General features: G+C 60.9%; 105 protein-coding genes and 1 pseudogene (1 of these 106 cut by a window edge). 43 read left to right on the forward strand and 63 right to left on the reverse strand.

Translation table 11 applies throughout. From position 1 onward, the window contains the following. Positions 1-247, reverse strand: the 5' portion of a protein-coding gene (cysS, locus tag RLCC275e_RS05945) for a cysteine--tRNA ligase (RefSeq protein ID WP_033180447.1). It extends 1,145 nt beyond the left edge of the window; 247 of the gene's 1,392 nt are visible here — the first part of the coding sequence; its start codon is at positions 245-247; its stop codon lies beyond the left edge, outside the window. 355 nt (positions 248-602) lie between these two features. On the opposite strand from cysS, the gene RLCC275e_RS05950 reads away from it, so the two are divergent. Next, complete coding sequence (locus RLCC275e_RS05950) at positions 603-1,352, forward strand: glycoside hydrolase family 25 protein (protein WP_033180446.1); 750 nt, start codon at positions 603-605, stop codon at positions 1,350-1,352. Between the two features lie 10 nt (positions 1,353-1,362). Here RLCC275e_RS05950 and RLCC275e_RS05955 read toward each other — a convergent pair whose 3' ends face one another. The 4 genes from RLCC275e_RS05955 to radA form a co-directional block, all read right to left on the reverse strand. Beyond that, positions 1,363-2,103 carry an SDR family NAD(P)-dependent oxidoreductase gene (locus RLCC275e_RS05955; protein ID WP_033180445.1) on the reverse strand — a complete coding sequence of 247 codons (741 nt, stop codon included), beginning with the start codon at positions 2,101-2,103 and terminating at the stop codon, positions 1,363-1,365. A gap of 80 nt (positions 2,104-2,183) precedes the next feature. Then, on the reverse strand, positions 2,184-3,674 hold the full coding sequence (gene purF / locus RLCC275e_RS05960) for an amidophosphoribosyltransferase (RefSeq protein ID WP_033180444.1): 1,491 nt from the start codon (positions 3,672-3,674) through the stop codon (positions 2,184-2,186). A gap of 148 nt (positions 3,675-3,822) precedes the next feature. Continuing rightward, positions 3,823-4,449 carry a CvpA family protein gene (locus tag RLCC275e_RS05965; protein WP_012756822.1) on the reverse strand — a complete coding sequence of 209 codons (627 nt, stop codon included), beginning with the start codon at positions 4,447-4,449 and terminating at the stop codon, positions 3,823-3,825. Between the two features lie 89 nt (positions 4,450-4,538). Then, positions 4,539-5,939 (reverse strand): DNA repair protein RadA, encoded by a 1,401-nt coding sequence (gene radA / locus RLCC275e_RS05970; RefSeq protein ID WP_033180443.1) that lies wholly within the window; start codon positions 5,937-5,939, stop codon positions 4,539-4,541. 162 nt (positions 5,940-6,101) lie between these two features. Here radA and RLCC275e_RS05975 point away from each other — a divergent pair, with 162 nt between their 5' ends. After that, positions 6,102-6,737, forward strand: coding sequence for a LysE family translocator (locus RLCC275e_RS05975; RefSeq protein WP_033180442.1), 636 nt, complete (start codon positions 6,102-6,104; stop codon positions 6,735-6,737). Positions 6,738-6,805: 68 nt separating this feature from the next. Here RLCC275e_RS05975 and alr read toward each other — a convergent pair whose 3' ends face one another. The 7 genes from alr to RLCC275e_RS06010 form a co-directional block, all read right to left on the reverse strand. Then, positions 6,806-7,975, reverse strand: coding sequence for an alanine racemase (gene alr, locus RLCC275e_RS05980; RefSeq protein WP_171816910.1), 1,170 nt, complete (start codon positions 7,973-7,975; stop codon positions 6,806-6,808). A gap of 90 nt (positions 7,976-8,065) precedes the next feature. After that, on the reverse strand, positions 8,066-9,562 hold the full coding sequence (locus RLCC275e_RS05985) for a replicative DNA helicase (protein ID WP_033180691.1): 1,497 nt from the start codon (positions 9,560-9,562) through the stop codon (positions 8,066-8,068). A 371-nt stretch (positions 9,563-9,933) separates the two neighbouring features. Further along, the gene (gene rplI, locus RLCC275e_RS05990; protein WP_011651241.1) at positions 9,934-10,512 is read right to left on the reverse strand and encodes a 50S ribosomal protein L9; all 579 of its coding nucleotides are present in this window, start codon (positions 10,510-10,512) and stop codon (positions 9,934-9,936) included. A 22-nt stretch (positions 10,513-10,534) separates the two neighbouring features. Beyond that, complete coding sequence (locus tag RLCC275e_RS05995) at positions 10,535-11,521, reverse strand: hypothetical protein (protein WP_033180441.1); 987 nt, start codon at positions 11,519-11,521, stop codon at positions 10,535-10,537. 159 nt (positions 11,522-11,680) lie between these two features. Then, positions 11,681-11,929 carry a 30S ribosomal protein S18 gene (rpsR, locus tag RLCC275e_RS06000; protein ID WP_003547038.1) on the reverse strand — a complete coding sequence of 83 codons (249 nt, stop codon included), beginning with the start codon at positions 11,927-11,929 and terminating at the stop codon, positions 11,681-11,683. A 14-nt stretch (positions 11,930-11,943) separates the two neighbouring features. After that, positions 11,944-12,411, reverse strand: a complete 468-nt coding sequence (gene rpsF, locus RLCC275e_RS06005) for a 30S ribosomal protein S6 (protein ID WP_003547040.1) — start codon at positions 12,409-12,411, stop codon at positions 11,944-11,946. 314 nt (positions 12,412-12,725) lie between these two features. After that, positions 12,726-13,769, reverse strand: coding sequence for an aldo/keto reductase (locus tag RLCC275e_RS06010; protein WP_033180439.1), 1,044 nt, complete (start codon positions 13,767-13,769; stop codon positions 12,726-12,728). Between the two features lie 213 nt (positions 13,770-13,982). On the opposite strand from RLCC275e_RS06010, the gene fabD reads away from it, so the two are divergent. The 7 genes from fabD to gmk all read left to right on the forward strand — a co-directional run bounded on the left by fabD (position 13,983) and on the right by gmk (position 20,568). Continuing rightward, a complete protein-coding gene (gene fabD, locus RLCC275e_RS06015) occupies positions 13,983-14,927 on the forward strand; it encodes an ACP S-malonyltransferase (RefSeq protein ID WP_033180438.1) in 945 nt (314 codons plus the stop codon). A gap of 51 nt (positions 14,928-14,978) precedes the next feature. Next, positions 14,979-15,716, forward strand: coding sequence for a 3-oxoacyl-[acyl-carrier-protein] reductase (gene fabG, locus RLCC275e_RS06020; protein WP_033180437.1), 738 nt, complete (start codon positions 14,979-14,981; stop codon positions 15,714-15,716). A 286-nt stretch (positions 15,717-16,002) separates the two neighbouring features. Next, positions 16,003-16,239: an acyl carrier protein gene (locus tag RLCC275e_RS06025; RefSeq protein ID WP_003547058.1), complete on the forward strand. Its 237-nt coding sequence runs from the start codon at positions 16,003-16,005 to the stop codon at positions 16,237-16,239. 93 nt (positions 16,240-16,332) lie between these two features. Continuing rightward, the gene (fabF, locus tag RLCC275e_RS06030; protein WP_033180436.1) at positions 16,333-17,595 is read left to right on the forward strand and encodes a beta-ketoacyl-ACP synthase II; all 1,263 of its coding nucleotides are present in this window, start codon (positions 16,333-16,335) and stop codon (positions 17,593-17,595) included. A gap of 183 nt (positions 17,596-17,778) precedes the next feature. Beyond that, positions 17,779-18,996 carry an endolytic transglycosylase MltG gene (gene mltG, locus RLCC275e_RS06035; RefSeq protein WP_003558190.1) on the forward strand — a complete coding sequence of 406 codons (1,218 nt, stop codon included), beginning with the start codon at positions 17,779-17,781 and terminating at the stop codon, positions 18,994-18,996. Positions 18,997-19,014: 18 nt separating this feature from the next. Further along, positions 19,015-19,902, forward strand: coding sequence for a YicC/YloC family endoribonuclease (locus RLCC275e_RS06040; protein WP_033180435.1), 888 nt, complete (start codon positions 19,015-19,017; stop codon positions 19,900-19,902). Positions 19,903-19,905: 3 nt separating this feature from the next. Continuing rightward, the gene (gmk, locus tag RLCC275e_RS06045; RefSeq protein ID WP_003547062.1) at positions 19,906-20,568 is read left to right on the forward strand and encodes a guanylate kinase; all 663 of its coding nucleotides are present in this window, start codon (positions 19,906-19,908) and stop codon (positions 20,566-20,568) included. A 44-nt stretch (positions 20,569-20,612) separates the two neighbouring features. On the opposite strand, the gene rsmA is transcribed toward gmk, so the two are convergent. The 7 genes from rsmA to RLCC275e_RS06080 form a co-directional block, all read right to left on the reverse strand. Beyond that, positions 20,613-21,440, reverse strand: a complete 828-nt coding sequence (gene rsmA, locus RLCC275e_RS06050; RefSeq protein ID WP_003558194.1) for a 16S rRNA (adenine(1518)-N(6)/adenine(1519)-N(6))-dimethyltransferase RsmA — start codon at positions 21,438-21,440, stop codon at positions 20,613-20,615. Beyond that, positions 21,440-22,468 carry a 4-hydroxythreonine-4-phosphate dehydrogenase PdxA gene (gene pdxA / locus RLCC275e_RS06055; RefSeq protein WP_033180434.1) on the reverse strand — a complete coding sequence of 343 codons (1,029 nt, stop codon included), beginning with the start codon at positions 22,466-22,468 and terminating at the stop codon, positions 21,440-21,442. The genes rsmA and pdxA overlap by 1 nt, the downstream gene beginning before the upstream one ends. 6 nt (positions 22,469-22,474) lie before the next feature. Continuing rightward, on the reverse strand, positions 22,475-23,419 hold the full coding sequence (locus RLCC275e_RS06060; RefSeq protein WP_130707443.1) for a SurA N-terminal domain-containing protein: 945 nt from the start codon (positions 23,417-23,419) through the stop codon (positions 22,475-22,477). 184 nt (positions 23,420-23,603) lie between these two features. Next, positions 23,604-25,934: an LPS-assembly protein LptD gene (locus tag RLCC275e_RS06065; protein WP_033180432.1), complete on the reverse strand. Its 2,331-nt coding sequence runs from the start codon at positions 25,932-25,934 to the stop codon at positions 23,604-23,606. Beyond that, a complete protein-coding gene (gene lptG, locus RLCC275e_RS06070; protein ID WP_003558202.1) occupies positions 25,934-27,022 on the reverse strand; it encodes an LPS export ABC transporter permease LptG in 1,089 nt (362 codons plus the stop codon). The genes RLCC275e_RS06065 and lptG overlap by 1 nt, the downstream gene beginning before the upstream one ends. Next, positions 27,019-28,200, reverse strand: coding sequence for an LPS export ABC transporter permease LptF (gene lptF, locus RLCC275e_RS06075; protein ID WP_033180689.1), 1,182 nt, complete (start codon positions 28,198-28,200; stop codon positions 27,019-27,021). Before lptF ends, lptG begins: the two co-directional genes overlap by 4 nt. Positions 28,201-28,300: 100 nt before the next feature. After that, positions 28,301-29,074 carry a phosphatase PAP2 family protein gene (locus tag RLCC275e_RS06080; protein WP_033180431.1) on the reverse strand — a complete coding sequence of 258 codons (774 nt, stop codon included), beginning with the start codon at positions 29,072-29,074 and terminating at the stop codon, positions 28,301-28,303. Positions 29,075-29,218: 144 nt separating this feature from the next. Between RLCC275e_RS06080 and RLCC275e_RS06085 the strand changes: the two genes are divergently transcribed. Together RLCC275e_RS06085 and RLCC275e_RS06090 are read left to right on the forward strand one after the other, a co-directional pair. Continuing rightward, positions 29,219-30,709 carry a leucyl aminopeptidase gene (locus RLCC275e_RS06085; RefSeq protein ID WP_130707444.1) on the forward strand — a complete coding sequence of 497 codons (1,491 nt, stop codon included), beginning with the start codon at positions 29,219-29,221 and terminating at the stop codon, positions 30,707-30,709. Next, positions 30,709-31,158 carry a DNA polymerase III subunit chi gene (locus RLCC275e_RS06090; RefSeq protein ID WP_033180429.1) on the forward strand — a complete coding sequence of 150 codons (450 nt, stop codon included), beginning with the start codon at positions 30,709-30,711 and terminating at the stop codon, positions 31,156-31,158. The genes RLCC275e_RS06085 and RLCC275e_RS06090 overlap by 1 nt, the downstream gene beginning before the upstream one ends. Before the next feature lie 115 nt (positions 31,159-31,273). Here the strand turns inward: RLCC275e_RS06090 and RLCC275e_RS06095 are convergent, their stop codons facing one another. The 7 genes from RLCC275e_RS06095 to RLCC275e_RS06125 form a co-directional block, all read right to left on the reverse strand. Next, positions 31,274-31,777 carry a hypothetical protein gene (locus tag RLCC275e_RS06095; protein ID WP_033180428.1) on the reverse strand — a complete coding sequence of 168 codons (504 nt, stop codon included), beginning with the start codon at positions 31,775-31,777 and terminating at the stop codon, positions 31,274-31,276. A 72-nt stretch (positions 31,778-31,849) separates the two neighbouring features. Continuing rightward, positions 31,850-32,776 carry a Gfo/Idh/MocA family protein gene (locus tag RLCC275e_RS06100; RefSeq protein ID WP_033180427.1) on the reverse strand — a complete coding sequence of 309 codons (927 nt, stop codon included), beginning with the start codon at positions 32,774-32,776 and terminating at the stop codon, positions 31,850-31,852. Between the two features lie 106 nt (positions 32,777-32,882). Beyond that, complete coding sequence (locus tag RLCC275e_RS06105; protein ID WP_033180426.1) at positions 32,883-34,925, reverse strand: prolyl oligopeptidase family serine peptidase; 2,043 nt, start codon at positions 34,923-34,925, stop codon at positions 32,883-32,885. A 71-nt stretch (positions 34,926-34,996) separates the two neighbouring features. Continuing rightward, complete coding sequence (locus tag RLCC275e_RS06110; protein ID WP_033180425.1) at positions 34,997-35,842, reverse strand: polysaccharide deacetylase family protein; 846 nt, start codon at positions 35,840-35,842, stop codon at positions 34,997-34,999. Between the two features lie 241 nt (positions 35,843-36,083). Further along, entirely contained in the window at positions 36,084-37,967 is a 1,884-nt protein-coding gene (locus RLCC275e_RS06115; RefSeq protein ID WP_033180688.1) for an ABC-F family ATP-binding cassette domain-containing protein, read from the reverse strand. 194 nt (positions 37,968-38,161) lie between these two features. Further along, positions 38,162-39,211, reverse strand: a complete 1,050-nt coding sequence (locus RLCC275e_RS06120; RefSeq protein ID WP_033180424.1) for a GGDEF domain-containing protein — start codon at positions 39,209-39,211, stop codon at positions 38,162-38,164. Between the two features lie 211 nt (positions 39,212-39,422). Continuing rightward, on the reverse strand, positions 39,423-39,932 hold the full coding sequence (locus RLCC275e_RS06125) for a DinB family protein (RefSeq protein WP_033180423.1): 510 nt from the start codon (positions 39,930-39,932) through the stop codon (positions 39,423-39,425). Between the two features lie 139 nt (positions 39,933-40,071). Here RLCC275e_RS06125 and RLCC275e_RS06130 point away from each other — a divergent pair, with 139 nt between their 5' ends. Both RLCC275e_RS06130 and ndk read left to right on the forward strand, forming a co-directional pair. Beyond that, positions 40,072-40,761, forward strand: coding sequence for a glutathione S-transferase family protein (locus tag RLCC275e_RS06130; protein ID WP_003558228.1), 690 nt, complete (start codon positions 40,072-40,074; stop codon positions 40,759-40,761). A gap of 81 nt (positions 40,762-40,842) precedes the next feature. Then, the gene (ndk, locus tag RLCC275e_RS06135; protein WP_003547097.1) at positions 40,843-41,265 is read left to right on the forward strand and encodes a nucleoside-diphosphate kinase; all 423 of its coding nucleotides are present in this window, start codon (positions 40,843-40,845) and stop codon (positions 41,263-41,265) included. A gap of 84 nt (positions 41,266-41,349) precedes the next feature. Here the strand turns inward: ndk and RLCC275e_RS06140 are convergent, their stop codons facing one another. Then, on the reverse strand, positions 41,350-41,811 hold the full coding sequence (locus RLCC275e_RS06140) for a hypothetical protein (RefSeq protein ID WP_050516802.1): 462 nt from the start codon (positions 41,809-41,811) through the stop codon (positions 41,350-41,352). Positions 41,812-41,951: 140 nt separating this feature from the next. After that, positions 41,952-42,497 carry a CGNR zinc finger domain-containing protein gene (locus tag RLCC275e_RS06145; protein WP_130707446.1) on the reverse strand — a complete coding sequence of 182 codons (546 nt, stop codon included), beginning with the start codon at positions 42,495-42,497 and terminating at the stop codon, positions 41,952-41,954. Between the two features lie 65 nt (positions 42,498-42,562). On the opposite strand from RLCC275e_RS06145, the gene RLCC275e_RS06150 reads away from it, so the two are divergent. Beyond that, entirely contained in the window at positions 42,563-43,459 is an 897-nt protein-coding gene (locus RLCC275e_RS06150) for a branched-chain amino acid ABC transporter permease (protein WP_033180420.1), read from the forward strand. On the opposite strand, the gene RLCC275e_RS06155 is transcribed toward RLCC275e_RS06150, so the two are convergent. The 5 genes from RLCC275e_RS06155 to RLCC275e_RS06175 form a co-directional block, all read right to left on the reverse strand. Next, complete coding sequence (locus tag RLCC275e_RS06155) at positions 43,460-43,921, reverse strand: molybdenum cofactor biosynthesis protein MoaE (protein ID WP_033180419.1); 462 nt, start codon at positions 43,919-43,921, stop codon at positions 43,460-43,462. Between the two features lie 261 nt (positions 43,922-44,182). Further along, the gene (gene moaD, locus RLCC275e_RS06160) at positions 44,183-44,437 is read right to left on the reverse strand and encodes a molybdopterin converting factor subunit 1 (RefSeq protein WP_012756855.1); all 255 of its coding nucleotides are present in this window, start codon (positions 44,435-44,437) and stop codon (positions 44,183-44,185) included. Further along, entirely contained in the window at positions 44,434-45,024 is a 591-nt protein-coding gene (gene pgsA / locus RLCC275e_RS06165) for a CDP-diacylglycerol--glycerol-3-phosphate 3-phosphatidyltransferase (protein ID WP_033180418.1), read from the reverse strand. Before pgsA ends, moaD begins: the two co-directional genes overlap by 4 nt. A gap of 215 nt (positions 45,025-45,239) precedes the next feature. Then, entirely contained in the window at positions 45,240-47,282 is a 2,043-nt protein-coding gene (gene uvrC / locus RLCC275e_RS06170) for an excinuclease ABC subunit UvrC (protein WP_033180417.1), read from the reverse strand. Next, the gene (locus RLCC275e_RS06175) at positions 47,279-48,046 is read right to left on the reverse strand and encodes an SDR family oxidoreductase (protein WP_033180416.1); all 768 of its coding nucleotides are present in this window, start codon (positions 48,044-48,046) and stop codon (positions 47,279-47,281) included. The genes uvrC and RLCC275e_RS06175 overlap by 4 nt, the downstream gene beginning before the upstream one ends. A 365-nt stretch (positions 48,047-48,411) precedes the next feature. On the opposite strand from RLCC275e_RS06175, the gene RLCC275e_RS06180 reads away from it, so the two are divergent. Then, positions 48,412-49,047: an outer membrane protein gene (locus RLCC275e_RS06180; protein WP_003558244.1), complete on the forward strand. Its 636-nt coding sequence runs from the start codon at positions 48,412-48,414 to the stop codon at positions 49,045-49,047. Between the two features lie 77 nt (positions 49,048-49,124). On the opposite strand, the gene RLCC275e_RS06185 is transcribed toward RLCC275e_RS06180, so the two are convergent. Both RLCC275e_RS06185 and RLCC275e_RS06190 read right to left on the reverse strand, forming a co-directional pair. Continuing rightward, a complete protein-coding gene (locus tag RLCC275e_RS06185; protein WP_033180415.1) occupies positions 49,125-49,721 on the reverse strand; it encodes a glutathione S-transferase in 597 nt (198 codons plus the stop codon). 60 nt (positions 49,722-49,781) lie between these two features. Next, positions 49,782-50,651 carry a 23S rRNA (adenine(2030)-N(6))-methyltransferase RlmJ gene (locus RLCC275e_RS06190; RefSeq protein ID WP_033180414.1) on the reverse strand — a complete coding sequence of 290 codons (870 nt, stop codon included), beginning with the start codon at positions 50,649-50,651 and terminating at the stop codon, positions 49,782-49,784. A gap of 16 nt (positions 50,652-50,667) precedes the next feature. Between RLCC275e_RS06190 and RLCC275e_RS06195 the strand changes: the two genes are divergently transcribed. The 3 genes from RLCC275e_RS06195 (at position 50,668) to RLCC275e_RS06205 (ending at position 54,776) form a co-directional block, all read left to right on the forward strand. Then, a complete protein-coding gene (locus RLCC275e_RS06195; RefSeq protein WP_033180413.1) occupies positions 50,668-52,872 on the forward strand; it encodes a molybdopterin-containing oxidoreductase family protein in 2,205 nt (734 codons plus the stop codon). Then, positions 52,869-53,462: an NUDIX domain-containing protein gene (locus RLCC275e_RS06200; protein WP_033180412.1), complete on the forward strand. Its 594-nt coding sequence runs from the start codon at positions 52,869-52,871 to the stop codon at positions 53,460-53,462. Before RLCC275e_RS06195 ends, RLCC275e_RS06200 begins: the two co-directional genes overlap by 4 nt. A 144-nt stretch (positions 53,463-53,606) precedes the next feature. Continuing rightward, positions 53,607-54,776, forward strand: a complete 1,170-nt coding sequence (locus tag RLCC275e_RS06205) for an alpha-D-ribose 1-methylphosphonate 5-triphosphate diphosphatase (protein WP_033180411.1) — start codon at positions 53,607-53,609, stop codon at positions 54,774-54,776. On the opposite strand, the gene purN is transcribed toward RLCC275e_RS06205, so the two are convergent. Beyond that, positions 54,773-55,444 carry a phosphoribosylglycinamide formyltransferase gene (gene purN, locus RLCC275e_RS06210; protein ID WP_033180410.1) on the reverse strand — a complete coding sequence of 224 codons (672 nt, stop codon included), beginning with the start codon at positions 55,442-55,444 and terminating at the stop codon, positions 54,773-54,775. The genes RLCC275e_RS06205 and purN overlap by 4 nt on opposite strands. Next, positions 55,441-56,514, reverse strand: a complete 1,074-nt coding sequence (gene purM, locus RLCC275e_RS06215; RefSeq protein WP_130681928.1) for a phosphoribosylformylglycinamidine cyclo-ligase — start codon at positions 56,512-56,514, stop codon at positions 55,441-55,443. Before purM ends, purN begins: the two co-directional genes overlap by 4 nt. Before the next feature lie 245 nt (positions 56,515-56,759). Here purM and RLCC275e_RS06220 point away from each other — a divergent pair, with 245 nt between their 5' ends. From RLCC275e_RS06220 to ppx, 4 genes are all read left to right on the forward strand, one after another. Continuing rightward, positions 56,760-57,884 (forward strand): AI-2E family transporter, encoded by a 1,125-nt coding sequence (locus RLCC275e_RS06220; RefSeq protein WP_033180686.1) that lies wholly within the window; start codon positions 56,760-56,762, stop codon positions 57,882-57,884. Continuing rightward, positions 57,877-58,590, forward strand: coding sequence for a DnaA regulatory inactivator HdaA (gene hdaA, locus RLCC275e_RS06225; RefSeq protein ID WP_033180409.1), 714 nt, complete (start codon positions 57,877-57,879; stop codon positions 58,588-58,590). Before RLCC275e_RS06220 ends, hdaA begins: the two co-directional genes overlap by 8 nt. 65 nt (positions 58,591-58,655) lie before the next feature. Then, positions 58,656-60,860: an RNA degradosome polyphosphate kinase gene (locus RLCC275e_RS06230; protein ID WP_012756866.1), complete on the forward strand. Its 2,205-nt coding sequence runs from the start codon at positions 58,656-58,658 to the stop codon at positions 60,858-60,860. Between the two features lie 12 nt (positions 60,861-60,872). Beyond that, positions 60,873-62,393 (forward strand): exopolyphosphatase, encoded by a 1,521-nt coding sequence (gene ppx, locus RLCC275e_RS06235; protein WP_033180408.1) that lies wholly within the window; start codon positions 60,873-60,875, stop codon positions 62,391-62,393. 309 nt (positions 62,394-62,702) lie between these two features. Here ppx and RLCC275e_RS06240 read toward each other — a convergent pair whose 3' ends face one another. The 4 genes from RLCC275e_RS06240 to RLCC275e_RS06255 form a co-directional block, all read right to left on the reverse strand. After that, on the reverse strand, positions 62,703-64,061 hold the full coding sequence (locus RLCC275e_RS06240; RefSeq protein WP_033180407.1) for an esterase-like activity of phytase family protein: 1,359 nt from the start codon (positions 64,059-64,061) through the stop codon (positions 62,703-62,705). Between the two features lie 105 nt (positions 64,062-64,166). After that, the gene (locus tag RLCC275e_RS06245; protein WP_033180406.1) at positions 64,167-65,228 is read right to left on the reverse strand and encodes an adenylate/guanylate cyclase domain-containing protein; all 1,062 of its coding nucleotides are present in this window, start codon (positions 65,226-65,228) and stop codon (positions 64,167-64,169) included. A 180-nt stretch (positions 65,229-65,408) separates the two neighbouring features. Continuing rightward, positions 65,409-66,554 carry a ribonuclease D gene (gene rnd / locus RLCC275e_RS06250; RefSeq protein ID WP_033180405.1) on the reverse strand — a complete coding sequence of 382 codons (1,146 nt, stop codon included), beginning with the start codon at positions 66,552-66,554 and terminating at the stop codon, positions 65,409-65,411. A 164-nt stretch (positions 66,555-66,718) separates the two neighbouring features. Further along, positions 66,719-68,110, reverse strand: coding sequence for a multicopper oxidase family protein (locus RLCC275e_RS06255; RefSeq protein WP_033180404.1), 1,392 nt, complete (start codon positions 68,108-68,110; stop codon positions 66,719-66,721). Positions 68,111-68,362: 252 nt separating this feature from the next. On the opposite strand from RLCC275e_RS06255, the gene aspS reads away from it, so the two are divergent. Further along, a complete protein-coding gene (gene aspS, locus RLCC275e_RS06260; RefSeq protein WP_033180402.1) occupies positions 68,363-70,153 on the forward strand; it encodes an aspartate--tRNA ligase in 1,791 nt (596 codons plus the stop codon). A gap of 63 nt (positions 70,154-70,216) precedes the next feature. On the opposite strand, the gene RLCC275e_RS06265 is transcribed toward aspS, so the two are convergent. Beyond that, the gene (locus tag RLCC275e_RS06265) at positions 70,217-71,386 is read right to left on the reverse strand and encodes a serine hydrolase domain-containing protein (protein ID WP_033180401.1); all 1,170 of its coding nucleotides are present in this window, start codon (positions 71,384-71,386) and stop codon (positions 70,217-70,219) included. A gap of 66 nt (positions 71,387-71,452) precedes the next feature. On the opposite strand from RLCC275e_RS06265, the gene RLCC275e_RS06270 reads away from it, so the two are divergent. Beyond that, the gene (locus RLCC275e_RS06270) at positions 71,453-72,094 is read left to right on the forward strand and encodes a TetR/AcrR family transcriptional regulator (protein WP_082229726.1); all 642 of its coding nucleotides are present in this window, start codon (positions 71,453-71,455) and stop codon (positions 72,092-72,094) included. A gap of 58 nt (positions 72,095-72,152) precedes the next feature. On the opposite strand, the gene RLCC275e_RS06275 is transcribed toward RLCC275e_RS06270, so the two are convergent. Further along, entirely contained in the window at positions 72,153-73,340 is a 1,188-nt protein-coding gene (locus RLCC275e_RS06275; RefSeq protein ID WP_033180400.1) for an aq_1923 C-terminal domain, read from the reverse strand. Positions 73,341-73,575: 235 nt separating this feature from the next. On the opposite strand from RLCC275e_RS06275, the gene parC reads away from it, so the two are divergent. Continuing rightward, complete coding sequence (parC, locus tag RLCC275e_RS06280) at positions 73,576-75,831, forward strand: DNA topoisomerase IV subunit A (protein WP_003558286.1); 2,256 nt, start codon at positions 73,576-73,578, stop codon at positions 75,829-75,831. 371 nt (positions 75,832-76,202) lie between these two features. Then, positions 76,203-76,661, forward strand: coding sequence for an SRPBCC family protein (locus RLCC275e_RS06285; protein ID WP_033180399.1), 459 nt, complete (start codon positions 76,203-76,205; stop codon positions 76,659-76,661). Here the strand turns inward: RLCC275e_RS06285 and RLCC275e_RS06290 are convergent. The 6 genes and pseudogenes from RLCC275e_RS06290 to hemB all read right to left on the reverse strand — a co-directional run bounded on the left by RLCC275e_RS06290 (position 76,645) and on the right by hemB (position 80,880). Next, positions 76,645-77,041 (reverse strand): annotated as a pseudogene (locus RLCC275e_RS06290) (type II toxin-antitoxin system death-on-curing family toxin). The gene RLCC275e_RS06285 and the pseudogene RLCC275e_RS06290 overlap by 17 nt on opposite strands. Continuing rightward, a complete protein-coding gene (locus tag RLCC275e_RS06295; protein ID WP_033180398.1) occupies positions 77,041-77,262 on the reverse strand; it encodes an AbrB/MazE/SpoVT family DNA-binding domain-containing protein in 222 nt (73 codons plus the stop codon). Before RLCC275e_RS06295 ends, RLCC275e_RS06290 begins: the two are co-directional and overlap by 1 nt. 161 nt (positions 77,263-77,423) lie before the next feature. Beyond that, positions 77,424-78,311: a DMT family transporter gene (locus tag RLCC275e_RS06300; RefSeq protein WP_033180397.1), complete on the reverse strand. Its 888-nt coding sequence runs from the start codon at positions 78,309-78,311 to the stop codon at positions 77,424-77,426. After that, positions 78,312-79,088: an arginyltransferase gene (locus RLCC275e_RS06305; RefSeq protein ID WP_033180396.1), complete on the reverse strand. Its 777-nt coding sequence runs from the start codon at positions 79,086-79,088 to the stop codon at positions 78,312-78,314. It lies immediately after the preceding gene. A 218-nt stretch (positions 79,089-79,306) separates the two neighbouring features. Next, positions 79,307-79,765, reverse strand: a complete 459-nt coding sequence (locus tag RLCC275e_RS06310) for an RDD family protein (RefSeq protein WP_003558297.1) — start codon at positions 79,763-79,765, stop codon at positions 79,307-79,309. A gap of 101 nt (positions 79,766-79,866) precedes the next feature. Then, entirely contained in the window at positions 79,867-80,880 is a 1,014-nt protein-coding gene (gene hemB / locus RLCC275e_RS06315) for a porphobilinogen synthase (RefSeq protein WP_033180395.1), read from the reverse strand. A gap of 231 nt (positions 80,881-81,111) precedes the next feature. Here hemB and RLCC275e_RS06320 point away from each other — a divergent pair, with 231 nt between their 5' ends. The 7 genes from RLCC275e_RS06320 to RLCC275e_RS06350 all read left to right on the forward strand — a co-directional run bounded on the left by RLCC275e_RS06320 (position 81,112) and on the right by RLCC275e_RS06350 (position 87,778). Beyond that, entirely contained in the window at positions 81,112-81,549 is a 438-nt protein-coding gene (locus tag RLCC275e_RS06320) for a DUF6163 family protein (RefSeq protein WP_026157306.1), read from the forward strand. Positions 81,550-81,677: 128 nt separating this feature from the next. After that, positions 81,678-82,193, forward strand: coding sequence for a transcriptional regulator LdtR (gene ldtR, locus RLCC275e_RS06325; protein ID WP_003547156.1), 516 nt, complete (start codon positions 81,678-81,680; stop codon positions 82,191-82,193). Between the two features lie 444 nt (positions 82,194-82,637). After that, positions 82,638-83,939 (forward strand): L,D-transpeptidase family protein, encoded by a 1,302-nt coding sequence (locus RLCC275e_RS06330; protein ID WP_012756884.1) that lies wholly within the window; start codon positions 82,638-82,640, stop codon positions 83,937-83,939. A gap of 318 nt (positions 83,940-84,257) precedes the next feature. Next, positions 84,258-85,556 (forward strand): serine hydroxymethyltransferase, encoded by a 1,299-nt coding sequence (glyA, locus tag RLCC275e_RS06335; RefSeq protein ID WP_003558306.1) that lies wholly within the window; start codon positions 84,258-84,260, stop codon positions 85,554-85,556. A 9-nt stretch (positions 85,557-85,565) separates the two neighbouring features. Next, the gene (gene nrdR, locus RLCC275e_RS06340) at positions 85,566-86,042 is read left to right on the forward strand and encodes a transcriptional regulator NrdR (protein ID WP_003547190.1); all 477 of its coding nucleotides are present in this window, start codon (positions 85,566-85,568) and stop codon (positions 86,040-86,042) included. 3 nt (positions 86,043-86,045) lie between these two features. Further along, a complete protein-coding gene (gene ribD / locus RLCC275e_RS06345; RefSeq protein WP_033180394.1) occupies positions 86,046-87,167 on the forward strand; it encodes a bifunctional diaminohydroxyphosphoribosylaminopyrimidine deaminase/5-amino-6-(5-phosphoribosylamino)uracil reductase RibD in 1,122 nt (373 codons plus the stop codon). Beyond that, complete coding sequence (locus RLCC275e_RS06350; RefSeq protein WP_033180393.1) at positions 87,167-87,778, forward strand: riboflavin synthase; 612 nt, start codon at positions 87,167-87,169, stop codon at positions 87,776-87,778. The genes ribD and RLCC275e_RS06350 overlap by 1 nt, the downstream gene beginning before the upstream one ends. Before the next feature lie 79 nt (positions 87,779-87,857). Here RLCC275e_RS06350 and rfbA read toward each other — a convergent pair whose 3' ends face one another. Genes rfbA through RLCC275e_RS06375 form a run of 5 tightly spaced genes read right to left on the reverse strand, consistent with a single transcriptional unit; the run spans position 87,858 to position 93,269 of the window. Continuing rightward, a complete protein-coding gene (rfbA, locus tag RLCC275e_RS06355; RefSeq protein ID WP_033180392.1) occupies positions 87,858-88,727 on the reverse strand; it encodes a glucose-1-phosphate thymidylyltransferase RfbA in 870 nt (289 codons plus the stop codon). A gap of 10 nt (positions 88,728-88,737) precedes the next feature. After that, entirely contained in the window at positions 88,738-89,625 is an 888-nt protein-coding gene (rfbD, locus tag RLCC275e_RS06360) for a dTDP-4-dehydrorhamnose reductase (protein ID WP_033180391.1), read from the reverse strand. A 3-nt stretch (positions 89,626-89,628) separates the two neighbouring features. After that, on the reverse strand, positions 89,629-90,684 hold the full coding sequence (rfbB, locus tag RLCC275e_RS06365; RefSeq protein ID WP_033180390.1) for a dTDP-glucose 4,6-dehydratase: 1,056 nt from the start codon (positions 90,682-90,684) through the stop codon (positions 89,629-89,631). A gap of 17 nt (positions 90,685-90,701) precedes the next feature. Next, positions 90,702-91,268 (reverse strand): dTDP-4-dehydrorhamnose 3,5-epimerase, encoded by a 567-nt coding sequence (gene rfbC / locus RLCC275e_RS06370; RefSeq protein WP_033180389.1) that lies wholly within the window; start codon positions 91,266-91,268, stop codon positions 90,702-90,704. 24 nt (positions 91,269-91,292) lie between these two features. Beyond that, positions 91,293-93,269 carry a CgeB family protein gene (locus RLCC275e_RS06375; RefSeq protein ID WP_033180388.1) on the reverse strand — a complete coding sequence of 659 codons (1,977 nt, stop codon included), beginning with the start codon at positions 93,267-93,269 and terminating at the stop codon, positions 91,293-91,295. 197 nt (positions 93,270-93,466) lie between these two features. On the opposite strand from RLCC275e_RS06375, the gene RLCC275e_RS06380 reads away from it, so the two are divergent. Next, positions 93,467-94,576: a DegT/DnrJ/EryC1/StrS family aminotransferase gene (locus tag RLCC275e_RS06380; protein WP_033180387.1), complete on the forward strand. Its 1,110-nt coding sequence runs from the start codon at positions 93,467-93,469 to the stop codon at positions 94,574-94,576. 276 nt (positions 94,577-94,852) lie between these two features. Here RLCC275e_RS06380 and RLCC275e_RS06385 read toward each other — a convergent pair whose 3' ends face one another. The 7 genes from RLCC275e_RS06385 to RLCC275e_RS06415 all read right to left on the reverse strand — a co-directional run bounded on the left by RLCC275e_RS06385 (position 94,853) and on the right by RLCC275e_RS06415 (position 102,709). Further along, positions 94,853-96,067, reverse strand: coding sequence for a Gfo/Idh/MocA family protein (locus RLCC275e_RS06385; protein WP_033180386.1), 1,215 nt, complete (start codon positions 96,065-96,067; stop codon positions 94,853-94,855). After that, entirely contained in the window at positions 96,064-97,245 is a 1,182-nt protein-coding gene (locus RLCC275e_RS06390; protein ID WP_245495364.1) for an ATP-grasp domain-containing protein, read from the reverse strand. Before RLCC275e_RS06390 ends, RLCC275e_RS06385 begins: the two co-directional genes overlap by 4 nt. Before the next feature lie 206 nt (positions 97,246-97,451). After that, complete coding sequence (locus RLCC275e_RS06395; RefSeq protein ID WP_245484982.1) at positions 97,452-99,800, reverse strand: glycosyltransferase; 2,349 nt, start codon at positions 99,798-99,800, stop codon at positions 97,452-97,454. Positions 99,801-99,932: 132 nt separating this feature from the next. Beyond that, positions 99,933-100,829, reverse strand: coding sequence for a glycosyltransferase family 2 protein (locus RLCC275e_RS06400; protein ID WP_033180383.1), 897 nt, complete (start codon positions 100,827-100,829; stop codon positions 99,933-99,935). 274 nt (positions 100,830-101,103) lie between these two features. Next, entirely contained in the window at positions 101,104-101,619 is a 516-nt protein-coding gene (locus tag RLCC275e_RS06405; RefSeq protein ID WP_033180382.1) for a GNAT family N-acetyltransferase, read from the reverse strand. A gap of 10 nt (positions 101,620-101,629) precedes the next feature. Further along, positions 101,630-102,133 (reverse strand): cupin domain-containing protein, encoded by a 504-nt coding sequence (locus tag RLCC275e_RS06410; protein WP_033180381.1) that lies wholly within the window; start codon positions 102,131-102,133, stop codon positions 101,630-101,632. A 216-nt stretch (positions 102,134-102,349) separates the two neighbouring features. Next, positions 102,350-102,709, reverse strand: a complete 360-nt coding sequence (locus tag RLCC275e_RS06415; RefSeq protein WP_033180380.1) for a hypothetical protein — start codon at positions 102,707-102,709, stop codon at positions 102,350-102,352. A 346-nt stretch (positions 102,710-103,055) separates the two neighbouring features. On the opposite strand from RLCC275e_RS06415, the gene ribH reads away from it, so the two are divergent. From ribH to RLCC275e_RS06430, 3 genes are all read left to right on the forward strand, one after another. After that, complete coding sequence (ribH, locus tag RLCC275e_RS06420; RefSeq protein ID WP_003558337.1) at positions 103,056-103,511, forward strand: 6,7-dimethyl-8-ribityllumazine synthase; 456 nt, start codon at positions 103,056-103,058, stop codon at positions 103,509-103,511. Positions 103,512-103,514: 3 nt separating this feature from the next. Next, on the forward strand, positions 103,515-103,997 hold the full coding sequence (nusB, locus tag RLCC275e_RS06425) for a transcription antitermination factor NusB (RefSeq protein ID WP_012756897.1): 483 nt from the start codon (positions 103,515-103,517) through the stop codon (positions 103,995-103,997). A 198-nt stretch (positions 103,998-104,195) separates the two neighbouring features. Beyond that, complete coding sequence (locus RLCC275e_RS06430; RefSeq protein WP_033180684.1) at positions 104,196-106,334, forward strand: sodium-translocating pyrophosphatase; 2,139 nt, start codon at positions 104,196-104,198, stop codon at positions 106,332-106,334. A gap of 101 nt (positions 106,335-106,435) precedes the next feature. On the opposite strand, the gene RLCC275e_RS06435 is transcribed toward RLCC275e_RS06430, so the two are convergent. Continuing rightward, complete coding sequence (locus RLCC275e_RS06435) at positions 106,436-106,969, reverse strand: outer membrane protein assembly factor BamE (protein ID WP_003547220.1); 534 nt, start codon at positions 106,967-106,969, stop codon at positions 106,436-106,438. A 136-nt stretch (positions 106,970-107,105) separates the two neighbouring features. On the opposite strand from RLCC275e_RS06435, the gene RLCC275e_RS06440 reads away from it, so the two are divergent. The 6 genes from RLCC275e_RS06440 to RLCC275e_RS06465 all read left to right on the forward strand — a co-directional run bounded on the left by RLCC275e_RS06440 (position 107,106) and on the right by RLCC275e_RS06465 (position 111,583). Then, a complete protein-coding gene (locus RLCC275e_RS06440) occupies positions 107,106-107,747 on the forward strand; it encodes a ubiquinol-cytochrome C chaperone family protein (RefSeq protein ID WP_033180379.1) in 642 nt (213 codons plus the stop codon). Positions 107,748-107,758: 11 nt separating this feature from the next. Then, entirely contained in the window at positions 107,759-108,313 is a 555-nt protein-coding gene (locus RLCC275e_RS06445) for a YceD family protein (RefSeq protein WP_033180378.1), read from the forward strand. A 98-nt stretch (positions 108,314-108,411) separates the two neighbouring features. Further along, entirely contained in the window at positions 108,412-109,458 is a 1,047-nt protein-coding gene (gene plsX, locus RLCC275e_RS06450) for a phosphate acyltransferase PlsX (RefSeq protein WP_003558347.1), read from the forward strand. A 20-nt stretch (positions 109,459-109,478) separates the two neighbouring features. Then, on the forward strand, positions 109,479-110,450 hold the full coding sequence (locus tag RLCC275e_RS06455) for a beta-ketoacyl-ACP synthase III (protein WP_011651317.1): 972 nt from the start codon (positions 109,479-109,481) through the stop codon (positions 110,448-110,450). A 104-nt stretch (positions 110,451-110,554) separates the two neighbouring features. Next, positions 110,555-110,893, forward strand: coding sequence for an integration host factor subunit alpha (locus tag RLCC275e_RS06460; protein WP_003558352.1), 339 nt, complete (start codon positions 110,555-110,557; stop codon positions 110,891-110,893). A gap of 150 nt (positions 110,894-111,043) precedes the next feature. Beyond that, positions 111,044-111,583 carry a MerR family transcriptional regulator gene (locus tag RLCC275e_RS06465; protein WP_033180377.1) on the forward strand — a complete coding sequence of 180 codons (540 nt, stop codon included), beginning with the start codon at positions 111,044-111,046 and terminating at the stop codon, positions 111,581-111,583. 9 nt (positions 111,584-111,592) lie between these two features. Here RLCC275e_RS06465 and RLCC275e_RS06470 read toward each other — a convergent pair whose 3' ends face one another. Next, positions 111,593-111,940 carry a response regulator gene (locus RLCC275e_RS06470; RefSeq protein ID WP_033180376.1) on the reverse strand — a complete coding sequence of 116 codons (348 nt, stop codon included), beginning with the start codon at positions 111,938-111,940 and terminating at the stop codon, positions 111,593-111,595. Positions 111,941-111,994: the final 54 nt, after the last annotated feature.

Raw genomic sequence — 111,994 nt, forward strand, 5'->3', positions numbered from 1 at the left:
CATTGATCTTGTCGTCGACGTCGGTGATGTTGCGGGCATAGGTGACGTGGTCTTTGCCATAGACATGGCGCAGCAGCCGGAACAGCACGTCGAAGACGATGACCGGCCGGGCATTGCCGATATGAGCGAAGTCATAGACGGTCGGGCCGCAGACATACATGCGGACGTTGTCGGGATCGATCGGCGAAAAGACCGATTTTTCCCGTGTCAGCGTGTTGTACAGCTTCAGTTCCGGCGTTGCGTCCATTTCACTCTCCCAAATGCACGATCAGAAAAATATCGCGACCGGCGGACCGGGGCGTTTCGCATCTTGACTATTTGGGAGACGAAAACGGCCGGGCCAGCGCTCGCGCTAGCGAATAATCTTCCGGCAGATAATGCAGATAACCGTTTTCATGGCGGGTTTTATGGCCCGGTTCGCGCTTCCGGTCAAGGGGGCGAAGAGCGAACCAGCGGCAACAAAACCCCACCCCTCCGATGAATCGATTGCAGCAACCAACGTCTTTGAAACCGGTTGCCGCGCCCTTGAAATTCGTTCGCCATTTTCGCGGCACAAATCTCGCATAGCCGGTTGAGAAGCTGTTGTTAATAGGGAGGAAGGGATGCGGAGACTGGCCCGATCGACGATCGGAGCGACTGCAGTTCTGGTGGTCGCATTCGCTACATATTTCGCATACGATTTCGGAATGCTTCGCTTCAACAATCCTTCCTTAAGCAGCTATCCGATCCAAGGCATCGATGTCAGCCATCACCAAGGTGATATCGATTGGAAGGTTGTTGCCTCGCAGCCGAACGTCCGCTTCGCCTTCATGAAGGCGACCGAAGGTGGAGATCATCGGGATTCCAAATTCGCCGACAACTGGCAGCGCGCCGGAGATGCTGGATTGGTCAGGGGCGCTTATCACTTCTTCACCTTCTGCCGACCGGGCAAGGATCAGGCGCAGAATGTCCTGGCGACCGTGCCGAAGGAGCAGGGAACTCTACCGATCGCCGTCGATCTGGAGTTTGTCGGCAATTGCAACAAGATCCCGACGCTCGAGGAAATGGCTGCCGAGGTGAACGCCTTCTTCACCGAGCTGAAGGGCACCTTTCCGGAAAAACCTATTTTCTACGTCACGCAGGAGTTCTTCGATCAATATCTGAAAGGCAATGAATCACGCTTCCCCGAACATTACCTGTGGCTGCGAAGCGTGTTCAGGGAGCCGAAGCAGGCAGAATGCAGCCGTTGGTCAATCTGGCAATTTGCCGATAACGGCACATTGGACGGCATCAAGGGACTGGTTGACCTCAATGCGCTATGCCCGTCGGAAACGGGCCTTGCGCATCTGTTCACCGCCGATGCAGCGAATTGAAACGTCAACCTTATTCCGGCAGCCGGTAATCGACGAGCTTGTTCTCCCGCACGATGAACAGCTTGCCCGTCTCCGTCACACCAGGCCCCAGCAACGGCAGGATTGCCTTTGCGACCTCGGAGGGGTGCGGCAGCGTCTGCGGATCTTCGCCGGGCACCGCCTGCGCCCGCATCGCCGTGCGTGTCGCCCCCGGATCGACGCTGGTGACCCGCAGCGGCGTGCTTTGACTTTCGCCGGCCCAAGTGCGTGCCAGTGCCTCGACCGCAGCCTTGGACGCGGAATAGGCGCCCCAGAAGGGGCGGCACTTGTGGGCAGCACCCGAAGAAATGATCACCGCGCGGCCGGCATCCGAGCGGGCCAGCAGCGGATCGACCGAGCGGATCAGCCGCCATGTCGCGGTGACGTTGATGGTCATCACCTTCTCGAACACTTTCGCTTCGATATGGCCGATCGGCGAAATGACGCCAAGCACGCCGGCATTGGCGACGAGGATGTCGAGTTTGCCCCAGCGCTCGAAGATCGAGCCGCCGAGCGCATCGATCGCATTCATGTCGGCAAGGTCGAAAGGCACGAGCGTCGCCGTGCCGCCGACAGCCTTGATCGCATCGTCCAGGTCCTCGAGCCCGCCAACCGTGCGTGCGCAGGCAATCACGTGGGCGCCGGCTTTGGCAAGTTCCAGCGCCGTGAAATAGCCTATGCCACGCGACGCACCGGTAACGAGTGCGATCTTGCCCTCAAGATTGATATTCATGATGTCGTGTTCCCTCACGAAGGGAGAGGGGTTCGATTGAACCCCTCGGGATGGGACAATGGAAAAACCGGCGCGCCGTGTCAGCCGTTGCTGGCAAGCATCGAAATCTTGTTGCCCATGGACTCGCCGTTCTTGTCGAGCAGGCGGGTCGGATAGTCGCCGGTAAAATAGTGGTCGGTGAATTGCGGCCGAGCCGGGTTGCGATCCTCACCGCCGACAGCGCGATAGAGGCCGTTGATCGACAGGAAGGCGAGCGAATCTGCGCCGATATATTTCGCCATGGCTTCGACATCAGCATACTGGTTTGCCAGCAGCTTTTCGGCATCAGGCGTGTCGATGCCATAGAAATCCGGGAAGAAGATCATCGGGCTTGCGACGCGGACATGGACTTCGCGCGCGCCGGCTTCACGGATCATCTGCACGATCTTGAGAGACGTCGTACCACGCACGATGGAATCATCAACCAGCACCACGCGCTTGCCTTCGATCATCGCCCGGTTGGCCGAATGCTTCAGCTTTACGCCGAAGGCGCGGATCTGCTGCGTCGGCTCGATGAAAGTGCGCCCGACATAATGGTTGCGGATGATGCCGTATTCGAAGGGAATCCCGCTCTGCTGGGCATAGCCGAGTGCCGCCGGCGTGCCGCCATCCGGCACCGGCACGATCACGTCGCCGTCGACGGGCGATTCCTTGGCGAGGTTCATGCCCATGCTCTTGCGCGTCGTATAGACGTTACGGCCGCCGACCACCGAGTCCGGGCGGGCGAAATAGACATATTCGAACAGGCAGAGGCGCTCCGGCTGCGGCTTGCTGGGCTTGCGCGCATCGATGCTGATCGAGCCGTCGGGCTGGATTTCGCAGATGATGACCTCGCCGTTCTCAACGTCACGGATGAACTTGGCGCCGATGATGTCGAGCGCGCAGGTCTCGGAGCAGAAGATCGGCTTGCCGTCGAATTCTCCCATGACGAGTGGGCGGATGCCGGTCGGGTCGCGCGCGGCAATCAGCTTGGTGCGCGTCATGGCGAGCATCGAATAGCCGCCTTCCATCTGGCGAATGGCATCGATGAAGCGGTCGGATGTCGAAGCGTGGCGGGAGCGGGCGATCAGGTGGAGGACGACCTCGGTATCGGAGGTCGACTGACAGATAGCGCCGGTCGCGATGATTTGGCGTCGCAGCGTCAGGCCGTTGGTGAAATTGCCGTTATGGGCAATGGCGATGCCGCCTTCTTCCAGTTCGGCAAAGAGCGGCTGCACGTTGCGCATCGCCACTTCGCCGGTTGTCGAGTAGCGCGTATGACCGATGGACATGCTGCCGGGCAGGCGGGCAAGCGTCATTGGATTGGTATAGTGGTCACCGACGAGGCCCATGTGGCGCTCTTGGTAGAAGCGCTTGCCGTCAAAGGAGACGATGCCGGCCGCTTCCTGTCCGCGGTGCTGCAGCGCATGCAGGCCGAGAGCCGTGAGCGCGGCGGCATCGGGATGTCCCAGAATTCCGAAAACCCCGCATTCTTCATGCAGTGTATCTCCGTCGAGCGGATCGTCGGTCGGGAAGGAATGGGACTGGTTCATTTCTGCGGGCCTCTGCTCTCACAAGAATGGATCGGCATTTCCAGAAATAGCTGAGCCCGGCAGAGCTGGAATGCTCGGCCGGACCCTCATTTCATGTCCCGCTCAAATGGCGATTGCCGGAAGGCGGGTCAAGCTCTTGAACACTGTGTCAATTCGCCGGCTGCTGCGCGCCGCCTGCGGGCGCGGTCGGTGCGTCTTCCGCCGGAGCCTGGTCGCCCGTCGGCGGAGTGGTACCTTCGGCGCCCTGTGCCGGCGGCTGCAGCTTATCACGGATGCTTTCCGGTATCATCTGGGCAAATTGCTCCGGCAGAACCGATTTCAGCTTCACGACCATCGAATCCAGGAAGGGTTTCGACTTCGCTTCGTTGACCCAGGCCGGACGGTGGTCGGCATCGACGAGCCAGTTCCAGAAGGCGACGGCGACGACCAGGAGCAGCACGCCGCGCGCTGCCCCGAACAGGAAGCCGAGCGTGCGGTCGAGTGCGCCGACACGGCTGTCGATGATGAAATCGGCGATCTTCATCGTGATGAAGGAGATGACGATGAGCGCGATCAGGAAGACGACCGCTGCTGAACCGACGATCGCGATACGGTCGTCATCGGTGTATTTCTTCGCGTAGGGCAGCAGGTACGGGTAGAGGTAATAGGCAGCGGCAGCCGAACCGCCCCAGCTCGCGATCGAGAGGATCTCGCGCGAAAAGCCGCGGACCATCGCCAGCACGGCGGAGAAGAGCACGACGCCGATGACAATACCGTCGAAAATCGTAATGGGCATGTAAATTCAACTCCAGGACTGCCGCTTGGCGGCCGTGTCGTGCCTTATCGTGTGCTCCTATATCATCACCACTCTTGGCAATGAAAGGATCAAACGTCGTCTTCCACACGCAGCGCTCCCTTCGATCCGGCGATGCGCGCGACCAGATCCGGCAGGCTTGCGACTTCGCTCCAGCGCCCGCCGGAGCCCTTCGGCAGTTCGGCGGAGGCGGATGGAAGCAGCGCTGCGGAAAAACCCAACTTCTCGGCTTCCTTGAGGCGCTGGGCGGTGTGCGCAACCGGTCGGATGGCGCCCGACAGGCTGACTTCGCCGAAATAGACGCAATCGGCAGGAAGGGCAATACCGGCAAGCGAGGAAACCAGCGCCGAGGCGACGGCAAGATCGGCCGCCGGTTCGGAGATACGGTAACCGCCGGCGACGTTGAGATAGACGTCGTGCTGGCCGAGCCTGACGCCGCAATGGGCCTCAAGCACCGCAAGGATCATCGACAGCCGCGCCGAATCCCAGCCGACGACGGCGCGCCGAGGTGTGCCGAGCGAGGTTGGGGCCACCAGCGCCTGCACCTCGACAAGAATGGGGCGGGTGCCCTCCATACCGGCAAAGACCGCAGCACCCGGCGATTTTTCGTTGCGCTCGCCGAGGAAGAGTTCCGAGGGGTTGGCGACTTCGCGCAAGCCTTTGTCCGACATTTCGAAGACGCCGATCTCGTCGGTCGGGCCGAAGCGGTTCTTGACCGTGCGCAGGATGCGATAGTGATGGCCGCGATCGCCTTCGAAATAGAGCACCGCATCAACCATGTGCTCGACGACGCGGGGCCCGGCAATCTGCCCATCCTTGGTCACATGCCCGACGAGCACCATGGCGGCACCTGTCTGCTTGGCGAAACGGATCATTGCCTGAACGCCGGTGCGCACCTGCGTCACCGTTCCCGGCGCCGATTCGGCAAGTTCGCTCCACAGCGTCTGGATGGAATCGATGATGACGAGGTCCGGCCGCTTGCCCTCGGCGAGCGTCGCCAGAATATCCTCGACATTGGTTTCGGCTGCCAGCATCACGTCGGTATCGGCCGCCGCAAGGCGTTGCGCCCGCAGCCGGACCTGGGCCACGGCTTCTTCGCCGGAGACGTAGACGATCTTGTGGCCGCGCCGCGCAAGGGCGGCGGCTGCCTGCATCAGCAGCGTCGATTTGCCGATGCCGGGATCGCCGCCAATCAGCACCGCCGAACCGCGCACGAAGCCGCCGCCGAGCGCCCGGTCGAGCTCCGACATGGCGGTATGGATACGCGGCGCCTCTTCGATCTCGCCGGAGAGTGCCGTCAGCGCCACTGGTCGGCCCTTCTTCGGCGTCTTGCCGGGACCGGAACCGATCCCGCCCATCGGGTCTTCCTCGACGATGGTGTTCCACTCGCCGCAATTCTCGCATTTGCCGGCCCAGCGGTTATGAACCGTGCCGCAACTCTGGCAGATGAATTGTGTTCTGGCCTTCGCCATCAAATACTCTTTCAGTCCGGGTTCGCGAGTGAAGCGACGCGCCGCTTCATCGAATCATCGTCGTGCTTGAGATAATGGCTATCGCAACGGATCAAAACTAATGATTTCCCCATCAGCGCACCCATGCCTATCCTTTGCCTCTGCTTATCTGGAATGGTGAAGATGTTCGATTATTCGTTTGCGCACTGGCTTGCATTTCTGTCGGCTGCGGTTCTGCTCAATCTCTCGCCCGGTCCCGACATCGCTTTCATCCTCGGTCATACGATGAGAAGCGGAAAACGTGCCGGTTTTTTCGCACTGTTCGGCGTCTGGTCCGGTGCCTGCCTGCACGTGTTGATGGCCGCACTCGGCCTCTCGGCCATACTCGCCGCTTCCGCCGTCGCCTTCTCGACGGTCAAATGGATCGGTGCGGCCTATCTCGTCTGGCTCGGCATTCAGGCATTGCGCTCCGGTGGCGGCAATGGCCTGATAAAGGCTGCCGGTGAAAAATTGCCGGTTGCAAGAATCTATCGGCAGGGAATTCTGGTGTCGTTGCTCAATCCGAAAGTGGCGATATTCTTCCTGGCCTTCCTGCCGCAATTCGTCCTCGAAGGGGCAGGGCCGGCATGGGCCCAGCTCATGCTGCATGGCGGGCTTATTATCGTTGTCGCCGCCTTCATCGAACCGCCGCTCATCCTTCTCGGCGGGCGCCTTGCGGATGCAATCAGGCATAATCAAAAAATCGGCCTCTGGCTCGATCGCGGCCTCGGTGCGCTTTTCGTGGCGCTCGGTGTCCGTCTCGCCATCGGCAGCCGCTAGAGCATGATGCCGAAAAGTGTGCGCGGTTTTCGGACGACATCATGCTCTAACTATATAATGTAGGAAGGCTATTCTTCGGCGACGTAGCGCCGCTCGTGGCGGAGCCCCATGCTGGTCAGGATCTCGTATCCGATCGTGCCGGATGCCCTGGCCACGTCGTCCACCGGCATGTTCTTCCCGAACAGTTCGACATAATCCCCGGCGCGCACGGCATTGTCAGGCAGGTCGGTGATATCGAAGATCGTCAGGTCCATGGTGATCCGGCCGGCAACCGGAACCTTGTGTCCGGCGATGAAACCTTGCCCGCCTTGCGGCACCACCTGTCGCAGTGGCACGCCGCCGCTCGACTGGCTGCGCATGTAGCCGTCGGCATAGCCGGCCGAGGCGATCGCCAGCCGGCTTTCGCGGCGAAGCTGCAGCGCCCGCCCATAGCTGACGGTCTCGCCGGCTTCGACGCTGCGCACCTGGATGATGCGCGCTTCCGCCGTCGCCACCGGCCGCATCGGGTTCGTCATGCCGCTGACCGCTTCGCCGCCATAGAGCGCGATGCCGGGGCGGGTCAGGTCGAAGTGATAATCCTCACCGAGAAAGATGCCGGCCGAGGCCGCAAGACTTGAATCGATGCCTTCATAAGCGGCGCTAACCCTGTGGAATGATTCAAGCTGCTGCCGGTTCATCGCATGGGTGGGATCGTCGGCGCAGGCGAGGTGGCTCATGACAAGCACAGGCGCGAAGCTCGCAGGCCGTGAGACGTCGTCGGCGAGCGCGATCGCATCGTCGATATGCAGTCCGAGCCGATTGAAGCCGGTATCGACATGCAGCGCGCAGGGATAGTCGCCGTAATCGGCAAGCACCGCCATCCAGAAGGCGAGCTGCTCGTCGGAGGAAATCACCGGCACCAGATCATTGTCGAAGAAGCGCCGCTCGGTGCCCGGCCAGATGCCTGAGAGCACGAAGATGCGCGCCTCGGGCGCATAGAGGCGGAGTGTCACGCCCTCGTCGACGGTCGCGACGAAGAAGTCGCGGGCGCCGGCCATATAGAGCGCTTCGCCGGCATCCTCGATGCCCATGCCATAAGCATCTGCCTTGACGACCGCCGAAGCGCGCGCCGCACCGGAGCGGCGCGCCATGTCGCGCCAGTTCTCCGTCAGAGCGGTCAGGTCGACGGTCAGCCGCAGGCCTGCCGAGGCAAAGTTGTCGTCTTCGGGGGCGTCGAAAAATTCGCTCATGATCCACATCGAAAAGAGGCCGGAGAAGGATTCTCCGGCCAGTTTAAAGATCAACTATGTCAAGGGAAAGCCCGGCGCTGCGTTGCAGCATCCGCACGATCAGTGCTCTTCATATTGGGTGAAGGAGGGATCGGCGAGATCGGCAAAGCGCGTGAATTCCGCCTGGAAGGCGAGCTTCACCGTGCCTGTCGGCCCGTGGCGCTGCTTGGCGATGATCACGTCGGCCGTGCCCTTGACCTTGTCGAACAGCGCTTCCCATTCCGGATATTTCGGATCGTGGATGTCGCGCGGCTCCGAATTCTTGACGTAATATTCCTCGCGGAACACGAAAAGCACGACGTCGGCGTCCTGCTCGATCGAGCCGGATTCGCGAAGGTCGGACAGCTGCGGCCGCTTGTCGTCGCGGCTTTCGACCTGACGCGAGAGCTGCGACAGCGCGATGATCGGAACGTTGAGCTCCTTGCCGAGTGCCTTCAGGCCGGTGGTGATCTGGGTGATTTCCTGCACGCGGTTGTCGCTGGATTTGCCCGAGCCGGTCATCAGCTGAATGTAGTCGACCACCAGCACGTCGAGGCCGCGCTGGCGCTTCAGACGGCGCGCGCGGGCCGAAAGCTGGGCGATCGAGATGCCGCCGGTCTGGTCGATAAAGAGCGGCACCTTCTGCATCATCATCGAGCAGGCGACGAGCTTTTCGAAATCGGCATCGTTGATGTCGCCGCGGCGGATCTTCGAGGAGGAAACTTCCGTCTGCTCGGAGATGATACGGGTGGCGAGCTGTTCGGATGACATTTCGAGCGAGTAGAAACCGACGACGCCGCCGTTCTTTGCCTTCATGCTGCCGTCCGACTGGACTTCGCCTTCGTAGGAGGCGGCGATATTGTAGGCGATGTTGGTGGCAAGCGAAGTCTTGCCCATGCCGGGGCGTCCGGCAAGGACGATCAAGTCCGACCGCTGCAGGCCGCCCATCTTGGAATCCAGTGAATGGATGCCGGTGGAAATGCCGGAAAGTCCGCCGTCACGTTCCTTGGCGACGGCCGCCATGTCGATCGCCAGCGCGACCGCATCGTTGAAGGCCTGGAAACCGCCGTCGTAGCGGCCGTTTTCCGCCAGTTCGAAGAGGCGGCGTTCGGTATCCTCGATCTGCGACTGCGGCGGCATGTCGAGCGGCGCGTCATAGGCGATGTTGACGACGTCCTCGCCGATGGTGATCAGCGCCCGGCGCAGCGCCAGGTCGTAGATCGCCCGACCGTAATCCTCGGCATTGATGACGGTGACGGCATTGCTGACCAGGCTCGCCAGATATTGCGAAACCGTCATGTCGCCGACTTTCTCGTCGGCTTTCAGGAAGGTCTTGATCGTCACCGGATTGGCGATCTTGCCCATGCGGATGATATCGCCGGCAACCTCGAAGATCTTCCGATGCAGCGGTTCATAGAGATGAATCGGCTTCAGGAAGTCCGACACCCGGTAATAGGCATCGTTGTTCATCAGGATCGCACCGAGAAGCGCTTGCTCGGCTTCGATATTGTTGGGTGCTTCGCGATAATGCTGCTCCGACGGGGCAACAGCTGCAATCTTTCGAGCGGCGTCGTTCATCATCATCCGTTCTGTCTTTTTCCAGCTCCGGATTTGCAATTCCGGACGCGAAAATCAAGAGGCTACGAAAGGAGCGGGGGCTCGCTTCGCCTAAATCCTGAACGCTGTGCACGTTGTTCGACTTCTCCACAGTCTTGGGCGACACAAAGGAGAAATACTGGCAGTGTCACCCGCACGACACGGTATGGCGCCGACTCACCAATCCGCTTCGGAGAACGCTACTTTAGCGCGATGTCATAAGGCACGCAGCAAAAACATCCGGAAGATCCCCTTAAAAAAGCGAACCGATCGGCAGCTCACATCGAAGGGGTGGAAACGAAAAAGCCCGGCGCGGTGGCCGGGCTTCCCTCTCGCGGATCGCTCCGACGAAATTATGCTTCGTCTTCGTCGACGCCGTCAGCTTCCGGATCGAAGAAGTCTTCCGGACGCAGCGCGTCTTCGTCGACGCCGTAGATCGCGTCGACCGAGGTGAGTTCTTCGCCCTTCGACTGGCGCTCTGCCTCTTCGGCAGAACGGGCAACGTTCAGCTCGACGTGGATTTCGACTTCGGCATGCAGCTGCAGCTCGACCTTGTGCAGGCCGATCGACTTGATCGGCGTGTTGAGGTGAACCTGGTTGCGGCCGATGTTGAAGCCTTCGGCGCCGAGAATATCGACGACGTCACGGGCAGCAACCGAACCGTAGAGCTGGCCAGTTTCGCCGGCGGAGCGCACGACGATGAAGGACTTGCCGTCGAGAACGTCGGCGACCGTCTGGGCTTCCGACTTGCGCTCAAGGTTGCGGGCTTCGAGCGTCGCGCGCTCGGCTTCGAAGCGGGTCTTGTTGGCGGCGTTGGCGCGCAGCGCCTTGCCGAGCGGCAGCAGGTAGTTGCGGGCAAAGCCGTCGCGAACCTTTACGGTTTCGCCCATCTGGCCGAGCTTGGAGATGCGTTCGAGAAGGATGACTTGCATTTTCTTTTTCCTTTCTTGTGTCTCAGATTTTCGTATCGGATTGTTTGGGGGCATCAGCATCTTTCGTCGGGGTCAGTGCGATCGCCTTGCGCGTATCGCTGAGACCGAGGACGAGGATGAGGAGAGCTGGCAGCAGCATGAGCATCGAGGCCAGATAGCAGAGGATGAGGGCTGGTATGCGCCAGTCCTTGCCGCGCGTGCGGAAATGCAGCGAGGCGAAACCGGCAAGCATGAAGCCGGCGCCGAAGGCGCCGATCACGGTCGCACCGACCAGCGCCGGAACGCCGCCGAAAAAGCAGGCGGCAAGCCCGGCCAGGAAGATGAAGATCGAGTTGCGGTTCATCCGCAGCGACGAGGGAATGTCCTCGCGCGGACGAAGGCCCTTGCCGGAGGCTGCAACGATGCGCACGGCGAAATAATAGGCGGCAAACAGCATGCTGACCCACATGCCGCCCTGCAAAGCCGGCAGCATCAGCAGGATCAGCGACTTGGTCTGCGCGGTCGCTGCCGGATCGGGCATGAATTCCGGCTGCTGCTGCTTGAGCGAGGTGATCAGCAGATCGACGATCGGATCGGTAATCTCAGGCCCGTAGCCGATGATCACACCGATGACGATGACGGCGAGCGTCACCAGACCGCAAAGATGCAGCAGGATATCGGAGAGCGGATACCAGGCAAGCAGATGGTCGGGGCCACCGAGTTCGGCGGCCGGACGCGCCAGATTGGCGAGATGGCTGAGCCAACCGGCCGGCAGCAGCGTCACCATCGTCATGATCAGCGCGAAGGAAGGCGAGATCAAGATCGCGCCGAGTGCCGCGGCGGTGACGACGGCCGAGACTGCGGCTGCATTGCCCCAGCCGAGCCCGACGATCAGGATCGGCAGAGCCGAGGCCGTATAAAGAAGCGCGCTGAAAAACGACGGCTGCATGCTCGCGCCCAGCACCAGCAAGGCGGCGGTCAATCCGGCGAGTGCGCCGATCAGCAGCGTTTTAATGTTCGGTCGTTTCAAGGTCGCTGTCCTGCTTCATCAAGCAGTTAGAGGATGTTGCTGAATCAAATTCAGAAACGTCTCAACATGGGTTTTAATAGTTCCGATCCGCGCCCATCGCAGAAGGGATAAGGGAAGGCACGAATGCCTTCCCTCAAGAGTGTGTGCGTCGGCCGATGACTAGGCGACGACGTAGGGCAGCAGGCCGAGGAAACGGGCGCGCTTGATCGCCTGGGCGAGTTCGCGCTGCTTCTTCTGGGAAACGGCCGTGATGCGGGACGGAACGATTTTGCCGCGCTCAGAAATGTAGCGCTGCAGCAGGCGTACGTCCTTGTAGTCGATCCGCGGTGCGTTGGCGCCGGAGAACGGGCAGGTCTTGCGGCGGCGATGGAACGGGCGGCGGACCGGAGCGGAGGAAGTTTCAGACATATCTCAGATCTCCCTTATACACGGTCTTCGCGCGGACGGCGCGGACGGTCGTCACGGTCGCCGAAGCCACCTTCACGCGGCGGACGCGGGCCGCGGTCGCGATCGCCGAAGCCGCCTTCACGCGGGCCACGGCCGCCTTCGCGCGGTCGGTCGTCACGGTCGCGCTTCTGCATCATGGCAGACGGACCTTCTTCATGCTTTTCGACGGCGATCGTCATGTAGCGAAGAACGTCTTCGCTGATGCGCATCTGACGTTCCATTTCCTGGACGGCAGCAGCCGGTGCATCGATGTCCATCAGGGCGTAGTGCGCCTTGCGGTTCTTCTTGATGCGGTAGGTGAGGGACTTGAGGCCCCAGTTCTCGATACGCCCGACCTTACCGCCATTCGCTTCGATCACACCCTTGTACTGTTCTACGAGGGCATCGACCTGCTGAGCGGAAATATCCTGCCGGGCAAGGAATACATGTTCATAAAGAGCCATGACAGCTTTGCCTTTCTTGCGTTTGGTTCAACCCGATATTCGGCGGCTAAGCCTCAACGACTGCTCCTGATTGGGCGGACCCAGGCAAGAAAGCGTTCCGAGACGGTCGAGAGCGGAGACACGGGAGGCTGGAACGCTTCCGTTCCGAACGATTTCCCTGAGGAAACCGGCCCTCCGTTCAGCCACCAGCCAGAAGACCGGGTTAACGAACAGGGCGGCTTATACGGATTTTTTAGGCAAAGGCAAGCGCAATCGGACACCCGAACCCGATGCAGGGCAATGGTCGGCATCGGGCAGGCGCGAAACAAATAGGATCAGAGCGTCAGCGGATACTGCCGGTGCACTTTGGCGATCTCCGTGAGCACCTCGTTCGAAAGCGTAATGTCTGCCGCGCCGATATCGATTTTCAACTGTTCCATCGAGGTCGCGCCGATGATGGCCGAGGCCATGAAGGGCCTGGACAGGCAGAAGGCGAGCGCCATTGCTGCCGGGTCGAGGCCGTAGGTTGCGGCGATCTGCAGATAGGCTTTGGTCGCCGGTTCCTGCAGCGGCTGCAGGCGGCCGCCGATATCGTGGTTGATCGAACCGCGCGAACCTTTCGGCCTGCCGCCATCGATATATTTGCCGGAGAGGATGCCGCCGGCGAGCGGCGAATAGGCGAGCAGCCCGACATCCTCATGATGCGAGAGTTCGGCGAGATCGAGGTCGAAATGGCGGTAGAGCAAGTTGTATTCGTTCTGGACGCAGGCGACCCGCGGCAGGCTCTTTTGTTCGGAGAGCGTCAGGTATTTCTGTATGCCCCAGGTGGTTTCGTTGGAAAGGCCGATCGCGCGGATCTTGCCTTCCTTCACCAGCGCGCCGAGCGTTTCCAGAATGTCGAGCATATTGGCGACGGCCTCGTCGCGGTCCTGGTTGAAGGGATTGTAGCTCCAGTTCTGACGGAAATGGAAATGGCCGCGGTTCGGCCAGTGGATCTGGTAGAGGTCGACGTAATCCGTCTTCAGCCGCGCCAGGCTGGCCTCGAGCGCCAGGCGGATATTCTTTGCATCGGCACCTTCGCCGCCGCGTATGTAGTCACGGCCGCGGCCGGCGACCTTGGTGGCGAGCACGATATCGCCGCGCTTGCCGGTCTTCTTGAACCAACTGCCGATGTAATCTTCCGTCCGGCCCTGTGTCGCCGCCGAAACCGGGGTGGTCGGATAAAGTTCGGCCGTATCGAAGAAATTGACGCCCTTTTCGACGGCGTAGTCCATCTGTGCGTGAGCATCGGCTTCGCTGTTCTGCGAACCCCAGGTCATGGTGCCAAGGCAAATCTCTGAAACGGAAATCTCGGTGCGGCCTAGCGAATTGTACTTCATGGAAAAACCTTGGGAGAGAGGTGACAGCCTTGGGAGGGTTCGCGCAAATCTAGGCTGGATTTGGCGGAGCGCAAGAGCAAAAACCGGGCTTTTGCGCCAGTGCGAAAGGCTTTGCGGAGAATGAGCCGCCACTTGACTCTGCCGGAAAGAATGTCAATTGGAGGCAAAACAGCCTTAAGGGGCGCAATCAGGGCATCAGCCAGGGACATGAGAATGACCATTGCTTTCACTTTTCCCGGTCAGGGCAGTCAGGCCGTCGGCATGGGCAAGGATCTCGCCGAGAATTTTGCCGAAGCCCGCGCCGTTTTCCAAGAGGTCGATGAGGCGCTCGGTGAAAAGCTTTCGGACGTCATGTTCAACGGTCCCGAGGATACGTTGACCTTGACGGCTAACGCCCAGCCGGCGCTGATGGCCGTCTCTATCGCCGTTGTCCGCGTTCTGGAGGCCAAGGGGCTGGATCTGAAGTCCAAGGTCGCCTACGTCGCCGGCCACTCGCTCGGCGAATATTCGGCGCTTTGCGCCGCCGGCACCTTTTCGCTTGCCGACACCGCGCGGCTGTTGCGCATCCGCGGCAATGCCATGCAGGCGGCCGTTCCCGTCGGCGTCGGCGCCATGGCCGCGATCATCGGCCTCGAACATGCCGACGTCGTTGCCGTCTGCGAGGCAGCGGCCGCCGTCGGCGCCTGCCAGATCGCCAACGACAATGGCGGCGGCCAGATCGTCATCTCGGGCGAGAAGGCAGCCGTCGAAAAGGCGGCGGGCCTTGCGACCGACAAGGGCGCCAAGCGTGCCATTCTGCTGCCGGTCTCCGCTCCCTTCCATTCCACACTGATGGCGCCTGCCGCCGACGCCATGCGCGAGGCGCTGGCAAAAGTCGCCAAGTCCGATCCCGTCGTGCCTGTCATCGCCAATGTCCGTGCCGCTCCGGTGTCGAGCGCCGACGAAATCGCGAACCTCCTCGTGGAGCAGGTGACCGGCCAGGTCCGCTGGCGCGAGACGGTGGAATGGTTCGCTGGAAATGGCGTCACGACGCTTTACGAACTCGGCTCCGGCAAGGTGCTGACCGGCCTTGCCCGCCGCATCGACAAGACGATCAACGGCATCTCCGTCAACGGTCCGGCGGATATCGACGCGGCCGTCGCCGCCCTCATGGCCTGATTGGTATCCCTGGACACCGGATTTGGTGTCCCTGTTATAAGGAACGTTTCCATGCTCGATCTCTCAGGCCGCAAGGCTCTCGTCACAGGCGCATCGGGCGGTATCGGCGAGGAAATCGCCCGCCTTCTTCATAAGCAGGGCGCCATCGTCGGCCTGCACGGTACCCGCGTCGAGAAACTGGAAGCGCTGGCCGCCGATCTCGGCGAGCGCGTCAAGATCTTCCCGGCCAACCTCTCCGACCGCGATGAGGTCAAGGCGCTTGGTCAGAAGGCCGAAGCCGACCTCGAAGGCGTCGACATCCTCGTCAACAATGCCGGCATCACCCGCGACGGCCTCTTCGTGCGCATGAGCGACGAGGACTGGGACAGCGTCCTCGAGGTAAACCTGACATCGACCTTCCGCCTGACGCGCGAATTGACGCATCCGATGATGCGCCGCCGCTATGGCCGCATCATCAACATCACTTCCGTCGTCGGCGTCACCGGCAATCCGGGCCAGGCCAATTACTGCGCCTCCAAGGCCGGCATGATCGGCTTCACCAAGTCCTTGGCGCAGGAAATCGCCACCCGCAACGTGACGGTCAATTGCGTGGCGCCCGGTTTTATCGAGAGCGCCATGACCGGCAAGCTGAACGACAAGCAGAAGGAAGCGATCATGGGGGCGATCCCGATGAAGCGCATGGGCACGGGTGGCGAAGTCGCTTCGGCGGTTGCTTACCTTGCGTCCTCCGAGGCTGCCTATATGACGGGCCAGACGCTGCATGTAAACGGCGGCATGGCGATGATCTGAAACGACAAACCGCTGGCATGGGAATATTTCCGCCAATAGCATGTTGAGCAATCACGAACCGTTGATTTTCTGGCTTTGCGGCAGACATAAAGCATGTTAAGCGGGCCATGACTGTGAACAGTCGTCCCGAGAAAGCAGACGGACCGGCGGGCTTTTTGCAAGCCTGGGACATCTCTGAAGCCGGGTAAACGAGTTTGCCGAGGATGTCTGAAAACATCGCAGGCTGAAACAGGGTAGGGGTGCCGCGATGGCATTCCGATCAGGACATAAGGTCGAGGAAACCGACATGAGCGATATCGCAGAACGCGTAAAGAAAATTGTTATTGATCATCTTGGCGTTGATGCCGACAAGGTCGTCGAGAGCGCCAGCTTTATCGACGATCTGGGCGCTGACTCGCTCGACACGGTCGAACTTGTCATGGCTTTCGAAGAAGAATTCGGCGTTGAAATTCCTGACGACGCTGCCGACTCGATCCTGACGGTCGGCGATGCAGTGAAGTTCATTGAGAAGGCCCAGGCCTGATCCTGTGAATTTGAGAAAGGGCGGGCCTGGAGTCCGCCCTTTTCTTTTCGGCATATTTCTCCATAGAACATAACAGACGGGGGGAAGCACGCGATGAGACGTGTCGTCATCACCGGTACCGGCATGGTATCACCCTTGGGATGCGGAACCGAGGTGACGTGGTCCCGGCTGCTTGCCGGTCAGAACGGCGCCCGCCTCGTCACCGAATTCGAGGTCGACGACCTTCCCGCCAAGATCGCCTGTCGTATTCCTATCGGTGATGGCACCGACGGCACCTTCAATGTCGATCAGTGGATGGAGCCAAAGGAGCAGCGCAAGGTCGATCCCTTCATCATCTACGGCATGGCCGCCGCCGACATGGCGCTTGCCGATGCCGGCTGGCATCCTGAAACCGATGAGGACCAGATCGCCACCGGCGTGCTGATCGGCTCCGGCATCGGCGGAATCGAAGGCATCGTCGAGGCGGGTTACACCCTGCGCGACAAGGGCCCGCGCCGTATTTCCCCCTTCTTCATTCCCGGCCGCCTGATCAACCTCGTCTCCGGCCAGGTCTCGATCCGCCACAAGCTGCGCGGACCCAATCATTCGGTCGTCACCGCCTGCTCGACGGGTGCGCATGCGATCGGAGATGCCGCGCGGCTGATTGCGCTGGGTGATGCCGACGTCATGGTCGCCGGCGGCACGGAATCCCCTGTCAGCCGCATTTCGCTTGCAGGTTTTGCCGCCTGCAAGGCGCTGTCGACCCAGCACAATGACGACCCGAAGAAAGCGTCGCGCCCCTATGATCGCGACCGTGACGGCTTCGTCATGGGCGAGGGCGCCGGCATCGTTGTGCTCGAAGAACTGGAACATGCCAAGGCGCGCGGCGCCAGGATCTATGCCGAAATCGTCGGGTACGGCCTGTCGGGCGATGCCTATCACATCACCGCGCCGTCCGAAGACGGCGAGGGCGCCGGCCGCTGCATGGCGATGGCGCTGAAGCGCGCCGGGCTGACACCGGCCGATATCGACTACATCAATGCCCACGGTACCTCGACCATGGCCGACACGATCGAACTCGGCGCCGTCGAGCGGCTGGTCGGCACTGCGGCGTCGAAGATCTCCATGTCTTCGACCAAGTCGGCGACAGGACACCTTCTCGGTGCTGCCGGCGCCATCGAGGCGATCTTCACCACGCTCGCCATTCGCGACAATATTGCGCCGCCGACGCTCAATCTCGACAATCCCGAACGTGAGACGGCGATCGATCTTGTCCCGCACAAGGCGCGTGAGCGGGAAATCAATGTGGCGCTGTCCAACTCGTTCGGATTCGGCGGCACGAACGCGTCGCTCGTACTGCGCCGTTACGCGCAATAAGAGTCCTGCAAGCGGTGTATTGGGTCTCCCTTACACCGCTTGCCTGCCGTCCTCTACGTTGCGTAGCAGGGCGTGCGAAAGCATAACGACCGGCAGCGGCGTCGTTGAACGGCGGCAGAACCTGCTTTTGCCGCATTGCTTCGCGAAATAGCGAAGTGAGGGTCAAGTTTTAGAGGATTGCCGGTGAGCGATACGACGAACCAGAGCAACGATACCCAGGCGCAGAAGGGACCGATCATCCCGAAGTCGCCGAGCGAAGCCCTGCGTCCGGAACGCGTTCCGGAGCCGCCGAAGCGGTCCAAGAAAGCCCGCGGCCAGGTCGTTCTTTTCCTGAACTTCATCATGACGATGGCGGTTCTGGTCTGCGTCGTCGCCATCATCGGCTTCTACTACGCCACATCGACCTATCGGAACCCCGGTCCGCTGCAGACCAACACCAATTTCATCGTCCGCAACGGCGCTGGTCTGACCGAAATCGCCTCGAACCTCGAGCGCAACGCGATCATCAGCGATGCCCGCATCTTCCGCTATCTCACGGCAACGCATCTTTCTGCCGGTGAGAGCCTGAAGGCGGGTGAATACGAGATCAAGGCGAGGGCCTCCATGAGGGATATCATGGAGCTTCTGAAATCGGGCAAGTCCATTCTCTATTCCGTTTCCTTCCCTGAGGGCCTGACGGTCCGCCAGATGTTCGACCGCATGCTGCAGGATACCGTGCTGGAAGGCGACTTGCCGGCAGCATTGCCGACCGAGGGCAGCCTGCGTCCAGATACCTACAAATTCTCGCGCGGCACCAAGCGCTCGGAAATCATCGAACAGATGGCGGCTGCGCAGCAGAAGCTCGTCGATCAGATCTGGGACAAGCGCGACTCCTCGCTGCCGCTGCGATCCAAGGAGGAGTTCGTGACACTCGCCTCGATCGTCGAAAAGGAAACCGGTGTTCCCGACGAGCGAGCCCACGTCGCCTCCGTTTTCCTGAACCGGCTCGGCAAGGGCATGCGCCTGCAGTCCGACCCGACGATCATCTACGGCCTCTTCGGCGGCGAAGGCAAACCGGCCGACCGGCCGATCTACCAGTCGGACCTGAAGCGGGATACACCTTACAACACCTATGTCATCAAGGGTCTGCCGCCGACGCCAATCGCCAATCCCGGTAAGGATGCGCTGGAAGCCGTCGCCAATCCCTGGAAGACGCAGGACCTCTATTTCGTCGCCGACGGCTCCGGCGGCCATGTTTTCGCTGCGACGCTCGAGGAGCACAATGCCAACGTCAAGCGCTGGCGCAAGCTCGAAGCCGACAAGGGTTCGGACCCGAACATCGCAGTCGACGGCCAGCCGGAAGAGCAGCCGGCGGATAGTGGCGCGACCGTCGCGCCGCCGAAGAAAAAGAAGATCAACTGAGACTTTCGGGAGGCACGCATGGCTTTGCAGTCCATGACCGGTTTTGCGCGGCGCGAGGGAACGAGCGGCCGCTGGCGCTGGGCATGGGAATTGCGCTCGGTCAACGGCAAGGGCCTCGACCTGCGCCTGCGCCTGCCGCCCGGCCTCGAACGCATGGAGGCAGACGTCCGCCGCCTCGCCGGCGAAAGCTTCAGCCGCGGCAACCTGCAGGCATCGCTATCCGTCACCGCCGACGAGAACCGTTTCGAGGCGGTGCTGAACAGGCAAGCGCTCGCCGCCGTGCTGGCCATGCGCGAGCAGTTGGACGGTGTCATCGATCCGGCGCCGCTGAAGCTCGATACGCTGCTTCTGGTGCGCGGCATCGTCGAGTTCCGCGAAAGCGAGGATGGCGAGGAGGCGCTTGCCGCCCGTGACGCCGATATCGCTGCCGGCCTGCTGGCCGCGCTTGCCGATTTGAGAGCAATGCGCCAACAGGAAGGGGCGGCGCTGGCCCGCATTCTTCACGACCATGTCACGACGATCGAAGGTCTGACACGGATGATCGATGCCGATCCCTCGCGTTCGCCGCAGGAGATCGCTGCGCGGCTTACCGCGCAGGTCACCTTGTTGATGGACGGCATGGCCGCGCTCGACCGCGACAGGCTGCATGCCGAAGCCGCGCTGCTGGCGACCAAGGCGGATCTGCGCGAGGAGATCGATCGTCTGAAGGCTCATATCGCCGCAGCGCGCGATCTCCTGGTGAAAGGTGGCCCCGCCGGGCGCCGGCTGGACTTCCTTGCACAGGAATTTAACCGCGAATCGAATACCATCTGCTCGAAGTCGAATGCCTCGGCGGTCACCGCTGCCGGCATCGAGCTGAAAGTCGTGATCGACCAGTTCCGCGAGCAGGTCCAGAATTTGGAGTAAGACATGAAACCGGCGAAATCCTCGCCCGTGCAGATCGCCCGCCGCGGTTTGATGCTTGTCATCTCGTCGCCGTCAGGCGCCGGCAAGTCCACCATCGCGCGCACGCTGCTGGAGACCGACAGGCAAATCGGCCTTTCCGTCAGCGTCACCACGCGCCAGCGCCGCCCGAGCGAAGTCGAGGATGTGCACTACCACTTCAAGAGTGTGCGCGAGTTCGAGCGGCTGCGCGATAGCGACGCGCTGCTCGAATGGGCCGAGGTGCATGGCAATTTCTACGGCACGCCGCGCGAGCCGGTCGAGCAGGCCATGGGCGAAGGCCGCGACATGCTCTTCGACATCGATTGGCAGGGCGCCCAGCAATTGCAGGAGAAGATGTCGGCCGACGTCGTCTCGATCTTCGTGCTGCCGCCGACCATGACGGAACTGCAGTCACGGCTGCATCGCCGTGCCGAGGATTCCGAGGAGGTCATCCAGACGCGCCTCGCCAACAGCCGCGCCGAGATCGCCCACTGGCGCGAATACGACTACGTCATCGTCAATGACGATCTCAACGCCGCCCTTGACGCCGTCCAGTCGATCGTCAAGGCCGAACGCCTGCGCCGCGACCGCCGCCACGGCATGTTCGACTTCGTCCGCGAGTTGCTGGAAGAGACGCCGTCGCTTTAGAGTAAACTCCTAGGAAAACCGCTTCGCACCTCGCTGGAGTTGCCCTACAGGCTGTTTGCGAGAAGGCAGAATTCCTCGACGGACAAGGTTTCAGCCCGCCGCGCCGGATCGATTCCGGCCTTGACGAGCAGGCTCTCGCCGCCGAGCGGTTTCAGGCTTTGTCGCAGCATCTTGCGGCGCTGGCCGAAAGCCGCCTGCGTCACCTTTTCCAGGTTGGCGACGGTGCAGGGGATGGGGTTTTCGCGGGGTGTGAGATGCACGACCGTCGACGTCACTTTCGGCGGTGGCGTGAAGGCTTGCGGCGGCACGTCGAAGGCCATGCGTGCCTCCGTCCGCCAGCCGCAGAGCACGCCGAGGCGGCCGTAATGGTCATCGTCTTCGTTGGCGACGATACGCTCGCCGACTTCCTTCTGAAACATCAGCGTCAGCGACTGCCAGAACGGCGGCCAGGCTTTCGGCAGTAGCCAATTGACCAGCAACTGCGTGCCGACATTGTAGGGCAGGTTGGCGATGATCTTGACCGGGCCTTCCGGGACCAAGGTCTCGAAATCAATCTTCAGCGCATCGCCTTCGATCACCTCCAGCCGGCCGGGATAATGATCGGCGATCTCGGCGAGTGCCGGCAGGCAGCGGGGATCCCGCTCGATGGCGATGACCTTTCTGGCGCCGAGCGCCAGGATCGCCCGCGTCAATCCGCCAGGGCCGGGGCCGACCTCAACGATGGTCGCCTCTTCGAGTGTGCCCGCCGTGCGGGCGATTTTCTGCGTGAGGTTGAGGTCGAGCAGGAAATTCTGCCCGAGCGCCTTGCGCGCATCGAGGCCGTGACGCTGGATGACGTCGCGAAGCGGCGGCAGGCCATCGAGTGCTGCCATCAGCGGCGGCTTTCCACACTGCGGCCGAGCTGGGCGGCGAGCTTCAGCGCTGCAACGAGGCTGTGCTCGCGCGCCAGCCCCTTGCCGGCAATGCCGAAAGCGGTGCCGTGATCCGGCGAGGTGCGCACGAAGGGAAGCCCGAGCGTCACGTTGACGCTGTCGTCGAAACCAAGTGCCTTGGCCGGGATCAGCGCCTGATCGTGATACATGCAGATGGCGACGTCGTATCGCGCCCGCGCCTCGTCATGGAACATCGTATCGGCGGGCAGGGGGCCGATCGCATCGATGCCCTCGTCGCGCAGGCGCTCGATCGCCGGACGGATGATGTCCTCGTCCTCCGTGCCGATCGCCCCGCCTTCGCCCGCATGCGGGTTGAGGCCGGCAACGGCGAGCCGCGGTGCCTCGATGCCGAAGCGCTGCTTCAGGTCTGCATGGGCGATCCGGCAGGTTTCCATGATCAGTTCGCCCGTCAGCGCCGCCGGCACGTCGCGGACCGGAATATGGATGGTGACGGGAATGGCCCTGAGCTTCGGTCCGGACAGCATCATGACAGGTGTCACCGGCCGGCCGGTCGCCCTGGCGGCGAGTTCGGCGAGAAATTCGGTATGGCCGGGAAACCGGAAACCTGCCTCGTAAAGCACGGCCTTGGCGATCGGATTGGTGACGACCGCGAGCGCCTCGCCGCTGATGACAAGCGACACGGCTTTCTCGATCGACGCAATCGTGCCTTTCGCCGTTGCCGCATGCGGTTCGCCGGCCACGACCTCGATACCAACAGGTATGGTCATGACGGGCAGCGCGTCGGCAAACATCCCGGCGGCTTCGCTGGCTTTATCGGTCTCGCGGATCGAAACCGCCAGATTGAGTTGGCGGGCTCTCAACGCCAGAACATCGGGATCGCCGATCAGGAAGAAAGGCGGCAGCCCGAGTTCACGCCGCCTCAGCCAGGCCATCAAAGTAATATCCGGCCCGATGCCGGCGGGGTCGCCCTGGCTCAGTGCAAGCGGTCGCGAAAACGGTATCGCCATTGTCGGTCAGCGATAGGCGATCTGCGCCTTTTTGCGCAGTTCATCCAGGTATTTCTTGCTGTTTTCGTTTTCCGGGCTGGCGTCCTTGCCACCCTTGGACTTGTCGAGATCTTCCTGGCGGAAGACCATCTCGGCGGCCTGGTCGTCGGAGACCTGCCGCTGGCTGCAGATTGCCAGATATTCGACGCCCTTGTCGGTGACGCGGGTCCCTGTCGTGTTGCCCTTGGCCTGCTCGACCAGCGGCTTCCAATCCGGCGGGATCTCGGGGGCGAGCATGCGGCCGAGATCGCGCACGGAAACGTCGCGCATCGTCGCGGCAAACACCTTTGCCTGATCGCAGCCCGGAAATTTGGAGCGCGACGCCTCGGCCTCGCCCTTGCGCTTGCCAGTGATGGCGCCGCGCTTGGCTTGCGGAATGACGAAGATGACCTGCTGCAGCATATATTCCGTCGTCACCGGCTTCTGCTTGTTGTTCTGCATCATGCGCGAGACGAGATCATAGTTCGATAGCCGCGAGGTCGAGCCGTATCGGGCGTTGACGACACGCGGCCAGCTCATCTGCACGGCGATGAAACCCTTGAAATGATCGACGCCGACGCCGGCGCGATCGAGGATCTGCGACATCTGCTCAGGGGAAAGCTTGTTGCCGCTCGAAAAGCGCGCGAAAGACGCATCGACGTCCTGCTGCGAAACCGACATATGGACGCGGGTGACTTCCTGCCGCTTGAGCGCCTCGTCGATCAATTGCTCCTCGGCGGTCTTGGCATCGGCCTTCGTATGCTGCAGGCGCAGGAAGGCCTGGCGCTTGGCGACATCGCCGCTGGTGATGGCCGTGCCGTTCACCACGGCCTTGACTTCACTGGCCGCAAGCGCTGAACCGGCAAAGCCTGTCAGCAATGCAAGCGCTGCCCCGGCGAGGAATTTGGTTATGGCTTTTTTCGCGTCAATCATCTGTTGACCTCCCGATAGCGTCGCGAGCCGTTGTTCGCGGCGTTCTTACCACAGTGCGAGACACGCGGAAATCGCTTCCGTCACGGCGCGAAACCCCTATGCCTCAGATATAGACTGGCGGCAATGTCCTGCACAGGCTTACGGCGAAAGAATGGCTTCAGCCCATCTTTGCGCCGTCCGCCCGTCATTCCAGGGTGTCGGAGCCGATCTTGATGTCGCCGAGCGTGCGGAAGGTCAGCCGTGCGCCGATCGTCCAGTCGCTTGCCGTCGCGTCGTCGGAATCCCTGCTGTCCGTATAGGCGATCGTGAAGATCGTACATTCGTCGTCATAGGAGAGACCAAGCGTCCGGCGGCTGATCACATCATTGTTCAGATCCCAGGCGATGCCGCCGAAGATCGACCAGTAATCCTTGAATTTGACCCTGCTACTGGTCTGGATCTCGTCGTTATCGTCGGCGAAGCCATATGCCGGCTGGGCGCTGAGATGGGTGAAGGTCACCTGCGTAGAGAAGGTGTCGTTCTGGTAGGCCGTGGTCAGGTCACCGCGGCGGAACTCGAAATCCTTCTCGTCGAGGCGGTAGGAGGCCGTCACCGAAACGCCATACGGCGTCTCGACGCCGCCGAGACCGACATAGTCGGAGCGAGTGGTTTCAAGGCCGGAATCGGCGCCGACATTGACGAGATCATCGGTCGCAAACGAGTTCTGGCCGGCGATCTGATAGGACTGGCCGAAGATGCCGTGCAGCTTGTAGCCGCTGTCGAATGTACCGGTGTACTGGATACCGACATTGGCGCGTGTACCGCCTTCGACCCGGTCGTAGCCCGAGAACTTGTCGCGGTCGAACAGCGAGGTGGCGTCGAAGACGAAGCTTTGCGCATCCTCGTTCGGCAGGCGGCCTGCCAGCTGCTCGTCGGGGCGGGCATAGATCTGTGCGATCGGCTCGAGGATATGTGTGCTATTGTCAGTCGTCATCAGGATCGGATAACGCATCTCCAGCCCGGCCGTGAACATGGAGCGGGTGGCGGAATTGCCGTCGATGTAGTTGCCGGTGTAGCCGGTGGGGTCATCCATGTTCAGCGCGAAGGCATCGCCGCGCGCGGCCAGCAACGGCGTGATTACCAGGCCGGTCGGCGTGACATAGGTGCGCTTCCACTGCAGCTCGGCAGTCAGCCGCGAGGTCTGGCCTTTCAGGCCGCGGAAGCGGTCGAAGCCGTCGACGGTATAGAAGTCGTCATGGGTGCGCGAAATATTCGTCAGATTGACGTCCGCCGAAAGCTCGCCGCCTGCAAGCGGCTGCGGCGCCACGTAATGATAGTCAAGCGACGGATAGACGATCGCCTGCTGCTTTTCGGCGGTGTTCTTCCGGTCGGCATCCTGGATGTCGAAATAGAACGCCCGCATGTCGAAATAATTGCGTTTCCCGAGCCCTGTCAGGTAGATCTGGTTGGTACGATCCGTGCCGGTCAGGCCCCGCAGCTTGTAAGTTTTCGAGAAATTGTTGTCGCTCTGCATCATGACGTCCCAGCCGAACGTCCAGCGCGGATTGATGCGGAATTCGGCCTTCGATGCCACCATGCCGCGCTGGCCGGCTTCGGCATCGCTGGTGCCGGAGCTGAAATTGCCCGGCTTTGCCTGATCGATGCCGGCAACGCGCAGGATATGCGTGCCATTTTCGAAGCGCTGGCGGAATTCGCCTTCGACGAGGAAGCCCTGGGCCGTGTAGCCCGTGGCGGTGACCGTCGCGTCCATGCTCGGCGAGATCACATAATAGTAAGGAACGGAAAGACCGAAGCCGAGATTCTGCGACAGGCTCATCGTCGGGAAGAGAAAGCCCGACTTGCGCTTCACCGTATTGTCGGGAACTTCGATGAACGGCAGGAAGGCGATCGGATGGCCAAGCAGCTCGAAGCGCGCTCTCTCAAGACGGATCGTATGCGTCTCGCCGTTCTGGATCACCCGCTGGGCCTTGACCTGCCAGAAAGGGGCGCGCTTCGGATCTTCGGCGCAGGGAAGGCAGGCCGTGTAAACGCCCTTGTTGAGAATCATCTTCGTGCCGCCGACGCGCTCGCCGCTTTCGGCGACGATGCGGGTATTGTCGGCGGTCTCGATGCGCAACGAGTTCAGGAACCCGTCGGCAAAATTGTCGGTCACATCAAGGTTGTCGGCATAGATACGGTTGCCGTCCGGGCTGACCAACTCGACATTGCCAAGCGCCATCATCCGGCCGGTCTTCTGATTGTACTCGACCTTCTGCGCGACCATTTTATAGCCGCCATAGTTGATCTGCACGCCGCCGACCGCCGACACCAGATCGGCGTCACGGTTATAGACCAGTTCATTGGCCGAAAGCAGAAGCTTGGCCCCTTCGGGGATCTTCGTCTCGATATTTTGTTCAGGCGCGCTGGCCTGGCCGTAAGAGGCCGGGACGCTGCCGAAATAGGAACATAGAGTCGCACCGACAAGCAGGGCAACCAGCTGTTTACTAATAAAATACTTGCGGTCGCCTGCCGCCACTAGCCGTCCTCCTGATGAAGCAGAATAGTCGCACCCAAGGCCAGCGCGACGACCACCGGTATCCACGTCGCCACGAAGGGGGGCACAACTCCACTGCTTCCGAATGCCTTTACAAGCACGGTGATGACATAAAGCATGAAGCCCGAAAGGATGCCACCCAGAATCACGGAGCGGGATTGGTTGAACCGGCTAAATTTCAGGGACACAGTTGCGGCTATGAAAGTCATGGCCACCAGCAGCAATGGCTGGGACAACAGGGAGTTGAATTGCGTCTCCAGCGCCTTGGTAGAGATGCCGAAGGATTTGGCCGCCGCAATCCGGTTGGAAAGGTCAAAGAAACCAATTGTTTCCGGCGCTGTCAGCCGCTCCTGGACGAAGTCCTGTTTCAGATTGGTGCGAAGTTGAACCGAAGCTTTACGCACGGGGATTTCGCCAGGCTTACGCTCGACAACGTTGTTAAGTTGCCAGTAACCATCTTCCAATTTTGCCGTGGCGGCGTCCTGTCTCAGAATGACCTGACCGCTCGAATCGAAATGGATCAGCACCGCGTCGATCAGCTTGGTTCCGTTCTCCTGGACCGTCTGGGCGCCGATGATGACATCGTCCCGGCCGCTGATCTGGCGCAGCCACGGAATCTGCGGCGCCTTGCGAAGAACTGCGTTCTCGCCGCGCCAGTCGGATTCGACCAGCAGCGCCTGGCGCTGTCCCCAGGCGGCAAGCGGGTTCAGCGCCGCCATCGTCAACAGGCCGAGCACCAGCGAGCCGGCGATGAAGGGGAACATGAACTGCCAGACCGAAATGCCGGCTGCGCGCGTGACGACGAGTTCATATTTGCGGTTGAGGCCGATCAGCACCGTCATGCCGACGAAGAGAGCGATGAACGGCACGGTCTGCTGAAGGATGAGCGGCAGGCGCACGGCGGTCATCAGGACGCCGCCGCCGATCGTGTAGCCGGGAAGGCCGGACATGCGGCCCGCCGTCTCGCTGAAATCGAGGAGGAAAGAAATCGCCGAGACGCCGATCAGGAACCAGCCCGTCGTCACTAGATAGCGGCGAAAGAAATAACGCGACAATGTCCCGAACATCATTGGGCAGCGCCCCCGCCGGTCCTGCCGGTCACGGCAAGCAGCCTTTCCTGCATCCCTCTCCAGAACGACGAAACCCGATCCCGGATGAACGACGGCATGACCAGTCGTTTGTGCAGGCCGAGGAAGATGATCGAGACGATGCTGCTGACGATCGGGATGGCGTAGAGGACGGCGATATATTCAGGGTCGGTGTCGATCTGATTGGCTGCGTAGAAGGCCGCCCATCGCATCGCGAAGGCATAGGCGAGAGCGCTCACCATCGGATGCAGCCGCGCTTCGCGGTGCGAGCGCGCGTCGCCCGCGATCGCCAGCGAAAACAGTGCAAAGACGACGGGCAGGATCCAGTCCGTCAGCCGCCGATGCAGTTCGGCGCGGTAGCTCTGCGGCCGGATCGTATAGTCCTTGTCGGCCGGATCCGGATTGAACAGGAACCACAGGTCACGGTCGCTGGCGCGCAGCGTCGCCTGACCGCGATTCTCCGTCATGTCCGAGAGGTCGAAGGAATAGGAATCGAAATTGATGACCGAGACGTTGCCATCGGGCGTTTTGCGGTGCACTTCGCCCTCATGCATGATCAGCGTCGTGCCCGTATCGTCGACGGCGCCTTCCTTCGCATAATAGATCAGTTCGTAGGCCGGGTCGCGCTCGTCGGCGACGAAAAGGCCCTTCAGCATGCGGCCGGCCATCCGCTTCGAGATCTGCACATACAGGCCTTCATCGAGCTTGCGGAAGGTCTTTTCCTCGATCACCGAAGAGAGGAGGTCAGCATAGGTCTCGGCGATCATCTGGCGCACGACGGTCTTTGCGCGCGGCTCGACGACGTTGTCGACGAAAAAGGAAAAGACGCTGATGACGGCGGCAAGCAGCAGGATCGGGCGGATCAGTACGCTGCGCCGCGCCCCCGCCGCATCGATGACGGTCAGCTCGGAATCATTGTTCATCGTCGTCAGCGTCTGGGTGATCGCGATAACGAGGGCGAAGGGCAGCACGACGGGAATGATCGACGGCAGGATCATCGTCGCCAGCTTGGCGAACGAGCCGATCGACTGGCCGCTGTCGGTGACCAGATTGATGCGCTGCAGAACCTGAGTCGTCCAAATGATCGCCAAAACGGGCAGGAGCGCCACGAGAAACATCTGGCCGACGCGCCGCAATATGTATGTCTCGAGTAGTTTCATGCCTGCCCTTGAAAGCACCTGCACGCCCAAACGGCTTTGCAGGAGAATCCCTCTACGCTCTTTGTCGCGCTTTTGCGACAAGCTGGTGTCAAAAATTCATTCAAATTTCAGAATTTTTTTGATGCTGTTGCGACTCAGTTAACGCCAGCAATGCGGCGAAGACGACAAGCGAGGAAAGCCATCCGAGAACGACGTCGGAAAGGTAGTGCGCGCCGAAGGATAGCCGCATCGCCGGCGTGAGGATCGAGATCGCCACCACGGGCGGCGCCAGCACATAACGCAGGGATTTCGGAACGAAGAGCAGAAGGCAAAAGAGCCAGCCGGCACTCGCCGCCTCGCCTGAGATGAACGAGCAGTTCGAAACGCATTTTCCGGCAAGCGAACCTGCCTCGGCGAAATGCAGCGCACCGCCGAAAATGTCCGTCTGTATCGGCCGCGGCCGGCCCCAATGTTCCTTCAGGACGACATTGACGAGCAGCACCGGCCCGATCAGCAGCGTTCCGAGCGCGACTTTGAGCTTTTGCGCCCGCTCGGCGTTGAAGGTCGCGCCATGCTGCCGGTAGCACTCGACGAGTTTCCACACCATCACGATCGCCACCACATAGGGCAGGCGGAAGAAGACGGTGCGTAGCAGGTCGAAGGTCGCGACGTCGCGATAGGGAAAGCCGCCGCAGATGCTCCCGGCAGCAGCAGTCGCGTCGCAATCTGCGCCCACGAAAAAAAGCTCGGAAAAATAAATGTCTATTTCGGGGAATGCGCGGAAGACGGCAAGCAGCGCCCACCACGTCCAAAACAACAGCATGAATGCACCGAAAGTCGTTTTCGGCAGGCGGATTGCGAGGTCCCGCCATCGATTTTTCGAAAAAACTGTCAACGCGAATATCTACGAAACTGACGAAAGCATGAGAGCCCTGATGGCTGCGGGCGACCATAACAATTGTCGCAAGCCATTGACAGACCCGCCAAAGGCGAAATTATCCGCGAGGGACGGATTTCAAAGAATCCTAGCGGAGAAGACATGTCAGCAAAGTTGGAAATTTCATTCTCGAAGTCGGCAAAGCCCAATGGCGGCCTGGCGATCCTGTTGAAGACTGCGGAGGCCGACAGCGCTGCCGGCGCTGATACGGTCGACCCGGCAGGCGTGATCGCCAAGGCTGCCAGGATCGCCCGATTCTCCGCGAAATCCATGGGGGGGCTCGATATTGTCGCCCCCGAAGGCGCGCCCGTCGACCGCATCGTCGTCATCGGGCTCGGCAAGGCCGCCGAACTCACCGCCCATGACTGGTTGAAGGCCGGCGGTGCTGCGGCATCGAGAATCAAGAACACCGACAAGACCGCCGTGTTCATCGACGTGCCTGGCCTTGAGACCAGCGCGCGGGCAGCCGCCGATTTCGCGCTCGGCATGCTGCTGCGCGCCTATAGCTTCGATACCTACAAGACGAAGAAGGGCGACGACGAGGAAAAACCGGCGAAGTCCGTCAAGGTGACGATTGTCACCGCCGATCCGGCTGGTGCCAAGAAGGCGTTTTCCGCTTCCGAAGCGATCGCCGGCGGCGTCAATCTGGCCCGTGACCTCGTCAACGAACCGCCGAACGTGCTCGGCCCCGTCGAGTTCGCCGCCAAGGCGAAGGAGCTGGAAAAGCTCGGCGTCGAAGTGGAAATCCTGACGGAGCGAGAGATGCGCCGTTTTGGGATGGGCGCCCTTCTCGGCGTCGCCCAGGGCTCCGTGCGCCCGCCACGCCTGGCGGTCATGCAGTGGAAGGGCGGCAAGGGCAAGGATCGTCCCGTTGCCTTTGTCGGCAAGGGTGTCGTCTTCGATACCGGCGGCATTTCGATCAAGCCGGCGGCCGGCATGGAGGACATGAAGGGCGATATGGGCGGTGCCGCAGCCGTCACCGGCCTCATGCATGTGCTCGCCTCCCGCAAGGCCGCCGTCAACGCGGTCGGCATCATCGGCCTGGTCGAGAACATGCCTGACGGCAACGCCCAGCGTCCTGGTGATATCGTCACGTCGATGTCCGGCCAAACGATCGAGGTGATCAACACCGATGCCGAAGGCCGCCTCGTGCTCTGCGATGCGCTCTGGTACTGCAACGACCGCTTCAAGCCGCAGTTCATGATCAATCTCGCCACGCTGACCGGGGCGATCGTCGTGGCGCTCGGCAATGTGCATGCCGGCCTGTTCTCCAATGACGACCAGCTTTCCGCCCAACTGACGGCAGCCGGCCTGTCGAGCAACGAAAAACTCTGGCGCATGCCGCTCGGCAGGGAATACGACAAGCTGATCGACAGCAAGTTCGCCGATATGAAGAACACCGGCGGCCGACAGGCCGGCTCGATCACCGCCGCGCATTTCCTCAAGCGCTTCGTGCAGGACACACCGTGGGCGCATCTCGATATTGCCGGCACGGCGATGGGTTCGCCGCAGGACGAGATCAACCAGTCCTGGGGTTCCGGCTTCGGCGTGCGCCTGCTCGACGAGCTTGTTCGCGCCCATTATGAATCCTGATGACAGACGTTCTCTTCTACCATCTGACCGAAACCAGGCTGGAGGACGCGCTTCCGCCGCTCATCGACAAAAGCGTCGAGCGCGGCTGGCGCGTTGCCGTCCAGACGCGCGAGCCGGCGCGGCGTGATGCTCTCGATCAGCATCTTTGGACTTTCCGCGAGGAGAGCTTCCTGCCGCACGGCACCGACGAGGCGGATTTCGCCGAAAGCCAGCCGGTGCTTTTGACGGTGACGTCGGACAACGCCAATGCGGCGACCGTGCGTTTCATCGTCGACGGCGCCGAGCCGCCGCCGGCCGATGCCTATGAGCGCATCGTCTTCATGTTCGACGGTCACGACCAGGAGCAACTGGAGGCCGCCCGTGCGCAGTGGAAGAAGCTGAAAGGCGAGGGGCACAACCTCACCTATTGGCAGCAGACGTCAGAGGGGCGTTGGGAGAAGAAGGCCTGAGCGTTTTACCGACACCAGAGCCTGGCGCGTCTTTTTAGACGCGCCAGGACACTGTAACACTTTGAATTGCTGCATGAAGCCGTCCAGCTTCGCTCTCACCGGCTGGCGGTAGCCGTTATCCTTTCGAGCCTTCGGCCTCGTCGAGGTTCGTCAGGATGTTGAGGGGGACGATCCCGCCAGCACTTTCCGACGCGTCGAGCGCCTCGACTGCCAAAACATGCTTTCCATTCGGACTGACAAAAGCGAATGCCCACGCCTTGTCGGCAAAGGTGCTGACCGGCATCTCCGCCCAGCCGGCTTGATGGACAAGGCGTTCGGCATAATAGGCCTTGATGGTCTGCGGGTCGGTGGTGCTGGCGAGATTGCGCGCCAGGATACGCATGGACTTCTCTCCGAACCGCCCTTCCAGTTGGCCCAACACCTTGCGGGTGGCCTGCCAATCCTGAGCCTGGGTAGCCGATCCGAAGGAATATTCCTCGGATCGGGAAACGCCCGGTGCATCCGGCGGCATGGCGACCTGTTCGCTCCAACATGCCGCAAGGCCGAGAAACGGCACCACAAGGATGCCAATCTTCAACCCGCGGAAAAATCGGCCCTTGAGGCCAATTTTGTTGCTCATGAGCGGCTGCCCCCGAACACTATTGCCATAGGCCGGCAAATCTTGCCGGTTTCTATGACGTTATTGCGGCGCTCAGTCGTGGAAGGCGTCGACGAATTTCCGCTTGCCGAGCATGAAGGCATCGGCGACGTGGCGCAGCGGCGCGAGGTCGACATCCGATTTGCCGGCCTTGATGATTTCGGCGAAGCGACGGTAGAGCGAGGGATATTCCTGCTCCGGCTCGGCGAACGTCAGCGCGCCGTCGATCAAAAGCTTGGCGCCGCCCTCGGCGAGCACCATCTGGCCGGCTGCCGTCTCCGCGACGATGTCCCAGCTTTGCTTGCCCGTCTGGCGCCAGTCGAATTCGGCGTGAACCGGCAGGCCGTCGGCATTGCGGAAGCGAATGTCGGCCGCGATCGGCGCATCGCGATTCTCGGGAAATTCGAGCACGGCCTCGGTGATGAAGATCGGCCGCGGCAGGATATGGGTGACGATCGACAGCGCGTTGATGCCGGGATCGAAAACGCCGAGGCCGCCAGCCTGCCAGATCCAGTCCTGGTTCGGATGCCAGTGGCGGACATCTTCCTTCCAGATTACATGCACGCTTTTGATTGTCGTCGAGGCAAGAAACGCCTTGGCGGCCTCGACGCCCGGCGCATAGCGCGAATGCCAGCTGGCAAAGAGCGACGCCCCCTGCTTGTTCGCCAGCGCTTCGAGATCGGCCACCTCGCTCAGCGTCGCGCCGGGCGGCTTTTCCAGGAAGACATGCTTGCCGGCGACGAGCGCCTTATAGGCTGCCTCGTAGCGATATTGCGGCGGCATGCAGAGCGAAACGGCATCGATCGACGGCTCGGCGTCGAGCATCGCTTCGATCGTCTTATAACTCTTGACGCCTTCGACCGTGCCGTGGCGGCTTGCCGTGGCGACGAGCTCGAAATCCGGGTTCTTGGCGACGGAGGGAAGGTGCTGGTCGCGGACAATTTTGCCGACGCCAACGATGGCGAGGTTGATGGGGGACATGATGTTTCGCTCCAGCCTATGAAAAGTATGACTTATTGGGTTCGTTTTTTAGCAGAAAGAAGAACGCCGACAAGCTCTCCCGCTTCATTCTTTGCACGATGGCATTCTACCGCATGATAGTTTGGCGAAGGAAGCTGTAACCCATCGCCGCGCGGGCGGCGCGCTCTTCGGAACTGCCGTCGCCGCCATGCCCGCCGGAGCCGAATTCATGGAAGAGCGGCCGGTGTCCTTCTTCCTCCAGCCGCGCGGCAAAGCGGCGCGCATGCGAGGGATGCACACGGTCGTCATTGGCCGAGCTTTCGATGTAGATCGGCGGATAGCTGACCTTGGTCGCCGGCCCGACATTGTGAAGCGGCGAATAACCGAGCATGAAATCCCGGTCCACCGGCGTCTCCGGATCGCCATATTCGTCCATCCAGGCTTGCCCTGCGCTGAACAGGTGGAAGCGTGTCATGTCAAGGACCGGCACCTGGCACCAGACGGCGCCGAAATCATCGGGATAGCGCGTCAGCATCACGCCGGTCAGCAGGCCGCCATTGCTGCCGCCCTGGCAGGCGATCCGCGACGGCACGGTATAGCCGCGGGCGACGAGGTCGCGGGCGATGGCGACGAAATCGGCAAACGCCCGGTCTCGCCCCTGCCGCTTGGCGCTGCGATACCAGTCGGGCCCGAATTCGCCGCCGCCGCGGATATAGGCCTGCACATAGGCGCCCCCTTGCTCCAGCCAGCGTCCTGTCACGCCGGAATAGTTCGGCGATAGCGAAACATCGAAGCCGCCATAGCCGTAAAGCAGTACCGGCAGCGCGCCCTTGGTCCACTGCTTCGGCAGGACCAGCCGGTAGGCAACCTTCGTTCCGTCCTCGGAAACAGCCTCCAGCAGTTCGGATGACATATCTGTCGCATCGAAATAGCTCGGCGCTGCGGCGACGAAAATCGGCTCGGCGTGCTTGCTGCGATCCGACAGCTCGAGGCGATAGCAGGCCGGAGGCTGCAGGAAGCCCTGGCCGACGATGTAGAGCGTATCGTCGCCAAGATGCAGATCCGCGTGGAGCGGCCTGAAATGAGCGGTCTGCATGTCTGCCGGCAGTGCGATCTCGCGCTGCTCGGCATCGGGCTTTGTCAGGTCCAGCACCATGAGACGCGGGCGCAGCCGATCGGAGATGATGAAGACGCACCACTCGCGCATCAGCATCATCTGCGAGATGGACTGGCCCTCGCCAGGCTGAAACAGGATCCGCTCCGGCCCGAGCGGAACCGTCTCCGATCTGGGATCGAAGCGCTGCAGCACGAGGCTGCCGGTCGCAACGCGCTCATCGGTCTTTGCCCGCCAAAGGCAATGATCGCGATTGAACTGGAAATCGGCATCGGCTGGCAGATCGATGCGCCGCTGTGTGCCGTCGTTGGCGATCAGGAAAGCGCTGGCGACGCCGATCTCATGGGCGGCGACGAAAATGTCGATCAATCCATCATCCGCCGAAGCGCCTGACAGGGCAGGGTCGATGACGAGATTGAAGCCGTAGACGTCCTCGTCTGCTGCTTCGAACATGACGGCGGCGTCTTCCGGTCGCTGTCCGCGCTTCAATCGCCGCCCGACCCGCGGCCACCCGGAACGGGTCGCCGAAAATCGGTCGATGGAACCGAAATAGCAGATTTCGTCGCGGCTCAGCCAGGTGGCATGCGATCGTGCGGCCGGGGTATCGAAGCCGCCCTCGACCACCTGTTTCCGTTCGGCGTCGAATTCGAGCAGCCGAAGAAGGTCGGAGCCGCCGTCCGAAAGCGTGAGCAGCACCCGCGTCGGTTCCCATGGGCAGGTGACGGCGCCGCGCCAGTTCCAGCGCTTGCCCTCCCTGACGCAGAAGGCATCGAGATCGAAGGTCGGCTCCCAGGCGGCGTCGGGCAGCGGCTCCTGGTTCGCCGGCAGGCGGAGCCAGACGCCGAGAGGGTTGTCCTTGCTCTGCCGGAAATCGAACAGCCACTCGCCTCGGCGCATCGGAACGATCAGCCTGTCCTGCCGCTCGATCAGCGCCTTGATCGCGTCGCGATCTTCAGCAAACTGCGGTGTTCTCAGTGCCGCGTCGGAAAGCGCGTTGTGCTCGTCGATGAACTGGCGGGTGCGCGGATCGTCGTCCGTTTCGAGATGAAGGTTCATATCCGACTTGCCTGCTTCCATTGACGTCGGACAGATCTAGGCAGCCGGTCCCAACTTGGCAACCCGCTGCCTTAACGGATCGTCACGAGATCGGCCGAGGCGACGACGGTGTTCGGCACCTCGGTCTTCTTGAATTTCAGCGTCACCACCTTGTAGCCTTCGGCTTCGAGTTTCGAGAGCAGGGTCGGCAGCATCGTCGCCGTGCGTTTGTGGATGTCGTGCATCAGAATGATGCCGCGGCCGCGCTTGTGCAAGAGGTTCATCGTCCGCTGGGTTATAGAGACTGGCGTCGTGGTGAAATAGTCCTTGCTGTCGATATCGACATCCATGACCACCATGTCGCGCATGGCGACCGCGGCGCGCAGCCTGTGGCTCTCGGCAAGATAGGGGAAGCGGAAGAAGGAGACTTCGGTTCCGGTCGCCTTGGTCACCGCCAATTCGCCCTTGGTCACCTCGGCCATCGCCGCGTCGAAACTCAGCGAAGCGAGGTTGGCGTGGTCATAAGTGTGGCTGCCGATCGTGTTGCCGTCCTGGGCGACCTTGCGGGCGAGCGCCTGATGCATCTCGGCCATTTCGCCGACCATCATGAAGGCGCCCTTGACGCCGAACTGGTCGAGGATTGCCAGCACCTTGTCGGTCCGGCCGGGGATCGGGCCATCGTCGAAACTCAGGATCACTTCCTTGTCCTGCAGCTTGAGATCGGCGAGCGAGGAGACCTCCAGCGTCCGTCCGGCCAGATGATGCGGGCCGGCAAGGCGCGGCGCCGCATCGTAGCCGGTATAGGCAAGCGCCCGTCCCTCGGGCGCGATCACCGAGGAGGTCTTGATCGAGGTATCGGGAGCGGCTTGTCTGGTGGTGCTACAGGCGGAGAGGGCGGCCGTGAGGGCCATGCAGGACAGAACGAAAAAACGATACATGGAAAGGGCTCAACAAATCGGTAACGAATGTTGAGACAACCTTTCGGATTATGGTTAACGATCGGTTGATAATGACCGCAATTGCGTTGATGCGCGGCATTTCGCCACGCTTTCGATAGAGCATGATGCCGAAAAGTGTGAGCGGTTTTCGGGCGACATCATGCTCCAACTCTATAATTTAGAATAGGATTCAGATTTTAGGCCGATCCGGCCTAAAATCATCCTATTCTAAGACCTGTGGCTATCCCGCCATCGCTTCTTCGTATTCGGCAGACAGCATCAGCCAGTCTTCCTCGGCAGCAGCGAGTCTTGCCGCAGCCTCGCCGCGTTGCTTCACCTTTTCGGCGGCCTTGGCGGGCGTCTTTTCGTAAAGGGCCGGATCCGCAAGTTCCGCATCAAACGCCTGAATCTGTTTCTCCAGCTTCGCCGTCAAGGATTCGATTTCGTTGATCTTTTTCCTGAGCGGCGTCAGCGAGGCGCGGCGTTCGGCATTGAGCTTGCGCTGGTCGGCCTTCGACGTCGCATCTTCAGTCAGCTGCGGCTTTTCTTCTTTTTTTTTACCGGAACTGACGATGAGGTCGCGATACTCGTCCATGTCGCCTTCGAAGGTCGTCACCGTGCCGCCGTTGACCAGCCACAGCCGATCGACCGTCGCCTCGATCAGGTGACGATCATGCGAGATCAGGATGACGGCGCCTTCGTAATCGTTCAGCGCCTCGATCAGCGCGCGGCGGCTGTCGATGTCGAGGTGGTTGGTCGGCTCGTCGAGGATCAGCAGATTGGGCGCATTGAAGGCGGCAAGCCCCATCAGCAGGCGGGCTTTTTCGCCGCCGGAAAGATCCTTGGCGGCCGTTGCCATCTTCTCGGTCGCAAGCCCCATATGGGCGACACGGGCGCGCACCTTGGCTTCCGGCGCGCCGGGCATCAACCGGCGCACATGCTCCACCGGCGATTGCTCGGGAATGAGGTCGTCGAGCTGGTGCTGCGCGAAGAAGCCGATCTTCAGGCTCGGTGCGATCTTTACCTCACCGCTTTCCGGCGCGAGCCGGCCGGAGATGAATTTGGCGAAGGTCGATTTGCCGTTGCCGTTCGAGCCGAGCAGGGCGATGCGGTCGTCATTGTCGATGCGCAGATTGAGGTTCTTCAGGATCGGATTGCCGGGCTCGTAGCCGACGGCGCCGCTCTGGATCGCGACGATCGGCGAAGCCGGCTGCTTTTCCGGCTCGGGAAAAGTGATCGGCTGTACGTGGGCCTCGATCACCGCAGCAACCGTTCCCATGCGTTCCAGCGCCTTGACGCGCGATTGTGCCTGCCGAGCCTTGGAAGCCTTGGCCTTGAAGCGGTCGATGAAGCCCTGCAGATGTTTGCGCGCCGCGTCGTTCTTGGCCTTGGCCTTCGTCTGCAGCTCGTCGGCTTCCGCCTTCTGTCGCTCGAACTGGTCGTAACCGCCGCGATAGAAGGTGAGCTTCTTCTGGTCGAGATGGACGATCGCATTGACCGCATTGTTCAACAGGTCGCGATCGTGGCTGATGATGATGACAGTGTGCGGATAGCGCCTGACATAATCTTCCAGCCACAGCGTGCCTTCGAGGTCGAGATAGTTGGTCGGCTCGTCGAGCAGAAGCAGATCCGGCTCGGAAAACAGCACGGCGGCAAGCGCGACGCGCATGCGCCAGCCGCCGGAGAAGGAGGAGGCGGGGCGGGCTTGCGCCGCCTTGTCGAAGCCGAGGCCGGCAAGAATGCTCGCCGCGCGCGCTTCGGCCGAATGCGCGTCGATATCGACAAGGCGCATCTGAATTTCGGCGATGCGGTGCGGATCGGTTGCGGTTTCCGCCTCGGCAACGAGGGCGGTGCGTTCCTTGTCCGCGGCAAGCACGATCTCGATCAGCGCGTCTTCGGTCGCCGGCGCTTCCTGCGCCACTTGGCCGATGCGTGCGGCCTTCGGGATCGAGACCGATCCGGTTTCCGCACCGAGATCGCCGGTGATGACGCGAAAAAGCGTGGACTTGCCGGCGCCGTTGCGGCCGACGAGCCCTGCCTTCGTGCCTGAAGGCAGCGAAACGCTGGCATTGTCGAGAAGCAGGCGCCCGGCGATGCGGGCGGAAATATCGGTGAGCGTGATCATGGCCGGCGTTTTGGCCGAAAGCGCTCGCCAAGGCAAGAGCGCTTATCCCCGCGGCAAGCTTGCTTGTCCGCCGCAAGCCTGCTTTTCCCGCGCCAAGCTTGCTTGTGCGCTGACAAGCCTGCTTATCCCCGGGACAAGCCTGCTTGTCCCCCTCAAGCGCGCTTATCCCGCCGCACGCTTGCTTGTCCGCCGCCTCAGCGGCCGAAAGCCTGCACCGGCAGTCGGGGGTTCGACTGCGCGGCGAGAAGCGCCACCCGGGCATTGGCCTGCAATTGTCCAGGTGTTGCGGCATCGGTGCTGAGCGCCACGCCGATCGAGATAGTGAGCCTGCCGGGACCGGCCTTGTCGGATGTCGCGAAGACCAGATTGTCCTCGACGGAGGCGCGCAGGCGTTCAGCGATCGTCATTGCATCCTGCATGCCGACATTGGAAAACAACAGGGCGAATTCGTCACCCTCGGTGCGGGCAATGAAATCGTTTTTCTTGATCGACTTTTGGAGGAGTCCGGCGAGCTTCTTCAGGAGCTTGTTGCCTGCCTGCGTGCCATATTTGTCGTTGAGATCGGTGAAATTGTCGATATCGACCATGATCAGCGCGCTGCCGGCGGCACCTTCTTCCCGCTCGTAGAGGTCGGCGATCGTCCGGTTCAGCGCAATGCGGTTCGGAAGTCCGGTGATCCTGTCGGCGATCGCAGCCGATTGCATCGCCGAAATACCGCGCTCCAGCGTTTCCAGCGTCTTGATATCGTCCTGCAGCTTCGCGCCGATTTCCATCTCCGCTGCAAGAACGGTCGAAAGCGAAGCCGTGAGGTAGTCGACCTCGCTGAGGAAGGCGGCAAGGCTCTGGTCGTCTTGGCCGGAAACGGATTTCAGGATCGTGCCGCAGGCGCGCGCAAAGGCGTTCCTGTGCTTCAGCCCTTCGGCAAGCCTTTCCGCCACGTCGCGCAGCATCCGGCTCGCCTCGTTTCGTGATGTCTCGCCCGCCAGCCCGCAATGGCCGACGAGGCGGTATTTCAGGCCGAGTTCGTCGAGCATCGGCTGCTGCGGCTGAGGGCCGAGTGCCGCAATATCCTGCGCAAGGCCGGCATTCAGCCCGACGATCGCCTCATGAAAGAGTTCGTAATTGCGCGGCAACGCGGCGACGTTGAGGCGCGCCATGTGCTGGGCGATTTTCTGAATATCCGCCATCGGCGCTGGGCGCGCAGCCTCGCGCGACACCAATGCGTTTGCGCTTGCATTCTGCATGACGATCCCTCGCGACCCGGCCTCATCTCTCACATCACGCTATGCCCGCAAGCTTTTAAGAGAGGCTGAATTTTCAACGGGGAAGCCCTGGATCGGCGGCAGAACCGGCAAAGGCGGTTAATTCAGTCTTGATGGCCAGAACATGATGCCGAAAAGTGTGAGCGGTTTTCCGGATGACATCATGTTCCAACTTTCTAATTCGGATCGGGCCTCACATCCACTCGCGGCCCTCGTTGCGCAGGAAGTAGATGAGATCAAGCATGAGGCTCGGCTTGCCGAGCGCCGTCAGCGTCATGTGGCACTGGCCGCGATGATGGGTCTGGTGGTTGAAGAAATGCGCGAGCGCCGCCGACAGAGGCTGGGTGATCTCGGCCGGCTGTACCACTGTTACATAGGTGAAGTTGGCGGCGAGGGTTCTCTCGTCCAGCATGCCTGTCCAGGCAATGATCCGCTCGTCCTCTGCTTTGCGGGCAGCGGCAAGCGCATCCCGATCTTCGAAGAGCACGGCATCAAGTGTCGTCGGCGCTTCGCCGGTGCCGGTGAAGCGCTTCATCCATATCCGGTCGGCGACAAGCAGATGATTGAGCGTGCGATGCAGCGAGCCGAAGAAGGCGCCGCAATCATTGCGGAACTCTGTATCGCTGAGTTCGGCCGCAGCCGCATAGACTTGCGTGTTGGCCCAGCGATTATAGGCGGCGAACATCCTGTAATGTCTGAGCATCCTGTCCCCTCCCGTGTCGTATCGGCAGTCTAGCCCGTTTCCCCAGAAAGCCGAGTGATGACGCCATGAAATTTCCTGATTTGATCGCAGCCGCTTTCTGTCGTCGAATGCATGGAGCTGCGATCTCGAAAGGACCGTTATGACCAGAGCCCTCTATTCCCTCTGCGGCGCCGACGAGCGGCGCTTCTTTTCGCCCCATTGCTGGAAGGCGGTGATGGCACTTGCGCACAAGGGGCTCGATTTCGAGGAGATTCCGACGACCTACGCCCGCATCCGCGCGATCGGCGGCGGCGTCTCGTCGATCGTGCCCGTTCTCGACGATAATGGCCAGCTGATCCCAGATAGCTTCGACATCGCCCTCTATCTGGAGGAGGCCTATCCCGAGCGGCCGTCACTGTTCAACGGCGAGGGCGGCAAGGCGCTGTCGCGGATGGTGGAAGGCTATTCGCAGATGATCATCCATCCGGCGATCATGCGCATCGCCCTTCTCGACATCCATGCGAACCTCGATGAGGACGACAAAGCCTATTTCCGCGAAAGCCGCGAAGCTCGGCTCGGCAAGCCGCTGGAAGTGGTTGCCGCCGACAGCGAGGCGGAGAAAGCCGCCTTCGGCGTCAAGCTGGAGCCGCTCCGGCACATGCTGAAGTTCCAGCCCTTCATCGGCGGGCAAACGCCGCTCTTTGCCGACTATATCGTCTTCGGCGCGCTGCAATGGCTGCGTGTCTCAGCGGGCCTTACTATGCTTGCTGCCGCCGATCCCGTCATGGCCTGGTTCGAACGCTGCCTCGATCTTCACCAAAGCCGCGGCAGGACTGTGACAGCGGCGTGAAATTGCCGTCTACCTCTTGTTTTCGGCCGTTGGGGCGGGTAAAGACCGCCCACTTTTCCCGAGAAAACAGAGGATTTGACTATGGCGATTGAACGCACCTTCTCGATGATCAAGCCGGACGCAACGAAGCGCAACCTGACGGGCGCCATCACCAAGATGCTCGAAGATGCCGGCCTGCGTGTCGTCGCTTCCAAGCGCGTCTGGATGAGCCGTCGCGAAGCCGAAGGCTTCTACGCCGTTCACAAGGATCGTCCCTTCTTCGGCGAACTGGTCGAAGGCATGACCTCCGGCCCGACCATTGTCCAGGTGCTGGAAGGCGAAGGCGCGATCCTCAAGAACCGCGAGATCATGGGCGCGACCAATCCGGCAAACGCTGACGAAGGCACGATCCGCAAGGTTCACGCTCTGTCGATCGGCGAAAATTCCGTTCACGGCTCGGATGCTCCGGAGACGGCTGCCCAGGAAATCAAGTACTGGTTCTCCGATACCGAAATCGTCGGCTGAGGCCACGCTTCGGCATTCGCCGGCAATGCCTTGAATTGACTCTCGAAAGCCGGGGCCTTGCTCCGGCTTTTTCCATGCATGTCTCTATGCCGGGCATTTGTCGGTATTCGAGAAATCGACGCTGCCGTCAGGCTTGAAGACCTCCGGGTTCTTGTCATAAAGCGCGCCGAGGACGAGCGGCTTGCTCGGCAGGACGGTCTGGTCGAGGTCGGACCGGAACTGCGTCTTCAATTCCTGCAACACCTTGCCGTCCTTGTCGACCAGCCGGACACTCACGGAATAGGGGCGGTCCTTGCGCACGCAGTGCAGTTTTTCGCTCTGCAGCGCGATCTTGTCGTCGATCGGGTAGATTTTCTGGTTCAGCACCAGCGGATCGCCTCCTTCAGGATTTTCAAATTCGGCGATGATGACCGAACCGTCGGGGATAGGCCCGGTCTTCTTCAGCGTCAGCAGATAGGTGGCGCTCGCCACCCGATAGTTGAAGACGAAGAGATGGCCGGTGACCTCGACCAGGTTTTCAGCCTGGCGCTGGCAGGCTGATAGCATCAGCCCGGCCACCAGAGCAATTCCAGCAAAAGTGCGCAGCGGTTTTGCGTCCGGAATTGCGGACAGACAGAAAGATAGAGCATTTCCGTGCCTCGCAGAGAAACGGAAATGCTCTGGCACCATCACGATCCAATGCTTTCTCATGGCGTCTCCTCCTTCTTGCGGCGATAGTGACGGTTCGCCTTGGCGCGGTTGCCGCAGACCGCCATGTCGCACCAGGCCCGGCTTCTGTTCTTGCTGCGGTCGATGAACAGCCAGCCGCAATTGCCGCAGATCTTCATGCGCTCCGGATCGGGCATGGCGATCAGCCGCAGCACCGAATGGGCGGTCGCCGCGGCCAGGCTGTCGGGGCCTGCGTTGCGTAATGTCTTCGCCAGCGCTTCCAGCAGCCTGGCCAGCAATTGGTCGTCGCCGCCATTCAGTATACGCTCGCGGAAATAGAGGTCGATTGTTTCCCGCAGCGCGATGAAATCCACTTCGTTTTCCACCGCCACCGGTGCGATGTCGCCGAAAAGGGCACGCTCGGCGCAGAACTCGGCCGCAGCGCTTGGAAAGCTCCGCATCTGCTCCCTGACCGCGAAGCGGTCGATCCGCCGCGTCGCATCGTGGCGCAGAACGACGCTGTTGACGACATCAAGCGCCAGTGCGCCGCCGGCAAAGCGATGAGGGGTCCAAGAAAAACTCATGATGAAATTATAACTGGTGAAATTGGTTTTACCAGTTATAATTTCGGTGACGCGGAGTGTCTGGAATGGCCTATCTTCTGCAGCAGCTGGCGAATGCGGTTCCGCTGGCGGCTCTTTATGCCGCGCTTGCCTTCGGTTATGCCGTCGCCTTCGGTGTGACGAAGCGGGCCGACATCACCTATGGGGCGATCTTTGCCTTCGCGGGCCAGATCCTGCTGCTCTTCACCGAACTCGCCTATGTCAGGTTTTGGCTGGTGCTGCCGGCCGCACTAGCCGTCGGGGCCTTCGCTTCCATCGTCTATTCGCTGGCGGCGGGCCTGTGGATCGGTCGCTCGATCATGCTGCCGCTGGTCAACAAATCGCCGAATACGGTCATCGTCGCTGCCCTCGGCATCATGATCGTGCTGATGGAGACCGCCCGGCTTGCTGCCAATACCCGCTCTATCTGGCTGCCGCCGTTTCTGAACGAAACGGTCGTCTTCTGGAGCGACGGCCTGTTCAAAGTTACACTCACCCATATCCAGCTGATCAACACGGTACTGATGTGCGCCATTGTCGCTGTGGGTACGCTGATCCTCAGGCGCACGGCGTGGGGCCGCGTCTGGCGCGCCGTCACCGATGATCCGCTGGCAGCCGAACTCTGCGGCACCAGCGCCGACCGCGTCTTTCTCGCTGCCTATGCGGCCGCCGCCCTCGTCGCCACCATCTGCGGCATTCTCGCCACCTTCTATTACGGCTCGATGGATTTCGGCGCCGGCCTGATGTTCGGGCTGAAGGTGCTGCTGATCGCAGCCGTCGGCGGCTATTCCGATCCGCTGCGCTCGGCAGGTGGCGCCGCCGGGCTTGCCGTCGTCGAAACCATGTGGGGCGCTTACGGCCCCTTCGTCTGGCGGGATCTGGTCATCTTTTCGCTGCTCGTCCTGCTCTTGGTCATGAGCCGCCGGGAGCGCGTGGTGCTCTAATTATTTCCACTTGTCGCGCGCCGCATCGTCGGCGTCTTTCGCCGCGACCCAGTCGCCGATGGCGCCATCCCGCGCATGCTCCTTCTTCCAGAAGGGGGCTGCGGTCTTCAGGAAGTCCATGACGAAATTGGCGCCGTCGAACGCCGCCTGCCGGTGCGGCGCGGCTGCGACGACGAGCACGATATTCTCGCCTGCGGCGATCTTTCCGTAGCGGTGGATGGCGGTGACACCGAGCAGCCCGAAACGCTGGATGGCAAGATCGCCGATGCGCCGCATCTCCGCTTCCGCCATGCCGGGATAATGCTCGAGTTCGAGGGCAACAAGCGTCCCGCCTTCATCGCGGCAGAGGCCGGAAAAGGTGACGACGGCGCCGATGCCGGGTTTGCCTTTGGAGAGCAGATCGACCTCGGCCTGCAGGTCGAAATCCTCATGCTGGACGCGGATGGTGGGGGTGATGGTCACGACAAACGCCTGTGCTGCTTTGAGGTCGTAGCGGAGGCTATAGTGAGGGCGTGCCGTGCCACCCCCCCTCTGCCCTGCCGGACATCTCCCCCACAAGGAGGGAGATTACGGGCGGCTTGACCATCGTGCCCATCTACAGTTTTGCCGGGCTGCGACGTTGATTGCTTGGGGAAGTTCGTACTCCCAGCCAATCTCCCTCCTTGTGGGGGAGATGTCCGGCAGGACAGAGGGGGGTAGCGACACGGCACCACCATCACCGCATCATCCCCCCGTCATCGGCGGAAATATACCGATCTCTTTCGCCCCTGATATCGGCTCGTCATGCTCGACATGCTCCATGTCGAGCGCCACGCGAATCACGTCGGGATATTGAAGTGCGGTCTCATATTCTTCGCCCAGCGTCTTCAAATGATTCAGAAGATCGGCGACGGTGACGACGGAAGAGGGGAGATCGATCTCCTCTTCGCCCTTGCCGATGCGCTCGCGCACCCATGCGAAATAGACAAGCCGCGTCATTCCTCGTCATCCACGATATGTTTCACGCCGGCGCGAAAATAGTCGTAGCCGGTATAGATCGTCAGCAGTGCGGCGATCCACAGCAGCGCGATGCCGGTCTGCGTCGTATAGGGGAAAACCTCGTCGCCGGCCGGGCCGGCGAGCAGGAAGGCGATGGCGACGAGCTGCAGCGTCGTCTTCCATTTGGCGATCCGCGTCACCGGTACGCTGACCTTCAGCGCCGCCAGATATTCGCGCAGTCCCGACACCAGGATCTCGCGGCAGAGAATGGTGATCGCCGCCCAGATCGACCAGCCGGCGATCGTTTGATCGGCCGCGACCAGAAGAAGGATCGAAGCAACCAGCAGCTTGTCGGCGATCGGATCGAGCATGCGGCCGATATTCGACGTCTGGTTCCAGATGCGAGCGAGATAGCCGTCGAGGAAATCGGTGAGCGAGGCGATGACGAAGATCCACAGCGCCACCCAGCGCGCCGTGTTGCTGATCGACAGCCTGCCCTCGATGAAGAAGCAGAGAACGATCAGCGGTACGGCGAGGATGCGGCCGTAGGTCAGAAGATTGGGAATGCTGTACGCACGCGATGCCATGGGATCGTTTCTCTGAATTGATGCGCCGCTTCAGCGCCGCGCGTCTTTTCAGGCGCGCAAAGGACGCTGTAACACCTTAGAATATCCGCATCGAGCTTTCCGAAAGTCGATTCCGATTTTCGGGCCGATGCGGTAGATGACGGCTTTGGCCGCGGACCGTCAACATTCTTTCTGTCTTTTCACCGCCTTTGCGTGGAATTTGCGACGGACGCCGGTTATTTCGCGGCGTCGTCATGGAAATGATTATAGACCTGCTTGGCGACGGCTTCCGATATGCCTTCCACCGCCATCAGGTCGGACAGGGCGGCGCGCGAAACCGCCTTTGCCGTGCCGAAATGCTGAAGCAGCGCGCGTTTACGCGACGGGCCGATGCCGCCGATCTCGTCAAGCGGGTTCTTGATCATTTCCTTCTTGCGCCGTGCCCGGTGCGAGCCGATCGCGAAACGGTGCGCCTCGTCGCGCATGCGCTGGACGAAGTAGAGCACCGGATCGCGCGGCGGCAGCGTGAAACTCTCGCGTCCCGGCGGGAAGAAGCGTTCGCGCCCGGCATCGCGGTCGACGCCCTTGGCGATGCCGATCGCCGTCACGCTGTCGGTGATGCCGAGTTCGGCAAGGATGGCGCGCACCGCCGTCATCTGCCCCTGGCCGCCGTCGATGAGGATCACATCGGGCCAGGCGGGGAAGGGCATGTCGGCTGTATCGGGCGTGGCCACCTGCGCCGTCCGGTCAGGAATGCCGTCCTCCTTGATCAGCCGCGAGAACCGCCGCGTCATGACCTCTTTCATCATGCCGAAGTCGTCGCCGGGCGTGATGTCGGTCGATTTGATATTGAACTTGCGGTACTGGTTCTTGACGAAGCCTTCCGGCCCCGCGACCACCATGCCGCCGACCGCATTGGTGCCCATGATATGCGAGTTGTCGTAGATCTCGATGCGCTGCGGTGCATAGGCAAGCCCGAACGTTTCCTTGAAACCTTCGAGCAGCCGCGACTGCGACGCCGTCTCCGCAAGCTTTCGCCCATGCGCCTCGCGTGCATTGCCGACGACATGGTCGACCAGATCCCGCTTCTCGCCGCGCTGCGGTACCAGGATCGAAACCTTGTGGCCGGCCTTTTCGCTGAGTGCGGCGGCGAGCAGCTCCAGCTCCTCGACCGTCTGCGACAGCATGATCTGCTTCGGCACCGGCTTGTCGTCGTAAAACTGCGCCAGGAAGGAATTCAGCACCTCGGCGCTCGAAAGCTGCGGATCGGCCTTCGGGAAATAGGCGCGGTTGCCCCAGTTCTGGCCGGTGCGGAAGAAGAACACCTGGATGCAGGAGATGCCGCCCTCATGATGGATGGCGAAAACGTCAGCCTCCTCGACTCCAACAGGATTGATACCCTGATGGCTCTGCACATGCGACAGTGCGGCCAGGCGATCGCGATAGATCGCCGCCCGCTCGAAGTCGAGGTCCTCGGCCGCCTGGTTCATGGCCTCGGCCATATGCGATTTCACCTTCTGGCTCTTGCCGGACAGGAAGTCCTTCGCCTCCTGGACCAGTTCGCCGTACCCCCCATCGCTGACCTCGTGGGTGCACGGCCCGGAACAGCGCTTGATCTGGTAGAGAAGGCAGGGCCGCGTGCGCGTTTCGAAGACGCTGTCGGTGCAGGTGCGGATCAGGAAGGCGCGCTGCAGCGAGTTGATCGTCCGCCCGACCGCGCCGGCCGAGGCGAAAGGTCCGAAATAATCGCCCTTTCGCGCTCTCGCACCGCGATGCTTGAAGATCGCCGGCGCCCGGTGGTCGCCGGTGATGAGGATATAGGGAAAGGACTTGTCGTCGCGCAAAAGCACGTTAAAGCGCGGCCGCAAGCGCTTGATCAGATTCGCTTCCAAGAGCAGCGCTTCAGTTTCCGTGCGCGTCGTCACGAATTCCATGTTCGCCGTCTGGCGCACCATCTGGGCGATGCGGTTGGAATGCACGCGGCCGACGGCGTAATTGTTGACGCGCTTCTTCAGGCTGCGTGCCTTGCCGACATAGAGCACGTCGCCCTCGGCATTGAACATGCGGTAGACGCCGGGGCTGTTCGGCAGCCGCTTGACGAATTCGCCGATCAGTTCCGCGCCGATAAGCCCGGTTTCATTCAGGCTGCCCGCATTCCAGTCGACCGCAGCCGCAAGCGGCACGGCGACGGAAGCGTCGCCTTCCACCTCGATATCGTCTTCGCTCTCATCCGTCTCGTCGTAGAGAACTCCGCCATCCGGCAGCTTTCGTCCGTTCATTCCGTAATCTCCGCCACATCGGGCGTCTGCCAGGCGAGGTGCTGGCCGCCGTCGAGGGCAATCATCTGGCCGGTGATCGAGGGCGTGTCGTAAAGGAAGCGAATCGTTTGTCCGAATTCCTCCAGCGCCGGCCCTCGCTGCAAGATAAGGGCTGAGACCTGCGCTTGGAAGTCCTCCATCGCCTGCCGCTCGCTCGGCATCGACGGGCCGGGGCCGATGGCATTGACGCGGATGCGTGGCGCCAATGCCTGTGCAAGCGTCTGCGTTGCCGTCCACAGCGCGGATTTGGAGAGGGTATAAGAATAGAAGCTGGGCCTCAGCGCCCAAACCCGCTGGTCGATGATATTGACGATCAGCCCCGCTGCCTCAGCCGGCATCTGCTGCGCGAAGGCCGCCGCAAGGATAGAGGGCGCACGGACATGCAGGTCGAAGTGCAATGCCCATGTGGGGGCATTGAAACTACGCGCGGAATCATGCTGAAAGACAGACGCATTATTGACGAGCAGATCGAGCGGCCCGAGCGCTTCCGACGCCTTCGCGACCAACGCGCCCGTTTCGCCGATATCGGTGAGATCGGCCTGCAGGGCGATCGCTCGATATCCCTTCCGCCGCAATTCCGCCACCAGCTCTTCGGCCTCACCGATGGAGCCGTTCGCGTGGATCGCAACGGAAAAGCCATTTGCAGCAAGGTCTTCGGCGATTGCTCGGCCTATTCTTTTAGCAGCCCCTGTTATAAGGGCCGAGCGAAGTCTTTTGTGGTTCAAAATCGTGCCTTCTGATCCCGCGAGTCTGTCTGCAGACTATATAGGGGCCGACGGAGATTATATAAATAGGCCGTTGCGGTTGCGTCGGGGAGGGGGATATTCTATGTATTATTTAAGAATGCGATTTCTTAAAATAAGTATTTTAAGTTTAACACTTCAGTAGGGTTAATGAAGTGTATGTTGCGCTAAAGCAACATCGAATTTCAGCCATGCGGCAGCCACAATGATATCACAATTTGGCTCTTTCAAATCCGCATTTGAGTTCCAATTTCAGTCTCGATCCGGAAGGGACATCTGGCAATATCCCGCCAATGCTTCACTGATAGACAGATGACAAGCGGCGCGGGACTGAAAGGAGATTAAGTATGCGTGTACTCATTGCTGGCCTCATGGCCTCCGTTTTTGCAATTGCGGGCGTCTCGGCAGCTCAGGCGGCCGATGCCGTCGACCAGATTCCGGAAGCACCGGTCGCCCAGGACGCTCCAGTTAAGCCGGCAGGCAACTGGGAAGGCTTTTATCTCGGCGGCGCCGGCACCTACAACATGGGTGACTTCGGATCTGACCGCCACACCTACGGTTTCGGCGGCCAGGTCTTCACCGGTTACAACTGGCAGCAGGGCCAGATCGTTTACGGCGTTGAATCCGATCTCGGCTACAGCGGCGACGACGTCTCCTCAGGCGGCGTCAAGAACAAGTATGGCTGGAACGGCTCCGTCCGTGGTCGCGTCGGCTACGACATGAATCCCTTCCTGCTCTACGGCACGGCCGGTCTTGCCATCGGCGACGTCAAGGTTTCCGACGGCACCTCGGACGAAAGCAAGACGAACTATGGCTATACGGTCGGCGCCGGCGTCGAAGCCTTCGTGACCAACAACATCACGACGCGCCTGGAATATCGCTACACCGATTACCAGAGCAAGGACTACGACCTCGACTCCGGCAGCTTCTCGCGCGGTTACGACGAGAACAGCGTCAAGCTCGGTATCGGCGTCAAGTTCTAAGCTGGTCGAATATCCGAACATGGAAAAGCCGGGCACGTCGCCCGGCTTTTTGCTGTCCGCATGTTGTTTCCGGGCGCTCAACCCTCAGACTTGAGCTCGCTATGGGCCGGGAATTTCTTGTCGAACTGCCGCTGCCAGTCGATCAGCGGCGCATGATCGGCTTCCCACTGGTCCTTGAAGCGCAGCTTGAGATAATCGAGCGTCGCGGCCAGCGCGAAATGTCCGCCATTGAGCTTCTTGCCTGTTTTCGGCGGATTGGCGCTGAGATGAGCGAGCCCGCTCGTCGCCTTCTTCCACTGCCGGTCTATCCACGGCTGGTGAATTTTTTCCTCGTCGCGGAAGCGCCGCTCATAGACGATCGCCAGCAGGCAGTCGCAGATGCCGTCGCAAAGTGCTTCGAGGATTTCCGCATCCGTGCGCTTGCCGTTCTTCGAAGGGTAGAGCCCGCCCTTCGTCAGCCGGTCGAAATAATGCATGATCGCCACGCTGTCATATATCGAGACCCCGTCATTGGTCAGCAGCGTCGGGATCTTGCCGAGCGGATTGTTGTCCACCAGGATCGCCGGTCCGGTATTGGTGTCGACCCGGATGGCGTTCAGCTCCAGCCCCAGAAAATGCGCGGCCATCCGCACCTTGTTGGAATAGGGCGAGGCGGGCGAGCAAAGGAGCTTCATGGGAAACCTGATCAGATTGTGGAGCTGCGGCGCGGACTATTCCTGAAGCAGCTTAACGGGTCAATCGTCCTTGACCGCCTTGCTCTCGCCGCGCAGCCAGAAGGCGCGGTGCGAGGCAAAACGGTCTTGCGCCAGATGGTCCTTCAATGCGGGCAGCAATTGGTGCAACTCGTCCTTCAGCGTGAAGGGCGGGTTGACGATGACGAGGCCTGAGCCCGTCAGTCCGGTAATGCCGCGGTCGCTGCGGACGGCAAGTTCGGCGCAGAGCATTTTCGGGATGTCGAGCGCCTGCAGCGTCTCGTGGAATTCCTTGATCGGCGCGCCCTTCTTCAGCGGATACCACAGGCAATAGGTGCCACCGGGAAAGCGCCGATAGGCCTTTTCCAGTCCCTCGGCCAGGCGCTGATATTCATCCTCTTCCTCGAAGGGCGGATCGACGAGCACGATGCCGCGCTTCTCCTTTGGCGGTAGATGCGCGCCGAGCGCCAGCCAGCCGTCGAGCTCGGTGATGCGGGCATGGTGATCGCCCTCGAACAGCCGGTGCAGCCTGACATAGTCCTCGGGATGCAGTTCCATCGCCGACAGCCGGTCTTGCGGCCGGAACAGCATGCGCGCAAGTTTCGGCGATCCGGGATAGAAGCGGATGCCGCCCTGCGGGTTGAGTTCGCGGATTGCCGAGAGGTAGGGCTCCAGCAGTTCGGAAACCTGAGAGCCGAGGTCTGCCTCCATCAACTTGCCGATGCCATCGACCCATTCGCCGGTTTTCTGCGCCTCTTCGGAGGAAAGATCGTAGAGCCCGATGCCGGCATGCGTGTCGAGCACGCGGAAGCCGCCATCCTTTTTCTGCATGTAGCGGATCAGCCGAGTGAGCACGGCATGTTTCAGCACATCGGCAAAGTTGCCCGCGTGATAGATGTGGCGGTAGTTCATTTTTGCTGATGTCCGTATGAATTCGCGTCATGGGGAATTTTTGTGGCTTTTGGCCGTGCAAGCCTTGGAATATACAAATGCCATGAACATTGCGACCCCCATCCACGCCAAATCAGAAAAGCCGGACAACAGGGTGGGCCACACGGCCTGTCCGCATGACTGTCCCTCCACCTGCGCGCTGGAGGTCGATATATCAGAGGATGGCCGCATCGGCCGTGTGCGCGGCGCCAATGACCATTCCTACACATCAGGCGTCATCTGCGCCAAGGTCGCCCGTTACGCCGAGCGGCTCTACCATCCCGACCGCCTCATGCATCCGCTGCGCCGCACCGGCGCCAAGGGGGCAGGGCACTGGCAGCAGATTTCCTGGGACGATGCGCTGGATGAGATCGCCGAAGCCTTTGTGAAGGCCGAGGCAAGGGACGGCAGCGAGGCGATCTGGCCCTATTTCTACGCTGGTACCATGGGCTGGGTGCAGCGCGATTCGATCGATCGCCTGCGTCATGCCAAGCGTTACTCCGGCTTCTTCTCCTCGATCTGCACCAACCCCGCCTGGACCGGCTTCACCATGGCGACCGGCACGCTGCGCGGTCCCGATCCGCGCGAGATGGGCCGCACCGATTGCGTCGTCATCTGGGGCACCAACGCGGTGTCGACGCAGGTCAATGTGATGACCCACGCCATCAAGTCGCGCAAGGAGCGCGGCGCGAAGATCGTCGTCATCGACATCTACGACAATCCGACGATGAAGCAGGCCGACATGGCGTTGATCGTCAGGCCGGGCACCGATGCCGCACTCGCTTGCGCCGTCATGCACATCGCCTTCCGCGACGGTTACGCCGACCGCGCATACATGGCGAGATATGCCGATGATCCCGAGGGTCTCGAAGCGCATCTTAAAACCAAGACGCCGCAATGGGCCGCCGCCATCACCGGCCTTTCGGTCGAAGAGATCGAAGCCTTCGCCAGCCTCGTCGGCACGACGAAGAAAACCTTCTTCCGCCTGGGCTACGGCTTCACCCGCCAGCGCAACGGCGCAGTCGCCATGCATGCGGCCGCCTCGATCGCCACCGTTCTCGGCTCCTGGCAATATGAAGGCGGCGGCGCCTTCCATTCGAACAGCGATATCTTTCGCTTGAACAGCGCCGAACTGACCGGCCGGTCGATGAAGGATGCCGATATCCGCATGCTCGATCAGTCGCAGATCGGCCGCGTGCTGACCGGTGATGCCGTGGCGCTGCGCCATCGCGGGCCGGTGACAGCGATGCTGATCCAGAACACCAATCCCGCAAACATCGCCCCCGAGCAGCGCCTCGTCAGACGCGGCTTTGCCCGTGACGATCTTTTCGTTGCCGTCCACGAGCAGTTCATGACCGAAACGGCTGAGATCGCCGATATCGTCATCCCCGCGACGATGTTCGTCGAGCACGACGACATCTACCGCGCCGGCGGCCAGAACCATATCCTGCTGGGGCCGAAGCTGGTCGAGCCACCGCCAACCGTGCGCACCAATCTCTTCGTCATCGAGGAACTGGCCAAACGCCTCGGCGTCGCCGATCGCCCCGGCTTCGGCTTCACCGCCCGCGAGATGGTCGACCGCATCCTCGAATCGAGTGGCCTGCCGGATTACAATCATTTCCTCGAACACAAATGGTTCGATCGCCAGCCTGCTTTCGAGGAAGCGCATTACCTGAACGGTTTTGCCCATCCGGATGGTAAGTTCCACTTTCGCCCGGACTGGATCAATCAGCCGGCGCCGAACAAACCGCCGGCCGCGATCGGCGCACTCGGTCCGCACGCAGCGCTTCCGGCCTTCCCCGATCAGGTCGATGTCATCGAAGTCGCCGATATCGAGCATCCCTTCCGTCTCGCCACGTCGCCGGCCCGCAATTTCCTGAATTCGAGCTTTTCCGAGACCAAGACCTCCCGCCAGAAGGAGGGCCGCCCTGAAGTGATGATCAATCCGGCCGACGCCGAAGCCAAAGGCATCACCCATGGCGATCTTGTCCGCATCGGCAACAGTCGCGGCGATCTGCGCATCCACGCCCGCATCACCACCGAAGTGAAATCGGGCGTGCTGATTGCCGAGGGTCTCTGGCCGAACAAGGCGCATGTCGACGGCGAGGGCATCAACGTCTTGACCGGCGCCGACCCCGTCGCACCCTACGGCGGCGCGGCCGTCCACGACAACAAGGTCTGGCTTCGCAGGGACGCAGCATGACCCAGCCGAAATCCCGGGTGAAGATCGCCGGCGAGGAAACCCTGTCGAATGGGTGGACGCGGCTGAGCAGCTACCTCCTCGACTATATCGACCGCAAGGGCGCAACCCATCGGTTGAAGCGGGAAGTCTACCACCGCACGCCGGCCGCCTGTATCCTGCTTTATGATCCCAGGCGCGATGTCGTGGTTCTCGTCCGCCAGTTCCGCCTCGCCGTTCATCTCAACGGCGATCCCGCCTGGATGATCGAGGTGCCGGCCGGCCTTCTCGACGACGACCATCCGGAAGCGGCGATCCGTCGCGAGGCGATGGAGGAGACCGGCTATCGCCTGCGCGATGCGCGCTTTCTGTTCAAATCCTATACTTCACCGGGTGCAGTCACCGAAGTCGTGCATTTCTTCGCAGCCCTCATCGACATCGCTGATCGCGTGGCTGAAGGCGGTGGCCTGGAAGAGGAACACGAGGATATCGAGGTCCTCGAAATCCCGCTCGACGAGGCTGCGGCGATGATCGAAACCGGCGAAATCTTCGACGCCAAGACGATCATGCTTCTGCAATGGGCGCTGTTGAACAGGGCAAATCTGACGGCGTGAATCTGCGAGGCGGGCGCATCGGGTCATTTCCAAAGCGCAACTTTCCGCTTTAAGATGATACGTCGCGAAATTTCATACGACTGTCACGAAGCAGTTCTATGCGCTGCGGTTTGTCAATCATCGGATGCGGTCAGGAGAAAGCCCATGTGGCTCAGCAATTTCACCCTCGTTCTCCCAAACGAGGTGGTGAGTGAAGGTTCCGTGCGTGTTGAGGGTGGCGTCATCGCGGAGATCCGGCCGGAGCCGGTCGCCGGTGCTGCCATCGATGGCGGCAGACGGCTGCTGATGCCGGGATTCGTCGATCTCCACGGCGACATGATCGAGCGCGAGATCGCCCCGCGGCCGAACGCGACGATGCCGATCGATTTCGGCATCCACGAACTCGACAAGAAGCTTGCCGCCGCGGGTGTCACGACGGCGTTTGCCGCCGTCTCCTTTGCGACCGAAAGCGTCTACGGCCACGTCCGCTCGCTGGAGACGACATCGGCGGTGATCGAAGGCATCAACCGCCTGCGTGATGATCTGCTGATCGACCACCGCGTCCACGCTCGTTACGAGATCACCAATGTCGGCGCAGCGCCTGCACTCGAACGCCTGCTGAATGCCGATCAGATCGACATGGTTTCGCTTACCGACCATACGCCGGGTCAGGGCCAGTACAACAACCTGCAAAGCTACATCCGTAGCATCTCCGAGCGCCGCGCCATCTCCGAGGAAATGGCGGCGGAGATCGTCGCCAAGCGCATCGCCATGCGCAACAATGCTGACATCGAGGCCAAGCTGAAGGAGATCGTCGCGCTGTCGCTGAAGCACAAGCTGTCGCTTGCCTCGCATGACGATGACAGCGTCGAAAAAGTCGCCGAGATGCACGATCTTGGCGTCACCATCAGCGAGTTTCCGGTCACTGCGCCTGCGGCCGAGGAGGCGCGCCGCCGCGGTCTCTGGACGCTGATGGGCGCGCCGAACGCGCTGCGCGGCCAGTCGATGTCGGGCAATCTCAGCGCGCTGGATGCCGCAAGGGCCGGCCTGTTGAGCGTCATCGCTGCCGATTATCATCCGGCTGCCTTCGTGCCCGGCATCTTCAAGCTTGCCGACATGGTGGAAGGCGGCCTGCCGGCAGCCGTTGCCATGGCGACCGGCAATGCGGCCCGCTCCGCCGGCCTGTCGGATCGCGGCGAGATCGCCGTCGGCCAGCGCGCTGATCTTGTCGTGGTCGAGCCCGGCGATGTCCACCGGATCCGCGCGACGTTCCGCGCCGGCCGCTTCGTCTACAGCGACGGCACGCTGCATCCGTTAAGGGCGTTGGCGGCTTAAGCGCGGTCGCCGATCAGCGAAATAAGCTGGGTCTTGGGTGCGGCGGTCGAAGCCTCCGCGCCGACGGCCTTGCCGCCTTCCATCGTCACACGGCCTTCGGCAAAGAGCCGCAAGGCTTGCGGATAGATCTGGTGTTCGATGGTGAGCACACGCGCGGCAAGGCTTTCGGCCGTGTCGCCAGAAAGAACAGGTACGGCTGCCTGGCCGATCACCGGCCCCTCATCCATGCCTTCGGTGACGAAATGCACTGTGCAGCCGGCAATCCGCATGCCGGCGTCGATCGCCCGCTGATGGGTGTGCAGGCCGGGAAATAGCGGCAGCAGGGAAGGGTGGATGTTGAGCATCCGGCCTTCGTAACGCTGGATGAAGGTCGCCGTCAGCAGCCGCATATAGCCTGCCAGGCAGAGAATGTCGGGCGAAAGCTCATCGAGCGCCGAAAAGATCGCCGCCTCATGCGCATCCTTGCTGGCATAGTCCTTACGGGGAAAGGCAAAGGTGGCAATACCTTCGGCGGCGGCCTTGGCAAGCCCGCCGGCATCCGTGTTGTCGGAGATCACCCCGACAATCTCGGCCGGGTAGTCGGCTGCCTTCGCCGCCGCAACCAGCGCCATCATGTTGGAGCCGCTGCCTGATATGAAGACGACGGCGCGTTTGCGCGGCGAGCTCATATGGCAAGCGTGCCCTTGTAGACCGTGCCGGCAGCGCCTTCGTCGCGGGCGATCATGCGGCCGAGCGTGATAACTGTCTCGCCCTCGGCTTCGAGTGCCGCGGAAACCGCCGCGACGTTCTCACCGGCGACGACGGCGATCATGCCGACGCCGCAGTTGAAGGTGCGCAGCATTTCCTTGGATTCGACGCCACCCGTCTTGGCGAGCCATGAAAACACCGGCGGCACCTGGACGGCGGCAAGATCGATCTCTGCCGCCAAATGCTTCGGCAGCACGCGCGGAATATTTTCCGGGAAGCCGCCGCCGGTGATGTGCGCCAGCGCCTTGATGGCACCGGTCTCGCGGATCGCCTTCAGAAGCGGCTTCACATAGATGCGCGTCGGCTCGAGCAGCGCTTCGCCAAGCTTCCTGCCTTCGGCAAACGGTGCGGCGGCACTCCAATCGAGGCCGGACAATTCGACGATCTTGCGCACCAGCGAGAAGCCATTGGAATGGACGCCGGAGGAGGCAAGGCCGAGGATCACGTCACCCTCGGCGATATCGCCTGATGGCAGGAGCTTGCCGCGTTCGGCCGCACCCACGGCAAAACCGGCGAGATCGTAGTCGCCGGAGGAATACATGCCGGGCATTTCGGCCGTCTCGCCGCCGATCAGCGCGCAGCCGGCCTCGCGGCAGCCGGCGGCAATGCCGCCGACGATGGCCGCACCTTGGTCGGGGTCGAGCTTGCCGGTCGCGAAATAATCGAGGAAGAACAGCGGCTCGGCGCCCTGCACTACGAGATCGTTGACGCACATGGCGACCAGGTCGATGCCGACGGTGTCGTGATAGTCGGCATCGATTGCGATCTTCAGCTTGGTGCCGACGCCGTCATTGGCGGCGACGAGAACCGGATCGGTAAAGCCTGCGGCCTTGAGGTCGAAGAGCCCGCCGAAGCCGCCGATCTCGCCGTCGGCGCCGGGACGGCGCGTCGAGCGCACCGCCGGCTTGATCTTCTCGACGAGGAGGTTTCCGGCATCGATGTCGACGCCTGCGTCGCTATATGTCAGGCCGTTTTTCCCAGACTGGCTCATGCTGGTCTCCGATGGCTATTTCAGGCGGCAAACGTGCCGCGTCATCTGCCGGTCGCAATTGCATGACAGGGGCTTTTATGCAAGCGCTGCATGGCAAAAGCCCCCAATTTCCCGCGTCTTCCTCCGGCCTTTCGGGGATTTGGCGCGACAGGGTTGACCATCTTTGCGCCTGCATCCTATGTGCTGAATGGCCGCTTCGGATCGGATGCGGCGTTTGGCGACGGCGAGTGATCAGCGGGGAAGCGATGCCACAGCATGTCAGCGGCAACAGTCTCAAGCGTCAGATTTTCTTCTGGCTGGTAGTGCTCGTCTTCTTCATCGTCTTCCTTTATGTCTTCAGCTCGATCCTGCTGCCCTTCATCGCCGGCATGGCGATTGCCTATTTCCTTGATCCGGTGGCTGACCGGCTTGAACGCCTGGGACTGAGCCGCATGATGGCGACCATCGGCATTCTCGTCGCCTTCGTCATCGTCTTCACGCTTGCGCTGATGATCCTCATTCCGGTGCTCATCAGCCAGTTCAACGATTTTGCTCAGCGTCTGCCGGGTTATATCAGCCAATTACAGCAGTTCATCACGCAGGCGCAGAATTCGCTGCTGCCAGACTGGGTCGAGAACCAGATGGGCGCGATCAAGGACAATCTCTCCGGCATCCTGTCGGAGGGCATGGGCTTCCTCACCGGGCTCTTTGCGCAGATCTGGAATTCCGGCAAGGCGATCGTCGACGTCATATCGCTGCTCGTGGTCACCCCCGTCGTCGCCTTCTACATCCTGCTCGATTGGGACCGCATGGTCGCCAAGGTCGATCAGTGGATCCCGCGCGATTATGTCAGCGATGTTCGCCAGATCGCCAAGGAGATCGACCAGGCGATTGCCGGCTTCATCCGTGGCCAGGGCTCGCTCTGCCTCATCCTCGGCATCTATTATGCTGTTGGTCTTTCTCTCGTCGGGCTGAATTTCGGCCTGCTGATCGGCCTCTTCGCCGGCATGATCAGCTTCATTCCCTATGTCGGCTCGATGGTCGGTCTCGTGCTCGCCATCGGCGTGGCGCTTGTGCAGTTCTGGCCCGATTATCCCTGGATCGGCCTGGTGCTCGTCGTCTTCTTCAGCGGTCAGTTCCTGGAAGGCAACATTCTGCAGCCGAAGCTCGTCGGCTCCAGCGTCGGCCTGCATCCGGTCTGGCTGATGTTTGCGCTGTTTGCCTTCGGCGCGCTCTTCGGTTTCGTAGGGCTTCTGGTCGCCGTGCCGGCGGCGGCGGCCGTCGGCGTCCTTGTTCGTTTCGCGCTTTCACGCTACCTTCAGAGCGATCTTTATTTTGGCGGGTCGCCAAGTGGCCGCGCCCGGAAGACGAAATCAGTTCCCAATGAATGACGTGAAAAACGCTGATCCGAAGCACAAGGCCGGAGAGCAGCTGCCGCTGGTCTTTTCGCACGATGCCGCAAGCGGGCGCGACGACCTGCTCATCTCGGAACGTCTTGCCGCTGCCGTTTCGATCGTCGATGCTTGGCCGGCATGGCCATCGCCGGTCGTCGTGCTCGCCGGTCCCGTCGGTTCGGGAAAATCGCATCTCGCCCGCATCTGGCGGGAATTAAGCGGCGCCGTCGACATCCATCCCGAACTTGGCTCGGACGCCGCGGTTGCCGCCGCTGCCGGCCCGGTGCTGTTCGAGGACGCCGACCGCCTCGGCTTCGACGACAATGCACTCTTCCACGTCATCAACAGCGTGCGCGAAAACGGCACCAGCCTGTTGATCACCAGCCGCCTCTGGCCGATGTCGTGGCCGGTTTTGCTGCCCGATCTGCGCTCGCGCCTGAAAGCGGCAACCGTCGTCGAGATCGGCGAACCCGATGAGACGCTGTTGTCGCAGGTGATCGTCAAGCTCTTTGCCGACCGGCAGCTTTATATAGATGATAAACTCGTGCTCTATATCGTTGTCAGGATGGAGCGGTCGCTGAACGCGGCCCAGACGATCGTCGAAAGGCTTGACCGGCTGGCCCTGTCGCGGGGCACGAAAATCACCCGGTCTCTTGCTGCCGAAGTATTGAATGAATTGGGAAATTCGGAACCGGCCGATTGACTGTCACAGTTCCGTCGTCAAACTGATATAATTGCCTTTGCGGTTGATAACGGGGTAAGCGGACCATGGATAGTGCAGTCGCAGAACAGCAGGAACTTACTCCTGAGATCAACGATAACGTCCCCCCGCTGGAAGAGCTGCTCAAGAGCCCCGAACGCTTCATCAACCGGGAATTCTCCTGGCTGCAGTTCAATCGCCGTGTTCTGGAAGAGACTTTGAATACCGAGCATCCGCTGCTCGAGCGCGTCCGCTTCCTGTCGATCTCCGCCGCCAACCTCGATGAATTCTTCATGGTGCGTGTCGCTGGCCTCGAGGGTCAGGTGCGTCAGAACATCGTCATCCGCAGCCCCGACGGCAAGACGCCGGCCGAGCAGCTCGACTCGATCCTGCAGGAGATCGACCATCTGCAGATGGAGCAGCAGGCCTCGCTCGCCGTGCTGCAGCAATATCTCGCCAAGGAAGACATCTTGATCGTGCGTCCCGGCGCCTTGAGCGATGCCGACCGCCAATGGCTGGCCGCCGAATTCGAACAGGCGATCTTCCCGGTGCTGACGCCGCTATCGATCGATCCCGCCCATCCGTTCCCGTTCATTCCGAATCTCGGCTTCTCGATCGGTCTGCAGCTGGTCAGCAAGAACGGCCGCGAGCCGATGACGGCGCTGCTGCGCCTGCCAGTGGCGCTCGACCGCTTCGTTCGTCTGCCGGATGATGGAAACACCATTCGCTACATCACGCTGGAAGATGTCGCCAACATCTTCATCCATCGGCTCTACCCGGGTTACGAGGTGCAGGGCTCCGGTACGTTCCGCGTCATCCGCGACAGCGATATCGAAGTCGAGGAAGAGGCCGAGGATCTCGTCCGCTTCTTCGAAACAGCGCTGAAGCGGCGCCGTCGCGGCAAGGTCATCCGCATCGAGACCGACTCGGAAATGCCGGCGTCGCTGCGTCAGTTCGTCGTTCAGGCGCTCAATATCCCTGATAATCGCGTCGCCGTTTTGCCAGGCCTTTTGGCATTGAACACCCTGTCCGAGATCACCAAGGCGCCGCGCGAGGATCTCAGGTATGCGCCCTACAATGCGCGATTTCCCGAGCGCGTCCGCGAGCATGCCGGCGACTGCTTCGCCGCCATTCGCGAAAAGGACATGGTCGTCCACCACCCCTACGAATCTTTCGACGTGGTGGTCCAGTTTCTGCTCCAGGCTGCGCGCGATCCTGATGTCCTGGCGATAAAGCAGACGCTTTATCGCACCTCCAACGACAGCCCGATCGTCCGCGCGCTAATCGACGCCGCCGAAGCCGGCAAGTCGGTGACGGCGCTGGTCGAGCTCAAGGCCCGCTTCGACGAAGAGGCGAACATCCGCTGGGCGCGCGATCTCGAGCGTGCCGGCGTGCAGGTCGTCTTCGGCTTCATCGAGCTCAAGACCCACGCCAAGATGTCGATGGTCGTTCGGCGCGAGGAAGGCAAGCTGCGAACCTATTGCCACCTCGGAACGGGCAACTACCACCCGATCACCGCGAAGATCTATACCGATCTTTCCTATTTCACCTGCAATCCGGTCATCGCCCACGACATGGCTAATATCTTCAACTTCATCACCGGCTACGGCGAACCGGAGCAGGGCATGCAGCTTGCGATCTCGCCCTATACGATGCGCCCGCGCATCCTGCGCCACATCGAGGAAGAGATCCAGCACGCCAGGAACGGTGCGCCGGCGGCGATCTGGATGAAGATGAACGCGCTTGTCGACCCCGACATCATCGATGCGCTCTATCGCGCCAGCCATGCCGGCGTCGAGATCGATCTCGTCGTGCGCGGCATCTGCTGCCTGCGCCCGCAGGTGCCCGGCCTTTCGGAAAAGATTCGCGTCAAGTCGATCGTCGGCCGCTTCCTCGAGCACAGCCGCATCTTCTGCTTCGGCAACGGCCACGGCCTGCCGTCCGACAAAGCGCTGGTTTACATCGGCTCGGCCGACATGATGCCGAGAAACCTCGATCGCCGCGTCGAAACCATGGTTCCGCTGACGAATCCGACCGTTCACGAGCAGGTCTTGTCACAGATTATGCTCGGCAACGTGATTGACAATCAACAAAGCTACGAGATATTGCCCGACGGTACGTCGCGACGCATGGAAGTGCGCAGGGGCGAAGAACCGTTCAATGCGCAGCAGTATTTCATGACCAATCCGAGCCTGTCGGGCCGTGGTGAAGCTCTGAAATCCAGTGCGCCGAAGCTGATCGCCGGCCTGCTCGAAGGCCGCAACAACAAGTAATACTGGACCTAAATGGTTGAATCTGAAGCCCAGGGGCGCCTTCCGGGGATCGCCCCGGTCTCCGTCGTCGATATTGGATCGAATTCGATTCGTCTTGTCGTCTACGAAGGCATGTCCCGTTCGCCAACCGTCCTGTTCAACGAAAAGGTCCTCTGCGGCCTCGGCAAGGGCGTCGCTCTCACCGGCAAAATGGACGAAGAGAGCGTCAACCGGGCTCTGGCGGCGCTGCACCGTTTCAAGGCTCTGTCCGACCAGGCGCGCGCTGCCACCATGTATGTGCTGGCGACGGCGGCCGCGCGCGAGGCGAGCAACGGTCCCGATTTCATCCATCAGGCGGAAACCATCCTTAACCGCAAGGTCCGCGTGCTCTCCGGTGAGGAGGAGGCGAAATTCGCATCGCTCGGCATCATCAGCGGTTTCTACAATCCTGACGGCATTGCCGGCGATCTCGGCGGTGGCTCGCTGGAGCTGATCGATATCAAGGGTAAGGAGTTCGGCAAGGGCATCACGCTGCCGCTCGGCGGCCTGCGCCTGTCGGAATATGCCGGCGGGTCGCTCTCCAAGGCCCAGACCTTTGCCCGCAAGCAGTTGAAGACGGCAAAGCTGCTGTCGAAAGGCGAGGGGCGCACCTTCTACGCTGTCGGCGGCACCTGGCGAAACATCGCTAAGCTGCACATGGAAATCACCCATTATCCGCTGCACATGATGCAGGGTTATGAGGTGTCGTTCGAAGCAATGATGCAGTTCCTCGACCAGGTGGTGACCGCGCGCGACTCCAGGGAGCCGGCGCTGCAGGCAGTTTCCAAGCACCGCCGTTCGCTGCTGCCTTTCGGCGCCGTCGCCATGAAGGAAGTGCTGAGTGCGATGAAGCCGTCGCTGATTTCCTTTTCGGCGCAGGGTGTGCGCGAGGGATATCTTTATTCGCTGCTGTCGGAGGCCGAGCGCCGCGCCGATCCGCTGCTTGCCGCCGCCGGCGAACTGGCGATCCTGCGTGCCCGTTCGCCGGAGCATGCCCGCGAGCTGGCGGAATGGACCGGCCGCATGATGCCCCTCTTCGGCATCCAGGAAACCGAAGAGGAAAGCCGCTACCGTCAGGCCGCCTGTCTGCTGGCCGATATCAGCTGGCGCGCCCATCCTGACTATCGCGGTCTGCAGGCGCTGAACGTCATCGCTCACTCTTCCTTCGTCGGCATCAGTCATCCCGGCCGTGCCTTCATCGCGCTTTCCAACTATTACCGTTTCGAAGGCCTGCATGACGACGGCGCCACCGGTCAGCTGGCGCAGATCGCCACGCCGCAGCTCATCGAGCGCGCCAAGCTGCTCGGCGGCATGCTGCGCGTCGTCTACCTCTTCTCAGCCTCGATGCCCGGCATCGTCAAGAACCTGACCTTCCGCAAATCATCGAGCCCGGACCTCGACCTCGAATTCGTCGTGCCTCCCGAGTACCGCGATTTCGCCGGCGAACGCCTGGACGGTCGCCTGCAGCAGCTGTCGAAGCTGACGAACAAGCGGTTGGCGTTTCGGTTCGAATAGGTCTGATTTGCGGCCATTGTGCCGTACACCTCCCCTCTGCCCTGCCGGGCGGCCCGGGGTCGAGCCACGCGTCTCGACCCGTCCTTCGGACCCCCACAGGTGGGGAGATTGGCTGGGCGCAATGGTGTCCCCAATCACTCAGCGGTTCAGCTTGGCTTGACGGTCAAGATGCGCGAAAGCCATGCCACTTGTCATCTCCCCACCTGTGGGGGAGATGCCCGGCAGGGCAGAGGGGGGCACACACGGCACAGCGTCAACGAAAAAGGCGGCGCCTGCGCACCGCTCTCTCTATCTCACATCACGCTCGAATTACTTCGCGTTCAAAAACTCGCCAACCTCAAGCAGGCTGAACTCGTTATTGTCGGCCTTGTCGACGGCGCGGCCGGCCGAGAAGGGCAGGTTGTTGTCGTTGCCGATGATGATGTGCGTGGCGTCGACGCGGTCGACGTTTTCGATCGTCACGAACGGCATGTCGTAGACGCCGTCCTTGCTGCCGGCCTTCTTCTTGTTGTCGGGGTCCTGGATGTTCAGGAGGTCGATATAGCCGATCTTGCGGACGGCCTTGCCGACATTGGCGTCGTTGAACTCGATCTTGTACACGCGCTTCAGCGCGGCCGGGGCCTCGAAGCAATCCGGCTTCGGCTGCTTCGGATCGGCGCAGGCCTTGTCCGTGGTGCCGGCGCCGTTATCGCGCTCGATGACGAGAGCGGTCGTGTCGTCGAGCATGTTGAAGTCGCCGATCGACACACCCTTGTCCTCGAACGGATAGAGCCAGCTGCGGCCGGTCCACTTCTTGGAAGTGACATCGAATTCGATGACCCGGATGGCGGTGTGACCGTCGACCGTTTCCACCGTGCCGTCATCCTTGTAGATGGCGCCTTCGAGCAGGCCGTAGAGCTTGGTGCCGTCCTTCGACATGGCGAGGCCTTCGAAGCCGCCGGAGCGCTTCAGATTGAAGACCGGCATCTTGGCGGCCGGGTTGGCCGGAACCGAGAGAAGCGGATTGTCGGGCGAAAGCACCGGCTTGCCGTCGAGCGTTGTCGGGATGACGTCGATGAGTCGGCCTGACGTGTCGAATTTCAGGATGTAGGGGCCGAATTCGTCGCCGAGCCAGAAGCCGTCGGCAACCGGCTGGATCGATTCGATGTCGAAGTCGGCACCGGTGAGATAACGCGTGTCGGTGCCTTCGAGCACGATCGGGAACGGGGCGATCTTGTTGGGATCGGAGAGGAAGAGGTTCTTGACGACTTCAGCCTTGTTGCCGGCCCAGTCGAACTTCATCTGATGCAGGAAGAGCATGGAGTCCGACGAGTTGGACTTCGATCCAAAGCCGTTGTCTGAGAGCGTCCAGAAGGTTCCGTCGGTCATCGTCTTGACGCCGGAGAAACCCTGGATCGGCTGGCCGTCGAAGGGAAGCTTCAGATCGGTGATGCGGGCGCCGTCCTTACCGGGAACGGTGCCGAGCGCTTCGGTGCGCTTGCGGTCCGGTGTCGTAAACTTGCCGGCGTGCTTGAGGAAATCAGGGGCATCGGCGGGAGCCGGAACCATGGTGTTGGCTGGCAGGATCGCCTGGCCGGCGAGCTTGGCCGGGAACTGCTGCTGGTCGGCCGAAGCGGAGCCGGCGACCAGGATGAAAAGCGATACGGAAGCAAAAAGGACGTTCTTCATAATATCCCCGTGGAACGGATTGCAAAGGCCTTCCGCTTAGCAGGGCTTCCGTGTCAGCGAATTGACGGTTGGGTGAAGCTTTGGTGACGTGAGGTCAGACCGTACTCAGCCGTGCAGAATGACCGCCGGCGTGTTCAACACGGTGACCGCGCGCGAGGAAAGCGCCATGACGCCGAGCGCCTGGCCGCGTCCCTTCACGGCGTGGGTGCCGAGATCCTCGCAGGATATGTCGTCGGGAAAGTTCATGCGCCGGGCAAGCTCGGTGGAGATCAAAACCGATCGGTTCAGACTGCGGCAGAGCGCCTCCAGCCGGGCGGTGGTATTCACCGTATCGCCGAAATAGCTGATCTTATGATGATCGACACCGATTTCGGCGGTGATGATCTCGCCGCCGTGAAGGGCGACGCGGAGCTTCGGCACCTGCCCGTAATTTTTCCGCCAGCCGGCGGCATTGGCTTCGATATCAGCAAGGATATCGAAGATGCAGCGCACGCAGCGCGCATTCTTGACGCCGCGGGCAAGTGGCCAGGTGATGATCGCTGCATCGCCGACATAGTCGTTGATCATACCCTTGTGGCGTCTGACGGGCTCGGCGAAGGTCGCAAACAGCGAGCTCAGCAGCTGTTGCGCTCTGAGGTCGCCGTGCTTTTCGGCAAAAGCCGTCGAATCGACGAGGTCGATGAACAGGAAGACGCGTTCTTCCCTAACCGGATTGCGGTACCGGCTGATGAGCATGCTGAGGAAAACTTCACGACCAAGCAGTTCTCGCACGCGCAAGACGAAGATCAGCATCGTGCAGACCGCTAGCGCATAGAGGAAGACCTCGAACGGCATGATGACGAGGTCGAGGAGCGACGCCGGCTTCAGCATGCCGAGCGACCAGAGCAGCAGGCCGGCGCAGGCAAAGCCGATGCTCATCAGGATTTCGTAAATCAGCAGCTCGGTGATGATGAAGGCGAAAGTCGGCAGCTTCTGGATGCGCCTGTAGAGTGCTCGAAACAGCACCTTGCGCTCGAAGGCGAGAATCGGCATGCCGATGAAGAGTGCGAAGATCGCCCCGATAACCGGCGTCTGATTGGAGTAGAACATCAGATCATAGATGACGCCGCTGGCTGCAAGGACGATCGTGATCAGGATCCAATTCTGTGTCGGAGATATTTCCCGCATGCCGCCTCTGCGCCGTGATGTTTCTTCCCGCCATTGTTTCAGGCCGGAAAAAACCGTCAAGCGAATTCGAAATTACAGCGCCGCGCGTCTTTTCGAGAGCCACAAAGGACGCTGTAGCACTTTGAATGGCTGCATGATCTATCCTTAAATCGTGTCGATTTAAGGCGTGATGCAGTCGCCTCAGAGGCTGACGGTTTCGACCTTCCGGTCGACGAAGCGCAGAGCGATCGCGCCCTGGATCAGTTGCAGTGCCGGCTCGCCGAAAAGATCGCGCCGCCAGCCGTGCAGGGCAGCGACTTCGGCCTTCTCGCCCTCGGCGGCGATCCTGTCGAGATCCTCGCTGTTGGCGATCACCTTCGGCGCCACGCCGTGTTTTTCCGAAATCAGTTTCAGCAGCACCTTCAACAATTCGACGGCAGCAGCGGCCCCCTCGGGCGCTTGCGCCTGGCGTGGCACATGCGGCATATCGGCCTTCGGAAGAGCAAGAGCGGTGTTGACGGCCTCGATGACTGCTGCGCCGGAAGTCGAGCGCTCCCAACCCTTCGGAATGGTGCGCAGACGGCCGAGCGCCTCGGTATCCTTGGGCTGCTGCTGGGCGATCTCGTAGATCGCATCATCCTTCAGCACCCTCGACCGCGGCACGTTGCGGGCCCGCGCCTCGCGTTCGCGCCAGGCGGCGACATATTTCAGGATCGCCAGCTCCTGCGGCTTGCGCAGGCGCATCTTCAGCCGCTGCCAGGCATCGTCGGGATGCATGTCGTAGGTTTCGCGCGACTCGAGAATGTCCATTTCCTCGGAGAGCCAAGAGGTGCGGCCTTCGCGATCGAGTTCCGCCTTCAGCGACAGGTAGACGTCGCGCAGGTGGGTGACGTCGGCCAGGGCATAATCCAGCTGTTTGTCCGAGAGCGGCCGGCGGCTCCAGTCGGTGAAGCGCGACGACTTGTCGATGTGGACGTTCTTGATGCGGCTGACCAACTGGTCATAGGATACGCTGTCGCCGAAGCCGCAGACCATCGCGGCGACCTGCGTGTCGAAGATCGGATGCGGAATGAGATTGCCGCGATTGAAGATGATTTCGATGTCCTGGCGCGCCGCATGAAAGACCTTCAGCACCTTCGTATCGGCCATCAGCTCGAAGAAGGGGGCGAGATCGATGCCCTTGGCCAGCGGATCGACGAGAACTTCCGTCGTCGGGCTTGCCATCTGGATCAGGCAGAGCTCCGGCCAGAAGGTCGTTTCGCGCAGAAATTCGGTGTCGATGGTGATGAAGTCGGACTTGGCCAGCTCTTTGCAGGCGGCCGCCAAATCGGCGGTGGTTTCGATCATATCATTTCATTCGCAAGGAAAAGGTCGGTTAAACCTTCCTTCTCCTTTCGGTTCGATATGTCAATACAACAGCATACGCTTCGAGCATTGCTGGCTAAGAATCACGTCCAAACTGAGGCAAGGCGCGATGCACGGCCGCAATCGCGGTGAAAGTGCAGGCTATCTCAGCTTACCCTGAGATAGCTCGTCATACCCGTCTTCTGGTGCTCGATGATATGGCAATGCAGCAGCCAGTCACCGGGATTGTCGGCGACGAACGCAAGCTGCACCTTCTCGTCCGGCTGGATGAGATAGGTATCGGACACCAGCGGCATCACCTCCCGCGTCGAGGAGGAGATCACCGTGAAGCTCATCCCATGCAGATGGATCGGATGGGCATGCGGCGTGGTATTTTCCAGATTGAAGACATAGCTCTTGCCGAGCTTCAATTCCGCAAGCGGCGCCGTCGGATCGGGCGTATCGCCCGGCCATGGCACCTTGTTGATCGCCCAGAAACTGTAGCCCAGCGTGCCGCAGATGCTTTCGACGGCGGCATTCTCGGCAGTGGCGCTCAGCACCAGCGGGATCTGCTCGGCAGCGGCTAGATCGGCCTTCGGGACGGGGTTGTCGACAAGCGGCCCGAGATCGCCGATATCGCGCTTCAACGATGATCCGACCGCGCGCAGGCTGGCGATCGTCTTCGGCGCCGTGCCGCGGATATCCTCGAGCGTCGCGACCGAACCTTCAGCATCCGCCATGCGCACGGCAAGATCGAGCCGTTGGCCCGGTCCGATCTGCAGCAGTTCGAGGGGAAACCGCGTCGGAACCGGATTGCCGTCGATCGCGATGACGGTGGCATCGGCGCCTTCCATCTTCAGTGAGAAGATCCGCGTCACGTCGGTGACGGCAATGCGCAGCCGCACCAGCCCGCCGGCCGGCGCGTCATATCGTGGTTCCTGATGCCAGTTGGCGGTGCGCACCGTGCCGTAGGTGCCGGTCTTGGCAGCATCCCGCGGCCGGAAGGCGGCGATGAACTGCCCGTCGCCGCCGAGCCGCCAGTCGCGCAGGTTCAGCACCACCTCGGCATCGAATTCCGGATCGGCCGGGTCCTCGACGACGATGACGCCGGTCATGCCGTGGCCCATCTGCGTCAGCGTGTTGCAATGCGGATGATACCAGAAGGTGCCGGCATCGGGCGGCGTGAAGGCATAGTCGAAGCTGTCGCCGGTGTAGACATAAGGCTGCGTCATGAACGGCACACCGTCCATGCGGTTGTCGATGCGAAGCCCGTGCCAGTGGATCGTCGTCGGCTCGTCGAGCCCGTTTTTCAGCCGCGCCGCATAGGGCCGCCCCTTCCTCATCCGCAGGACCGGCGGCATGCCGTCATGGCTCCAGCTCATGATATCCCTGGTCGGTCCCGCCTCGGTCAGCATGGCTTCGGTCTTCACCGCCGTCAGCAGCGTCGGCTCGGGAGCTGCCTCGGCAAGCCCGAATTTACCGGCAACGCCGATGCCGACACCATAGGCGCCCGCAACAGCGGATGCCTTCAAGAGGTTGCGGCGGCTAAGGAGAGGCATGCGGCGGCTCCACGATAAGAATGTCGATCCTTTTAAAGTTGACCAGCATCTTCAGCAATACAGGAAGCGCGGCCAAACTGCCGCAGCATACGGGTCGCAGCCTCGCCATAACGCGTGCCAAACGCCCGGCCGCGTGCGCCAAGCCTTGACAAATCGGAGCGTCCATGCGCTTTTCCGCCCGATTTTCTTGTCGGCGCTTGAGGGTCTTGGAACCCTTGCTGCCGTCTTAAGCCACATCCAGGATTTGAGATCATGCATCGCTATCGCAGCCACACATGTGCCGCCCTCCGCAAGTCGGATGTCGGCTCGACCGTCCGTATTTCCGGCTGGGTTCACCGCGTTCGCGACCATGGCGGCGTTCTCTTCATCGACCTTCGCGACCATTACGGCATCACCCAGGTGGTCGCCGATCCTGATAGCCCGGCCTTCAAGATGGCTGAGACCGTGCGCGGCGAATGGGTCATCCGTATCGATGGCCTCGTCAAGGCGCGCACCGAAGACACCGTCAACAAGACCATGGCGACCGGCGAGATCGAGCTCTACGCGCAGGAGATAGAAGTCCTTTCCGCCGCCAAGGAATTGCCGCTGCCGATCTTCGGCGAGCCGGATTATCCCGAAGACGTCCGCCTGAAGTATCGCTTCCTCGATCTTCGCCGCGAAACGCTGCACAAGAACATCGTCAAGCGCACCCAGGTGATCTCCGCCATGCGCCGCGAAATGGGCAATGTCGGCTTTACCGAATATACGACGCCGATCCTGACGGCCTCCTCGCCGGAAGGCGCGCGCGACTTCCTCGTGCCCTCCCGTATCCATCCCGGCACCTTCTACGCGCTGCCGCAGGCGCCGCAGCAGTACAAGCAGCTGCTGATGGTGGCGGGCTTCGACCGCTATTTCCAGATCGCTCCCTGCTTCCGCGACGAAGACCCGCGCGCCGACCGCCTGCCGGGCGAATTCTACCAGCTCGACCTCGAAATGAGCTTCGTCACCCAGGAAGACGTCTGGGACACGATGGGTCCGCTGATGACGGGCATTTTCGAAGAGTTCGCTGAAGGCAAGCCGGTCACCAAGGAATGGCCGCGCATCCCCTATGACGTGGCGATCCGTAAATATGGTTCGGACAAGCCGGACCTGCGCAACCCCATCGTCATGGAAGCGGTCACCGAACATTTCGCCGGCTCCGGCTTCAAGGTCTTCGCCGGCATGATCGCCTCCAACCCGAAGGTTGAGATCTGGGCGATCCCGGCAAAGACCGGCGGTTCCAGAGCGTTCTGCGATCGCATGAATGCCTGGGCGCAGTCGACCGGTCAGCCTGGCCTCGGCTACATCTTCTGGCGCAAGGAAGGTGACAAGCTCGAGGGCGCTGGCCCGCTTGCAAAGAACATCGGCGAGGAGCGCACCGACGCGATCCGTACCCAGCTCGGCCTCGAGGACGGGGACGCCTGCTTCTTCGTTGCAGGCGATCCGGCGAAGTTCTACAAGTTTGCCGGTGAAGCCCGCACCAAGGCCGGCGAAGAGCTGGACCTTGTCGATCGCGACCGTTTCGAACTCTGCTGGATCGTCGACTTCCCGTTCTTCGAATGGAGCGAGGAAGAAAAGAAGGTCGATTTCGCGCACAACCCGTTCTCGATGCCGCAGGGTGGCCTCGAAGCGCTGCAGAGCCAGGATCCGTTGACGATCAAGGCCTTCCAGTACGACGCGGTCTGCAACGGCTTCGAAATCGCCTCGGGCTCGATCCGTAACCAGTCGCCGGAAACCATGGTCGCCGCGTTCGAGAAGGTCGGCCTCAGCCAGCAGGATGTCGAAGACCGTTTCGGCGGCCTCTACCGCGCCTTCCAGTATGGCGCGCCTCCGCATGGCGGTGCTGCCTTCGGTATCGACCGTATCATCATGCTGCTCGTCGGCGCGAAGAACCTGCGCGAAATCTCGCTCTTCCCGATGAACCAGCAGGCCCAGGACCTGCTGATGGGGGCGCCGAGCCCGGCAAGCCCGACACAGCTGCGTGAGCTCTCGATCCGACCGATCCCGCCGGTCAAGAAGGACTGAGATCGCCTGATCCCGAATGCAAAAGCCCGGCAATCGCCGGGCTTTTCTGCTTGTATCGTTCGTTCACAATGCCGCGTAGATCGCCTCGCGAAGATCGACTGTGAACCTGCCCCACATGCCCTCCAGCGTCGTGTTGGTCAGTGCAACGACGGTCAGCCCATTAACCGGGTCGATGAACCAGCTATGGCCATAGACGCCGCCCCATTTCAGCGTGCCCTTGGGGAAGGGGACGCCTGCCTCGGCCGGATCGGTGATGACTGACCAGCCAAAGCCAAAGCCGGAGCCGGGTTCGTGCTGCTGGCGGTGGCCGTCGGCCTGGTCCGTCGCCATCATCCCTACGGTTTCGATCGAGAGCAGCGGTGCACCACCTCTACGGATGGTTTCGAGTATGGCCAGGATATCGCCCGCCGTTCCCGCCATGCCGGCGCCGCCGGAATGATAGGAGGCGGGATCGAAGATGCGGTTCGGCGCGAAGCGGATGGGGCCCATCAGCGACATCACCAGCGCAGTCTCGCCCATCAGAGCCGGTTCCGGTGAAGCGTCCATATAGGCCGCTGCCAGCCGGCTGCGGTCGCGAACCGAAAACGCGGTATCGGCAAGGCCAAGCGGTTTCGTCACCAGTTCAGCGACGGCCTCGCCCAGCGGCACTCCGGTTTCCGCCTCGATGACGCCGCCGAGAACATCCATGGCAATGGAATATTGCCAGTCGCTGCCCGGCGCGAAGCGCAATGGCGCGCTGGCGATCCGCCGCAGGTTCTCGGCCAGCGGCAGTCCGGGTTCGGCGAGGCCGTCGGAAACGCCGGCGCGGGCATAGGGACCGCCTTCCTCTTCGGAGAAGCTGTAGCCGAGCCCGGATGTATGGGTCAGCAGGTGGCGGATGCGAATGGTTGCTTCGCCACCGTCAGGCAGCCTCGGCCGGAAGTCCGGCAGCCATCTCGTCACCGGGTCGTCGAGCCCGATTCTTCCCTGCTCGACGAGCCGCATCGCGGTGATGGTGACGATCGGCTTGGTGATGGAGGCAAGCCGGAAGATAGTGTTCTCGTGCATTGCCAGACCGTTCTCGCGGTCGGCAAGACCGGCGGCACGGCGATGGACGATCTCTCCGTCGCGGGCGACGAACACCACCGTTCCCACAAGCCGTTTGTCGTCGAGCGCGCTTGCGATGGCCGCATCGACCGCTGCGGCAAGCGATGAATTCCTGTAGGCGTCTGCCATTTCGAGGGGAAGACTCATCAGATTAAACCTTCTATAATCACAATGACCGTTCCTGAATATAGAAGGTCGTTTCGAATTTCTAGAGTGATCATTGTGAAAAATAGACGAGACGTGGAAAATTCTACCGCCCGCCGCCGCGGCCGTCCGCCGGCCTTCGACCGCGAGACCGTTCTCTCGGCGGCGCGCGAGACCTTCTGGGCGCATGGATATGAGGGCGCCTCAATCGCCGATCTCACTGCCGCCATGGGCATCACGCCGCAAAGCCTCTATGCCGCCTTCAACTCGAAGGCCGATCTTTACCGCGCCGCGCTGGAGCAATACCGAGGGCTGGGCTCCGAAACTTTTTCCGCGCTCGGCGAGCCGATCGACACCGTGTCCGCCTTCGAGCGCATATTGCGGGGCTCGGCGGCGATTTTCTCGGCGCCGGAGCATCCGAAAGGCTGCATGATCTCGACGGCCGTGCTGAACTGCGCCAGCGAGAATGCCGTGATCGCCGACCATGTCGCAGCGATGCGCCGTCGGTCGCTGGACGCTTTCACGGCGAGGATCGAGCGTGGCATCCGCGAGGGCGACATGAAGTCCGAGACGAACCCTCGCGCGCTGGCACGGTTCCTCTGTGCCATCATCCAGGGCATGTCGGTGCAGGCGAGGGACGGCGCATCGCTAGAGGAATTGCTTGATCTCTCAGTCCTCGCCATCGCCGAGGTCGCCCGTCATCGCGCCTGAAAACGAAAAGGCCCGACAACACTGGATTGCCGGGCCTTTCGTCGCAAGATCGAAGCGATCAGTCGTTGGCGGTAACCTTGACGCCAAGCACCTGCGGCAGCGTGTTCGGAGCGCCCATGGCGGCGCCCACGATCGTCGGGAACGGCACCGGCTTTTCAGGAGCGGCCTTGACGGTCAGGCTCTTCGGGTCGTCGAGGAAGGTGCTGACGGCGGCCGAAACGGCGTTCTGCAGTTCCGGGATATTGAGCTGCGCCAGCATGATCGGCGTCATCGCCTTCAGCGAATCCGCCATCTGCTTGCCCGACATGTTCTGCTGCGAACCGGCATAATCGAGCGCGCGCTTGGTGATCGAGGCATCTTCGAAGCGCACCTGCGCGGCCTCGAAGGACAGCTGCTGCATCAGGCCGAGCATGGCAAGACCGAGTGCCTGCTGCGATTCTTCCTTGTTCGCACTGGCTTCGGATTGCTTCATCGCATCCTGCAGCGACTTGACGAAGGCCATCGTGTAGCCCGAGATCTTGAAGCCAAGGTTCAGCTTGCCGATGTTGGTGAAGTCGAAGGCGAATTCCGAAATGTCGATCGTGCCGGGTGCAAGTTCCCAAGCGCCCTTCATGGTGATGTCGCCCTGGACGTGCTGCAGTGCCAGCTTCTCGATCGCGTCCTTGCTCTGCGGATCCTCGGCTTTGCTGAGGTCGGCCTTCATGCTTTTGAAGGCGCCGTCGAAATCGAAGCCGGATTCGTCTTCGCGCAGTGTCAGATTGACGTCGGTTTCGAGCAGCGAGAACAGTTCGGCGCCGTCCTTGACCACCTTCAGCGGGCCGGTATGAGCGGTTTCGTAGAGCATCATCGTATCGAGCGTGTCGCCGCCCGCCGTTGCCGGGATCGAGATGCCGCCGAGCGTCAGCTCCTGCGCCGTGACGGTGACGCCGTCTTTTGTGGTGTTGATGTCAGGGAATGCGGCTTCTTCGATGTAATAGCCTCCATCCTCGTCTTCTTCGACGCCGGAAAGGGTGACTTCGCCGACGGCCAAGCTTTCACCGCCGGCCGATTTGACGCTGACATTCTTCAGCGTCGCGGTCGTGCCGTCGATATCGACTGCGTCAGCCGAAATCGTTCCGCCCTGTACGGCATAGGCGGCATTGAGCTTCTTCAGCAGATCGGCGCCGTCGAGGGCGAAAGCCGAACCGGCGAGTGAGAAAAAGGCGGCGCCCGACAGCATCAGCCGCGTTGTCCGGGAAAAGTTCATGGGGTGATTCCTCTGGTGGCGTGGTGGCGGTTGGAAATCTGCAGTTACGCTACTACGGATTAGGCCCGCTTTATATTTGCGGATCTCTAAATTTTTGTTGAGAGGAACGGCAAACGAAGTCCAAATTGCGGCGGAACGTTTGTCTCATCCTTTGATGTCAGTCCCAAGACTTCATCCACAGCTGCAATGGCCCCGATTCCTTGCCCGCCGGCCTCTTCTGAGCTAGTCAGAACCTATGGGACAAGAGATTTTGCCGCCTTCAGGCGGAGACGACGATCACATCCAACCGGTCGACCTCAAGGCGGCGCTCGAGCAGCGTTATCTTGCCTATGCGCTGTCGACCATTATGCACCGCGCCCTGCCTGACGTGCGCGACGGGCTGAAGCCTGTCCATCGCCGCATCGTCTATGCGATGAACGAGATGGGGCTGAGGCCGAACTCGGCCTTCAGAAAATGCGCCAAGATCGTCGGCGAAGTGATGGGTAACTACCATCCGCACGGCGACCAGTCGATCTACGACGCGCTTGCCCGTCTCGCCCAGGATTTCTCGCAGCGCTACACGCTGGTCAACGGCCAGGGCAATTTCGGCAATATCGACGGCGACAGCCCCGCCGCCATGCGTTACACCGAATCGAAGATGACGGCGGTCTCCGAACTGCTGCTCGAAGGCATCGATCAGGATGCCGTCGATTTCCGCGACACTTACGACGAATCGAATTCCGAGCCGGTCGTTCTTCCCGGCGCCTTCCCGAACCTGCTCGCCAACGGCTCCTCCGGCATCGCCGTCGGCATGGCGACCTCGATCCCGTCGCACAATGCCCACGAGCTTTGCGACGCCGCCCTGCATCTGATCAAACATCCCGATGCGACCGTCGAAAAGCTGGTCGAATTCATTCCCGGCCCGGATTTCCCCACCGGCGGCATCATCATCGACAGCCGCGACAGCATCATCGAGAGCTACCGCACCGGCCGCGGCGGTTTCCGCGTGCGGGCGAAATGGCAGACGGAAGATCTCGGCCGCGGCGGCTATCAGATCGTCATCACCGAAATTCCCTTCCAGGTGCAGAAATCGCGGCTGATCGAGAAGATCGCCGAGCTGCTGATCGCCCGCAAGCTGCCGCTGCTGGAAGATATCCGCGACGAATCGGCCGAAGACATCCGTGTCGTCCTGGTGCCGAAGACCCGCAGCGTCGATCCGACGATCCTGATGGAATCGATGTTCAAGCTGACGGAGCTCGAAAGCCGATTCCCGCTCAACATGAACGTGCTCTCCATGGGCCGCATCCCGCGGGTCATGGCGCTGAACGAGGTGTTGAAGGAGTGGCTGGACCACCGCCGCGAAGTTCTGCAGCGTCGCTCGCGCTTCCGTCTGGCGGCAATCGACAGACGCCTTGAAATCCTCAGCGGCCTGCTGGTCGCCTACCTCAACATCGATGAGGTCATCCGCATCATCCGCGAGGAGGACGAGCCGAAGCCGGTCATGATGGCGCGCTGGGATCTCACCGACAATCAGGTCGAGGCGATCCTCAATATGCGGTTGCGCGCCTTGCGCAAGCTGGAAGAGTTCGAGATCCGCAAGGAATTCGACGAACTCACCAAGGAAAAGGGCGAGATCGAGACGCTGCTTTCCTCCGACGACAAGCAGTGGCAGACGGTCGCCTGGGAAATCGGCGAAGTGAAGAAGAAATTTGCCAAGGCGACCGAGATCGGCCGCCGCCGCACCCAGTTTGCCGATGCGCCCGAGACCGACGAGGAAGCAATCCAGCAGGCGATGATCGAGAAGGAACCGATCACCGTCGTCATTTCCGAAAAGGGCTGGATCCGCGCGTTGAAGGGCCATATCGCCGATACGGCGACGCTGACCTTCAAGGAAGGCGACGGCTTGAAGATCGCTTTCCCGGCGCAGACGACGGATAAGATCCTGATCCTCACGACAGGCGGCAAGGCCTTCACGCTCGGCGGCGACAAGCTGCCGGGCGGCCGCGGCCACGGCGAGCCGCTGCGCATCATTGTCGATATGGATAACGACCAGGCGGTGCTGACCGCTTTCGTCCATGATCCCTCACGCAAGCAGCTGATCGTCTCGACCGCCGGCAACGGCTTCGTTGTTCCCGAAGCCGAGCTGGTCGCCAATACCCGTAAGGGCAAGCAGATCATGAACGTCGGGCTGCCCGAGGAAACGCAGCTGCTCGTGCCCGTCAGTGGCGACCATGTCGCCGTCGTCGGCGAAAACCGCAAACTGCTGGTCTTCCCGCTGGCGCAGGTGCCGGAAATGTCGCGCGGCAAAGGCGTACGTCTGCAGCGTTACAAGGATGGCGGCATTTCCGACGTCCGCTGCTTCGCGATATCGGACGGCCTCGTCTGGGAAGACAGCGCCGGCCGCACCTTCACGAAGAACAAGGACGAGCTTGCCGAATGGCTGGCCGATCGCGCCACCGCCGGCCGCACCGTGCCGAAGGGTTTTCCGCGCAGCGGCAAATTCGCTGGCTAGAACAGGATGATTTTAGGCCTGTTCGGCCTAAAATCTGAATCATGTTCTAATTTAAGTAATTAGAGCATGATGTCGTCCGAAAACCGCTCACACTTTTCGACATCATGCTCTAGGACACGACAGCGCCGTGCGTCTTTTCAGACGTACAAAAGGCGCTGTAACCCGCTGAATTGCTGGATGATTTTATCCTTCAATCGATTCTGATTGAAGGAATGATCCAGTATATTCCGCGCCCGACTCTTGGCGGGCGCGACAATTCCCCTATCTCAATCTTGTTAGCAAAAGTATGAGCAGGCCGGCTCCGGAGGCGGACGGAATGGCCGCAGGCCGCGCACGGGAGGAGTGTGCGCGCCGTTACCGGAGGAAAATAGATGCCCGCCAGCACCATCAAACTGCATGTTAGCCAGACCTATAGGGTGCCGCCCGCCGTCGTGTACGACGCCTGGCTCAACCCCGAAATCGCCCGCCGCTTCCTGTTTGCGACCGATAACGGTCACGTCATCCGCGCCGATATCGATCCGCATGTCGGCGGCCGTTTCTTCGTCGTCGACCGCCGCCCGACCGGCGACGCCTTTCACCAGGGCGTCTTCCTGGAACTGAAGCGCCCGCAGCGCATGGTCTTCAGCTTTTCCGTCGAGGAGCACGACCACAATTGCGACCGCGTCGAGATCAACATCGAGCCTCTCGGCGGCGGCAGCCGCCTGACGCTGACCCATGAAATGTGCGCCGAATGGGCCGAACACGAGGAAAAGACCCGGCAAGGCTGGGCGCATGTGGTCGAGGGGCTTGGCAGGGAACTGGAGCAGCAGCAGCTCAAGGCGACGGGCTGAGCGGTAGGCTGAAATCCCGCAGGAAGCGGGTCGCGCCTTCTTCGTCGATCTCGCCGGCGGCTACGGCAAGAACGAAAGCGTAGAGATTGGCATCGGTCGTTTCGATCTCGTAACCGTTTTCGAGAAGGAATACACCGGCGGTTACGATCGCGATCCGCTTGTTGCCGTCGACGAACGCGTGGTTGCGGGCAAGACCGAAAAAGATAGCCGGCGGCGAGTTCAATGACGTTGTCGCCGCCGTAATTTGCCTTGTGCATCGGCCGGCCGAGAGCAGATTCCAGCGCGCCTTCGTCACTCAGTCCTGCGAGACCGCCGAAGCGCTCGATCTGCATTTTCTGCAGGCTCTCGACCAATGGTCTCGTCAGAAATTTAAAGGCCATTATCCGGCCAGCTTTTTCAAAGCAACCTTATACTTGTCCATGAAATATCGCGCCGCCTCGAGCTGATGAGACAAATCCTCATCGGCCGGCTTCAAAGTGATGCCGCCGTTTTCTATCTGCAATTCCAGTGAATCGCCGGTCTTCAATCCAAGACGGTCGAGGGTTTCCTTAGGGATGATAATACCCTCGGAATTGCCGATCTTGCGGATCGTGACGTTCATCGCTTCGTCCTCTGTGGGGTAACCGAGTTATAACATGAGGCCGAGTAGGCGACAACGTCCTAAAGCGCGTCGCGATCTTTCAGATGCGCTCCTTGCGCTTTAGGTCTCTGTTTTCGCATGTCGTTGTCGCAAAACCGCTGCACACTTTTGCGCGACATGCTTTAGCCTGCCATTTGAACGGTGCTTTTCCTCCGCACTATCCAGACGGAATGGGCTGCGATCGCCGCCACCAGGATGCCGCCGCCGACCAGCGTCATCGGCGCCGGCGTTTCCGCAAAGATCAGCCAGACCCAGATCGGTGCGAGCACGGTTTCGAGCAGGTAGAACATGCCCACCTCCGGCGCGGAGAGGTAACGCGGCCCGGTCGCCAGACACCAGAAGGCGAGAGGCATCATCACCGCGCCGTTGAAGAGGATCCAGGCGGGATGCTCGATCGAAAAACCGCCTGCCGGCATGACCGAGATCAGGCCGATCGCCGCCGGCAGCACCGTCGAAAGCAGCGAGACGAAGCCCATCTCCCGGCGAGAGGCGCGGCTGATGGTGATGGCGGCGGCAATGATGAAGGCGGTAAGCAGCGCCATGATATCGCCGAAGAGATGGCCGCCCGAAAGCCCGTCCCGCACGATCAGGCCGACGCCGAAGATCATCGCCGCCATGGCGAGCAGTGTTGCCAGCGCCGGCCGCTCCTTGAGGAAAATCCAGGAAAGCAGGGCGGCGAACATCGGATTGAAGGCGACGATGAAAACGACATTGGCCGTCGAGGTGTTGAAAACGGCGAGAAGGAAGACCACCGTCGTCAGCCCGTAGAGCAGACCGGTGACGAGGCCCGGCCAGCCCGGCACGAGCACTGGCCATCGCCCCTTGGCGATCCTGAGCGCGGTTGCCACCAGCAGCGTCACGCCAAGGGTCGCGATGCTTCTCGCCGCAAGAATCGACCACAGCTCGCCGTTGGCGAGCCTCATCAGCGGGATATCCATAGAAAGCGCCAGCCCGCCGATCGCCGTCAGCAGCAGGCCCTTCCGATGGTCGGAAAGAGCGGTGGGGAACATTCAGTCGTGGGTGCTCTCGGGCATGGACGAGGAATCGAAGCGTTCCCAGCCGCGCGGGGTCAGATGCTCCTGCGGCTGGAAGCGCGTCTTGTAGTCCATTTTCCGCGACCCTTGAACCCAGTAGCCGAGGTAGACATGCGGCAGCCCCAGCGCTTTCGTGCGTCTGACATGATCGAGAATCATGAAGGTGCCGAGTGAACGCCGCTCGAGTGCCGGATTGAAATAGGAATAGACCATCGACAGCCCGTCGCTCATCGTGTCGGTGAGGGCGGCGGCAAGCAGCTCGCCCTTTGGCCGCTGCTCCAGTCCGGAGCCTTCTTCGCGCCGGCGGTATTCGATGATTCTCGTATTCACATGCGTGTCTTCGACCATGATTGCATAGTCGAGCACGGTCATGTCGGACATACCGCCCTGCTGGTGGCGAAAATCGAGATAGCGTCGGAAGAGCGAATATTGCTCGCTGGAAGGCTGGGCCGCGAATTCGGTGGCGATGACGTCGGAATTCTCGGCAAGCACCCGCTTCATCGATTTCGTCGGCTCGAATTCCTGGGCGAGAATTCTCACGGAAACGCAGGCGCGACAGGATTCGCAGGCCGGGCGATAAGCGATGTTCTGCGAGCGGCGGAAACCGCCCTGCGTCAGGATGTCGTTCATCTCGGCGGCGCGCGGGCCGACCAGATGGGTGAACACCTTGCGCTCCATCTCATGCGGCAGGTACGGACACGCAGCCGGAGCCGTCAGATAAAACTGCGGTGATGGCGTCGTCTGCGTATTCATTTGTCGCGGAAATTTCCTTGTCGAGACCGTGCCGTTTCCTGACAGCATGACCTAAGAATAAAAAACGTCAACAGCGGGGCGCTTTTCGCCCTTCATATCAGTCTTCTAATTTTAAATATGGAGCGCCGGCGCCTGCCGGCAAAGGGAAGGCGGAGACTTTATTTCGTCTCCGCCCTGGGATCGCAGTTAGGGTTTCAGCCAAAGTCTCAGCCAAAGTCTCAGGCGGTGCGCACCGTCGCCGTGCCCACAAGCAGATCGTGGACGAGACGGCTGCGTTCGATGAACAGGCCGGCAAGCAGAATGAGTGGCGTCAGCACCGAGTTGAGGATCCAGAACAGTGCCAGATGCACGATCGCCGTCATGAAATCCATCGGCCGTCCATCGACGCGCACGATTGCGATCCCCATGGCGCGCATGCCGAGCGAGGCCTGGCTCGGTCCGCCCACCGTCAGGCCGAAGTAAATGCCGGCGACGATGACGAAGAGGGCAGGGTAGAGCAGGAAGCCGAGCCCCAGCGTGACGATCGACAGGAAGAACAGCACGATCGCCGCGGGAATGCAGAGCAGCGCCACGATGACGTAGTCTAGTATGAAGGCGAAGACCCGGCGGCTCAACACGCCGCTATAGGCGCGCCAGTCCTCCGGTGCGGCATAAAGCGGATTGGGGTTGTAGCTCATCTCAATCTCCTGCGGAAAAACGATGCCGCTGATATGGTATCGGCAGGGCAAAATGCAATATTTGCTCTAGATTCGGATGATTTTCGGCCGGTTCGGCCCAATCACCGCTTTGCGAGAATTTTCGCCACTTCGACCGCGAAATAGGTGAGGACACCGTCGCATCCCGCCCGCTTGAACGACAGCAGCGTTTCGAGCATCGCTCGCTCGCCATCGATCCAGCCATTCATCGCCGCCGCCTTGATCTGCGTATATTCGCCGGAAACCTGGTAGGCGAAGGTCGGCAGGCCAAAGGCCTCCTTCATTCGCCAGCAGATATCGAGATAGGGCAGGCCGGGCTTGACCATCAGCATGTCGGCGCCTTCCTCGACGTCGAGGGCCGCGTCGCGGATCGCCTCGGTGCCGTTGGCGGGGTCGATATAATAGGTCTTCTTGTCGCCTTTCAGCAGCCCGCCCGTCGAGATCGCCTCGCGATAGGGACCGTAGAAGGCCGAGGCGAATTTCGTCGCATAGCTCATGATGCCGACGCTCTGGTGGCCGGCCGCATCGAGCGCCATGCGGATCGCGCCGATGCGTCCGTCCATCATTTCCGACGGCGCGATGATGTCGGCGCCGGCATCTGCCTGCATCACGGCGGCGCGCGCCACCTGGTCGACCGTCTCGTCATTGACGATCTCGCCGCCTTTGAGAATGCCGTCATGGCCGTGGCTGGTGAAGGGATCGAGCGCGACATCTGTGATGACGCCGATATTAGGCACCGCCTTTTTGATCGCCGCCGTCGCCTGATTGATCAAGTTGTTGGCTTCGAGACTGTTCGAGCCGGTCTCGTCGCGCAGCTCCATCTCGATATTCGGAAAGGTGGCAAGGGCCGGAATGCCGAGGCCGGCCGCTTCGCGTGCGGCTTCGACGGCCTTGTCGATGCTCATCCGGTTGACGCCCGGCATGGCCGGGATCGGATCGATGATGCCGGAACCCGGCACGATGAAGATCGGCCAGATCAGGTCGTCGACCGTCAGCCGGTTTTCCTGTACCAGGCGGCGTGTCCAATCCGCCTTGCGGTTGCGCCGCATGCGGCGATGACCGGTGATGTCGTCGACGAGATGCGTCCTGTCCTGCATGATATCTGTCCCTGGCCCATTCCATTTATCGGAGCGCTCATTATCATGGCGCCTGGAAAATCCAAACCGGACGATTGGCCGCGGCGGAAAAACCTCTGGCGCATAACCGCGAAAATCGGAGTCGATTTTCGCGGTTATGCGCCAACTCAATGTTATAGAGCGTCCCTGGCGCGTCTTGCCAGACGCTCGGACGCCCTTGTGAAGATGCAACCCCAAACCGATGTCTGCGCTATGGAAACCGAATCCCCGACGATACCGAAACGCACATTGGCGGATATCCTCTTCATTCTCTTCCTGAGACTGGTTGCCGTATCCTGCTTCTGGTTCGGCCTGCAATATTGGGCGATGCTCGTCGGCTATTCGCTGGTCGGCGCTGGCCGCTTCGATCTTTTGAGCCTGCCGTGGAAGGTGGCGAGCACCAGCCTCGCCGTGCTCTTCCCCGTCGCCTCCCTCGGCCTCTGGCTCACCGTCTCCTGGGGACCGGTCATCTGGGTGCTGGCCGCCGGCGGGCAGATCCTCATGTATGGCCTGCTGCCGGATATTTTCGGCCCCAACCAACTGATCATCCTGCTGCATGTCATCGTCGCCGTGGTCTACTTGATTTTCCGCCTGCTGCTCTGGCTGGAAAAGCGCCGGCATCGCCGCCAGGTAAGTGTTGATTTACCCTGAGACAACGTGGAGTTACCGGTAAGGCTCCGTTAAGCCTGCGGTTTAAGTCGAATTTTATATGTATTCGATAGGGTCTCACTCAAGGCGGGAAGAAAACACACCGCCAAACAAACAGTGAGGCAGTTAATATGAACACGAAAATCAAGCCGCAGGCGGTATCGACCTTCCGTGACCAGCAGGACCACGACATCCGTGATCTTTACATGGAATCCCTTCATCTCGTTGAACGTCTGCACCGTCGTCTTCTCGATGTCATCAAGGACGAATTCGACCGTCAGGGTCGCAGCGACGTCAACGCCATCCAGGCGCTGCTCCTTTTCAACATCGGCAATTCCGAGCTGACCGCAGGCGAGCTGCGCTCGCGTGGCTACTATCTCGGCTCCAACGTTTCCTACAACGTCAAGAAGCTGGTCGATCTCGGCTTCATCAACCACCAGCGCTCGCGCATCGACCGTCGCTCGGTCCGCATCAGCCTGACCGAAACCGGCCAGGACATCGCCGAAACGGTGGCCAAGCTCTACGAACGCCACATCGCCTCGATCGACAAGGTCGGCGGCATCGGCACCGACGAGTTCACCCAGATGAACAAGCTGCTCCAGCGTCTGGACCGTTTCTGGAACGACCAGATCCTGTATCGTCTCTAAGACCCCTGACCTCCTTCCAGGGTTGCAGAAAATCGGACGTGTTCCCTGCACGTCCGATTTGCCGTTTGATCCGCGTGGCATCTTTGCAACGCATGGCAGGCAAGCGCAAAGCCCGGTATTCAAGCCGTTTTTTAGCCGTTATTAACCCGCACGCTTTACCCGTCATATGGTTCGTTGCGTCCTGTTTCCGGCATTCGGCAAGTCCGTCTTCCGGCCCGGCAACACGAATTGGCCATATTGGTGTGGCAGCGGAAGGCTTAACAACCGGCGCTTTCAATAGACCGATCAGGAATGTTCAGGCTGCCGCATCGCAATCTTGTGATGGGGCAAGCGGAATTTTTCGTTGCGCCGGGACAACGAATGGACTGGGATCTGCGTTAAAGCGCAGTGATATCGCAAAGAGCCCGCGGCATCTCTTTATCGCCGCAGTCAGTGGTTGGGACTATGTCGAAGAAAAACGGAATTGAAGCACTCTCGCGCCGCGCCTTCCTTGCGTCTGCGGCAACGGTTGGCGCAAGCGCGCTTGCCGCGCCGGCATTCGCGCAATCGGCGCTCGATACGCTGATCAATGCGCCGCGCCGCGGCAACTGGGACGACCAGTTCGACGCCAAGGCGGCGTCGCGCACGGCGACCGCCATGGTTTCCAACACGCCGATCCTTGGCCCCCAATCGGTCGCGAGCGCCCAGCAGGCGATCATGCAGTATCAGCAGATCGCCGCAGCCGGTGGCTGGCCTGAGGTCAATCCCGGTGACCAGCGCCTGCAGCTCGGCGTCAGCTCTCCCGCCGTCCAGGCGCTGCGCCAGCGTCTCGCGATCACCGGCGATCTGCCGCGCGAGGCCGGCCTGTCCAATGCCTTCGATTCCTATGTCGACGGCGCCGTCAAGCGCTTCCAGGCGCGTCACGGCCTGCCGGCAGATGGGGTTCTCGGCGAATTTACGCTGAAGGCGATGAACATCCCCGCCGATGTCCGCCTGCAGCAGCTGAACACCAATGTCGTCCGTTTGCAGACCTTCCCTGAAGACTTGGGCCGCCGTCACCTGATGGTCAACATCCCGGCAGCCTATGTGGAGGCTGTCGAAGACGGCAGTGTCGCGACGCGCCACACAGCGGTTGTCGGCCGCTTGAGCCGCCCGACGCATCTCGTCAATTCGAAGATCTACGAGGTCATCCTCAATCCTTACTGGACGGCACCGCGCTCGATCGTCGAGAAAGACATCATGCCGCTGATGCGCAAGGATCCGACCTATCTCGAAAAGAATGCCATTCGTCTGCTCGACGGCAAGGGCAATGAAGTCGCCCCCGAAACCATCGACTGGAACGGCGAGGCGCCGAACCTGATGTTCCGTCAGGACCCCGGCAAGACCAACGCCATGGCGTCGACGAAGATCAACTTCTACAACAAAAACGGCGAGTACATGCACGACACGCCGCAACAGGGCCTGTTCAACAAGCTGATGCGCTTTGAATCGTCGGGCTGCGTCCGCGTCCAGAACGTGCGCGACTTGTCGAACTGGCTGTTGCGCGAGACCCCCGGCTGGAACCGCCAGCAGATGGAGCAGGTGATTGCAACCGGCGTCAACACGCCGGTCAAGCTCGCCACGGAAGTTCCGGTCTATTTCGTCTATATCTCCGCCTGGGGTATGCCCGACGGCATCGTCCAGTTCCGCGACGACATCTATCAGATGGACGGCAATGCCGAGCTGGCGCTCGACACCACAGCGGGCATGGAACAGCCTGTCCAGTAAGCGGCGACCTCCGCATCGCAATTTGAAAACCGCGCTTTTCCGGCGCGGTTTTTTTATGTCCGGGGAGACGCTGCTACTGCATAATTCTTTAAATCGGCATCGATTTAAGGACAAAATTATGCAGCACTTCAAAGTGCTACAGCGTCCTTTGCGCGTCTGAAAGACGCGCGGCGCTGTAGTATGGTCGCCAAGGATCGGCGCGGCGCGGCCGCAAAAGAGCGTGAGCGCGCGCTTTGCTCAGCAAATGTCGTTCTTCGTATTGCCCTCGCCAAAGCGGAAGGCTAATACCTCAACGCATTCCAGTTGAGGAGCCCGCCCATGACCAATGCTTCCACCGAATCCTTCTTCAATCGCTCGCTTGCGGACGTCGATCCGGATATTTTCGGCGCGATCGGAAAGGAACTCGGTCGCCAACGGCACGAGATCGAACTGATCGCTTCTGAGAACATCGTCTCCCGCGCCGTGCTGGAAGCCCAGGGCTCCATCATGACCAACAAATATGCCGAGGGTTATCCCGGCAAGCGTTATTACGGCGGCTGCCAGTTCGTCGATATCGCCGAGGAACTGGCGATCGAGCGCGCCAAGAAGCTGTTCGGCGTCAATTTCGCCAACGTCCAGCCGAATTCCGGTTCGCAGATGAACCAGGCCGTATTCCTGGCGCTGCTGCAGCCCGGCGACACCTTCATGGGTCTCGACCTGAATTCGGGCGGCCACCTCACGCATGGTTCGCCGGTCAACATGTCCGGCAAGTGGTTCAACGTCGTCTCCTACGGCGTGCGCGAAGGCGACAACCTGCTCGACATGGATGAAGTCGCCCGCAAGGCCGAGGAAACCAAGCCGAAGCTCATCATCGCCGGCGGCACAGCCTATTCCCGCATCTGGGACTGGAAGCGCTTCCGCGAGATCGCCGATTCGGTTGGCGCCTACCTCATGGTCGACATGGCCCATATCGCCGGTCTTGTCGCCGGTGGCGTTCATCCGTCGCCGTTCCCGCATTGCCATGTCGCGACGACGACGACCCACAAGTCGTTGCGCGGCCCGCGCGGCGGCGTCATCCTCACCAATGACGAGGATCTGGCGAAGAAGTTCAATTCGGCCGTCTTCCCTGGCCTGCAGGGTGGCCCGCTGATGCACATCATCGCCGCCAAGGCGGTCGCCTTCAAAGAGGCGTTGCAGCCGGAGTTCAAGGATTACGCCGCCCAGGTCGTCAAGAACGCCAAGGCGCTGGCCGAAACGCTGATATCGGGTGGCCTTGACGTCGTCTCCGGCGGCACCGACAACCACCTGATGCTGGTCGACCTGCGCAAGAAGAATGCCACTGGCAAGCGCGCCGAGGCAGCCCTCGGCCGCGCCTACGTCACCTGCAACAAGAACGGCATTCCCTTCGATCCGGAAAAGCCCTTCGTCACCTCGGGTGTGCGCCTCGGCGCGCCTGCTGGAACGACCCGCGGCTTCAAGGAAGCCGAATTCCGCGAGATCGGCAATCTCATCGTCGAGGTTCTCGACGGCCTGAAGGTCGCCAATTCCGATGAAGGCAACGCCGCCGTCGAAGCCGCGGTGCGCGGCAAGGTGGTCAGCCTCACCGACCGCTTCCCCATGTATGATTACTTGGGATAAGGAGCAGGGATGCGCTGCCCCTATTGCGGTTCGGAAGATACCCAGGTCAAGGATTCGCGCCCGGCGGAGGACAACACGTCCATCCGCCGGCGGCGTATCTGTCCCGATTGCGGCGGCCGCTTCACCACGTTCGAGCGCGTGCAACTGCGCGAGTTGATGGTCATCAAGAAGACCGGCCGCAAGGTGCCCTTCGACCGCGACAAGCTGGTGCGCTCCTTCGAGGTGGCGCTGCGCAAACGCCCGGTCGAGCGGGACCGCATCGAGCGCGCCGTCTCCGGCATCGTGCGGCGGCTTGAAAGCTCCGGCGAGACCGAAATCTCCTCCGAGCAGATCGGCCTGCAGGTGCTGGAAGCCATGAAAAGCCTCGATGATGTCGGCTTCGTGCGCTACGCCTCGGTCTATCGGGATTTCTCGCTTGCCGAGGATTTCGAGAAGGTCATTTCCGAAATCAACGCCAAGATCGCCCGCGACCCGCTGGACAGGTGAGCCATGAGCATCACGCCGCATGACGAACGTTTCATGGCGGCGGCGATCCGCCTGTCGCGCTGGCATCTTGGCCGCACCGCCACCAACCCCTCCGTCGGTTGTCTGATCGTCAAGGACGGCGTCATCGTCGGCCGTGCGGTTACGGCGCTCAGCGGCCGCCCGCATGCCGAGACGCAGGCGCTCGCTGAGGCCGGCGTGCTCGCCCGCGGCGCCACCGCTTATGTGACGCTCGAACCCTGCTCGCATCACGGCAGGACGCCGCCCTGCGCCGAGGCGCTGATCGCCTATGGCGTTGCCCGCGTCGTCATCAGCGTCACCGATCCCGATCCGCGGGTCTCCGGCCGCGGCATCGCCATGCTGCGCGAAGCCGGCATAGAGGTGGATACCGGCGCGCTGGAGGCGGAGGGCCGGCAGTCGCTTGCCGCCTATCTCACCCGCCAGACGAAGAACCGGCCCTATGTGACTCTCAAACTTGCCGTTTCCGCCGATGGCATGATCGGCCGCCAGGGGGCAGGGCATGTGGCGATAACAGGCCCGGAGGCCCGAGCCCAGGTGCAGGCGCTACGCGCCGAAACCGATGCGATCCTGGTCGGCATCGGCACCGCGATTGCTGATGATCCGCTGCTGACGGTGCGTTCGCCAGGTCTTGAATCGCAATCGCCGACCCGCATCGTCCTCGATCCTTCCCTGGCACTACCGCTGACCAGCAAGCTCGTCGCAACGGCGCGGGAGGTGCCGGTCATCGTGGTAGCGAGCGAGGAAGGATCATTGTCGCAGGCAGAGGGGGATATCGCATCCACAGAGATGGAATCTCGCCGCGCAGCCCTCGAAGCCGCCGGCGTCGAGGTCGTCCATTGCAATCCCTATCATCCGGAAGTCCTCTTGCCGGCACTCGCGACGCGCGGTATTTCCTCGCTTCTGGTCGAGGGCGGTGCAAAGACGGCGCGGCTTTTCCTCGAGGCTGGCCTGGTCGACCGCATCCAGCTTTATCAGGCGCCTGTTGTCATCGGCGAGCGCGGTATTGAATCCCCGCTTGATGCTACCGACATACCATCGGGTTTTGCCCATACGGGCACGCTGATGTTCGGCGGCGATCGCCTGGACGAATACGAAAGAGGGCTTTGATGTTCACCGGAATAGTCACCGATATCGGCAAGATCGAATCCGTTTCGCCGTTGAAGGAGGGCATCAAGCTCCGCGTTGCGACGAGTTACGACCCGGCAACCATCGATATGGGCGCATCCATCTCTCATTCCGGCATTTGCCTCACCGTCACCGGTCTGCCGCAGGAAGGCAGCAACGGCCGCTGGTTTGAGGTCGAGGCCTGGGAAGAGGCGCTGCGGCTGACGACGATCGGCGCCTGGCAGGAAGGTAGCCGCATCAACCTCGAACGGTCGCTGAAGATCGGCGATGAACTCGGCGGTCACATCGTTTCCGGCCATGTCGACGGTAAGGCGGAAATCCTTTCGGTGACAGCAGAGGGCGACGCCACTCGCTACCGTCTGCGCGCGCCCGAACATCTGGCGAAATTCGTCGCACCCAAGGGTTCGATCGCACTCGACGGTACTTCGTTGACGGTCAATGCCGTCGACGGCACGGATTTCGATGTGCTGCTCATCCGGCACACGCTTGAGGTGACTACCTGGGGTGAGCGCAAGGCGGGCGATTTCGTCAATTTCGAAGTCGACACCATGGCGCGTTACGCCGCCCGGCTGGCTGAATTCCCTGCTGCATAACCCAAAAACCGGAATTGGACGCGGCGCTCTAACGCGAAAATTGAATGATCTCGCCGTTGTACTGCGCCGGCCGGATAGCTCACCAATCCGGGGACAGCTTGGTCAGATACTGGCCGTAGGCACTCTTGCCGAGCTTCTCCGCGAGCTTGGCGAGGTCGTCCTGCGAGATGTAACCCATGCGCCAGGCGACTTCTTCGGGACAGGCGATCTTGAAGCCCTGGCGTTTCTCCAGCGTGCTGACGAAACCTGCGGCATCGAGCAGGCTGTCCGGCGTGCCGGTATCGAGCCAGGCATAGCCCCGGCCCATCAGCTCCACGAAAAGCTGGCCGCGCTCGAGATAGGTGCGGTTGACGTCGGTGATTTCCAGTTCGCCGCGCGGTGATGGCTTCAGGTTGGCGGCGATATCGACCACCTGCTGATCGTAGAAATAGAGGCCGGTCACCGCCCAGTTCGATTTTGGCTTCTTCGGCTTCTCCTCGATCGATAGCGCATTCATCTTTTCGTCAAAGCCGACAACGCCATAGCGTTCAGGATCGGTGACGTGATATGCGAACACCGTCGCGCCTTCCCGCCGGCTCGTGCCGGATTTCATGATTTCCGGCAGTCCGTGCCCGTAGAAGATGTTGTCGCCGAGAACGAGTGCCGAGCTGTCGCCGTGCACGAAGTCGGCGCCGATGATGAAGGCCTGGGCGAGGCCGTCCGGGCTCGGCTGTACGGCATAAGTCAGCGAAATTCCCCATTGCGAGCCGTCGCCGAGAAGGCGCTTGAAGGCTTCGACGTCGTGAGGCGTGGTGATGATCAGCAACTCCCTGATGCCCGCGAGCATGAGCGTCGTCAGCGGATAGTAGATCATCGGCTTGTCGTAGACCGGCATCAACTGTTTCGAGACGGCCTGCGTGATCGGATGCAGACGCGTGCCCGTGCCGCCGGCGAGAATTATTCCCTTCATGCCCTTCTCCCTAAAGACCCTTATTCAAAAGGTCTTGCATGACAATTTTCATGGACTGCTTCCACTCCGGAAGCCGGATTCCATATGTTCTGGCGAGCTTGTCACCGTTGAGACGTGATTTGGCAGGACGCGTCGCCGGTGTCGGATAGTCCGCCGTCGGGATGCGCTCGACGCCGACGTTTCTGCCGCCGGATTTAGAAAGCTCCGTGAATATCTCTTCAGCGAAGTCCGCCCAGCTTGCTTCGCCGCTGCCGGTCAGGTGGAAAGTGCCGCGCAGCGATGGCTCAGGGTCCGCTACGATACGGGATGCGATCGCAAGAATCGCGTCGGCGATGTCGAGCGCCGAGGTCGGGCATCCAGTCTGATCGGCGACAACGCGAAGATGATCGCGCGTCTCGGAAAGTCGGAGCATCGTTTTCAGGAAATTGGTGCCAAAGGGCGAATAGACCCAGGCGGTGCGCAAGATGACGTAGTTCGGGCTCGCCGCCGCGACGGCCTTCTCGCCCGCGAGCTTCGAGCGTCCGTAGACGGAGATCGGCGCCGTCGCATCCTCTTCGGAATAGGCGGAGGCCTTGTCGCCGCTGAAGACGTAGTCGCTCGAAATGTGGATGACCGGGGCCCCTATTCGCGCGGCAGCCTCGGCGACCGCCCCGGCGCCTGCCGCGTTGACGGAAAAAGCAAGCTCGGCTTCGCTCTCGGCCTTGTCGACCGCCGTATAGGCAGCCGCCGAGACGATCACATCCGGGCGCAAAGCCGAGAAAGCGGCTGCGATGCTCGCAGGATCCGCAAGGTCCATTTCCGGGCGCCCGACCGCGTTGATTTCGACGCCCGTTTCGGCGCCGCGTCTGAGCAGCGACTGAACGACCTGGCCCTGTTTGCCGGTGACGGCTATGCGCATCGCTTATCGTCCCTTGAAAACGCCGAGGCGTTCGCCGGAGTAGACGTTTTCGCGCAGCGGCCTCCACCACCATGCGTTTTCCAAGTACCAGTGCACGGTCTTCTCTATGCCGGTTTCGAAGGTTTCTTGCGCCTTCCAGCCGAGTTCGCTTTCGAGTTTCGAGGCGTCGATCGCATAGCGTGCGTCGTGTCCGGGACGGTCCGTGACGTTGGCAATCAGACGCGCATGCGGTCCCTTTTCACTGTAGACGCCGTCGAGAATAGCGCAGATGCGATGAACGACATCGATGTTCCTGCGCTCATTGCGGCCGCCCACATTGTATTTTTCTCCGGGGCGCCCTCTGGATGCGATCGTGAAGAGCGCGCGGGCGTGGTCTTCGACATAGAGCCAGTCGCGCACATTCACGCCATTGCCGTAAACGGGAAGAGGCTTGCCCTCCAGTGCGTTCAGGATCATCAGCGGAATGAGCTTTTCCGGGAAATGGAACGGGCCGTAGTTGTTGGAGCAATTCGAGACGACGACGGGCATGCCGTAGGTTCGGTGCCAGGCGATCGCCAGATGGTCGCTCGCGGCCTTGGAGGCGGAATAGGGCGAGGAGGGATCGTAAGGCGTCGTTTCCTCGAAGAGGCCCTCGTCGCCGAGCGAGCCGTAGACCTCATCGGTCGAGACATGCAGAAAGCGGAAGGCACTCTTGCGGCGAGAGTCAAGCCCATCCCAATAGTGCCGTGCGGCATCCAGCAGACTAAACGTGCCGACGATGTTGGTCTGAATGAAATCGTCCGCGCCCGAGATCGAGCGGTCGACATGGCTCTCTGCCGCGAGATGCATGACGATATCAGGGCGGAAGGACGCGAATGCTTCCTGCATCCTGGCGCGGTCGCAGATGTCGGCGTGCAGGAATTGATAGTTCGGCGCCGATTCGACGGATTTCAGCGATGCCAGATTGCCGGCATAGGTCAGCGCGTCGACATTCAGCACCTCGGCGCCGATCTCGCTGACGAGATGGCGCACCAATGCCGATCCGATGAAGCCCGCTCCGCCCGTGACCAGAATGCGCATGGTGAATCAATCCCTGGTTACTGTGCTGAATAGGAAAAATGGCTTGGCAGATCGGCGAGCCCCGGCAGCGTCTTGTCCTTGTCGGACAACACCATGTCTCTCTCATCGAAGGGCCAGCGGATGCCGATCGCCGGATCGTTCCACGCGATGCCCCGATCATGCTGCGGGCTGTAGGGCGCGGTTACCTTGTAGCTGATGACGCTGTTCGGCTCGATCGTTGCGAATCCGTGTGCGAAACCGGCCGGTACCCAGAGCTGCATGCCGTTTTCCGACGAGAGCTCCTGAGAGAGCCATTTGCCGAAGCTCGGCGATCCCTCGCGAATATCGACGACGACATCCATGATCCGGCCGGCAAGGCAGCGCACCAGCTTGCCCTGTGCGAAGGGCGGTATCTGGAAATGCAGTCCCCTGATGGTGCCGGCCTGCGCCGAAAGCGATTCATTGTCTTGGATGAACGTGACGTCGGCCACATTTTCCCGGAACCAGGCACCCTTGAATACCTCGCAGAAGTAGCCGCGGTGATCGCCGAAGCGTGGCGGTGTGATCGCAACTATGCCCTCGATGGCCGTGGTCTCAATACGCATGACTTACCTTTTCTGCAGCCTTCATCAAACGCCCGACCTCATGACGCTCATCAGCATGTCCGCCTGCGACCGGCTCTGCATAGCCGCAAGGCCCTGCGCGGCAATGGCATCGCGCTCGTCGGCATCTGCGATCAGCTTGTAGCAGCGCTCGATCATGTCGTCATAGGGCTCAATTGCCAAGCCGCCGATGAAGGGCTGAAGGTCCGCATCGCGGATGTCGCCTTCCGTCAGCACGCAAACGCGATTGGCAAGCAGATAGGAAATGCGGACGATCTCGAAGACGCCGCTCGCATAATGATGGATGTTTATGACGATCTTGGCGCGGGCAATCGCTGCGTCGCGTTCCGCACCATAGATGTTGAAGAGGTGCGCGACCTTGAGCCCGCCGTCCTTCAGCGTCTTCAGGATATGGTGGCGGCGTTCGTTCATCGAGCCGTAGAAGAGCACGTCGATATCTTTGACGGCGGCGTGCTGTATCTGGCTGAGGCAGCGGCTATAGCCGATTTCGAGCACGCCGGCGTGATCAATGCCCTTGGCGGCGAGATTCTCCCGGTTGCGCGGGCTGTAGTCGAGAACCGGAAGCGACTTCAGGATCGAGGTGTAGCGCGAATTGATCCAGATGCTTTCTTCGGACACCTGCTCGAGATTGATGACGACGCTGTCCTTCGGCAGATGGCCGACGATTTCGGCGGGGAGAAGATTGCCGCCATAGATGATCGGCGCACGGCCGGCGAATGCGTTCATGTCCCGGGTAATCGGTGCCGAGCCGCCGAGTTCCTCGAAGGCGCCCTGTAGGCCAAGCGCGACTTCGTCGAAGGCGTGGCTGTGATTGTAGTTGTCTGGCGTCACGATCCAGATGCAATGACGGTCTCTGTGTGCCTGCCATCCGCCGGCAAAGGGCTGCAACAGGTTGCGGAGCGGCTGCTCGATCTTCGGCGCGGCTGATATAGCGGGCCTTTCCGTCCGCACCGGCTGCTGCGGTACCGCGGAAGCGCCTGACGCCTGCTGAGCATAGGCGCGCATCAATTGGCGGCCGCCGATAAATTGGCCGCGCGGCATCCAGCCGGGCGGATCATCAGCCCCCCAGACCAGGTGCGGCTGCTTGATGAGCGGCTGGCGGCCTTGCTGCCACGAGGTCAGGACAGCCTCGTCACGGCTCCGCAGAAAGGCTTCCTTGGCGGCGAAGAGGCCATGCAGCATCCGGCCAAGGCGGACACCGAACTTCCATTCGAAATCGGCAACGGTCGGTACGAAGGCGGCGATCTTCAGTCCGGAGGCGATAGCCTGCTGCACATAAAGTCCGAGCAGACGCTCGATCACGAAGGGGCGCATCTTGGCGTTGGCATCGCGTGAATAGTGAGCCGAGCCGACATAGGCGGCGCCCGCCGCCGTGCCGGCGCGCGCTTGGTTTTCCAGCGATTCGAGAATGCGTTCGCAAAAGGCGAAATACCCGGACCAGAATTTCCGGTTGCCGCAGAAATAGTTGCAGAACATGAAGGCAGTCTTGTCCTGCGGCGGCGCGATCGGATAGCCCAACTCCTGGATATGCAGAAAGATCGGCTCCATGCCAGGGTGACCGCCAAGCAGCGAATGTTCCCAGACGTTGCTGTAGATCGCCGCGTGGCCGATCAGCGGATTGTAAAGATAGGCGTCCGCGCCTTCTGCCCTGGCCTTTTCCGCCTCCGTGACAAAGGACGGAAAGCTCGTCACCGACTTCATCTCGAATTTGCTGGAGAGCAGCCCCCAAAACACGTCGTCACCGAGGCCGATCGCCTCGTGGTGCTGATGCAGGGTGAGGAAGAGTTCATATTCGCGGGTCGTAGCCTGCGTATTGAACGAGATGTCGAGCGGCATGGCAGCCGCATCGAGCTGGCTGCGCTGCGAAGGATCGAGATAAGGCTGATAGATAATGACGGATCCAGTGCCCGCAGCTTTCTCCGTGAGAAGCGCCAGATCAGGAAGACCGGCCGGCAGAGCGGAAATAGGCTGGTTGATCGTCAAGGCATCGTCCTTCGTGCATGATCGCCGTCTTCGTGATTCACAAAACGGCATTCGGGCTGGGTTGGGTGCCGACTATTGGATGTGAAGCTTGCGCCACACTGTTGGCGGGAATTTCGCTGGTCAGCCTGGGAACAGGTTAAGCCGTGATGTTCGTACTTGGCCCAATTGCCCGATAGTGCCAACCTCTGGACGGCGTCATGAAAAACGAAAAGATCTATGTAACGAAGCCCAGCCTGCCGCCGCTCGAAGAATTCATTCCTTCGCTGGAAGCGATCTGGAACAACCGAATCCTGACCAATGGCGGGCCATTCCACCAGCAGCTGGAGCAGGAGCTCTGCGACCATCTCGGCGTGAAGCACATCAGCCTCTTTTCCAACGCTACCGTCGCGCTGCTGACGGCGCTTCAGGCGCTCCGCGTGACGGGCGAAGTCATTACTACGCCTTATTCCTTCGTGGCCACTTCGCATTCGCTTCTCTGGAACGGCTTGAAGCCCGTCTTCGTCGACGTCGACCCGGTGACGCTCAATCTCGATCCAGCGAAGATCGAGGCGGCGATCACGCAGCAGACGACGGCGATCATGCCGGTGCATTGCTACGGCCACCCTTGCGACGTCGATGCGATCCAGAAAATCGCCGACCTCTACAATCTGAAGGTCATCTACGACGCCGCCCATGCCTTCGGCGTGGAAGACGAACGGGGAAGCGTTCTCAATCACGGCGACCTTTCCATCCTGAGCTTCCATGCGACGAAGGTTTTCAACACATTCGAAGGCGGGGCCATCATCTGCCCGGACGCCAAGACGAAGACCCGCATCGATCAGCTGAAGAACTTCGGTTACGTCGACGAAGTGACTGTGGTGGCGCCAGGCACGAATGGAAAAATGAGCGAGTTCAACGCTGCGCTCGGCCTGTTGCAGCTGAAATACATCAAGCTCGCGCTCGAAAGACGTGGGTTCATCGACGGTGCATACCGTGAGCGGCTCCGCGGGGTTTCGGGCATAGAATGCCTGGACCGTTCCGGTGAGACCGTCTCCAACTTCTCTTATTTCCCGATCCTTGTACGCCCTGACTATCCCATTTTACGCGATGAGCTCTATGAACGGCTGAAGGAAAACAACATTCATCCGCGCCGCTATTTCTATCCGTTGATTTCAACCTTCTCGATGTACCGCAGCCTGCCTTCCTCGCAGCCCTCGAATCTGCCGGTCGCAACCGAAGCCGCACAACAGGTGCTCTGCCTTCCGATCTATCCGGACATGGAGATGGACATCGTCGACAAGGTCTGCGCGCTGATCGAGTCGGCTTAAAAACACGGTATTCCGACTGTCATCTCGCACCGCAGATCGAAAGTATCTGCGGTGCGAGATCGTGCACCATTTGGTCGGCCAGAGCATGATGCCGAAAAGTGTAAGCGGTTTTCGGGCGACATCCTGTTCTAGCCGCCTCACTTGTCAGCAAAGACTTGAAGCGCGAGCTCTGCCTGCCAGATAATAGATCGCGAGTCGGCGCATTGCAGATGGCTGCTCATACGAAAGCGGCGTGACCATCGATCACGCCACTTTCCTCATCTCATAGACGCCAGATTAAAGCGCCAGTTGCGGAGGTCGGATTTCGATCCGCTCCGTCACCGGGCGCCGTACGCCTTGCGGCTCGATCTCGACCCAGCGGTTTTCAAGCCGCGAGCATTCGATCGCTTCCAGCAGCCGTAGTCCTTCCTCCGCCTCCTCAAGCCCAAGCACGTAGGGATGGGGCAGGCATGCGGTATTGGTCTTGTGTTGCAGCAGGGCGTCGGCAAGGTCGGCATAATAATTCGCGAAGGCTTCGATGAAGCCCGACGGATGGCCTGCCTTGAACCGCTCGTAGCGGGTATTGTTAGCGATCATGATATCCGGGCTGGCGCGATCGAGAATCTGCTTGCGGCCGTTGCAATCGTAGAAATAGGCAAGCTCGGGGGTTTCCTGAAGCCATTCGATCGATGCCTTGGAGCCATAGAGCCGCACACGCAGGCCGTTGCGTTGCCCGAGCGCGGTCTTGCCGTACCACATGCTGCAATGCAGGCCGCCGGCGCAGCGCACGAGCGCCTGCACATTGTCGAGCACCTGCGGAAAGTGACCGAAACTCTGGCTGGTTGCGCAGACTTCTTCCGGCTCCCGCTGAGTGAGGAAATGAAGCAGCGAGTGCACATGAACGCCGAGATCGAGCGAAACCGTCGGCACGGCGCCGTCGTGCAGGCGCCAATCCTGCGGCGTCATCGGCGTCCCGTCGCGGCGGAAACGGAGGAAGGTCTCCTGCGGCATCTCAATATGGATCTGCTGCAATTCGCCAAAAACACCATGCTTGACCATGCTGCGGATTTCGCGGAGCATGGGATATCCCGTGTAGTTGTAGGTTACGGCCAAAAAGGCCCCGTTACTGCGCGCATTGCCGATCATGCGCGTCTCGACGCTCGAACCGGCAAGGGCCTTTTCCGAGATCACCGAAACACCGGCCTCGAGTGCGGCGACAACCTGCTTCGTATGCTGCTGCGTCGGCGTCAGTACGACGAGAGCGTCGATGTTGCCGGCCTCTTTCGAGAGCAAGGTATCGAAGTCGGCGTGGCAGTGCTCCGGCAAAATGCGGTACTGCCCCGCCGTTTCGCGATTGATGTCGTCATGGCGGCTGAAGCAGCCGGCGACAAGATCGAATTTCTGATCAAGCTCGATTGCATCGCGATGAGCGCGACCCACAGCGGAATTGACGGCACCGCCTAGAAAGGCGAGGCGCAGCTTCTCCGGTACTCCCTGACTTGAGCGGATCATGCGAGATCTCCTTGCATCGTTTGGAGCGAAATGAACGTTTTGAAATCCGGCACCACCTTCAGCATTTCGTCTCGTGTCTCGAAGCGGGCGTAGAGGATGGCGAGCTTGTCGAGCGGTGCCGAATTCATCGGCTTGCCAGTGGTCTTGAGCTGCGTGATGCGAACATCGGATGATGGAATGGAGTGCGAGAAGGAAAACGGCGTCGAGGTCGTGTCGGAGGTGATGGTGTGGCGCCCGAAGAACAGCGGCGGATCGAAGCGCGGTTCGACAGAAAATTCCTCACCCAGCAGTAGCGTTATGACGAGGTCTGCGTAATCGATGCCGAGAGACTGATCGACAAGCGAGCCGTAAAGATCGCCCGGGCAGCGTCGCATGCATTCGACGATCCAGACATCGTCTCCATTCGACAGGAACTGCGTGTGAATGAGGCCGTCCTGCAGTCCGAGCAGCTTGACGACGCGTGCCATAATGGTCCGCGTCTTCGAGCGGACAGTTTCGGACAGGCGCGAGGGATGGTTCGATGAATCGACCTGGTATGGATAGACCGTGCAATATTCGTCGACAAAGACGTCGAAGACGACCTCCTGGTCCTTGATGAAGGCGGAATGGCTGTGCAGGCTGCCTTCGATGAATTCCTCGATAACGATCTCCGCCGCGCGCGAGTTTCCCCGGGCATCGGCGATGGCGTCGGCAAGTTCCGTCCGGTCGAAAACCTTCGTGACGCCACGGCCGCTGAAACTGTCGCTTGGCTTCACCAGCAACGGATAGCGTAGCGAGCCAGTCTCGACCGGCGAGTCGCCATGCAGGCGCACCGAACGCGGGGCGGGGATATCGTATTGCTCGGTAAAGCTGCGGAACGCTTGCTTCGTGTGAATGATGGTCGCGGTTTCCATCGAATCGAAGCGCGGAAATCCGAGTTTTTCGGCAACGAAGGTGCTCGACATATAGGCAACGTCATTGCCCGTCGGCACGATGAAATCGAAATCGCCGTTCTCGACGAGGGCGAGCAGCGTGTTCGGATCGCTGTAGTCGATGAAATGCGACTGGTCCGCATGCGCGTGGCAGGGTTCATCCGGCCGGTTTCCGCAAACGGAAATATGGAGGCCGCGCCTTTTCAAAGCGAATAGAAGGGGAACTGCGCTGAAGTTACTGCCGACGAGCAATGCTCTCTTGGTCATTCTCAAATCCATTCCACGTGCCCTGAGCAGTCAGGGGCGTTGCGCATCAAACTGCTGGACCTCAGATTGGCAGCGCTCCCCGGTCCGTTTCCAATGTTCGAAAGACTCAAACGGATGCGGTAACCAAAGTCATAAGCCGCGGGCGTTTCCCCAGGCTTGCCGCTCGAGGCGGTGGACTTTGCCATCGCCTCGATTGGGCTTAAGCGCTACAGGATGACTTTCTGCAGAATCCGTTGGGGACTTATGCCCAGCGCCTCGATCTGATCGTAGATTTCCGGCGCGCTTTGAACGGCGCCTATCATGATCGGCAGATCATCCGACAGGGCCGAATGAGGAGAGCGCACTTCAATGCCGCCGAGCCTCTGGCCGATCATTTCAGGGCGTGGATCGACGAAATAAGCGATCTTGCTCGTTTTGAAGAACTGCGACTTGCGGCGAATAATCTGAGCCTGTCCGCCGATCCCCCAAACCACAACTCCTTCGGAATGGACCGGCTCGAATGCCGTCTCCAGCACCAACGGTTCCAGCCTGGATTTCAGCAATGCCAGGGTTTCTGGCGTAACCGTCAAGATCCGCTGCCAGACGAGATCGTCGAGGAAAATAAGGCGCGCGCCGCGAATTCTAAGCAGATGGTGAAGTTCGACGATGGACACCAATTGGTCATCCGTCACGCGATCTGTTTTGAAATCGCAGCTGATTTGGAAGTTGCAATCGGTCAGGCCATTCTCGGCGATCAGGTCTGCATATTGCCGGAGCTCGTCGGAGGAGCTGTTTTCCGGCAAGAGAATATATTTGATGACGACGTTGCGTGAAGAGCAAGCAGCGTAGCGGCGGAGATTTTCGAATACCCGCTCGAAATGTTTGTACTTGCGGATTTCATTGAAATTCTTACTGTTTCCGGCGTCAATGCTGGTAACGATATGAGCTTGATCCTTCCTGAGAAGGTCTGCAAGGGTCTCCGAATACATCGTCGCGTTGGTGATGACGCGCTGCTTAACATTGGAAATGCCCTCAGCCAGCTTGCTGAGAAGATCGTTGAAGCGCGGCTCGACTGTCGGTTCGCCGCCGCCCCAGACGATATATTCCATGTTCTCGAGCGCCTTCGCATCCTTCAATGTATCGATAAATGCGCCGGTATCATAGGCGGGCTTCTTGCCGCCAAAATACGTCTCGCTGCAATAGGTGCAGCGCATATTGCAAAGCGAGTGATGCTCGAAGGAAAGATACTTTACGCCCTGATTGAGCGGCCGGCCCCAATCCTCGAATTTCAAGAAGGGACAGCCGCGGCATTCATCCGAGTTGTCGCGGTTGATCTCGAGGAATAGTGTATCCTTTGCCTGCTTGATATCGCTGTAGGTAAACTCGAAATCCTTGCCGTTACCGCCGAAAAGAACCACATCGCCTTTCAGCTCGCCTTCATAGGTGAAGCGCTTGCAGCAGGTGCGCACTTCGCCGGGTCCGAGCAGAATGGAATGATGAAGGTCGTAGCAGCTCCAGAGCTTCGGCGCGATCTCCGCGAAGACTTTCAGCATATCCTCCGTCGAATCGCCTTTTTCCATGCCGTTCATGAAGGCATCGAAGGTGATCCGGTATTTGGTGCGGAAGCCCGATGGCGGAACCGGCAGGGGATAGGCGATTGCAGCGAGCTCCATTGAGCGCACGACACGGCCGTAAAGCGTGGAGAGGATCTTGCCGGCATCCTCGAGCTTGACCACCTTGCCGGGCAGCAGCCTGAGCAGGCGGGACGCGGTCACGTTGATGATGCCTGTCAGGAATGGATCTTTCAGATCAGGCCACATTGGCGTGTCCGTCACGAGCGCATGCATGGCATCGAGCGCGTCGAAGAAGCCATCGACATGACGGGTGCTGAGCGAGTTGACGATTGAGCCCTGTGTATCGAGCTTGCGGTAGATCTGCCTGTCGAGACTCTTGACCGAACGCGCGCGCATCAGCGCGTGAAACATATAATCGACGTCCTCGTGAAGGCCTCCGCGGAACATGATGTTGTTGTCGAGGAGAAAACGGCGGCGGAACAGATGGAAGATGACCGATCGATCGACGCGATCCCGGAGATAGTCCGCCAGCCTGTCGGCGCCCTCGACTCTGGTGAGATCCTCGCGGATGCGGGCCTTCAGGCTATTGCCGGTTTCTGCATCATAAAGGCTGGAGTTGAATGCGAGGATATCTGGGGAATCATCAAGGGATGCCTGAAGCGTCTCCAGAAAGTTGCTCTCGACGATGTCGTCGGCATCGACGAAGCAAATCCATTCGCCCTTTGCGTTGAGCACCCCTTCATTCCTGGCGATGCCGGGTCCGCCGTTGCTGTCGAGGCGCATAACAGTAACGTTATTGTGCCCATGAGCTATCTCTTCGGCCTTAGCGATCGTGTCGTCCGCCGAGCAATCGTCGACGACAATAATTTCAAATGGCGTCTGCCCCTGCTGATTTAGGAGGCTCTGCAGGCATCGCCCGATGACGTTTGATGCATTGTAGGCGGGGATGATGACGGAAAACGATGCCTGCACGATCTGCTCGCGTCCCCCCAGACCCGTCATTGGAGCATCCATCAACTGCATCATTTGAAACCCTCTGTCTGCATGATCGCGCCATGTCGACCATCAATTAAATCGTGAAAATTGCGCGAAACGTGCGGATATCGTGAAGCTTTTACCTGGATCGGCGGTCGGCTACGCGCTCCATCGCCCGGCATCATCAAGCAGCGCGCTCAGGCGTGCGATCCTCGCATCGAGTTCCGGAAAGGCAGCGCGCCAGTATTGGTAGACATTTATCAGATTGCGATAGGAGACCGGCAGATCCTGGGGGCTGAGGACGCCGTTGGCGCGCGCATAATTCAGAATGTCTTCGTGAAAGACGATGGCGTAGATGAAAATCGGGTTGGTGGTGTGGTTTGATTTGGAATTGGAATGCTGCCGGAAATAGGAAAGCGGGTGAGGATGGGCGACGAAGGCGCCTTCCTTGGCAAGTTCTATCCAGCCTGAAAGATCGAGAAGGCCACGGAAGATACCGTTTTCGGGCCTGAAAAGGCGGAACTCGCCATTCCCGTCAAAGCAGTCCGCCTTACGCATCATCACGGTCGAATATTCGCCGATAAGGTTGAGATGATGCATCGCCGTCAGGCGGATGAAATCCCGCCCTTCGATGAGCTTTAAACCTTGATCGACTTGGAAATAGTTGATCAGATTGAGGAAATTGTTCCTCTCGTCGATCACATGCCGCGGCGAAAAGGCAAGTTTTGTCCCTCTGTCGCGCGTTGCCTCCAGCGCTTCGAGAAGAAACTGTACGCAGAAAGGGTTAAGCACGTCGTCATCGAACAGATATTTGATGTATTCGCCCTGAGCGAGACCGGCGAGCCTCATGATGTTCGTGTATTCGCCCGGATGAGGATTGCGGCTATAGCTAATGAGGCTGGAATAGCGCGAACAGATTGCCTCGATGGCATCCGTCGGACAATCGTCCGAGACGATGATCTCGGCATCCGTATAGCTTTGCGCGATTGCGCTCTTCAGGGCGAGTTCAAAAAAATCGGGCTTGTAGGCCGGTATACAGATCGACACGCGCGGCAAGTGTTTCTCCCCTTGAGACGCCTCTCTCCAGCCTCCGCCGGCGAGAGCGGTGATCGGCTCTCCGAAGGACCGAAGCAGACCGCTTGCCATGACCATAGAACGCGGGCGTTACGCGAGGCTTGCGCAGAGGAAGAGGCACAAGTGGCAAAAAAGGCCCAGATCTCGTCCGATAAACAGATAATTCTGGGAGAAACGTGGCACGCACTCGGGCATTCGCAAGTGCGTTCCACGAGCATCGAGCCGGTGCGGTGGATTGCCCGGTTGGCGGAATTCCCTAACGAGAAAACTGAATGATCTCGCCATTATACTGCGTGCGCGCCGTCTCGCGGAAACCGAGCTTGGCTGCGACCCGCAACGAGGCCTGGTTCTCCGGGCTGATGATGCAGCTCATCGGCTTTCCCGGAAAATGCGCCTCCGCCCAGCCGATCAGGACGGTCAGCGCCTCCGTTGCATAACCGCGGCCGTGCGCCGAAGGCATCAGCGCCCAGCCGACCTCCATCGTTCCCTCGATCGAGGGGTCCATCTCGCGCCGGGCTTCCAGGAAGCCCGCTTCGCCTATGAACCGGCCGCTCTCCTTTTCCATGATCGCCAGAAAGCCGAAGCCCATATGGTGCCACATGCCGGCAACGCGCAGCATGCGGCTCCAGCTCTGCTCGCGCGTCGATGGCGCGCCGGTGATGAAGCGCACGACATCCTCGTCCGCCCACAGCGCCGCATGCGCGTCGAAATCGTCGAGGCGGTGAGGGCGAAGCGTCAGCCGCGCCGTTTCGAGAGTCGGAATGTCGGTCACATCGGATCCTTCAGGCGCCGGGCTCGCCGTCCCAATAGTCGAGATCGCCTTCCGGCCGTCCGATATGACGGAAGCGCTTGTTTTCTGCACCGTCCCTATTGGTCTTGGCAAGGAACTTTCCGGAATCGGGATATTCGACGATCTCGGTCTTCGCCATCGTCGAGATACCGAGATAGACGAGTGTGGCCGTGCCGGTGTTGATGATCTGATGCGCCGTTTCCGGTCCGCCCGCCGGCGCGCCGAGCACATCGCCGGCCTTGATCGCATGGCGCGCATCACCGAACCGGTATTCGCCGGCACCCGAGATCACATAAAAGAGCTCGTCTTCGACATGGTGGTTGTGGAAGGGGCAGCCCGATTTGCCGGGCGGTACCTCGTTGTAGCTGACGCCGAGGCCGGTCAGGCCAAGTAGCGCGCCGAAAGAGGTGTCGGTGCTTTCATAGAGCTCGCCCTGTTTCCAGTGCTCGAGCTTGAGATCGGCGGTGTTGATCACCGCCTTCTGTTCGGTTGCCATGACGTCCTCCTGTTTCAAGAAGAGAAGCCGTCATCCAGGGAAAATTCAACGATTATCTGGGCCTATCTCTGATATCCCCAGCATGGGCGGAGAGGAGACCGCCGCCCATGCTTTGAGCGCCGCGCGTCGAATAGCACGCGATAAGGACGCTCGATCACTTCAACCCACGCATACCCCCGAAGATCGTTCCGATTTTCGGGGGTATGCGCTGGAGCGTCAGCGGACGTAGAAGGTCAAGCTTCCGTCTGCTGCCTGCTCGGCGTTGACGATGTTGCGGACGTCGACGCCCTCATTGTTGAGCCGGTGGGCAAGCGATCTGTTGGCGTCGATCGAGGCCTGGATGCCGTGAACGGCCTGACCGGAACGTTCTGGCGCCGAGCGCGGACCGGTCGTCTCGTCGTCGAGATTGCGCCAGTTGTGGACCTGCTCGACATTGAAATCATTGCCGTGGAAGGTCCTGAGTGTCTGCTCGATGCCCTGGGCACTGTTCATCCCAAGGCTTTCGGCCCGGCTGACGCCGGCAAAGGCGAGGGAGGAGAGGGCTGCAGCGATAGTGATGGTGACAACGCGGTTCATGATTGTATCCTTTCATCTGCTTAGACGGTCGGCTGTCGTTGCAGGGGATCGTCTGCGTCACGACATGGAATTGGCGTTCTCACATTCGCGATTCAATGGGTTAAGCCACTGATAAATCATTAAGAATTGTTCATGAAAACTGCCTTCGAATTGCCGCTTTCGAGGCATCGCGGAAAGCCGGTTTTGGAAGCTTGCCCAGCGGTGTATCTGTGGTGCTGCTATCCCCTTGCAGCTATTTCCTCTTTCCTATTGCGGCATCGGGCGAAATTGCTTGCCATTCGGACGAAGGCATGTTTTGACCGCGGGCTGCCGAGTGGGTAAATGTCCCGCCAACCGAAGGTGAACCATGCCGAGAGAGACCGCTCCCCATATTTTGATCGTTGAGGCCCGCTTCTACGACGACATGGCCGACGCCCTGCTCGAAGGCGCGACCTTCGCATTGACAGAGGCCGGCGCCACCTTCGAGGTCGTCACCGTCCCCGGCGCACTGGAAATTCCAGCAGCGATTGCCATGTCGCTCGATGGAGACGACAATGGCGGAACGCATTATGACGGCTATGTCGCCCTCGGCATGGTCATTCGCGGCGAGACCTATCACTTCGATATCGTGTCGAATGAATCCTCGCGCGCCTTGATGGATCTCGCGGTCAGCGAGTCGCTTGCCATCGGCAACGGCATCCTGACCGTCGAAAACGACGAACAGGCCTGGGCGCGCGCGCGCCGCTCGGATAAGGACAAGGGCGGATTTGCCGCTCGTGCAGCTCTGACCATGATCGAGCTGAAGCAGAAACTGGGTGCATAACGAATGAACGACGACAAGACGGAACGGCCGGTCAAGACTGCAAACCAGCGGGGCGCTGCCCGTCTTGCTGCCGTTCAGGCACTGTATCAGATGGATGTCGGCGGCACCGGCGTTCTGGAAATCGTCGCCGAATACGAGGCGCACCGTCTTGGCCAGGAACTCGACGGCGCGACCTATCTGAAGGCCGATGTCGCCTGGTTCCGTTCCATCGTTTCCGGCGTCGTGCGCGATCAGGTTCGTCTCGATCCGTTGATTGCCGCAGCCCTTCAGGATGACTGGGCCTTGTCGCGCCTCGACAGCACCGTGCGCGCCATCCTGCGCGCCGGCGTCTTCGAGATCACCGACCGTAAGGACGTTCCGGTGGCGGTCATCGTCACCGAATATGTCGAGATCGCCCAGGCCTTCTTCGATGACGACGAGCCGAAGCTCGTCAACGCCGTGCTCGACCGCATCGCAAAGCAGGTGCGCGGCGAGGCGAAGAAGTAAGTCTTTAGCCGCCAAACAATCCCCCTACGTCTTTCTTCGTACCGCAATGGTTTTCGCCCGTTGCGGTCTTGACGCCACGTGATCGACCAAGCAATCTCCGCACCGCTTAGCTGTGGCATTTCTGTGGAGAGGAAGGCGATTCGGCGGCGTATCTGCCGGAGAAGGAGTGAGCTCCGGCCTATGGGAGGAAAGAGCGAAATGACGATTCTTTTATGCGTAATCGCATGCGGTCTGCTCTCGGTGGTTTATGCCGCCTGGGCAACCCGGTCGGTGCTTGCCGCCGATCAGGGCAACAGCCGCATGCAGGAGATCGCGGGCTATATCCGCGAAGGTGCGCAAGCCTATCTGACGCGCCAGTACAGAACCATTGCCATTGTCGGCGTTGTTGTTTTCATTTTAGCCTGGCTGCTTCTTTCCGCCGAGGCCGCGATCGGCTTCCTGATTGGCGCCGTGCTTTCCGGTGCTGCTGGTTTCATCGGCATGCACGTCTCCGTCCGCGCCAATGTGCGCACCGCTCAGGCTGCTTCCGTCAGCCTGTCCGCCGGCCTCGACATCGCCTTCAAGTCGGGTGCGATCACCGGCATGCTGGTGGCTGGCCTGGCGCTGCTCGGCGTCTCCATCTATTATACGGTCTTGACCGTCGGGCTCGGCCATGAGAGCGGCTCGCGCGAAGTCATCGATGCGCTGGTGGCGCTCGGCTTCGGCGCGTCGTTGATCTCGATCTTCGCCCGTCTCGGCGGCGGCATCTTCACCAAGGGCGCCGATGTCGGCGGCGATCTGGTCGGCAAGGTGGAAGCCGGCATTCCCGAAGACGATCCGCGCAACCCGGCAACGATCGCCGATAACGTCGGCGACAATGTCGGCGACTGCGCCGGCATGGCCGCCGACCTTTTCGAGACCTATGCGGTCTCTGTCGTCGCCACCATGGTTCTCGCCGCGATCTTCTTTGCCGGCGCGCCGATCCTCCAGTCGGCGATGGTCTATCCGCTGGCGATCTGCGGTGCCTGCATCATCACCTCGATCATCGGCACTTTCTTCGTCAAGCTGGGCTCGAACGGCTCGATCATGGGCGCTCTCTATAAGGGCTTGATCGTCACCGGTCTGCTGTCGATTGTCGGCCTTGGTGCTGCCACCTCGCTCACCATCGGCTGGGGATCGATCGGCTCCGTCGGAGGCGCCGATATATCAGGCACGCACCTCTTCCTCTGCGGCATCGTCGGCCTTGTCGTCACTGCGCTAATCGTGGTGATCACCGAATACTACACCGGCACGGGCAAGCGTCCGGTCATTTCGATCGCTCAGGCCTCGGTCACCGGTCACGGCACCAACGTCATCCAGGGCCTGGCCGTCTCGCTAGAATCGACGGCCTTGCCTGCCATCGTCATCGTTGGTGGCATTCTCGCCACCTATCAGCTCGGCGGCCTGTTCGGCACCGGTATCGCGGTCACGGCCATGCTCGGCATCGCCGGAATGATCGTCGCGCTCGACGCTTTCGGGCCGGTGACGGACAATGCTGGCGGTATCGCCGAAATGGCGCATCTGCCGCCGGAGGTGCGCAAATCTACTGATGCGCTCGATGCCGTCGGCAATACGACCAAGGCCGTCACCAAGGGCTATGCCATTGGTTCTGCCGGTCTCGGCGCCCTGGTTCTCTTCGCGGCCTACTCGTACGACCTCAAATATTTTGCGGCGAATGGCGACAAGTTCCCTTATTTCGCCGGCATCGGCGAAATTTCTTTCGATCTTTCCAACCCTTACGTGGTGGCGGGATTGATCTTTGGAGGTCTCATTCCCTACCTCTTTGGCGGCATCGCGATGACCGCCGTCGGCCGTGCGGCCAGCGCGATCGTGGAGGAAGTGCGCCGTCAGTTCAAGGAAAAGCCCGGCATCATGCAGGGCACGGAAAAGCCGGATTACGGTAGGGCGGTCGACATTCTGACCAAGGCCGCCATCCGTGAGATGATCGTGCCGTCGCTGCTGCCGGTGCTGGCGCCGATCGTCGTCTATTTCGGCGTGCTTCTCATCTCCGGCTCCAAGGCCTCCGCCTTTGCCGCCCTCGGCGCATCGCTGCTCGGCGTCATCATCAACGGCCTCTTCGTCGCTATCTCGATGACATCGGGCGGCGGCGCTTGGGACAATGCCAAGAAGAGCTTCGAGGACGGTTTCGTCGACAAGGACGGCGTGCGTCACATGAAGGGTTCGGATGCGCACAAGGCCTCCGTCACCGGCGATACCGTCGGCGATCCCTACAAGGACACCGCCGGCCCCGCCGTCAACCCGGCGATCAAGATCACCAACATCGTCGCGCTGCTGTTGCTCGCCGTTCTCGCCGGATAAACAACGGCGCCGGCTTGGCACACTTCAAGCCGGTGCAGCGACCATAAAAAAACCCGCCGGAGCGATTGCATCCGGCGGGTTTTCTTATGAGGCGTGTCCGATCAGCGCAGGCTGCTTGGGTTCTGCGGTGTGCCGCCGGCACCACCGCCGAACAGGCTGCGGGCAGCACTCGCGGCGCTGCCGCCGGAAAGCATCTGTTGCAGGAAGGTGAGCTCCTTGCCGCCGGTCGGCGTGACACGTCCGATCGTGTCGAACACCTTGCCGTCCTGCAGCGCATAGTTGGCGCGGCGGCTGACGACGCCGTCCTTGTCGAAATAGATCGCTAGAACGCTCTGATCGACAACCTTCAGTTTCTGGAAGGCGACCGCACGCGTGCGCCGCTGCGAGATGTAGTAGAAGACTTCGCCGTCGAAGGTCGCCGTCGTCGACGGGGTGCCGAGCGAAAGCAGCACCTGCTCGCGGCTGGAGCCTTCCGGAACGAGGTTCAGCGACTGCTGGTCGGCGACGTAGCCGCCATTGAGCACGGTGCTGGTCTGGCAACCGGAAAGAGCGGTGGTGGAGGCGATTATGAAGGCAATGGCCGCACTGCTGAAGAATTTCACGTCAGACTTGAAATACCGTTTATTCAACGACATCTACTCCCTTGAGTGTCGATAGCAGCCATTTGGGGCCTTGCACGCTTTCCTCCTGCAAAACCATTGTGGCCATTCCGGGTCGAATGTCCCGAATTCGCTTCGCTGACGCATCGAAGGCGTCGTCCCGAAACTGGCCATGATCGGCATTGCAATTCGCGCCTGCTTCGGTAAACCAGCTTTCGAAATCATGCAACAAGGCCAGACGCCAGCCGGCATGAAGAATGAGGCATTTCCGGAAAAAACAATGATCTTCGGGCTCTTTCGCAAGAAAAACAACAATCAGGCGATCGTCGACAGGCAATATGCGGCGTTGGCGGCGGCCGCGCGCATGCCGGAGCTCTACGAGCGGCTCAATGTACCGGATACGGTCATGGGCCGTTTCGAGATGCTGTCGATCGCCATGATTCTGTTTTTTCGCCGCACCCGCGCTTCCGCCACCAGCGGCCAGGAGATCGCCCAGGAGATCGTCGACGCTTTCTTCCAGGATATCGATTATTCGATCCGCGAACTCGGCATCGGCGACAACAGCGTGCCGAAGCGCATGAAGAAGCTCGCCGGCATGTTTTACGGCCGGCTCGAAGCCTATTCGAAGGCGATGGACACAGGCGATGCCGAAGCCCTCGCTCTTGCCCTTCAGCGCAATATCTACCCCGAAACCTCGGCGACGGCCGATATGTCCGGCCTTGCCGGATGGATGATGGCCGCAGAATCGCATCTGTCTGCCGTTGCCGAAGAGGTAATCGCCACCGGTTCGGCAACGCTCCCGCCGGTCAGTTGAAGGAGGAAACGATGCAGAATGATCGGGACGATGTTCCCTTCTCCTATCACGTCAAGGTCGGCCACATCTCGGCCAACCCCGTCGAGGTCCACGTCGAGGCCGACGCCAGCGAACTGAAGGCGTTGGCCCGGACCTGGAACGTCGTTTCCGTCGACGATCTCAGCGCCGATCTGCAGATTGCCCGCTGGAAGCGCGACGGCGTACGCATCAAAGGCCGCGTGCAGGCGAAAATCGTCCAGTCCTGCGTCGTGACGCTGGAACCGGTCGAATCCGCCATCGATGAGAGCTTCGAGCAGATCTTCGTGCCGGAGGGCTCTAAGCTTGCCCGTCAGGCCGGCAACGACGCCGGCGAGATGCTGCTCGATCCCGACGGTCCCGACCTGCCCGAAAACTTTGTCGGCGATACGATCGACGCCGGCGAGGTGGTTGCCGAATTCGCCGCGCTCGCGATCGATCCGTATCCGCGCAAGCAGGGTATCGAATTCTCCGGCCATGTCGAAGACAGCGGCGAGGACGACAAAAAGCCTTCCGCTTTCGCAGCCCTCAAGGACTGGAAAAAGGACTGAAGCCCCTCTGGCATTTGACACAATTCAGTTGTAAGCGACGCCAAAACCGGTATTTTGGCCGAAATTTCGCCCTCGGCGAAAAGAAGGATCAGGGACGCGTGATCAGAATATCTCTCGACCTCATGGGTGGCGACTTTGGTCCCCAGGTTGTCATCCCCGGCGCCGCCAAGGCGTTGGATCGGCATCCGGATATGTCCTTCGTTCTCTACGGTCTCAAGGAACAGTGCGATCCGGTTCTCGCCAAATTTCCGAAGCTCAAGGAAAAATCGATCTTTCACGACTGCGAGCTTGCCGTCGCCATGGATGAGAAGCCGAGCCAGGCGCTGCGCCGAGGCCGCTACATCTCCACCATGTGGCGCTCGATCGCGGCGGTGAAGACGGGGGAGGCCGATGTCGCGGTATCGGCCGGCAATACCGGCGCACTGATGGCGATGGCGAAATTCTGTCTGCGCACCATGGCCAATATCGAGCGTCCGGCGATTGCCGCGATCTGGCCGACGCTGAAGGGTGAGAGCATCGTGCTCGATGTCGGCGCGACGATCGGCGCCGATGCGCAGCAGCTGATGGATTTTGCCCTGATGGGCGGCGCCATGGCGCGCGCGCTTTTCGAAGTCGAACGTCCGACGGTTGGCCTTCTCAACGTTGGCGTCGAGGAGATGAAAGGCCAGGAGGAGGTCAAGGAGGCCGGCCGGCTGTTGCGTGAGGCAAACATCGACTCGCTCGAATATTCCGGCTTCGTCGAGGGCAACGACCTTGGCAAGGGCACGGTCGACGTCGTCGTCACCGAAGGATTCTCCGGCAACATCGCGCTCAAGACCGCCGAAGGCACTGCCAAGCAGATCGGCGAATATCTGCGGGCCGCCATGTCGCGCACGCTGCTGGCCCGCATCGGCTACCTCTTCGCCAAGAGCGCCTTCGACATGCTTCGCGAGAAGCTCGATCCGAGCAAGGTCAATGGCGGCGTGTTTCTCGGCCTGAACGGCATCGTCATCAAGAGCCATGGCGGGGCGAATGCCGAAGGCATCGCCGCTGCCATCGAAGTCGGCTACGACATGGCCAAGAACGGCCTCAATCAGAAAATAGAAAACGATCTTAAGAAATATCATGCCAAACGGCTGCCCCCGATGGGCCCGGAAGCGGCATGAGCGATGGGGTTCAATCAAAGATGATCCGTTCAGTGGTTCGCGGGTTCGGAGCCGCACTTCCGAAGCGCGTGATGACCAATCGTGACATGGAGGCCATCGTCGACACATCCGACGAATGGATCGTCCAGCGCACCGGCATCCGCCAGCGCTATGTTGCCGGCGATGACGAAACGACGGCGTCGCTCGGCGAGGCCGCCGCACGCGCAGCGCTTGCCAATGGCGGCCTCACGCCTGCCGATATCGATCTCGTCATCTGTGCCACCTCGACGCCGGACAACACGTTTCCGGCCACGTCGGTCAATATCCAGAACCGGCTCGGCATGAGTCACGGCTTCGCCTTCGACGTCCAGGCCGTCTGCACCGGTTTCGTCTATGCGGTCACGACGGCGGATGCCTATATCCGCGGCGGGCTGGCAAAGCGCGTTCTCGTCATCGGCGCCGAAACTTTTTCGCGCATTCTCGACTGGAACGACCGCACCACCTGCGTGCTTTTCGGCGACGGCGCGGGCGCGATCATACTCGAAGCGACCGAAGGCGAGGGCACCGTTGCCGATCGCGGCGTGCTGACCGCACATCTGCGTTCCGACGGCTCGCACAAGGAAAAGCTCTATGTCGATGGCGGACCGTCGACGACGGGTACCGTCGGCAAGCTGCGCATGGAAGGCCGTGAAGTCTTCAAATATGCTGTCGGCATGATCACTGACGTCATCCAGGCGGCGTTCGATTCGACCGGCACCACCGCCGATGACCTCGACTGGCTGGTGCCGCACCAGGCCAATCGCCGCATTATCGACGGTTCGGCGAAAAAGCTGAACATCGATGCCGCGAAGGTGGTCATCACCGTCGACCTGCACGGTAATACGTCGGCCGCCTCGATCCCGTTGGCACTTGCGACTGCTGCCGGCGACGGCCGCATCAAGAAGGGTGATCTGGTGATGCTCGAAGCGATGGGCGGCGGCTTTACCTGGGGTGCGGTTCTGCTGCGCTGGTAGGCACGAATCCTAAAAAACTGGCGGCGAACAAGAGCTTGACCGTAAGGCGCAAGACAAATACTCTTCGTGCGATTTCACAAAATATTTGTATGGGCGGGGAAACCATGACCGGAAAAACAGTGACGCGAGCAGACCTGGCGGAATCCGTTTTCCGAAAGGTTGGGCTTTCCCGGACCGAATCTGCCGAACTTGTGGAAACCGTCATCGACGAGATCTGCAACGCCATCGTGCGTGGCGAAACCGTTAAGCTTTCCTCCTTCGCCACCTTCCAGGTGCGCGACAAGAACGAGCGGATCGGCCGCAACCCAAAGACCGGCGAGGAGGTTCCGATTTCCCCCCGCCGGGTCATGACCTTCAAGGCGTCGAACGTATTGAAGACACGCATCCTCAAGTCGCATGTCGCTCGTAAGATCAAGCTGAAGCCGCAGAATCCGGCTCCCTGATAATCGGCTTCCCGTTTCGGAAACAGCTTTTTTCTCCCTCGCACTCTCCATCCTTGTGCGCAACGTCAAGACATGACTTGAATTGTCGGCGCCAAACCGTTGAAATATGATGAGTCGCCGTAGGATCGAGCCGCGAGGTCGCGTAGCAGCATGACGTTGGACAAGAGCCCCGATGCCTTTCGCACCATCAGCGAAGTCGCAGACGATCTTGATCTGCCGCAGCATGTGCTGCGCTTCTGGGAGACGCGTTTTCCCCAGATAAAGCCGATGAAGCGCGGCGGCGGCCGTCGCTACTATCGGCCGGAAGATGTCGACCTCCTCAAGGGCATCCGGCATTTGCTCTATGATCATGGCTATACGATCAAGGGTGTGCAGAAGCTTCTGAAGACCAACGGCAACAAGTTCGTCATATCGGTCGGCCATGGCGACCTCGCCAGCGTCGAGGCGCTAGCGTCGGGCGTGCAGGACACGGGTGCCGGGGAACCGCGCGTCGGCTTGGCCGACGAAGACCAGATCGTCGGCCGCGCCAAGCCGCCGATCACCCGCCGGTTCTTCAATTTCGTCGCCGGAGACGACGATCAGGAAGTCTCGATCGGTAAATCGAGCGTTGGCAAGGAAGACAGGGCGCTGCTGCAGGAGGCGCTCTATGACCTCCTGGAATGCAAGCGTCTGCTCGATCAGGTGCGCTGACCAGGAACGTCAGGCTTCGGTAAGCTGCTTCATCGCCTGTTCGAGTTCGCTGAGCTGGAAGGGTTTTTGCAGCACAGGCAGCGTGCTTGGGCTGCTGCCTTCAGGTGCGGTGCCGTATCCCGTCGCATAGAGGTAGGGTTTTCCGCGTTCATCGAGCAACTTTGCGACCGGCAGCGAACTCTGCCCGGCAAGCGAGACGTCGAGAATTGCAGCGTCGAACTCCGTATCCCTGGCGGCTGTCAGCGCCCGTTCCAGATCGGGCGCGCTGGCGCAGACCCGGTAGCCGAGATCTGCAAGCATATCCTCGAGCAGCATGGCAATCAGCGCGTCGTCTTCGACGATGAATATGTCTTTCATGATCCGGTTCACCCATTGCCCCTTGCTAAAGCATGTCGCGCAAAAGTGTGCCGC

It is taken from the genome of Rhizobium brockwellii, from assembly GCF_000769405.2.
Taxonomy (GTDB): Bacteria; Pseudomonadota; Alphaproteobacteria; order Rhizobiales; family Rhizobiaceae; genus Rhizobium; species Rhizobium brockwellii.

What these genes read in the sequence shown, in the direction of transcription:
- rnd (WP_033180405.1), bottom strand. Translation starts at nt 66,554, where the DNA reads ATGATCGAAACCACCGCCGATTTGGCGGCCGCCTGCAAAGAGCTGGCC.
- RLCC275e_RS06395 (WP_245484982.1), bottom strand. Translation starts at nt 99,800, where the DNA reads ATGACGGGTCTGGGGGGACGCGAGCAGATCGTGCAGGCATCGTTTTCC.
- RLCC275e_RS06085 (WP_130707444.1), top strand. Translation starts at nt 29,219, where the DNA reads ATGTCAGCAAAGTTGGAAATTTCATTCTCGAAGTCGGCAAAGCCCAAT.
- aspS (WP_033180402.1), top strand. Translation starts at nt 68,363, where the DNA reads ATGCATCGCTATCGCAGCCACACATGTGCCGCCCTCCGCAAGTCGGAT.
- RLCC275e_RS06265 (WP_033180401.1), bottom strand. Translation starts at nt 71,386, where the DNA reads ATGAGTCTTCCCCTCGAAATGGCAGACGCCTACAGGAATTCATCGCTT.
- RLCC275e_RS06095 (WP_033180428.1), bottom strand. Translation starts at nt 31,777, where the DNA reads ATGAGCAACAAAATTGGCCTCAAGGGCCGATTTTTCCGCGGGTTGAAG.
- RLCC275e_RS06010 (WP_033180439.1), bottom strand. Translation starts at nt 13,769, where the DNA reads ATGAAGTACAATTCGCTAGGCCGCACCGAGATTTCCGTTTCAGAGATT.
- RLCC275e_RS06440 (WP_033180379.1), top strand. Translation starts at nt 107,106, where the DNA reads ATGATCGGCATTGCAATTCGCGCCTGCTTCGGTAAACCAGCTTTCGAA.
- RLCC275e_RS06145 (WP_130707446.1), bottom strand. Translation starts at nt 42,497, where the DNA reads ATGAGTTTTTCTTGGACCCCTCATCGCTTTGCCGGCGGCGCACTGGCG.
- RLCC275e_RS06130 (WP_003558228.1), top strand. Translation starts at nt 40,072, where the DNA reads ATGACCAGAGCCCTCTATTCCCTCTGCGGCGCCGACGAGCGGCGCTTC.
- RLCC275e_RS06380 (WP_033180387.1), top strand. Translation starts at nt 93,467, where the DNA reads ATGAAAAACGAAAAGATCTATGTAACGAAGCCCAGCCTGCCGCCGCTC.
- gmk (WP_003547062.1), top strand. Translation starts at nt 19,906, where the DNA reads ATGAAACCGGCGAAATCCTCGCCCGTGCAGATCGCCCGCCGCGGTTTG.
- RLCC275e_RS06230 (WP_012756866.1), top strand. Translation starts at nt 58,656, where the DNA reads ATGGATAGTGCAGTCGCAGAACAGCAGGAACTTACTCCTGAGATCAAC.
- uvrC (WP_033180417.1), bottom strand. Translation starts at nt 47,282, where the DNA reads ATGAACGGACGAAAGCTGCCGGATGGCGGAGTTCTCTACGACGAGACG.
- RLCC275e_RS06330 (WP_012756884.1), top strand. Translation starts at nt 82,638, where the DNA reads ATGTCGAAGAAAAACGGAATTGAAGCACTCTCGCGCCGCGCCTTCCTT.
- rfbB (WP_033180390.1), bottom strand. Translation starts at nt 90,684, where the DNA reads ATGCGCATTCTGGTCACGGGCGGAGCGGGCTTCATCGGATCGGCATTG.
- RLCC275e_RS06305 (WP_033180396.1), bottom strand. Translation starts at nt 79,088, where the DNA reads ATGAATACGCAGACGACGCCATCACCGCAGTTTTATCTGACGGCTCCG.
- RLCC275e_RS06255 (WP_033180404.1), bottom strand. Translation starts at nt 68,110, where the DNA reads ATGCCTCTCCTTAGCCGCCGCAACCTCTTGAAGGCATCCGCTGTTGCG.
- RLCC275e_RS06245 (WP_033180406.1), bottom strand. Translation starts at nt 65,228, where the DNA reads ATGCGGGAAATATCTCCGACACAGAATTGGATCCTGATCACGATCGTC.
- RLCC275e_RS06295 (WP_033180398.1), bottom strand. Translation starts at nt 77,262, where the DNA reads ATGAACGTCACGATCCGCAAGATCGGCAATTCCGAGGGTATTATCATC.
- parC (WP_003558286.1), top strand. Translation starts at nt 73,576, where the DNA reads ATGGGACAAGAGATTTTGCCGCCTTCAGGCGGAGACGACGATCACATC.
- nusB (WP_012756897.1), top strand. Translation starts at nt 103,515, where the DNA reads ATGAACGACGACAAGACGGAACGGCCGGTCAAGACTGCAAACCAGCGG.
- alr (WP_171816910.1), bottom strand. Translation starts at nt 7,975, where the DNA reads ATGTGGATCATGAGCGAATTTTTCGACGCCCCCGAAGACGACAACTTT.
- RLCC275e_RS06240 (WP_033180407.1), bottom strand. Translation starts at nt 64,061, where the DNA reads ATGAAGAACGTCCTTTTTGCTTCCGTATCGCTTTTCATCCTGGTCGCC.
- RLCC275e_RS06205 (WP_033180411.1), top strand. Translation starts at nt 53,607, where the DNA reads ATGTGGCTCAGCAATTTCACCCTCGTTCTCCCAAACGAGGTGGTGAGT.
- RLCC275e_RS06100 (WP_033180427.1), bottom strand. Translation starts at nt 32,776, where the DNA reads ATGTCCCCCATCAACCTCGCCATCGTTGGCGTCGGCAAAATTGTCCGC.
- RLCC275e_RS06350 (WP_033180393.1), top strand. Translation starts at nt 87,167, where the DNA reads ATGTTCACCGGAATAGTCACCGATATCGGCAAGATCGAATCCGTTTCG.
- hdaA (WP_033180409.1), top strand. Translation starts at nt 57,877, where the DNA reads ATGAATGACGTGAAAAACGCTGATCCGAAGCACAAGGCCGGAGAGCAG.
- RLCC275e_RS05950 (WP_033180446.1), top strand. Translation starts at nt 603, where the DNA reads ATGCGGAGACTGGCCCGATCGACGATCGGAGCGACTGCAGTTCTGGTG.
- lptG (WP_003558202.1), bottom strand. Translation starts at nt 27,022, where the DNA reads ATGATGTTCGGGACATTGTCGCGTTATTTCTTTCGCCGCTATCTAGTG.
- moaD (WP_012756855.1), bottom strand. Translation starts at nt 44,437, where the DNA reads ATGACGCGGCTTGTCTATTTCGCATGGGTGCGCGAGCGCATCGGCAAG.
- hemB (WP_033180395.1), bottom strand. Translation starts at nt 80,880, where the DNA reads ATGCAGGACAGGACGCATCTCGTCGACGACATCACCGGTCATCGCCGC.
- RLCC275e_RS06445 (WP_033180378.1), top strand. Translation starts at nt 107,759, where the DNA reads ATGCAGAATGATCGGGACGATGTTCCCTTCTCCTATCACGTCAAGGTC.
- RLCC275e_RS06115 (WP_033180688.1), bottom strand. Translation starts at nt 37,967, where the DNA reads ATGATCACGCTCACCGATATTTCCGCCCGCATCGCCGGGCGCCTGCTT.
- RLCC275e_RS06435 (WP_003547220.1), bottom strand. Translation starts at nt 106,969, where the DNA reads ATGTCGTTGAATAAACGGTATTTCAAGTCTGACGTGAAATTCTTCAGC.
- RLCC275e_RS06025 (WP_003547058.1), top strand. Translation starts at nt 16,003, where the DNA reads ATGAGCGATATCGCAGAACGCGTAAAGAAAATTGTTATTGATCATCTT.
- RLCC275e_RS06110 (WP_033180425.1), bottom strand. Translation starts at nt 35,842, where the DNA reads ATGTATCGTTTTTTCGTTCTGTCCTGCATGGCCCTCACGGCCGCCCTC.
- RLCC275e_RS06150 (WP_033180420.1), top strand. Translation starts at nt 42,563, where the DNA reads ATGGCCTATCTTCTGCAGCAGCTGGCGAATGCGGTTCCGCTGGCGGCT.
- RLCC275e_RS06460 (WP_003558352.1), top strand. Translation starts at nt 110,555, where the DNA reads ATGACCGGAAAAACAGTGACGCGAGCAGACCTGGCGGAATCCGTTTTC.
- RLCC275e_RS06105 (WP_033180426.1), bottom strand. Translation starts at nt 34,925, where the DNA reads ATGAACCTTCATCTCGAAACGGACGACGATCCGCGCACCCGCCAGTTC.
- rpsF (WP_003547040.1), bottom strand. Translation starts at nt 12,411, where the DNA reads ATGGCTCTTTATGAACATGTATTCCTTGCCCGGCAGGATATTTCCGCT.
- RLCC275e_RS06300 (WP_033180397.1), bottom strand. Translation starts at nt 78,311, where the DNA reads ATGTTCCCCACCGCTCTTTCCGACCATCGGAAGGGCCTGCTGCTGACG.
- rfbC (WP_033180389.1), bottom strand. Translation starts at nt 91,268, where the DNA reads ATGCGTATTGAGACCACGGCCATCGAGGGCATAGTTGCGATCACACCG.
- fabF (WP_033180436.1), top strand. Translation starts at nt 16,333, where the DNA reads ATGAGACGTGTCGTCATCACCGGTACCGGCATGGTATCACCCTTGGGA.
- RLCC275e_RS06120 (WP_033180424.1), bottom strand. Translation starts at nt 39,211, where the DNA reads ATGCAGAATGCAAGCGCAAACGCATTGGTGTCGCGCGAGGCTGCGCGC.
- purM (WP_130681928.1), bottom strand. Translation starts at nt 56,514, where the DNA reads ATGAGCCAGTCTGGGAAAAACGGCCTGACATATAGCGACGCAGGCGTC.
- ppx (WP_033180408.1), top strand. Translation starts at nt 60,873, where the DNA reads ATGGTTGAATCTGAAGCCCAGGGGCGCCTTCCGGGGATCGCCCCGGTC.
- RLCC275e_RS06415 (WP_033180380.1), bottom strand. Translation starts at nt 102,709, where the DNA reads ATGAACCGCGTTGTCACCATCACTATCGCTGCAGCCCTCTCCTCCCTC.
- RLCC275e_RS06220 (WP_033180686.1), top strand. Translation starts at nt 56,760, where the DNA reads ATGCCACAGCATGTCAGCGGCAACAGTCTCAAGCGTCAGATTTTCTTC.
- rplI (WP_011651241.1), bottom strand. Translation starts at nt 10,512, where the DNA reads ATGCAAGTCATCCTTCTCGAACGCATCTCCAAGCTCGGCCAGATGGGC.
- glyA (WP_003558306.1), top strand. Translation starts at nt 84,258, where the DNA reads ATGACCAATGCTTCCACCGAATCCTTCTTCAATCGCTCGCTTGCGGAC.
- RLCC275e_RS06320 (WP_026157306.1), top strand. Translation starts at nt 81,112, where the DNA reads ATGGAAACCGAATCCCCGACGATACCGAAACGCACATTGGCGGATATC.
- RLCC275e_RS06040 (WP_033180435.1), top strand. Translation starts at nt 19,015, where the DNA reads ATGGCTTTGCAGTCCATGACCGGTTTTGCGCGGCGCGAGGGAACGAGC.
- RLCC275e_RS06390 (WP_245495364.1), bottom strand. Translation starts at nt 97,245, where the DNA reads ATGACCAAGAGAGCATTGCTCGTCGGCAGTAACTTCAGCGCAGTTCCC.
- ribD (WP_033180394.1), top strand. Translation starts at nt 86,046, where the DNA reads ATGAGCATCACGCCGCATGACGAACGTTTCATGGCGGCGGCGATCCGC.
- RLCC275e_RS06465 (WP_033180377.1), top strand. Translation starts at nt 111,044, where the DNA reads ATGACGTTGGACAAGAGCCCCGATGCCTTTCGCACCATCAGCGAAGTC.
- pdxA (WP_033180434.1), bottom strand. Translation starts at nt 22,468, where the DNA reads ATGGCGATACCGTTTTCGCGACCGCTTGCACTGAGCCAGGGCGACCCC.
- RLCC275e_RS06285 (WP_033180399.1), top strand. Translation starts at nt 76,203, where the DNA reads ATGCCCGCCAGCACCATCAAACTGCATGTTAGCCAGACCTATAGGGTG.
- radA (WP_033180443.1), bottom strand. Translation starts at nt 5,939, where the DNA reads ATGGCGAAGGCCAGAACACAATTCATCTGCCAGAGTTGCGGCACGGTT.
- RLCC275e_RS06180 (WP_003558244.1), top strand. Translation starts at nt 48,412, where the DNA reads ATGCGTGTACTCATTGCTGGCCTCATGGCCTCCGTTTTTGCAATTGCG.
- RLCC275e_RS06195 (WP_033180413.1), top strand. Translation starts at nt 50,668, where the DNA reads ATGAATTCGCGTCATGGGGAATTTTTGTGGCTTTTGGCCGTGCAAGCC.
- fabG (WP_033180437.1), top strand. Translation starts at nt 14,979, where the DNA reads ATGCTCGATCTCTCAGGCCGCAAGGCTCTCGTCACAGGCGCATCGGGC.
- RLCC275e_RS06275 (WP_033180400.1), bottom strand. Translation starts at nt 73,340, where the DNA reads ATGAACTTTTCCCGGACAACGCGGCTGATGCTGTCGGGCGCCGCCTTT.
- RLCC275e_RS06060 (WP_130707443.1), bottom strand. Translation starts at nt 23,419, where the DNA reads ATGATTGACGCGAAAAAAGCCATAACCAAATTCCTCGCCGGGGCAGCG.
- RLCC275e_RS05985 (WP_033180691.1), bottom strand. Translation starts at nt 9,562, where the DNA reads ATGAACGACGCCGCTCGAAAGATTGCAGCTGTTGCCCCGTCGGAGCAG.
- RLCC275e_RS05965 (WP_012756822.1), bottom strand. Translation starts at nt 4,449, where the DNA reads ATGCCCATTACGATTTTCGACGGTATTGTCATCGGCGTCGTGCTCTTC.
- pgsA (WP_033180418.1), bottom strand. Translation starts at nt 45,024, where the DNA reads ATGGCATCGCGTGCGTACAGCATTCCCAATCTTCTGACCTACGGCCGC.
- RLCC275e_RS05955 (WP_033180445.1), bottom strand. Translation starts at nt 2,103, where the DNA reads ATGAATATCAATCTTGAGGGCAAGATCGCACTCGTTACCGGTGCGTCG.
- fabD (WP_033180438.1), top strand. Translation starts at nt 13,983, where the DNA reads ATGACCATTGCTTTCACTTTTCCCGGTCAGGGCAGTCAGGCCGTCGGC.
- purN (WP_033180410.1), bottom strand. Translation starts at nt 55,444, where the DNA reads ATGAGCTCGCCGCGCAAACGCGCCGTCGTCTTCATATCAGGCAGCGGC.
- RLCC275e_RS06310 (WP_003558297.1), bottom strand. Translation starts at nt 79,765, where the DNA reads ATGAGCTACAACCCCAATCCGCTTTATGCCGCACCGGAGGACTGGCGC.
- rfbD (WP_033180391.1), bottom strand. Translation starts at nt 89,625, where the DNA reads ATGCGCATAGCCGTCACCGGCAAACAGGGCCAGGTCGTTCAGTCGCTG.
- RLCC275e_RS06430 (WP_033180684.1), top strand. Translation starts at nt 104,196, where the DNA reads ATGACGATTCTTTTATGCGTAATCGCATGCGGTCTGCTCTCGGTGGTT.
- RLCC275e_RS06140 (WP_050516802.1), bottom strand. Translation starts at nt 41,811, where the DNA reads ATGCTATCAGCCTGCCAGCGCCAGGCTGAAAACCTGGTCGAGGTCACC.
- ribH (WP_003558337.1), top strand. Translation starts at nt 103,056, where the DNA reads ATGCCGAGAGAGACCGCTCCCCATATTTTGATCGTTGAGGCCCGCTTC.
- RLCC275e_RS06385 (WP_033180386.1), bottom strand. Translation starts at nt 96,067, where the DNA reads ATGATCCGCTCAAGTCAGGGAGTACCGGAGAAGCTGCGCCTCGCCTTT.
- rsmA (WP_003558194.1), bottom strand. Translation starts at nt 21,440, where the DNA reads ATGGCAGCACTCGATGGCCTGCCGCCGCTTCGCGACGTCATCCAGCGT.
- RLCC275e_RS06185 (WP_033180415.1), bottom strand. Translation starts at nt 49,721, where the DNA reads ATGAAGCTCCTTTGCTCGCCCGCCTCGCCCTATTCCAACAAGGTGCGG.
- RLCC275e_RS06455 (WP_011651317.1), top strand. Translation starts at nt 109,479, where the DNA reads ATGATCCGTTCAGTGGTTCGCGGGTTCGGAGCCGCACTTCCGAAGCGC.
- purF (WP_033180444.1), bottom strand. Translation starts at nt 3,674, where the DNA reads ATGAACCAGTCCCATTCCTTCCCGACCGACGATCCGCTCGACGGAGAT.
- rpsR (WP_003547038.1), bottom strand. Translation starts at nt 11,929, where the DNA reads ATGTCTGAAACTTCCTCCGCTCCGGTCCGCCGCCCGTTCCATCGCCGC.
- lptF (WP_033180689.1), bottom strand. Translation starts at nt 28,200, where the DNA reads ATGAAACTACTCGAGACATACATATTGCGGCGCGTCGGCCAGATGTTT.
- RLCC275e_RS06410 (WP_033180381.1), bottom strand. Translation starts at nt 102,133, where the DNA reads ATGGCAACCGAACAGAAGGCGGTGATCAACACCGCCGATCTCAAGCTC.
- RLCC275e_RS06090 (WP_033180429.1), top strand. Translation starts at nt 30,709, where the DNA reads ATGACAGACGTTCTCTTCTACCATCTGACCGAAACCAGGCTGGAGGAC.
- nrdR (WP_003547190.1), top strand. Translation starts at nt 85,566, where the DNA reads ATGCGCTGCCCCTATTGCGGTTCGGAAGATACCCAGGTCAAGGATTCG.
- ndk (WP_003547097.1), top strand. Translation starts at nt 40,843, where the DNA reads ATGGCGATTGAACGCACCTTCTCGATGATCAAGCCGGACGCAACGAAG.
- rfbA (WP_033180392.1), bottom strand. Translation starts at nt 88,727, where the DNA reads ATGAAGGGAATAATTCTCGCCGGCGGCACGGGCACGCGTCTGCATCCG.
- ldtR (WP_003547156.1), top strand. Translation starts at nt 81,678, where the DNA reads ATGAACACGAAAATCAAGCCGCAGGCGGTATCGACCTTCCGTGACCAG.
- RLCC275e_RS05975 (WP_033180442.1), top strand. Translation starts at nt 6,102, where the DNA reads ATGTTCGATTATTCGTTTGCGCACTGGCTTGCATTTCTGTCGGCTGCG.
- RLCC275e_RS06125 (WP_033180423.1), bottom strand. Translation starts at nt 39,932, where the DNA reads ATGCTCAGACATTACAGGATGTTCGCCGCCTATAATCGCTGGGCCAAC.
- RLCC275e_RS06200 (WP_033180412.1), top strand. Translation starts at nt 52,869, where the DNA reads ATGACCCAGCCGAAATCCCGGGTGAAGATCGCCGGCGAGGAAACCCTG.
- RLCC275e_RS06190 (WP_033180414.1), bottom strand. Translation starts at nt 50,651, where the DNA reads ATGAACTACCGCCACATCTATCACGCGGGCAACTTTGCCGATGTGCTG.
- RLCC275e_RS06470 (WP_033180376.1), bottom strand. Translation starts at nt 111,940, where the DNA reads ATGAAAGACATATTCATCGTCGAAGACGACGCGCTGATTGCCATGCTG.